The organism is Sneathiella aquimaris (genome assembly GCF_026409565.1).
Taxonomy (GTDB): domain Bacteria; phylum Pseudomonadota; class Alphaproteobacteria; order Sneathiellales; family Sneathiellaceae; genus Sneathiella; species Sneathiella aquimaris.
Map to the genome: position 1 here is coordinate 574,663 of NZ_CP112881.1, position 115,343 is coordinate 690,005.

Genomic DNA, 115,343 nt, shown 5'->3' on the forward strand with positions numbered 1-115,343 from the left:
CGCAAAAGCCGGGCCGGATGCTATTTTGTTGCCTAAGGTTGAAAGTGCGGCTCACGTGCAGGCTTTAGAAAAACTGATGGTTGAAAGCGGAGCACCCGACAGCACAAAAATCTGGTGCATGATGGAAACACCGCTAGGAATTCTGAAAGCCGAAGAAATTGCCTCTTCCAGCGATCGGGTTGATTGTTTCGTCATGGGAACGTCTGACCTTGTGAAGGATTTACAGGCACAGCATACCCCCGTGCGGCTGCCTGTTATTACATCATTGGGTTTATGTTTGCTGGCTGGACGGGCCTATGGCTTGACGGTTCTGGATGGTGTTTATCTGGATTTGGCTGATGAAGAAGGTTTCAAAGGATCCTGTGTTCAGGGCTTGGAGCTTGGCTTTGATGGTAAAACATTGATCCATCCCAAACAGCTAGGCCCAACCAATGAGGTATTTGCCCCCTCTGAAGAAGAAGTCGCCCACGCGCGTAAAGTGATCGCTGCTTTTGAAGAGGCAGAAAAAGAGGGTAAAGGCGTTGTTCTCGTGGACGGCAAGCTGATTGAAAACCTGCATGTAGAAATTGCCAAAGCCAAAGTGGCCCTGTCCGATGCAATTGCGGCAATGGCGGAATAAGGATACGAAAAATGGCCTCCAACAAAACAAATCCTGGCAATTATTTTGAAGATTTCAAGCTGGGTCAGATTCTGACACATGCGACCCCCAGAACAATCACGGAAGGGGATGTCTCTCTGTATACGGCACTGTACGGCAGCCGTTTTGCGCTTCAGTCAGCGGATAGCTTTGCCATCGATTGCGGACTTCAGGCGGCGCCGGTCGATGATCTTCTTGTCTTTCATATTGTGTTCGGCAAGACGGTTCCGGATGTTTCGCTGAATGCAGTGGCTAATCTTGGATATGCTGATGTGCGCTTTTTGGCCCCGGTCTATCCGGGGGACAGTGTCCAGACAGTTTCCGAAGTCATCGGCCTGAAGGAAAATTCTAACGGTAAAACGGGTGTCGTTTACGTGCGCTCCACAGGAACCAACCAGGTAGGAGAAGTGGTTCTGGATTATGTTCGTTGGGTAATGGTCCGTAAAAATAATGTAGAGGCCCCGGCCCCCGATCCAGTGGTGCCGGACCTGCCTGATGTGGTGGATCCGTCGCAGTTATTACTGCCTGCCGAATTGGATATGCGGGATTTCAATCCTGTTCTTTCCGGTTCAGCGCATTTTTATGAAGATTATGAGATCGGCGAGAAAATTGATCATGTGGACGGTATGACCATTGAAGAAGCCGAACATATGATGGCCACCCGCTTGTATCAGAATACGGCGAAAGTTCATTTTAACCAGCATGTTCAGCAGCATGATCGTTTTGGCCAGCGGCTTATATACGGGGGCCATATTATCAGTCTGGCTCGTGCCCTGACTTTTAATGGTTTGGGAAATGCCGTCCTGATCAGTGCTATTAACGGGGGGTCCCATACGGCGCCTACATTTGCCGGGGATACGATATACGCCTGGAGTGAAATTCTCGACAAGGCTGATATTCCGGGACATATGGATGCAGGTGCGTTACGGGTTCGAACACGCGCGGTCAAAGATCTGGCGTGTGCAGAATTTCCCGATGTGGATGCGGATGGGAAAAGAAATGCAGCCATTGTTCTTGATTTGGACTATTGGGTGATATTGCCAAAAGCCACACTTGCGGTATAAAACAAAGAAGCATACATAAGGTTCGGTTGACTTCAAGGTTTCCAAGTCTACAATCCGAGCGAAAAAGAAAGCCTTAGTTCCTGCAATGTATACCCTGCTAGAGAGATATCCATGGCGAATGTAGAAAGACCGATATCGCCGCATCTGGGGATTTATAAACCTCAGATCACGATGGTGACATCCATTACCCACCGCATCACAGGCGTCGCCTTAGGCGTGGGTACCCTCCTGTTGACCTGGTGGCTGATCGCGGCCGCTGCTGGCCCCGACGCTTTTGAAACCGTAAACGGATTTATTTCCTCGTGGTTCGGGCGTCTCGTTTTGTTCGGCTTTAGCTGGGCTCTGTTCTACCACCTCTGCAATGGCATTCGCCATTTGTTCTGGGATGCCGGTAAGGGCTTTGAGCTTCCGACGATGCGGAAAACGGGTATGGCCGCAATTGTGATGTCTGTTGTTTTGACTGTCCTGACCTGGGTCATTGCATACGGAATAGGAGGGTAACCATGAGTATGAGAACACCTCTTAAAAATGTCCGTCATCTTGGCTCCGCCAAGGAAGGAACCGTTCATTGGTGGCATCAGAAGGTCACGGCAGTTGCGCTGATCCCACTCTTTGTTATCGCACTGGCTTACGTGATTTCTTTGGTTGGTGCTGATTACGAACGGGTTCGTTATATTCTCAGTCTGCCATTTACCTCTATTATTCTTCTCCTTCTTATTGGCGCAACCTTCTATCATTTGAAGCTTGGCCTGCAGGTTGTCATTGAAGATTATATTCATGGTGAGCTTAGAAAAGTTGTCTGCCTGATGCTGAACAATTTCTTCTGTGCTGTTGTTGGTCTTGCCGCTGCGCTGGCCGTTTTAAAGCTGGCGTTTGGGGGATAAAGTATATGTCTGAAGCCTATCCGATTATTGAACATAAATATGACGTGGTCGTCGTCGGCGCTGGTGGCGCCGGTCTTCGTGCGACTATGGGCATGGCCCAGGCTGGCCTGAAAACAGCCGCGATTACCAAAGTTTTCCCGACCCGGTCTCACACTGTTGCAGCGCAGGGTGGTATCTCAGCTTCCTTGGGAAATATGGGTGAAGATAACTGGCAGTGGCACATGTATGACACTGTAAAGGGATCTGACTGGCTGGGTGATCAGGACGCTATTGAATATATGTGCCGTGAAGCCCCGGCGGCTGTTCTGGAACTGGAACAGTTCGGAATGCCGTTCAGCCGGACGGAAGAAGGTAAAATCTATCAGCGTGCCTTTGGTGGTATGACAACCCAGTTTGGTGAAGGCCCTGCCGCACAGCGGACATGTGCAGCCGCTGACCGGACGGGTCATGCGATGTTGCATACGCTTTATAGCCAGTCTTTGAAATACGATACCGATTTTTACATCGAATATTTCGCGCTGGACCTCATCATGGACAAAGATGGCGCCTGTAAAGGGGTTCTTTGTCTTTGCCTTGAGGACGGAACCCTGCATCTTTTCCGGTCCCATATGGTTGTCTTGGCAACGGGTGGCTTTGGGCGTGCCTATTTCTCCTGTACGTCAGCACACACCTGCACAGGTGACGGTGGCGGTATGGTTCTGCGGGCAGGTCTGCCGTTGCAGGATATGGAATTCACACAATTCCACCCGACCGGTATCTATGGCGCGGGTTGCCTGATTACAGAGGGTGTGCGCGGTGAAGGCGGATATCTTGTCAATGGTGAGGGCGAACGTTTCATGGAACGATATGCCCCAAGTGCCAAGGATCTGGCCAGCCGGGATGTTGTTTCGCGGTCAATGACCATGGAAATCCGGGAAGGCCGCGGTGTTGGCGGACGTAAAGATCATATTTATCTGCATCTGGATCATTTGGACAAAGCGATGATCGAAGAACGCCTGCCGGGTATTTCTGAAAGTGCCCGCATTTTTGCTGGTGTTGATGTGAATAAAGAGCCAATCCCTGTTATCCCTACGGTTCACTATAATATGGGCGGTATTCCAACCAATTATCATGGTGAAGTTGTTGATTTGAAAGATGGCAACCCGGATGCCGTTGTCCCAGGCCTGATGGCTGTGGGCGAGGCCGCGTGCGTGTCTGTTCACGGTGCAAACCGCCTGGGTTCAAATTCCCTGATTGACCTTGTGGTCTTTGGCCGGGCGGCGGCGCTTCGTGCAAAAGATGTTGTGACGTCCGGTGAAGCCCATTCACCGTTGGCGGCCGATGCCTGTGATGAGGCTTTGGGTCGATTGGATAAATTCCGCAACGCAAAAGGCGGACAGTCTACGGCACAGATCCGTGATAAAATGCAGCGGGTAATGCAGGATGACTGCGCTGTCTTCCGGACAGGAGAGACCTTGAAGGCCGGCGTAACAAAAATCAATGATGTTGAAAAACAGATGGCCGATATTGCGACAACAGATCGCTCGCTCGTCTGGAATTCTGACCTCGTTGAAACGCTGGAACTGGATAACTTGATCCGTCAGGCTGTGGTTTCCATGACAGCGGCTGAAAACAGAAAAGAAAGCCGCGGCGCTCATGCTCGTGAAGATTTCCCGGATCGGGATGATAAAAACTGGATGAAGCATACGCTCACCTATCATACCGATGCAGAGGGCGTGAAACTGGATTACCGTCCGGTTCATGATTACACGCTCACTGAAGAAATCGACTATATCAAACCCAAAGCCCGGGTCTACTAAGAGGATTAGGGACGTAAAATGGTTGAATTGACATTACCTAAAAATTCACGCGTAGGCACCGGTAAGACCCATCCGAAACCGGATGGGGCTAAGAATACCAAAGCTTTTAACGTGTATCGCTGGTCACCAGATGACACAGAAAATCCACGCATCGATACCTATCATGTGGATCTGGATGACTGTGGTCCGATGATTTTGGACGGTCTGATCAAGATCAAAAACGAAATTGATCCGACGCTAACATTCCGGCGCTCGTGCCGTGAGGGTATTTGTGGCTCCTGTGCCATGAATATCAATGGTACGAATACGCTGGCCTGTACAAAAGGCATGGATGAGGTGGATGGCGATATTAATATCTATCCGCTACCGCATCAGCCTGTTGTTAAAGACCTTGTGCCGGATCTGACCAATTTCTATGCGCAATATGCGTCTATTAAACCGTGGATGCAGACCCAGACACCACCACCTCCTGATCAGGAGCGTTTGCAGTCGAAGGAAGACCGGGAAAAGCTGGATGGTCTATACGAGTGTATTCTGTGCGCGTGTTGTTCGACATCCTGCCCAAGTTACTGGTGGAATTCAGATCGGTTCCTCGGCCCTGCCATTCTTTTGCAGGCTTACCGCTGGTTAGCGGACAGCCGGGATGAGTTTACCGGCGAGCGTCTGGATAATCTGGAAGATCCGTTCCGTCTGTATCGCTGTCATACGATTATGAATTGTGCGAATACTTGTCCTAAAGGATTGAACCCTGCAAAAGCCATTGCAGAGATCAAAAAAATGATGGTTGAGCGCCGCGGTTAGTGGTTTCTATCAATCTATACAGGAAGGTCGCCTCTGGCGGCCTTTTTTGTTGCCTGTTCCTGCGCAGTCTTCCACTATGAGGAAAAGAGGGGGGGCGGCAGTATGATGGATTACGTTTTGACATTCCTGGTGGATGGCTTGTCTTTACCGGGGCTTGTTCTGATCGCGCTGCCATTTGCGTTTTTTGACTGGCTCAGTTTGGGGCGCAGAAAGTTTTTATTCTATACGTTGGGCTGCTTTATTTTGATGAGTTTGCCGGTAACGGGAAAAGCATTATTGTGGCCGCTCGAAATCGGCGTTTTATATTCTGAAATACCAGATGGCGAAGCACCAGCGGGAATACAGGCCATTGCTGTCATATCCAACGGAACCGAGACTGATCGTCAAATCGGGGCTGAGGCGATTGCCCCAACATCGTATTTCCGTTTTTTGAAAGCAGCGTCTTTGGCCCGTCAATCTGGCGTTCCTTTGTTAGTGTCGGGGACGGCGCGAAATGGGGACGGGAAAACAACAGATATTGAATATATCCAAACAGTCGCACAGCAGCAGTTTCAGGATGTTGAGATAAAATATCAGGGGGGCGCACGGTCAACCACCGACCATGTGACGCATCTGGTGAAGATGAGCGGCGAGGTTGGTGCGTCTAAAATTCTTCTTCTTACAACGGGCCATCATGCTTTACGTAGTCGAGCCTTGCTTCGTGCGCACAAGATTGCACCGGATCCGGTCGTTGTTGGTGTGCGCCACGCTTCTTTCTTGCCCACTGACTTGCTCCCTTCCTTTGAAGGCTTCTATTTCTGGAAATTGGCGCTTAAAGAATATGTGGGACTTATGAAATACTGGCTCGACGGCGTCCTCTCGATTTCTGACCTTAAATAACAAGTGCCCGGAACAGGCATTGACAAAACCCAATCTATAAAATAAATAGACCGTTCTGTATATTTTATGGAAGGCGCCATGTCTAAAGGATTGCAAACTAAAGCCCGTATTGTTGATGTCGCTGCGGATCTTATTCAGACCAGCGGATATCACGCGATGGGGATCAATCAAATTACCGCTCATGGGAAAATTCCTAAGGGGTCGCTGTATTTCCATTTTCCGGGTGGAAAAGAGGCGATCGCGTTGGCGGCTATTGAGCAGGGTGGTCAGACGGTGCAGTCGATCTTATGTGAGGCACGGCAAGGCGCGGATACGACGGAAGCTTTTATCTCCGCTGTCGTTGAAGCCTTTTGCGCATTATTGACGAATACCGGTTTTCAAAAAGGGTGCCCGGTCAGTTCAATCACACTGGAAATGGCACCAGGTTCTGATCCGATTACGGCGGCCTGCAAAGATGTTTTTGACAGGTGGCACCATGAAATTGAAGAAGCCTTGGTTCAGCTGAAATGTTCCCATCCTAATAAACCCGCCCTCGCAACACTTCTACTGAGTGCGATCGAAGGGTCCCTCATTATCTGCCGGGCACAAAAAAACACCCGGTCCCTAGAGGAAACGAAAGACCTGCTTCTTCCCCTTTGTGCAACGAATTAAGGACTAACAATGGTAAAAAAGATTTTGCTCGCACTGGCAGTGGTGCTGATTGCCTTCATCTGTCTTTTGACCTGGCATTTCTGGCCACGGCAAATTGACGTTTCAGCCTATCCGGCGCCAACATTTGCAAAAACGACCGTCAATATTGACCCGCAGCAGATGGGAGAGGTGCGCCTTGGGTATTTTAGTACGGGGCACAATTTGTCTCCCGAAGCATTTGTCTTTAGCGGGGGGGATCTGACAAAAACCCACAAATCCTTGTATTCCGGAATGGTGGTCAAGCATCCGAAAGGGACTTTTTTGTTTGAAGGGGGCATTGGTTCGGACGTTGCAGAACAGTCCGAAAAGCATTTTTCAGGCTTTCAAAGGCTGCTTTTTTCATTCGTTCCAGAGCCAACAGCACGGCAGCATATCGAAAAATCACCGGTTAAGATGGACGAGATCGATTTCGTCTTGCTCACCCATCTGCACTGGGATCATACAGGGGTTATTTCAGAAATCCCGGACGCGCAGTTGCAGGTCACACAGGATGAGCTGAGCTGGGCGAAAGAACATGGCACTGGGGCCGCAGGGTTTTTTCCTGATCAGTATAATCGAAGTGACCTTAACTGGAAGTTTGTTACGTTTGAAGCTGTCCCTTACGAAAATTTTGAACGCTCTCACGATCTGTATGGTGATGGTTCGATTGTTCTGGTTCCGCTGAACGGCCACACCGCTGGAAGCCTTGGTATGTTCGTAACGTTGCGGGATGGGACGCGTTATTTCTTTATCGGAGACATTTCCTGGTCGGCAAAGGCAGTCGAGATACCTGCGATGCGTCCCCCTTTAGGGCAGCATCTTGCAGATCAGTATACGGATGCCTTAACAGAAAGCGTTGTCGGTCTTTATCATCTTAAAAAACGATATCCCGATTTAAAGATTGTTCCAACACATGATGCAACAGCGTTCCAGTCGGTGGAAAAACTCTCTGACTGGTAAGGAAAGTGGCTCTATCCATTTTCGATTTTTGGAACTGTTAATGACCGCAGCTTCTGTTAAATCTGATCGTCATTGTTCATGATTTGGAAGCTCGTAAGATGTATGTTCCCCAACATTTCAGTAGTCCGGCAATTGAGACCCTTGTTTCTTTGTTGCCGGACGCCAGTTTTGCCACCCTTGTAACCGTTGACGATCAGGGAGATCCATTTGCCAGCCATATTCCGGTGAGCTTTGATGCCAAGGCTGGCGAATATGGAACCATTACCGGACATCTGGCAAAAGCAAACCCTCATTCAGGGTTCATCGCCACTCGTCCATCACTCGTCATTTTTTCTGGACCGCATCAGTATATCTCCCCCCGGGATTACGACACAAAGATGAATGTTCCAACCTGGAACTATGTGGCGGTCCATGCACGCGGACAGGCTGTTATCGAGACGGAACGTGAAAGGGTAAGAGCTGTTCTCGAAGGACTGACCCGGGAAAATGAGCGGGATCGCCGCGACCCGTGGGACGTCGGGATGTTCGACGAAAAACGCCTTAACGCGATGATGAACGCAATTGTTGCTTTCAATATTCCGGTGGCGCAGTTGCAGGCGAAAGCCAAGCTGGGGCAGAATAAATCTGAGGCCGACAGAAAAGCGCTGGCGGATGCGACGATCGGGACAGAACTGGAAGCATGGCAGCGATCTTCTGCGTCATGACCGTATCTGTAACATGATACGAGATGGTTCCCTGATCGTCGGGCGTATCAGGTGATTGCGCCCTTAAGATAGTCTTCTGAACGCATTTCCATAAGACGGGACACGGTTCTGGCAAACTCGAAATGCCCATCCCCCTGTTCATAGAGATTGTCAGCCTCCACTTCAGCTGAGAGGACAAGGTTTGCGCCGGCTTCATACAGAACGTCGACTAACGTAACGAACCGCTTTGCCTCATTGCGATTATGGGGCCCGAGTTTGGGAACATTATCGAGGATCAGGGAATGAAAATTTTCTGCAAGAAGCAGGAAATCAGAGGCGCCCAAAGGCCGGGCACAAAGCTCCTCAAAGGAAAAGCGTGCGACACCGCGGGCGGTCGTATGGGCATGGAGTTCCCGGCCTTGTGTTTTTAATGTGAGAGGCGCTGGTTTGGTGCCCTCTGTCAACATGTCGAACACCCGGTTAAGATTTTCGTCAGCCTCTGGCCCAAGAGGCGAGAAATAAACCGGGCTTTTCGAGAGCCGGTCCAGACGATAATCGGTCCCGCCTGATAAGTGCAGGATATCCAGTTCTTCCTTGATCAGGTCAATAAAAGGTAAAAACAGATCGCGGTTCAGACCATCTTTGTAAAGATCTTCGGGCACCCTGTTTGATGTCGCAATGACAACGACACCATGCGAGAAAAGGAGTTCGAACAAACGTCCAAGGAGCATGGCGTCGGCAACGTCACTGACTTGAAATTCATCAAAGCAAAGGAGCCAGGCGTCATCTGCTATTTTTTGGGCCAGCGGCTCTATCGGATCGTCCCCTTTGCGGTTTGGATCTTTCCGCCACTGATGAATAAAGGCATGTACTTCCAGCATAAAGGCGTGAAAATGTACGCGTCTTTTTTGGGTGACCGGAGCCGTGTCAAAGAATAAATCCATCAACATCGACTTACCCCGTCCCACATCGCCATACATATAAATGCCCTGCGGGGGTTCCACTCGCGGTTTGCGGGCGCCAAGGCGAAACACGTCAGTCCAATGCGGGCTGGTGATCGGATTGTAGGATTGCAGGCGACGATGCAGGGTCTGGAGTTTTTCAACTGCCAATTCCTGGATGGGGTCGTGCTGGATCGCATTCTCGGCGCGTAAAGCCCGATATGCTTCAAGGGGGCCGTGTGAAGTCATGATGGCGTTAAAGCAAGCTTCTGCGAGGATGTAAAGAGGAATGCCGCAAAGGGCGGTTAAAAAACACCGCCATTTGTCAGTCGCTTGCGCAAATCATTGGATCCGACATCCGCAACGCTGGTCTGTTTGAGCTGCTTGAAATCAAAAGACGCCGTTGCTGCTGTCAATGCGGGCATCGGTTTTGGTTTATAGGCGACTGTTTGGTTGGTGAGCGTAACAGATTTTCTGGTCAGGGCAGCAAGAACCCTGTCGGCGCTTTTAACGGCTGTGGGGTTAATGGCCGGAAACTGATTTTCCTTGTATGGAATTTCGGCCAGCTGGATATCCTGCCCTGCAGGCGTGTCGAGTAACGCGACCAGTCCTTTAAAGTCCCCTTGGGTTGCAACGGAGTCTTTCGGCTCGCAAATCGCTCGATCCTCGCGGAATACTGCTTCTAGAATACGGCAATCCTGACCGGTCACAAGATCAAGGGCATGTTCCCCCAGTCCTTTGCCCGTGATCAGGGCAGAGCCAATAGAACCGGCGGTTAGTAATTCGCTTAAGGTAAGTCCGGCAATAATCGTTTCCGCACACCCGGTCAGGGAAATGCAGACCACACTGCAAAGAGCAGCTTTTTTGACGATTCGAGTAGACTTGGCGTTCATGTGTATCCGGTTAGTCGTTTTCTGTTACAGGTCCAACTATACCCGGCATGTATTACTAACAGCTTACCAGCAACCCTAAAATTTTATCTTCTTGTTGGTCTTTTCTTACAAAATTTCGAACCTACATCTGTTTGAACGCCCATCTGAGTGTGATTTTATCCTCTTATGACGAAAAAAATGTGAGAATTTTCCTTCGTGACCTTGCTCTTGGTTAAGAAACGGGGTAGACCGACCCAAGAATTAATTAAAGAGGACTTTGTGTCTTCGCACAGAGCCCTCTCAACATATCCGGAGAATAGAATGGCTCGCAAAAAAATAGCGCTGATTGGCGGCGGAAACATTGGTGGAACCTTGGCACACTTGGCTGGTCTCAAGGAGCTGGGCGATGTTGTCCTTTTTGACATCGTTGATGGTCTGCCTCAAGGCAAAAGCCTGGACATCGCGTCTTCTTCTCCTGTTGATCGTTTCAATGCAACAATGACCGGTGCAAATGACTATAGCGCTATCGAAGGTGCTGACGTCTGTATCGTGACAGCCGGTATTGCCCGTAAGCCTGGCATGAGCCGTGATGATCTTCTGGGAACAAATATCAAGGTTATGCAATCGGTTGGTGAAGGTATCAAAAAATACGCGCCAAACGCTTTTGTTATCTGTATCACCAACCCTCTTGACGCCATGGTTTGGGTGTTGCGCGAAAAATGTGGATTGCCACACAACAAAGTTGTCGGCATGGCCGGCGTTTTGGACAGCGCGCGCTTCCGTCTTTTCCTTGCTGAAGAATTTAATGTTTCAGTCGAAGACGTAACAGCCTTCGTTCTGGGTGGCCACGGCGATACGATGGTTCCACTGACACGCTATTCAACAGTCGCCGGTATTCCTGTTCCTGACCTGATTAAAATGGGTTGGACAACGCAGGAAAAAATCGACGCGATTGTTGACCGGACACGGAATGGCGGCGCAGAAGTTGTTGCCCTGTTGAAAACCGGTTCTGCTTTTTATGCGCCAGCTTCCAGTGCAATCACAATGGCGGAAGCCTATTTGAAAGACAAAAAACGCGTTCTGCCTTGTGCAGCCTATGTTGATGGTCAATATGGACTGGACGGAATGTATGTCGGTGTTCCAACCGTCATTGGCGCCGAAGGAATTGAACGTGTCGTAGAGATTGAAATGAACGCGGATGAAAAGGCCATGTTTGATAATTCAGTCGATGCGGTGAAAGGACTTGTCGAAGCCTGCATTGGCATTGACCCAAGCCTCGGCTAACGGAAAATAAAAAGGGGCGCAGCCAAATTGGTTGTGCCCCTTTTTTTCAGTGTTATAGTCGAATTTCGATCATATATCCGACCAGCATAGTGCTGATCCAAACAGGCGAATAGCGGTAGAATATGAATATTCATGAATATCAGGCCAAAGGCCTTCTAGCAAAATACGGTGTGACCGTGCCAAAAGGTGGGGTTGCTTACACAGCTGAAGAAGCAAAAACAGTAGCGCAGGGACTCGGCGGTCCTGTCTGGGTTGTTAAATCCCAGATCCACGCTGGCGGCCGCGGCCTTGGCGGCGGTGTCAAGGTTGTTAAATCTCTTGAGGAAGTTGTTGAAACAGCAAAATCCATGATCGGTATGCAGCTGGTGACCCATCAGACTGGCCCTGAAGGAAAAGAAGTTAAACGTGTCTATGTTGAAGATGGCTGCGATATTGCGCGCGAACTTTACCTGGGTGCGATTATTGATCGGGCAAAAGATTGCGTGACTTTCATGGCGTCCACTGAAGGCGGCATGGAAATTGAGGAAGTTGCAGCAGCAACACCTGAAAAAATTAAAATGGTCAGCATCGATCCTGCAACTGGCATTCAGGCGTTCCACGCTCGTCAGGTTGCTTTCTCCCTCGGGTTGGAAGGCAAGCAGGTTGGCGCAGCCGTTAAATTCATTATGGCCCTGTATAATGCGATTATGGACACGGACGCCAGCCTTGTGGAAATCAATCCACTGGTTGTCACTGGTGCCGGCGAGGTCATCGCCCTTGATGCAAAAATGAATTTTGATGACAACGCTCTGTTCCGTCAGAAAGAAATTGCTGAATTGCGCGATCCTGACGAAGAAGATCCGTCAGAACTTGAAGCTGCCCAGTATGACCTGAACTACATCAAGCTTGACGGCAACATCGGTTGCATGGTGAACGGTGCGGGTCTTGCGATGGCGACCATGGATATCATCAAGCTCAATGGTGGCGATCCAGCCAACTTCCTTGACGTTGGTGGCGGCGCAACAAAAGAAAAAGTCACCGAAGCGTTCAAGATTATTCTGAAAGACGAAAATGTTGAAGGCATTCTGGTCAATATCTTCGGCGGTATCATGCGCTGTGACGTGATTGCAGAAGGTGTTGTTGCTGCGGCGAAAGAAGTTGCGCTGAGCGTTCCACTGGTTGTTCGCCTTGAAGGCACGAATGTCGACCTTGGTAAGAAAATCCTGGCCGAATCTGGTCTGCCGATTACCTCTGCAGATGATCTGGGTGACGCTGCTGAGAAAATTGTTAAAGAAGTGAAGGAGGCAGCATAATGGCCGTACTCGTCAATAAAGAGACAAAGGTCATTTGTCAGGGCTTCACCGGCTCTCAAGGGACTTTCCATTCCGAGCAGGCGATTGCTTACGGAACTAAAATGGTCGGTGGTGTTACGCCGGGCAAGGGCGGCGAAAGCCATCTTGATCTGCCAATTTTCAACACCGTGGAAGAGGCTGTTCACACAACGGGCGCCAATGCCAGTGTGATTTACGTGCCGCCTCCGTTTGCGGCAGATGCTATTCTGGAAGCCGTCGATGCAAAAGTCGAACTGGTTGTCTGTATTACGGAAGGTATCCCGGTTCTGGATATGGTTCGGGTAAAACGCGCTTTGAAAAATAGCGGCACTCGTTTGATCGGACCAAACTGCCCGGGCGTCATTACGCCGGATGAATGTAAAATCGGTATTATGCCGGGTCATATTCACCGTCGTGGTAATGTGGGTATCGTTTCGCGGTCAGGTACACTGACCTACGAAGCCGTTGCACAGACAACTGCCGCAGGTCTCGGTCAGTCAACCTGTATCGGTATCGGTGGCGATCCGGTTAATGGAACTAACTTCATCGATTGTCTGGAGATGTTCCTGCAGGACGATGAAACTGAATCCATTATCATGATCGGTGAAATCGGTGGTTCAGCAGAAGAAGAGGCTGCTGACTTCCTGAAACAGTCTAAAATCAAGAAGCCTGTTGTTGGCTTTATCGCGGGTGTTACTGCGCCTCCTGGCCGTCGCATGGGCCATGCGGGTGCTATCATTTCCGGCGGTAAAGGCGGTGCAGACGATAAAATGGATGCCATGCGCAGCGCAGGAATTACTGTCTCTGACAGCCCTTCTGCACTTGGTTCTACTTTGGTAAGAGTTTTGAAAGGGTAGTATAGTAATACTACTCGTTCATTTTAACTCGACTTTTACTTTGGGGGTGGGCAATTGCCCACCCATATGACCGGAAATGGCACAACAAGTGGACAATTCTTCCTTCCTCTCTGGCACAAATGCCGGATTTATTGAAGATCTTTATCTTCGCTACCAGAATGACCCAACTTCAGTTGACAGCAGCTGGCAGCAGTATTTTCAGACCCTGGGCGATGACGCAGAAACTGTCGTAGCAGAAAATCGCGGCGCCCCCTGGACCCCAAGTAACGGAATTTCCCCTGAAGACGAATACGGCATCCTTGGAGATGCGGCCTATCGCGCCATTGAAAAGGCGGAGAAAAAAGGTCTTCCTCAACAGGACATCAGAGCGGCAGCGATTGATACCATTCGCGCCCTCATGTTGATCAGAAGCTATCGCGTTCGCGGGCATCTGAAAGCCAACCTGGATCCCTTGGGTCTGGAAGCGCCAAAAGAACACCCGGAACTGGATCCTCGAACCTATGGATTTGATGAAAGTGACTGGGATCGCGAAATCTTTCTGGATAATGTTCTCGGATTGGAAACGTCAACAATCCGCGAGATACTTGAGATCGTGACCCGCACCTATTGCGGATCGATCGGTGTCGAGTTTATGCATATTCAGGAGCCAGATCAGAAAGCCTGGATCCAGGAACGTATTGAAGGACGTCATAAAGACGTTACTTTCACGTCAGAAGGCAAGGTTGCGATTTTGCGCAAACTGATCGAAACAGAAGGTTTCGAACATTTTCTGAACGTAAAATATACCGGTACAAAACGGTTCGGTCTGGATGGCGGTGAATCGCTGGTGCCGGCCATGGAAGGCGTTATTAAACGCGGTGGCCAGCTTGGCGTTAAAGAAATTGTTTTGGGTATGCCTCATCGGGGACGCCTGAATATTCTGACAAATGTTATGGCGAAACCGTTCCGGGCCGTGTTTTCTGAATTTCAGGGGAACCCAGCCAATCCAGAAGATGTGGAAGGTTCTGGTGATGTGAAGTATCACTTGGGGACGTCTTCTGATCGTGAATTCGATGGCAATAATGTGCATCTATCCTTGACCGCGAACCCGTCTCATCTGGAAGCAGTTAATCCTGTTGTTCTTGGTAAGGCACGGGCGAAGCAATCTCAGATTGGCCATAATGTAGGCGAGCAGGTGATGCCGCTTCTGCTTCATGGTGACGCGGCTTTTGCCGGGCAGGGTGTTGTTGCTGAATGTTTTGGGCTCTCTGAACTTAAAGGGTACCGGACGTCCGGCACCATTCACTTTGTGGTCAATAATCAGATCGGCTTTACCACAAGTCCTAAATACTCACGGTCCAGCCCGTATCCATCTGATGTGGGGAAAATGGTTCAGGCGCCAATTTTCCATGTCAATGGCGATGATCCTGAGGCCGTTTGCCATGTGGCAAAAATTGCGACTGAATTCCGTCAGCAGTTCCAGATTGATGTTGTCATCGACATGTTCTGTTATCGCCGCCATGGTCATAACGAAGGGGACGAGCCAGCCTTTACTCAACCATTAATGTATCGGACAATTTCCCAGCATCCTACTACCATGCAGATCTACGCTAAAAAACTGATTGAAGAAGGCGTAGTTCAGGAAAGTCAGGTTGAAGGCTGGATCGCTGAATTTAAAGATTATCTGGAAAAACAGTTTGAGACAGCCAACAGCTTCAAGCCAAATAAAGCGGACTGGTTCGAAGGTCGCTGGCAGGGGTTTGAGCGAGCCGATCAAGGTGCTCGCCGTGGTACAACCGCTGTTGAGTTGGATATATTGCGGGAGATCGGTAATAAACTGACTGAAATTCCGGAAAATCATAATGTGCACAGAACCCTGCAACGGGTCCTGAAAGCCAAGAAGAAAATGATCGATACCGGTGAAAATATCGACTGGGCGACCGCAGAAGCGCTGGCTTTTGGCTCATTGCTCAAAGAAAATTATCCGGTTCGCCTATCCGGACAGGATTGTGGCCGCGGAACATTTTCACAGCGCCATTCCGTTATCGTTGACCAGATGACAGAAGAACGGTATGTCCCGCTTAATAATCTGGACGGTGAACAGGCACAGTATGAAGTCATTGACAGTATGTTGTCTGAAATGGCGGTACTGGGTTACGAATATGGCTATAGTCTTGCAGAGCCTAAGACACTGGTTCTTTGGGAAGCCCAGTTTGGTGATTTTGCCAATGGTGCTCAGGTGATCATTGATCAGTTTATCTCTAGCGGTGAAGCAAAATGGCTGCGGATGAGTGGTCTGGTTATGCTTCTGCCGCATGGTTATGAAGGTCAAGGACCTGAACATTCCTCGGCCCGTCTTGAACGGTATTTGCAATCATCTGCGGAAGATAACTGGCAAATCGTGAACTGTACGACACCAGCCAACTATTTCCATGTGCTGCGCCGTCAGATCCATCGCAAGTTCCGTAAACCACTGGTCATAATGACGCCTAAATCCTTGTTGCGCCATAAAATGGCGGTTTCCACACTTGACGAAATGGGACCGGGTTCAACCTTCCACAGGGTTCTGTATGATAATGAAAAATTATGTGCAGATAAGGATGTCAAACGCATCGTTCTATGTTCGGGTAAGGTTTATTATGACCTGAAAGCCCGCCGGGATGAAGTGGGTCTGAAAGATACTTATTTCCTTCGTCTGGAGCAGCTGTATCCGTTCCCGGAACAGGCACTGGCAGATGAACTGAAAGCGTTCACGCATATCGAGGATATCGTGTGGTGTCAGGAAGAACCGAAAAATATGGGCGCCTGGTCATTTGTAGAACCTCGTATTGAAGAAGTTCTGGCGTCTGTCGGCATGAAAAATGTGTCCCGGGCCCGTTATGCAGGTCGGAATGAATCAGCGGCAACCGCCACTGGTTTGCTGAAGCAGCATAATAAACAACAAGCAGCACTAGTAGATGATGCACTTGGCATCAAATCCGAATAGGAAAGTAAGAACATGACTGTTGAAATTCGTGTGCCCGTTCTTGGGGAATCCGTAACGGAAGCCACTGTGGGTCAGTGGTTCAAGCAAGTCGGTGATTCAATTGCCAAGGATGAGCCTATCGTTGAGCTTGAAACAGACAAAGTGACGCTGGAAGTCAATGCGACGGAAAGCGGGCGTCTGGAAGAAATCATCGCTGCAGAAGGTGAAGATGTCGAAGTTGGCGCTCTTTTGGGTCAGATCGTTGCTGGGGCTTCAGGGAATGCCTCTGCCAAGCCCAAGGCAGAAGCGCCCAAGGAAGATGCGCCTAAACAAGCTGAAAAGCCTGCGAAGCCCGCTGAAGTCAAATCAGAACCCGCTGCGGCTCCAGCGTCTTCTGGCTCGGTTGAAACATTGCCTGCCGCGCAAAAGCTTATCGACGAAAATAATCTGAACGCGTCCGACATCCGTGGGACCGGTAAAGATGGCCGGATTACCAAGGGTGATGTACTTGAAGCGCTTGAAAATGGCGGCAAGTCTCCTGCGGCAGCGCCGTCTGCTCCGTCCGCGGCTCCTGCCGCTGCACCTGCACCTGCGGCCCCTTCTGGACCGCGGAGTGAAGAGGCGCGTGAAGAGCGCGTGAAGATGACTCGCCTGCGCAAGAGTATCGCGTCGAAACTTAAAGAAGCGCAGAATACTGCCGCGATGCTAACCACTTATAACGAAGTGGATCTGACTAATCTGATGGCGTTGCGCGCGGAATACAAAGATCTGTTTTTGAAAAAGCATGAAGTCAAGCTTGGTTTCATGTCTTTCTTTACCAAAGCCTGTATCGCCGGCCTGCAGGAACTGCCTGCGGTAAATGCTGAAATTGATGGCGATCAGATCATTTATAAAAACTACTATCACATGGGTGTTGCTGTCGGGACGCCAAATGGTCTTGTGGTTCCTGTTTTGCGGGATGCCGATCAGATGAGCTTCGCTGAAGTTGAAAAAGGTATTGCAGAACTGGGCCGGAAGGCTCGGGACGGCAAGCTGAGCATGGCGGACATGCAAGGTGGCACTTTCACGATTTCAAACGGTGGTGTTTACGGCTCTCTGATGTCGTCTCCAATTTTGAACGCGCCTCAATCAGGTGTATTGGGGATGCATAAAATTCAGGAGCGGCCGATGGTTGTCGACGGTGAAATTAAAATTCGCCCGATGATGTATCTGGCCCTGTCTTATGATCATCGGATCATTGACGGTAAAGAGGCGGTGACGTTCCTTGTCCGCGTGAAAGAAGCGCTGGAAGACCCACAACGCCTGTTGCTGGACCTGTAATTCTAACATTTCCCTAAAGGGGATTATCATGAGTGACGATAGCTTTGACTTGATTGTGGTCGGTGGCGGCCCGGGCGGATATACTGCGGCCATTCGCGCGGCACAACTGGGCATGAAAACGGCCTGTGTTGAAAAACGCGGCGCGTTGGGCGGAACATGCCTGAATGTTGGGTGTATCCCATCGAAAGCCCTGCTGAAATCTTCCGAACTATTTGAAGAAGCTCAGCATGATTTTGCTGATCGCGGTATTAACGTGGGTTCCGTTAAACTGGACCTGTCCAAGATGCTGGGCCAAAAAGAAACAACGGTTGAAGGCTTGACGCAAGGCATCGAGTTTTTGTTCAAGAAGAACAAGGTGACTTACATCAAGGGCGCCGGAGAGCTTCAGGGTGGCGGTCGCGTTGAAGTGACCGGCGAGGAAAACAAAGTCATCAAGGGGAAAAATATTCTGATTTGTACGGGATCAGAAGTGACACCCTTGCCAAATGTGGACATCGACGAAAAACAAATCGTCTCGTCCACAGGGGCCCTTGAACTTAAAAAAGTGCCGAAAAGCATGATTGTTATCGGCGGTGGTGTGATCGGTCTTGAGCTGGGAACCGTTTGGCGGCGTTTGGGCGCCGAAGTGACGGTTGTCGAGTTCCTTGACCGAATTCTGCCCGGCACGGATAACGAGGTCGCGAAAACAACGCAACGGGTGCTGAAAAAGCAGGGCATGAAGTTCATGCTCGGCAAGAAAGTCACCGGGGCCAAAAAAGCCAAATCTGGCGTGACATTGACCGTGGAACCTGCAAAAGGTGGTGACGCGGAAGAATTGAAGGCTGAGGTTGTTCTGGTTGCAATCGGTCGTCGTCCGTATACCGAAGGTTTGGGTCTGGATGATCTGGGTGTAGAGCGGGATAAAGCCGGCCGGATTATCGTCGATAAAACTTTTAAATCCAGTGTTGATGGTGTCTATGCCATTGGTGATGTAATCGATGGCCCTATGCTTGCTCATAAAGCAGAAGACGAAGGCGTTGTCTGCGTTGAAATGCTGGCAGGACAAAAACCTCATATCAATTACGATACCATTCCCGGTGTCATCTATACCTGGCCAGAAGTTGCGACGGTTGGAAAGACCGAAGAACAGCTTAAGGACGCGGGTATTGAATATAATGTTGGCAAGGTGCCCTTTATGGCGAATAGCCGGGCGCGGGCCAATGGGTTCACCGAAGGATTTGCAAAAATTCTGGCCGACAAGAAAACCGATAAAGTTTTGGGTGTTCATATTATTGGACCAGATGCAGGTACCGTTATTCATGAATGTGTCCTGGCGATGGAGTTTGGCGCTTCTGCGGAAGATATTGCGAGAACCTGCCATGCCCATCCGACATTGAACGAAGCTGTGAAAGAAGCCGCGCTTGCGGTTGCCGGTCGTACTTTGAACAGTTGACCTTTCGGTTTAAATTCTTGAAAATGCAGGGCCGGATTTCAGGATCCGGCCCTTTCTTTTTGCTCGTCCCCAACTTGCTCAGGAGCCGCTATGAAGCTTTGTTACAGCCCCACATCGCCGTTTGTTCGTAAAGTCGTTGTGACCGCCATGGAGGCGGGTCTTTTCGACACAATAGAAACCTACCGTGGAGATGTCTCTGACATCTTCAAGGGGATCAATCCTGCCAACCCTTTAGGCAAGGTTCCAAGCCTGACTTTGGACAGTGGTGACACCCTTTTTGATTCTGTGGTTATCTGTGAATATCTGAACGAACTTTCAGATAAAGTGGATTTATTTCCAGCAAAGGGTATTGATCGCGCGCGCGTTATGACCCTGCATGCGTTGGCGGACGGTATGACGGATGCGGCGTATCAACGTCGGATGGATAGTGCAGCCATGCCAGAAGGAGAAGGCTCTCCAACCTGGAATGCCCGGTTGAGGGTTGCGATGGAAAACGGTTTGGATCACCTGGAAAAAACGGTTGGCTCGTTCAAGGATGACTTGAATATCGGAACCATTGCGGTGGCCTGTGCCCTTGGATATTTTGATTTCCGGTTTTCCCATGAAAACTGGAGAGAAGGGCGCCCTCAGCTTGCAGCTTGGTATGAGTCTTTTTCAAGCCGTCCTTCCCTTCAAGAAACAGTGCCACCAGAAGCGTAAGGTCCATCACTTATGTCTGCTGCCAGACTGACTTTTTTACTCTGTTTGGCAGAAGTCCTGTCGATGACCTCTTTCGCGGCCTTTCCCGCATTGACCCCTTTTTTCTTTAAAAGCTGGGGTCTTTCGGGGACGCAGGCCGGATGGATTAACGGGGCCTATTTTTGCGGATTTACCATTGTCGGTTTTATCGCGGCGACTTTGACTGACAGGATTGATGCAAGAAAAGTCGTGGTGGCCGGTAATCTGGTTGCAATCGCCGGTGCATACGGCTTTGCCGTTTTTGCTGATGGTTTTCTTTCATCCCTGCCTTGGCGGTTTTTATCCGGGGCCGCTTTGGCCGCTTCTTACATGCCGGGCCTTAAACTTTTGACGGATCGGTTGCCGGAGGGAAACCATTCACGGTCAATCGCCTTCTATACGGCCTGCTTTTCAAGCGGCTCAGCGCTTTCTTTCTTGCTGGTCGGGCAGATGCATAAATGGATGGGGGCGGAAACTGCATTATATGCGGTCATTGCCGGACCACCCTTTGCCTTGTTGATAATCCTGTTTTCGACGAGCTCAAAGCCAAATCATCATCCGCGTCCGTGGCGGCAACTTTTCAACTTTACCCCGGTTCTTACGAACCGGAAGACCATGGGCTATGTTCTGGCATATTTCTGCCATTCCTGGGAATTAATGGCGATGCGGTCATTTGTCGTTGCGTTTTTGACCTTTGCGCAAACACGCACGGACGCTCCTGCCTGGATGGACATCAGCATCATCGCGTCAATTATTATCTTTCTGGGCCTTCCCGCCAGTGTCTCTGGAAACGAGCTTGCCTTGAAGCTTGGCCGGCAAAAAGCGATTGCCCTGATCATGTTCATATCCTTCTGTTTGTCGCTTGTTCTGGGCTTCTCTGCAGATTTACCATTTGCCGTCGTTGTGTTGCTGGCGGCTGCGTTTGGTTTTTTTGTCACCGCCGATTCATCCTCCATCACCTCAGGAGCGGTTGAGACTTCCCCTCCGGAGCTGAAAGGTTCAACAATGGCAGTGCACAGTTTCCTCGGTTTCACCGGGGCCATGGCCGGGCCCGTTGTTGCGGGTTTTGTCCTTGATCTGGGAGGTGGGCCTGACGAGCTTATCGCGTGGGGATTTGCGTATCTTTCTATGGGAGCAATTGCTGTTTTTGCCCCGATCGCATTGAAGCTGTCGCGCTAGGTTCCAGAGGATTTGGGATGGGCGTTTTCATAGACTTTCAAAAGCGTGTCGATTTCCAAATCCGTATAAACCTGCGTGCTGGAGAGGGAGGCGTGACCAAGAAGCTCCTGAATGGTGCGAAGATCACCACCATTTTTCAGAAGATGGGTTGCGAAACTGTGGCGCAACGCATGGGGCGTCGCTGTTTCTGGTAAACCCAGACGGCGTCGTAATTCCTGAACCCGATGCTGAATAGTTCGGGCATTGAGCCGCTTTCCCTGCTTGCCAAAGAACAACGGGCCATCCTCCCGAAACCTGAACGGGCATTCGTTAATATAGGCCTCAATTGCCTCACGGACAGCAGGCAATACCGGGACAAGTCGTTCTTTGTTGCCTTTTCCCAAAATCCGCAAGACTTCCCCGTGAGGGCGGTCCTGATAATTGAGGGAAAGCGCCTCATTGATACGAAGGCCACAGCCGTATAAAAGGCTAAGCACAGCTGTATCCCGGTCTTGCAGCCAGCGTTGGCCCGTACCCGGACTGTGACGGCTACTGTTGAGAAGTAATTTTGCCGCTTTGGGGCTGACAGGTCTGGGCAGGGTTTTTGGTTTCTTGGGGGAGCGCACAATTTTAATATAGGGGTTATGCAAAACGCCGTCTTTTTCCTGCTTGCGAAAAAAACTGCGGACCGACGAAAGAACCCGATTTAAAGATGTCGCTGATAACCCGTCTCGCTGGCGGGAAGCAAGGAACGCGCGAAAATCAGCGGCCCGCAATGTCTCCAAGTCCTGAAAGGTTGGCGCTTTCCCCAAATGAGGCCCTAGAAAGTCCAGAAAATCCGAAACATCCCGGTCATAGGCATTCAAAGTGTGCGGACTGACCTTCTTCTCATGCGTCAGCCAGTTTTTCCAGATTTTCAACCGATCCGATAGAATGTCCGTCATGGGCGTTACGGTGTCGTGTTTTCCAACCACATCTGCAAACAGGATTGTGTACAGGTTGCCAGAAAAGCTAGGAGTTCCGTGCCTTGATCTGGATGAAAATGTCCTTCTTCCCGACTGCCGATCGCCAACATGGCTTGGGCATGCAGTGACGGCACTTCAAGTTTGATCAAAGAATCAGAATAAACGAGATCCATTGCCGGTCCGAAGATGGCCCGGGATTTGGTTGCAACAGGACGCATCAGGATATGCCCCATATGCCAGTTGGCACGATCAATACTTCCCGATTTCAGTCTCTGCAACCCGGTCATTTCCGGAAGTGGGATAGGACCGTCTTCAATGCACAGTGTAATGACATCTACTTCCAGAATTTCTGGCAGGTCTTGTGTCAGGATATGGACAAAATGCGCAAAGCCTGTTGCGGACAAAATAAGTTGAACGGAGGCATGGATCATTTTCTGGGTATGTTGATTGATCCTTGCCGCGGCGACAAATGTGTTTTGGGTGTCTGTCAGACGCCGTACTTCTGATTGCAGTCTTTCAACAAGGAAAGACTGCATATCGACAACTCCTTCTCCAGACGGACGGGTAGGCGGCGCGGCTTCCATCAGAAGATCTGCGTTCTCTTTCAGAAATTCCGGGTGGCGATTAAGCCAGTTCCGCACATCTGCTGCATCGAGATCCGGAAGGCTCCCTTTATCAGATGGTTTGCTTTCTTTGCTTTTTGCCACGCCGTTACCCTTTGCCTGTTTCAGCTTTCGTTTAGCCGATGATTTTCTGCCCGGTTTTTTCCCAATCTGACAAAAAGGCTGCGAGGCCCTTATCAGTCAATGGATGAGACACCAGTTGTTTCAGAACCTGCGGCGGAATTGTGCAGACATCTGCACCCATCAGCGCAGAATTGACAATATGGGCCGGGTTGCGAATAGAGGCGACCAGAACTTCTGTGTGAAGATTCGGATAGTTGCCATAAATCTGGACGATGTCGCCGATCAGGTTCATGCCGTCCTGACCAATATCGTCAAGACGACCAACAAATGGGGAAATGTAGGTTGCCCCCGCTTTTGCCGCGAGGATCGCTTGTGCTGCAGAAAAACACAGCGTTACATTTACCTGTGTGCCTGCTTTTGAAAGCTGTGAGCAGGTTTTAAGGCCAGCCATCGTCAAGGGCACTTTTACGGCGACATTTTCAGCAATGCCCGCCAGTTTCTTGCCTTCTTCGATCATTGTTTCATAATCTGTTGCGGCGACCTCTGCGCTAACAGGGCCATCAACAATGGCGCAGATTTCTTTAATGACATCAAAAAAATCGCGGCCGCTTTTGGCAATCAAAGAAGGGTTTGTTGTCACTCCGTCCAATAGACCGGTGTCTGCAAGTTCCCGAATTTCTTCAGTGTCGGCTGTATCTACAAAAAATTTCATGACGTTGTCTGCATCCTCAATCAATGCCAAATAAGAATTCCTGTGCCTTCTATAGCCGGTTTGGCCGCGCTGGACAATTCTTCTGACGTCAGGCACGACCTTTTGGGTGTCTGTTCCTGTTTCTATCTGATATCACTTTAGATCAATGAACCGATATTGACCAGAGCAGGCCCAAATCAAATCCTATGACAGACCTTTTGGATGAAAGATGTGTACAAGTCCTTCTGCCGATGAGCGCGGGAGCGCTTTATGATTATCGGGTCCCACCGCAAATGGATTTGCATCTGGGGCAATTTGTCGAAGTACCGCTCGGCCCCAGACAGGTTGTTGGTGTTGTCTGGAAAGAAAATGTGACGCCATCGGTCGCGCAGGACCGGCTGAAGAGCGTTCTTGATATCCTGCCGTGCCCAGCCCTTCCGTCTGCCAGCCTTCGTTTTGTTGACTGGGTCGCAAATTACACGGTTCAACGTCCCGGCCGGGTTTTGCGGATGTGCATGAGCATTCCGGACGCCCTGTATCCGAAAGCGCCGAAAAAAGGATTTCGTCATACAGGAAAAATGCCAGAAAAACTGACAGCTGCGAGGCGTCGGGTTCTGGCGGTTCTGGATGGGGGGTTGGCAAGAACAGCAACAGAGATTTCAGAGCTTGCCGGGACAAGCAGTTCCGTCTTGAAAGGCCTGGAGAGTCAACAGGTTCTTGAGAGCGTTGCATTGCCTGCGGATGCGTCTATTCCAGAGCCTGACCCCAACGCCGGGGGATTTGATTTGTCTGAATTGCAACAGGAAGCTGCTGCAACGCTCTGCACCCCCGTTTCACAACAGATATTTTCTGTATCTTTGCTTGATGGTGTGACCGGTTCCGGTAAAACGGAAGTGTATTTTGAAGCGATTGCGGAATGCCTGTCGCAAGGCAGGCAAGCCTTGGTGCTGCTCCCGGAAATTGCGCTCTCCTCTCAGTGGCTATCTCGTTTTGAACAAAGATTTGGTGTTAAACCCGTGGAATGGCACTCGGATCTTGGGCAGGGAACCCGCCGCAAAAACTGGCGGGCGGTTATCGAGGGGAAGGCAAAGGTTGTCGTTGGCGCGCGTTCAGCCCTTTTTCTGCCGTTTAACAATCTGGGGCTGGTGGTTGTCGACGAGGAACATGAAGCCTCTTTTAAGCAGGATGAAGGCGTACCTTATAACGCCCGGGACATGGCTGTTGTCAGAGGATCGCTTGGAAAATTTCCGGTTATTCTGGCCTCGGCTACCCCGTCGCTTGAGACGTTGGTCAATGCGCATTCCGGTAAATACACCCATGTGAAATTACCCTCTCGTTTTGGCGGGGCGGTTCTGCCTGATGTTGAAATTGTTGATCTGAAGCTGCACCGGCCGGGAAGTCAGCGTTGGATATCGGAGCCGCTTCAAAAGGCGGTGGAAGACGTGCTTGCTCTGAAGCAGCAGGCCATGTTGTTTCTGAACCGCCGTGGCTATGCCCCACTGACATTATGCGACGCCTGTGGCCACCGCTTACAATGTCCGCATTGCAGTGCCTGGCTGGTCGAGCATCGTCTGCTTCGAAAACTACAGTGTCATCATTGCGGATTTTCGACAGGGACTCCGAAGGCTTGTCCCGATTGTGAAGAAACGGACAGCTTTAAGGCCTGTGGACCGGGAATAGAACGACTAACAGAAGAAGCAGGGCTTCTTTTTCCGGATGCAAAAATTGCAATGATTGCCAGTGACACTCTGACAAGCCCAAGTGCTGCCGCAGAGTTTGTCCGTGCGATGACCAGTGGGGAAATCGATATTTTGATCGGAACACAGATTGTTGCGAAAGGATATCACTTTCCCAACCTAACATTGGTTGGGGTCGTCGATGCTGATCTGGGTTTGGCGGGCGGCGACCTGCGCGCGTCGGAGCGCACATTTCAGTTGTTATCGCAGGTTGCCGGGCGTGCAGGCCGTGCCGAGCAGCGTGGCAAGGTCTTGTTGCAGTCCCATATGCCGGAACATCCGGTCATTGAAGCGTTGGCCAAACAGGATACCGCGGCCTTCATGGAAAGCGAACGATTGGCCCGCGAAGAAGCTTTAATGCCCCCTTATGGACGGCTTGCCTCTTTGATTCTGTCCAGTACAGATGCCGAATCGGTGCTTTCCTGTTGCAAGGAGCTTTCTCGAGGGGCGCCATATGGAGATAATTTCATGATAATGGGCCCGGCCCCGGCACCGCTGTCCATGATACGAGGGCGCCATCGGTACCGATTTTTGTTAAAGACCGCAAAAGATGTAAATTTACAATCTGTCATCCGAGCATGGCTGAAGGGCAAGAAAATTCCTTCGAACACAAGGCTGCAAGTCGATGTTGATCCCTATAATTTTCTCTAATATTCGGTTTTGCGCTGCGGAAATGTGAAAATTTGGTGAATTTTGGTGAATAAACTACCTTTGGGGATATTGCTTCATAGAAATCACTGTGCTAATAACCCGTTGCCTAGCTGAAAAGGGCCGCTATTGTGGCTTGTCGGTGGGGGCATTCAAATTTTCGTTCGACGCATTTCGCGTCGTTTTTTTCAGGCTTGGGGATCTTTCCTTGTCAGCTGAGAACACAATAGTTTCGGGTATCGCTGGTCGCTATGCGACAGCATTGTTTGATCTTGCTTTGGATGCAAAGCAGATTGACGTTGTTGCTGCGGATATGGCCACGATCAAAACGTCATTGGAAGAGAGTGCGGATCTCGCACGGCTCGTCCTTAGTCCACTTGTTAGCCGAGATGATCAGGCGCGTGCCATGGCGGCCGTTCTTGAAAAACTGGGCGTAAGTGATCTGGTTCGTCGTTTCGTGGGGACGGTGGCGCTAAACCGCCGCTTGTTTGCCCTGTCGGACATGATCGATGTCTTTGGCAAGTTACTCGCCGCAGAGCGCGGTGAAGTGGTTGCTAAAGTTACGTCAGCCAAAAAGCTGACTGTCAAGCAGATGGAGGCTCTTACGAAAGAGCTAAAATCCTCTACTGGCAGTGATGTTATTATCGACGCACATGTTGATGATGATATTATCGGCGGTCTGGTTGTAAAAGTCGGTTCGCGTATGGTCGATAGTTCGATCCGAACCAAGCTTCAAAATCTTAAGTTTGCGATGAAAGGGGTTGGGTGATGGACATCCGCGCCGCAGAAATTTCCGAAATTCTAAAACAACAGATTGCTGGTTTTGATACGCAAGCTGAGGTTTCAGAAGTTGGTCAGGTGCTGTCTGTTGGAGACGGTGTTGCTCGTATTTACGGTCTGGATAATATCCAGGCGGGTGAAATGGTGGAGTTCCCGGGTGGTATTAAGGGTCTGGCCCTGAACCTGGAATCAGACAATGTCGGTGCCGTGATTTTCGGTTCTGACCGTGACATTAAAGAGGGCGACACCGTTAAACGGACTGGCGCTATCGTAGAGACACAAGTCGGTAAGGGCTTGCTTGGTCGCGTTGTCGATGGTCTGGGTAACCCGATTGACGGCAAAGGTCCTATCGAAGGCGGCGAAGCTCGCCGTGTGGACGTGAAGGCACCTGGCATTATGCCTCGTAAGTCTGTTCACGAGCCAATGATGACCGGTCTGAAATCTGTTGATAGTCTTGTGCCTATTGGGCGTGGTCAGCGTGAGTTGATTATTGGTGACCGTCAGACAGGTAAAACGGCGGTTGCTGTTGATGCGATCCTGAACCAGAAATCTGTCAATGCAACGGACGACGAAAGTAAAAAACTTTACTGCGTTTATGTTGTTGTCGGCCAGAAGCGTTCAACTGTTGCTCAGGTTGTTAAGACACTTGAAGAAAACGGTGCGCTGGAATATTCAATCGTTGTTGCTGCAACAGCGTCCGACCCGGCTCCGCTTCAATATCTCGCACCATTTACTGGCTGTGCGATGGCTGAATATTTCCGTGATAACGGAATGCATTCTTTGATCATTTATGATGATCTGTCTAAACAGGCTGTTGCCTATCGTCAGATGTCCCTGCTTCTTCGTCGTCCTCCAGGACGTGAAGCTTATCCAGGTGACGTTTTCTACCTTCACTCTCGTCTTTTGGAACGTTCTGCGAAATTGAACGAAGACAATGGGTTGGGTTCAATGACTGCGCTTCCTGTGATTGAAACACAGGCCGGTGACGTGTCTGCCTATATTCCGACAAACGTTATCTCTATTACGGACGGTCAGATCTTCCTGGAAACTGAATTGTTCTACCAGGGTATTCGTCCAGCGATTAACGTTGGTTTGTCCGTGTCTCGTGTGGGTTCAGCGGCTCAGACAAAAGCGATGAAACAGGTTGCTGGTACCATTAAACTGGAACTGGCTCAGTATCGTGAAATGGCCGCATTTGCCCAGTTCGGTTCTGATCTGGATGCGTCGACACAGCGTTTGCTGGCTCGTGGTGCCCGTTTGACGGAACTGCTGAAACAGCCTCAGTATTCTCCATTGACCATGGAAGAACAGGTTGTGGCTATTTTCTCCGGTGTGCGTGGTTTCCTCGATCGCATCGAAGTAAGCCAGATCGGCGATTTCGAAAAACAACTGCTGACAGAAATGCATGCGAAGCATCAGGATCTGATGGACACTATTCGTGATGAAGGTGCTCTCTCTAAAGAAACTGAAGCCAAGCTGACAGAAATTTTGGAAAGCTTTACTACTACTTTTGCGTAACCTTTGAGCTGAAAAAGGGGGTAGCCGCAAATGGCGAACCTTAAGGAACTCAAAAATCGGATCACCAGCGTCACCTCGACGCAGAAAATCACCAAGGCCATGAAAATGGTGGCCGCGGCGAAGCTGCGTCATGCTGAAGAAGCTGCTAATGCGTCCCGCCCTTACGCGGAACGTTTGGAAGCAATGATGGTTTCCCTCGCTTCCGGTCTGGAAGGCCGGGAGGGGCCCCGTCTTCTTCAGGGGAACGGATCCGATCAAAAGCACTTGCTTATTGTTGCTACGGGTGAGCGGGGATTGTGCGGTGGCTTTAACAGCTCGATCGCCAAAGCCGCGGCCCGGAAAGTCGATAGCCTGATAGCCGAAGGCAAGGATGTTCAAATCCTTTGCGTTGGGAAAAAAGGCAATGACGTGTTGAAGCGTAAATATGGTAAGCTGATCATTGATCTTGTTGATCTGTCAGGTTCCAAGAAAATCGGTTTTGGGGATGCCCAGCCGATCGCTCAACGGGCTTTGTCAATGTTCGACGAAGATGCTTTTGATGTTTGTACAATTTTCTATTCGACCTTCGTTTCTGTTCTGACACAGGAAGTGACAGAACAGCAGTTAATCCCGGCGTCCATTCCTGAGCGCAGCGGTGATGCTGAGAACGAAATCGATTATGATTATGAGCCTGAAGAAGAAGAAATTCTGGCGGACCTTCTGCCACGAAATATCTCCGTTCAGGTTTATCGCGCGCTTCTTGAGAATGCTGCTTCGGAGCAGGGTGCAAGAATGTCCGCAATGGACAGTGCGACGAGAAATGCAGGCGAAATGATTGATAAGTTGACCCTGCAATATAACCGTGAACGTCAGGCCGCAATTACGAGCGAACTGATTGAAATTATTTCTGGTGCGGAAGCCCTCTAACGGTTTCCCTGCTGGAATTTGGAAGAATTAAGTGACCCTTTAGGGAGCATTAAAATGGCGAAGAAGTCTGTCGGCAAAATTACCCAGGTGATGGGTGCCGTCGTGGACGTTCAGTTTGATGGCGATCTGCCAAACATCCTGAATGCCCTACATTGTGAAAACAACGGCCAGCGTTTGGTTCTGGAAGTTGCGCAGCATCTTGGTGAAAATACGGTTCGTACAATCGCCATGGACGCAACTGAAGGTCTGGTCCGGGGTCAGGAAGTTTCTGATACTGGCGACGCCATTCAGATGCCTGTTGGTCCAGAAACTTTGGGTCGTATCCTGAACGTTGTGGGTGAACCTGTTGATGAACGGGGACCAGTGAATGCGAAATCCACTGCTCCAATTCACGCAGACGCTCCTGACTTTGCGGATCAGTCAACTGAATCAGAAATTCTGGTAACCGGTATTAAGGTTGTTGATCTGCTGGCACCATACGCGAAGGGTGGTAAAATTGGCCTCTTCGGCGGTGCGGGTGTTGGTAAGACAGTTCTGATTATGGAATTGATCAACAACGTTGCAATGGGTCACGGTGGTTACTCCGTGTTCGCCGGTGTTGGTGAACGTACTCGTGAGGGTAACGACCTTTACTACGAAATGATCGAAGGCGGCATTATCGACCTTGAAGGCGATAAATCCAAAGTGGCCCTCGTATACGGTCAGATGAACGAACCTCCAGGAGCGCGTGCGCGTGTTGCTTTGTCTGGTTTGACAATTGCGGAATATTTCCGTGATCAGGAAGGTCAGGACGTGTTGTTCTTCGTGGATAACATCTTCCGCTTCACACAGGCCGGTTCCGAAGTGTCCGCCCTTTTGGGTCGTATTCCTTCTGCTGTGGGCTACCAGCCTACACTGGCAACGGATATGGGTGCTTTGCAGGAACGTATTACATCAACGAACAAAGGTTCTATTACTTCTGTTCAGGCGATTTATGTTCCAGCCGATGACTTGACTGACCCGGCTCCTGCAACATCCTTTGCTCACCTTGATGCGACAACCGTTCTGTCTCGTCAGATCGCAGAATTGGGTATTTACCCTGCTGTGGATCCACTTGACTCAACGTCTCGTATGCTTGACCCAGCCGTTGTTGGCGATCGCCATTACAATGTAGCGCGTCGTGTGCAGGAAACGCTTCAGACGTATAAATCCTTGCAGGACATCATTGCCATTCTTGGTATGGACGAACTGTCTGAAGAAGACAAACTGGTTGTGGCTCGTGCCCGTAAGATCCAGCGTTTCCTTTCACAACCATTCCATGTGGCGGAAATCTTCACAGGCTCTCCTGGTAAATTCGTTAAACTCGAAGACACCATTGATGCTTTCGAAGCGATTGTTGCTGGTGAATATGATGATCTTCCTGAAGCTGCCTTCTACATGTGTGGTGGAATTGAAGAAGTGAAAGAAAAAGCTGCCGCTCTTGCTGCGGAAGCTGCGTAACGAGCCTGTATAGGGAGAGCGTATAATGGCTGATATGGTAACCATGGACCTAGTCTCGCCTGAGAAGCTATTGCTCTCGGATGAGTATGAAATGGTTGTTGTGCCGGGTTCTGAAGGCGATTTCGCCGTTATGGCCGGACATACAGCTGTGACCTCTTCCCTGCGCCCCGGTGTGATCTCCATCTTTGAAGGGGATACGGAAAAGGATCGGATTTTTGTTAATGGTGGTTTTGCTCAGATATCTGATGACAAACTGACTGTATTGGCAGAAGAAGCCATTCATGTGGCTGACCTGGATCGCGCAAATCTAGAGCAGCGTATTCAGGATGCTTCAGAAGATATTGCAGATGCCAAAGACGACGAAATTCGGCGTAAAGCGCAGGAAAGTAAAGAACAGCTTGAACAGCTTTTGGAAGCCCTCGTCTAACAGGGTGACCAGATCAAACAAGAAAAAGGGGCCTTTCAGAGCCCCTTTTTTATTGCCTTTTTTCTGGCTGTGATCGGGCATCTGTGCGAGAATCACTCTTTATTGAACGACCAACAAAAAAGGGATTATCTCAATGGGAGATAGAGCTGTTGTTCTGGGCAGCGGCATCGCGGGATTACTGGCCGCGCGGGTGCTTTCTGACTTTTTCACTGATGTAACCCTGATTGAGCGGGATCCCAAACCGATTGCGCCTGTGCCGCGAAAAGGCGTACCGCAAGGGCACCATATTCATGTTCTGCTGAATAAGGGAGAGGAGATCATTGAAACTCTCCTGCCCGGTTTTAAAGAGGCGCTGTTCAAGGGAGGTTCGGTTCAGGCGACACTTGGAAAAGAAGTGAAGTGGTATCTGGCCGGCAAATGGATGCCGACATTCGAAGGGGGCATGGTCACTTTTTTCCAATCACGTCCTCTGCTGGAGCAGGTTCTGCGCGAGTTGGTCCTGAAAATTCGAAACGTTAATATACACTACGACACTGTTTTTAAAGACTATGTTTATGATGCCCAGGGGGACCGGGTTACGGCTGTTACGGTTCACGAAAAAGGGGCCGAAAAAAGTGTTTCCCTGCCCGCGGATTTTATTTTGGATGCGCAAGGTCGGGGATCCGGTCTGGTCAACCAACTGGAAAAGATGGAAAAAGGGGCGCCGCGTGAAAGTCGGGTGGGAGTTGATTTTGCTTATTCCAGTGGCCTTTTCGAATTAAGTGCACCGCTCCCTGATGCTTGTAAAGCGATCCTGGTGTATCCAAAGGCCCCCAAAGAAACCCGCGCGGCGGCAATTGTTCCTGTTGAGGGGAAGAAATGGTTGGTTACTGCCGCAGGTTACAATGGGGATCATCCGCCGCTGGATAAAAACGGCTTTCTTGAATTCACCAAAAGCCTGTCACAGCCAGAGATCCATGATGCGCTTCAATCGGCAACCCTTCTTGATGAATTGAAACCTTTCAAATTCAAGGCAGGCATCCGCCGATATTTCCATAAATCGGACCCCCTTCCAAAAAATCTGTTAGCAATCGGTGATGTGATTTGTAGCGCCAATCCCTTTTTCGGTCAGGGAATTGCTGTTGCCGCCCAAGAAGTGAAAGTATTGCAGGACTGTCTGAAAGAGAATGGTGTAGCGGGGCTTTGCCGTGATTCATTTTCGCGGCAGGAGTATTTTGAAAAGATTTCAAAGATCCTGGACATATCTTGGGGTCTGGCCATTGGGGAGGATCTTAAATATCCGACCACAACTGGAGAGAGGCCTTTCGGGTTTACCCTTAGCCGTTGGTTCAAGGACAGTATTATGTCATCGGATAATCCGGCTGTTGCCCGACAGTTTTACAAAGTAATGCATTTTGCCGAGCCGCCGCGGTCGCTGGTAAACTATCAGGTTTTAAAATCAGTTTTCACATCGCGTAGTTAATATTACTAATTAAACAATAAAGTGAAATAAACAGACAGTAATCAACACAAAAAAGGCAAAGAAATTAAGTCTATATTTACCTTTCGCTACTAGCGTGCATGTGGGGTATTGCATTTATGGTCGTTCGCGACTTAATAAGCGATTGAATTAATATGTTTACAGGTAAGCTTGCTGACTATTACGGTAGCGGCAAAACTAGGATGAATTTCTTCACGTTACGTTTTTCTGACGTAACTGAAGAAAAAAACCACCACGAAGTGGAGCTCGTCAAAGCTCTGCCAATAATGCGCCTCGCATTATTCGGGGCGGTTTTTATCTATGCTGCCTTCAGTTTCCTTGACGCTTATGCCATTCCTGAAATCTTCTTTGAAGCTTTGGTTATCCGCTTTGGTATTGTGGTGCCGATCTTTCTGGCCGCCGCGTTTGCCACCTTTATCCCGCGCTTGTGGCCATTTTCACAGGTTATTGCGGCCGCGTGTATGCTCGCCTCAGGCTCTGGGGTGATTGCTATGATTGCCCTTGCAGACCCAATGGGTGGTGCGATCTACTTCGCGGGTCTGGTTCCAGTGATGATTTACTGTTGTTGCGTGCCACCAGTAAGGTTTCTGTATGCTTTATCTGTCACGCTGTTTTTGTTGGCTTTGTATAACCTGACCGTTTTGGTTCTCAATCCGGCCCCGATTGATGTGGTGTTGGAAAACAACTTCTTTTTGGTGGTTGCTGCGCTGATGAATATTTTTGCCAGTTATATCCAGGAACTGGCCCGTCGGCGGGACTACATCAATATGATTTTGCTGGACCACGAACGGGCAAAATCGATGACTTTGGCCGATAAGGCACAGTCAGCCAACCATGCGAAATCTGAATTCCTGGCCATTATGAGCCATGAACTTCGGACCCCTCTCAATGCGATTATCGGGTTTTCAGAAATCCTTGAGAAAGAAATGTTCGGACCCATTGGTACCAGCCAATATAAAGAATATTCTCACGATATTAAAGTGAGCGGCCAACATCTTCTGGCAATTATCAACGATATTCTGGACCTGTCTAAAGCCGAGGCGGGTAAGCTCACATTGCAGGAGCAGGATTTGTCGCTGGTTGATCTTGTGAGTTCCAGCCTACGGATTGTAAGGGATAAAGCGGCAGAGAATGGCGTGCGGATTGCGTTTGATATTCCCTCAATTAACCAAATTGTTTTTGCTGACAGCCGCCTTTTATCTCAGGTCTTTTTGAATGTTCTGTCGAACGCTGTAAAATTCACGCCTAAAGGCGGATCGGTTACTATCAGTTTCAAGCAGTTTGAAGATGGCGGACTGGATGTTCGGATTGAAGATACAGGCATTGGCATCGAAGAGGAGAATATCGATAAGGTATTTGCTCCGTTCGTTCAAATCGAAAGCAGTCTTGCCAGAAACTATGAAGGAACCGGTTTGGGACTGCCTTTATCCAAAAACGTGATGGAGCTCCATGGGGGAAGTATCCGGCTGGAAAGTAAAATCGGGCAGGGAACTGTCGCCCATATTTGCTTCCCTGCACATCGAAATCGTTTTGAAATGGAGGAGAATAATCTCCTCCATGCGCAGGCCTAAAGTCTACTACTCGGGTTTGGTCACATACAGAATGTGGCAATGATTGGTTTTGTCTGCCTGAACTTCCAGTTTCGCGTCAGCAGGAATGTTTTTGGCCATCGCCAGCATTTCTTCCTCCGTCCGATATTCCAACTGCCAATCCGTGACGAACTCGACTTGCCATTCCAGGCTTTTGTCTGAATCCTTCATACTCCCAATCATCAAGGTTCCGCCGGGCTTTAGGTTCTGGTACAGGTCGCGGACCATGCGTTCAGCCCGTTTGTCTGTCAAATAATCAACCAAGCCCACCGCGTAGATAACATCCTGTGCTTCAATTTTTTTGAACAGATTGCCTGCCGCGAGGAATTCAATAAATGTTGCGTGTAGACATTTCACTGAAGCCCGACCGTCAAGACGGGATACCTGCGGATAACAATTCTTGTAAGCATAGTTCAGGGCGTCATGGTCCTGATCGATTAATGTGAACTGAACCGACGGTGATAACGTATATCCGTGTAGGAAGTTTGCGGCTTCCTGAGCAGGGCCACAGCCCAGACTTGCGACCTTGAATTCAGCGTGGCCTTTTTCCTGAGCCTTCGATGCGAGCTCAGCAAGCTTCTGCTTCACCATGGTCATCCGTGTTGCAATAAACTCGCCTGTTGAGGTTCCCAGTTTATGGCATAGCTTGTCATGGGCCGTATCCCCCAGCAGAGCCAGGTTATAGGCATAGTTCATCACCTGAAAATCTCCTGGATAGCCAAGAGGCTTCATATAGGCCCGCCACCAGCTGGCGCCGCTCATCAGTTTTGGCGTGAGGGTATTTTCAGTGTATCGTTTGGCGGCTTTGATTGCGTTCGGATCGGATCGCATTTTATTCAGTTCGACCATTCCACGTTCTGAAATTTTCTTCCAGCGGGCATGAACCTCTTCTTCACAGCTGAGGATAATATCCTGGATACGTTCATCGCGTCTCGGCGCATTCGCGGGGATGTCTCGTTCTACCTTTTCCAGGGTGTTCCGTGTTGAACGGAGCAGGTAAACAGCATCAGCGATAATGGTTTTGTAGGCGTCAGAAACCTGAATAGATAGATCCTGCATGCCAGACTGGATCCGCCGCTTCAGGGCAATGTCGTCATGATGGTCCAGGATATTCTGGATATCGAGATACCCTTTGGTTAGTTCAACCGCGACTTTCTGCTTTCCTTCATGGGCTTCGACTCTTGAGATTTTCCCTTTCCCCTGGAAAATTTCACTACTGCCGAGTTTCAGTTTGACGGGCAGGTCGCTTTCGTTCTCTGCGTCCCAAGGAGCTTTTTCCGGGCATACAAAACTAAGCCCGCTCATGCTCATGTCAAATATCTCGAAGGATTTATCATCAACATCGACAACGACGGACATGTCCTGCATAACAACCGATGCGCGAAAACGTTCGGCTCGATAGAAAACGCGCTTGCCCTGGCCGCCTGTAAGTTCTTCATAATGCTTCATTTTACCGTTACTCTCACTCTTCATTCGGTTGAAATATTCCGAATAAGTTACATGGGACGTTTTGAGTTCTCTCAAATGACGACTTTTACAGTTCGGTTACGAAACATTATTAGTTGATCGGCTTTTAGCCGTTTGTCCCAACAACAATATCGACGCCAAAATTAATAGCGTTAACAAATCATTAAAAAATTATAAGGGTAATTTCCAGTTTAAAACAACAGAGAATATTCAATTAAGAGTATACTAATATACGGATACTAGATATGGTGTTGAAAATATTAACCATAACTGTACATAGAAAATGGGGGCTTTGGTACACTTTGAAGTGTTGCGTTAGTCGAAGTGAGAAGAGAATCTCTCGACAATTTTTTTGTAGATTTCTTTCTTGAACGGAACGATCTCGGAAACCAGGTTTTCAGGTGCTGACCACTTCCATTCAGAAAATTCAGGATGTTCGGTGGCTATGTTTATCTCAGAATCCTTGCCTTTGAAGCGAAACAGGAACCATTTTTGCTTCTGTCCCCGGTATTTTCCCTTCCAGATATTACCAATTAGATGATTCGGTAAATCATAAGTCAGCCAGTCCTCGGTTTCAGCGATCAGATCGGCATTGTCCGTGCCGATCTCTTCCAGCATTTCGCGAATGGCAGCGTCTCGTGGAGATTCACCATGGTCAATCCCGCCTTGTGGCATTTGCCAATAGTCGGAAGGCATATCAATGCGTTTACCAACAAAAACTTCGTTCTTCGCATTCAGCACCATAATACCGGCACAGGGGCGATACGGCAGATCTCTCGCTTCAGTCATTGGATTTCCTGTCGATTAACGGCTGCGGAAACGGGCACTAAGACATATCCTTTCCGCGTGAGCGTTTGGGCCCAGCGGTTTATCCGATCCAAAGTGACCGGATAGGGATAGCCAATGCCGACAGCGGTGCCGGTAAAGCGGGCAATTCTTTCAAGGTCGGCCAGCCGCGCGTCAATCGTTGCCCGATCGGCTTTATGATCCAGAAAGCGATTATTGATCGCAACGGGTATGTTCAATTTCGCGGCCGTTGGGCCGGCGATGCTTTTGGCAGAGGTGCGCCCATCCAGGAATAAAAGGCCCCGTTCCTTAATAACGTTTAAAATAGGAGCGATATCATCCGGTGATGCAGTAAACCGGGAGCCCATCTGATTGGTAACACCTGAATAGCCGGTAAAGCGTCCCAGCATCCATTCTAGCCGTTTCAGATTTTCCCGATCTGTCAGGCTGGTCAGCAGGCTGTGTTCGCCGGGGTCATTCTTCGGATAGCCAAATGGCTCCATGGGAAGTTGCAGCAGGACTTCGTGCCCGGCAGCGCGCGCCTGCTCAACCCAGCTTTGAAGATCTCGTCCATGAGGATTGAACGAGAGGGTAACAGAGCCCGGCAGGTTTTGAATGGCCGACCGGGTTGCCTGATTGCTCATACCCATTTCACTCATAACAATCGCAATTCTGGGGCGATTGAGAGGATCTTCAAATGGTTTTCGATAGATCCGCCAAGGCTGGCGGCCATCAGTGCTGATTGTCGGTAAAAGACCGTAATCTGATTTCGACGTCAAGGCAGGGTCCGGGACAGGGGGAAGGGGTGTATCCTCCCCCGGAATTGCTTTCAGCTTTGAAAAACTGGGAACCTGTTTTTCGGCCTTCGGGCTGGTTGGCTTCGTCGTATCCTTTGCCTCTAGCGGGGTTTCAATGGCTGACGGTTTATCAGGTACACCGCCTTCCGCCTTATCCGTTGGCGGTGGGGCGGATGGCTTTGCCTCGGAAGTCACTTGGGATGATGGTTCAGCAACCTCTGCTGGTGTTTGGTCGGTTGCCGCCAGCTTTGGCTTTTCAGGAACTGCCTTTGACGGCTCAGCGGGAGAAGGCGGGGCTTGCGCCGCATTGTCGGTCTCATCCGATTTTTCTGGATGGGACAGGTCTGGTGTTTTCTCTGCTGTCTTGTTTTGTTCCGAATCCGGAATGGATGTGTCTTTATCTGTCTCTGAAGAGATGTCCGCCTGAGTTGGTGCTTTTTCAGTAATAGGTTTCTCGTCCGGCGGCAGTGAGGCCACCGGTTCTTTTTCCGCCTGCAACGCTGGTTCCGCCGCCGTTTCAGTGGACGGTGGCGTGTCCTGAGGGAGCGGCTTCGCTTTGTCTGCTGGTGTCTCAACCGGAACAGCCACCCCTATTTCGGTGGTCGCTCCAGTGGATTGCAAAGGATCCGTGCCATAGCTTTGCCAGGCAAGCCATCCCCCCAACCCGGCAACTGTTAGAAAAAGGAGGCCATACAGAACAGATAAAACCGACAGTCCCTTTCCGGACGCCGGTTTTACCTGCTTATTATTTCCTGTCGTTTTCAAAAGGCACTCGCTGCAATAAGAAAGCTTCGGTTAGTTAAATGCTTTTTTCGCAAAGAGTGAAACACCTTTCAACAGATCTTTTGCCCGTAACAGCTGATAATCCTGAATTTCTTCATTTTCAGCGGCCTCATCTTCTGCCGTTGCACTGTCTTCTTCAGCGCCATTGGCCAAATGATTTCTGAGATCAGCTTCAGATCGGCGGGCGCCGTTCTCAAGAACTTCAAGGCGGGATTGTTTGACTTCAATATCCGGAACAATGCCTTTTGCCTGAATGGAAATGCCGGAGGGTGTATAATACCGGGCTGTGGTCATGCGCATGGCACCGTTGCCTTGCAGCGGAACGATGGTTTGAACAGAGCCTTTACCAAAGCTTTTTGTGCCCAGAATAACAGCGCGGCGATGATCTCTTAATGCGCCTGCGACAATTTCCGATGCGCTTGCTGAACCACCATTGATAATAACAATAATGGGCTTGCCGTTTATGACATCATCATCCGTCGCGTTATACCGCTGAGAATCGCGGGCTTCGCGTCCGCGGGTGGAGACAATTTCACCTTTTTCAAGGAAAGCATCAGAGACGGCAATCGCCTGATCCAGAAGCCCGCCCGGATTATTTCTAAGATCCAGAATGAGGCCTCTGTAATCTCCGCCGGCTTCTTCCGCCAGATCGCGAATGGTTTTTCTCAGTCCGGTATTCGTTTGTTGTGTAAAACTGGAAATCCGGACATACAGGATATCATCGTCTTCCAGTCGACCACGAACTGACTGAACAGTGATAATCGCGCGGGTAATTGTGAGTTCAATAGGTGCTTTGGCACCTTTGCGTCGGATGGTCAGGCCAATATCCGTATCAACCAGACCCCGCATTTTTTCAACAGCATCAGAAAGAGACAGGCCCAGAACGGGTTCTCCGTCCAGATGGGTAATATAATCGCCAGCCTGAACACCGGCCGCCGCCGCCGGAGTGTCATCAATTGGTGTTACAACCTTTACAAGGCCATTTTCCATGGTGACTTCAATGCCGAGCCCTCCAAATTTACCACGGGTCTGAACCTTCATGCCCTGATAATTTTTTGGATTGAGGTAGCTGGAATGCGGGTCCAAAGAAGCCAACATACCATTAATCGCCGCTTCGATCAGTTTGGCGTCATCCACTTCTTCAACATAATCCTCGCGGATCTTTGCAAAGACATCTCCGAACAGATTGAGCTGCCGGTATGTTTCAGAGCTGGCTTCTACTTTTCTCTCTGGCGTGGTGATAATCGCCAGAGACAGCGCGATAACTGCTATCGCCATTATGCCCGTAAAAACATGTCTCATTATCCACTGACCTTTCTATTTTCCGACGTCAACCAGGGTACTGGATTGACCGGAGATCCCTTAACTCTCAACTCCATATATAGCGTTGGTTTTCCATTTTTGTCATTCTTCATTTGACCGACAGGTTCACCAGCCAGCAAAAGCTGACCAACAGACCCATCAATGGACCCCATACCGGCGAGAAGAGTATGATATCCTTCTCCATGATCAATAATCAACAAAAGCCCGTAATTTCTAAAAGGACCAGCAAACGCTATCTGGCCATCATAGGGTGAAATCACGGCGGCTTCATCTCTTGTTTCGATCACAATTCCGTTTCTTGTACTGGACGACCCGGATTTTCTATATCCTGAAATTATTCTGCCACCGACTGGTAAAGGAAGTGTGCCTTTTACAGCGGAAAATGGGCGTCCACCGCCAATGGCGGCCAATTCCAGTTTCTTTTCTTCGGCGCGGATCGGTTTTTCAGGGGCTGGCGGCGGCCCTGATTTATGAGATGGCACCGGTAGGGGGACAGACGCGACAGTCGGTGCTTGTTTATTGGTCTCCGGTTTTGGTTTTTCTTCTTGTTGTTCAGCAAAGAGTTTTGAGGCAGCTTCCTTGGCGGCACGCCGTTTTTCCTCTGCCGCCGCGATATCGGACTCAATTTTTTGCCGTTCCTGTTCAAGACGCGCTTTTTTTTCTGTTTCAAGTCTGTTCATCAAGGCGACAAGATCACGGGCTTCAAGGCTGAGCTTTTGTTGTTGTCGCTCTTCTCGCGCGTTCAAACCGGACAACGCCGCGCGGGCCGCACTTTTTGAATCCAGTAAAGCGGTCAGTGTTTCCTGCTCTGATCGTCGGTTTTTACGAAGTTCAGCAAACTTCTGTTGCTCACTCAGGAACTGGTCGCGGAGGTTGGCAAGGGTTTCCAATTGAACCGACAACAGGTCAGCGTCTTTTTTTAGGGCTGGAATTGCCGACCGAAGCAAGGTCGCGGCCCGTAGGTTGTTGATTAAATTTTCAGGGCTACCGATCAAGCTTCCCTCAGGCTGTCGGGAGAGCTGTAACAAAGCAGAGAGTGTTTTTGCCAACCCCTTATTCTGTTTTGAAAGTGTCTGAAGGGTTTGCTGCTCAACGTCTGAGATGTCCGCCAGGCGTGTTTCAGTTTCCAGAAGTTTTTTATCAATCCTGGTCAGCCGATTGGCCGCCGCCACGGATTTTCGCTTAAGCGCGGTTATCTCGCTGGAAAGAAGTTGCAACCGCCCTGCAATTTCATTTTGTCGCTCAGACGAGACGGCAAGCGCTTTTCGCAATTTTGCGAGTTCTTCATCGGGGCTGGCAGACCAGACCGGCGATGCCAAACAAGTCGTGAAAAGGCCCACAATAATGGCAGCGGCAAGTGTCGCTTTGGATGGGGGGAAGGTCCTGAGATCAGGACGCTGCACGATTTTCCTGCTTTTCATCATTTGTTTCGGCCAGATTGCGACCTGTCATTTCTTCAGGGACCGAAAGTCCCATAAAGGAAAGAACCGTAGGTGCCACATCCGCCAATGTTCCGTTTTCCAATTTGCTTTCTGCTTCGCCAACGGCCAGGACAAAAGGAACAAGGTTGGTTGTGTGTGCTGTGTGCGGCTCATGACTTGTCTGATCTCTCATCAGCTCAATATTCCCATGATCGGCCGTGATAAGCATGACACCACCTACTTTTTCAACTGCGTCGGCTAATCGCCCGATACATCCATCCATCGTTTCGACAGCCTTGATCGCGGCCGACAGAACACCGGAATGACCCACCATGTCAGGGTTCGCAAAATTCACGACGATCAGATCAAATGTTTCATCGGTTATCGCGCTGATCAGTTTTGCCTCAACTTCTGGTGCGGACATTTCCGGCTGCAAATCGTAAGTTGCGACTTTCGGGCTGGGGATCAGGATCCGTTCTTCGCCTTGATAGACCTGTTCTTCTCCGCCGTTCAGGAAAAAGGTCACATGGGCATATTTCTCGGTTTCTGCAATTCGCAGCTGGGTCCGCCCGCTCTTTGAGACAACTTCACCTAAAGTTTGCTTCACTTCGACCGGAGGGAACAGCGCTGGGATACGAGACGCCAGTTGGGCAGAATATTCGACCATTCCAACAATGGCCGCCAGTTCAGGCATAGCCCCTTTGTCAAAACCGGTGAAGGTCTCGTCTGTCAGGGCGTCAAGAAACTGACGGGCCCGGTCCGCCCGAAAATTTGTCATCAGGAAAGCATCGCCGTCCTGTATGCCTTTGTATCCTTCAAGTATGTGAGGTGTCATGAATTCGTCGGTTTCGCCTTTGGCATAGGCTGCCTCCATAGCATCAACAGAAGATGTCATGACGGTTCCAGTTCCGTGGAACAGGGCATTCCATGATTTTTCCACCCGATCCCAGTTCTTGTCCCGGTCCATGGCAAAGTAGCGGCCGCAGAGTGTCGCAATTTCCACCAGGTCCAGAGAGTCGAGCTCTGTTTCGACGTCTTTGATAAATTCGAGGCCGCTGGAAGGGGGCGTATCCCGACCGTCCAGAATGGCATGAATTTTAGTGGGGATACCCGCTTCTTGAAAAATGCGGGCAAGGGCGATCGTGTGGTTCTGGTGTGAATGGACACCACCTGGAGAGAGCAGTCCTGAAAGGTGGCAGGTTCCACCGGATGCTTTTAACTTTTCAATCATTTCCAGCAGGCGTTCATTTTTGGCCAGCGTGCCAGTATGAATTTCGCTATTGATCCGGGGCAGGTCCTGCAAAATTACACGGCCACTTCCAATTGTCATGTGACCGACTTCTGAATTTCCCATCTGGCCTTCGGGTAATCCGACATCTTCACCTGATGTGCCCAGCAGGCTCATCGGGCGAGAGGCAACCATTGTATCCCAGTTGGGCGTGTTCCCGAGGGCAATGGCATTGTCGGTCGCGTCTTCGCGGTAACCCCAGCCATCAAGAATGCATAAAAGGACAGGACGGTTTTTTTGATCTTTGGAAATATCGTTCATCATAATGTTATACCGGTTCGCAGGTTAAATTTCCAATTTTTTCAACAAGATGGTGGTTTGTTCATGCCCGATGATAGGGGTGGTTGGTCAGGATTGAATGGGCTCTGTATAGCTGTTCGGCGAGAAGTCCCCGAACCATAAGATGAGGCCAAGTCATTTTACCAAGAGACAGTTTGTGATCCGCTTGCTGTAAAAGGGAAGGGCAATGGCCATCAGCACCGCCAATGAGAAAGGCGATATCCTGAACACCATCATCAATTAATCGGCCCAGAAGCTGGGAAAACTCGACGCTGCCATGTTCTTTTCCATATTCGTGCAGCGCGATGAGCGTGGCACCCTTGGGAATTGCTTTTAGCAGTAGTTCAGCTTCTTTTGATTTCAGCTGGTCCCCTTTCAGGGGCTTTTTCTCTTCGACTTCTTTTAAGGTTATTTGCCAGGGCAGGCGGCCAGAATATTCGGCATACAGGTCCTGCAGTGGCCCGCCGCGAAATTTGCCAACGCTGGCAATGGTCAGGCGCATCCTGATCTCCTGAATACTGGCGGCGACTGATCGCCGCCGTTCTTAGTTTGTCATTTCGGCCGACAGCGTGGGCGACCAGATTTTTTCTAGATTGTAAAATTCTCTGACTTCCGGGCGGAACAGGTGAACAATGACGTCTCCTGCATCAACAAGCACCCAGTCTCCATTGGATTTACCATCAATCTGGACATGACCAAAACCGGCATCCTTGATGCGTTCTTTCAAATGGTCTGCCATCGCCCCTACCTGACGGGAGGAACGACCATTGGCGATTACCATATAGTCAGCAAATGAGGTTTTTCCGGAGAGGTCAATGGAAACAACGTCCTCCGCCTTATCGTCCAGCAGGCTCGCTTGGACCAGATCGCGGAGTTGGGCAACAACGGCTTCTTTAGCGTTCATAATCGGGTTAAATCTACTCCAGTAGAAAAATAAAAAAGGATACAAAACAAACAGTATCATTGACTAATGTGGGAATTTTTGCGCTTAAGAGCAAGCTTTTCCTTCGGTCTGGCGAAGATTTCTTATTTGTGTGCTGCTCAATTTATGTTTCGTATGCGAAATAAAAGTCCAGCGTGGGGTCGGACCCGTCGCAAAATTGATAATAGGACGATTAAATCCGGTCGGGAAAACACGCTTTTTGGCATAGAGCGTTGCTGCTTTTCCTGACAGGGCTTTTTGTGTATATCCGGGGCGATCAAACACAGCAATCGGCACCAGATCAAAAATTTCCTGCCAATGATACCATTTCGGTATTTGAATTAAGTTATCCGCGCCCATCAACCAAACGAAATGGTGAAAAGGGTGGCGTTCCTGCAAAGCCTGAATAGTGTTGGCTGTATAGGTTTCCCGCAAGTCGAATTCGATGGTCGAAATCTTTATCCGTCGGCCCCGCGCTATCTTTTGCGCCGATTGAATGCGATCATCGGCCCGCCCCATGTCATCGGCAGATTTCAAGGGGTTTTGCGGTGATACCAGCCACCATACCTCGTCCAGACCCAGCGTTCGAAGGGCCGTTTCACTGATATATAAATGGCCTTCGTGGGCAGGGTTAAAGGATCCACCCAGAAGACCAATTTTACGTGCTCGCATGATTATGGCCGGGTTTGGCCAACACCTTTGACCTGATATTTGAAACTGGTGAGTTGCTCCACACCAACAGGGCCGCGGGCGTGCATCTTACCCGTGCTGATCCCGATTTCGGCGCCCATCCCGAACTCACCGCCATCAGCAAATTGCGTGGACGCATTGTGAAGAACAATCGCACTATCCACAACGGATAGAAATTCCGTCGCAGCCGCCTCATCTTCGGTGATAATACAATCCGTGTGATGGGAACCATAGGTTTCAATATGCTGTATGGCCGCTTTTTGGTTCTCCACAATTTTAACGGCGACAATAGCGTCCAGATATTCTGTCTGCCAGTCCAATTCTGTTGCCTGATTCGCACGGGGTTCCAACTCGCAGACTTTTTTGTCACCGCGAATTTCGCAGCCTGCGTCAATTAACGTCTCAAGAATTGGTTTCAGGTGACTATCGACCACCGCCTGATCTACGAGCAAGGTTTCCAATGACCCACAAATGCCAGTCCGCCGCATTTTGGAATTCAGAACAATATCGCAGGATTTTTGCAAGTCAGCATTTTTTGCAACATAAATATGCACAAGACCGTCGAGATGTGAAAAGACAGGCACACGGCTTTCTCGCTGGACCCGCTCGATCAGATTTCTGCCGCCGCGCGGCACAATGACATCCACTGTCTCGGACATTGTCAGCAGTTTACCAACTGCTGCCCGGTCCGTTGTTGGAATGATCTGAATAGCTTCGGCAGGAAGGTTCGCTGTTTTCAATCCTTCTTGCAGGCAATCCCAGATTGCCCGGCTTGAATGAAAACTTTCAGATCCACCTCTCAAGATACAGGCATTGCCAGCCTTCAGGCAAAGTGCACCCGCATCAGCTGTTACATTGGGACGGGATTCATAAATAATCCCGATGACCCCAAGAGGCACCCGAACGCGCGAAATTTCCAGACCATTTGGGCGGTCCCATTCGGCAATGACATCGCCGACGGGATCGGCGAGGGCCGCAATGTCTTCCAGGCCTTTTGCCATCGCTTCAATACGTGCGGCGTCCAGTTTCAGGCGATCCAGAAAGGAAGGAGCGGTCCCCTTGTCGAGTGCGGCCTGCATATCTTTTTCATTGGCCGCCAGGATTGTCTCTGTGTTTGCTCGCAAAGATCTGGCCGCAGCGGCGAGCGCTGTATTTTTGGCGTCCGTCGGGACTTGTGACAGTAACTGTGAGGCGCGTTTTGCACCCGCGCCCAGAGTTTCCATGACACTGTCGATCGAATTGTCTTCTGCAATGTTGGAATGTACTGTCATAACCGTTGCCCGTTTTCTTGTGTTTTAATCCAGGACTAACTCATCCCGATGAACAATTTCATCTCGGCCAGAATAGCCCAGAATTTTTGCAATCTCACTACTTTTGTGACCAATGATCCGAAGGGCGTCTTCAGACGAGTAGGCGGTCAGCCCGCGCCCCAGCTCTTCGCCGTGTGGCCCTTCAATGGCAACCAGGTCGCCCCGCTCAAACGTACCGATGACTTTAGTCACGCCTGCTGGCAACAGGCTGGTTCCCCGTGACAAGGCCTGAAGGGCACCTGCGTCAACGCAGTAGGTTCCTTGTGTCGACAATCCGCCAGCGATCCACTTTTTGCGGGCACTCCTGGGCGTGTCTGCAGCAACAAAGCAGGTTGTCCGCGCCCCGCGTTCAATTGCTGTTAAGGGGTGCTGGATCGTGCCACTGGCGATGTACATGTGACATCCTGCAGCCATCGCGATTTGGGCCGCTTTTAGTTTCGTGACCATGCCGCCGCTTCCAACGTCCGTTTGAACACCCCCTGCCATTGATAGAATATCTTCAGTCAGGTTCGAAACTTCCGAAATGAATTCGGCGTCCGGATTTTGTGACGGGTCCTCTTTATAAAGGCCATCCACGTCACTCAGCAGGATAAGGCAATCAGCACCAATCATCTGTGCGACGCGGGCGGCCAATCGATCATTGTCGCCATAGCGGATTTCGCTGGTGGCGATGGTATCGTTTTCATTGATAACTGGAACAGCGCCGAGGGACAGCAACGTCGATAAAGTGCTTCTGGCATTCAGATAGCGCCTGCGTTCTTCCGTATCCCCCAGGGTGAGAAGGATTTGCGCCACATTCAGGTCATATATGCCCAAAAATTCCTGGTAGGCATGGGCGAGTTGGATCTGTCCGGCGGCCGCAGCAGCCTGACTTTCTTCCAGCTTTAACACGCCGGTCTTAAGTTTAAGAATTTGACGCCCAAGCGCTATAGAGCCCGATGAGACGATCAGAACTTCCTGTCCGCGTTCGCGCATGACAGAGATATCCTCTGCCAATGCACTTAGCCAGGATTTCCGTAATTTTCCTGTCTCCCCGTCGACCAGAAGGGCCGAGCCAATTTTTATGACAACCCGCTTGGCCGTTGTGAATCTATCGCTTAAGGCTGCCATTTCTCTTCTTCTTCGCCTGCTTCCAACCGTTCAGCTGCTTGTTGTTCGGCTTTCTCATCCTCTTTGTCCGCATGGATGATATCCATCAGTTCAAACAGGACTTCGTCAACCTTGTCTCCCGTAACAGCGGAGATCGTCATGACTTTGCTACCAGACAATTTCTCAAGGATCGCAACTTTTTCCGCAATTTCCTCATCCAGCAGAGAGTCGATCTTGTTTAGGACAAGAATTTCTTCTTTTTTGGCAAGATCTTCGGCATATGCGTCCAGCTCACCCCGAATGGTCTTGTAAGAGGCCGCAACATCTTCTTCGGTACCGTCGATCATATGGAGCAAAACACGGCAACGTTCCACATGTCCAAGGAAACGGTGGCCAAGACCAACGCCTTCTGACGCGCCTTCAATCAGACCAGGAATATCGGCGAGCACAAATTCACGGTTGCCCGCCCGGACAACACCCAATTGAGGAACAAGTGTTGTAAACGGGTAGTCGGCAATTTTTGGTCGGGCGCGACTGGTTGCACTGAGGAACGTTGATTTTCCGGCATTCGGCAAGCCGACCAAACCCGCATCGGCGATCAGTTTCAGGCGCAGCCAGATCCAGCGTTCCTCGCCGGGCCAGCCCTCTTCAAATTTCCGGGGGGCGCGGTTGGTTGATGTTTTAAAAGCCGCATTGCCGCGGCCGCCGTCACCGCCCTTACACAAGGCAATTTCCTGACCAACCTCGGTCATATCGGCAATGAGTGTGTCATTGTCATCTTCAAGGACCTGCGTTCCGACAGGAACCTTCAGAATAACATCCGGGGCGGATGCTCCGGTACGGTCACGGCCCATTCCATGTCCGCCATTCTTGGCTTTGAAATGCTGCTGATATCGGTAATCAATCAGGGTGTTAAGGCCGTCAACACACCGGATAAGGACAGAACCGCCTCGACCGCCATCGCCGCCGTTCGGACCGCCAAATTCAATGTATTTCTCGCGCCGGAAACTGACAGAGCCGGGCCCGCCGTTACCAGACTTTAGATAGATTTTCGCCTGATCTAGAAATTTCATGATAATTGTCGCCGTTTTGCGGCAGAATTTGCTGCCTTGTTAGATAAACGCAAAAAAGGGGAATGGCCAGACCATTCCCCTTCTTCAAATCTTTAAACCGTCGTTGGTGGCTTTACGCCTGACCCGCCACGGATACGTAGATCTTTCCGCCACTTTTCTTGGTAAAGGTTACTTTACCTTCAGTAACGGCGAAGATGGTGTGATCCTTGCCCATTCCAACATTTTCACCCGGGTACCACTTAGTGCCACGCTGGCGCAGAATGATGTTGCCAGGAATAACGGCTTCGCCGCCATATTTTTTGATGCCAAGGCGGCGACCTGCGGAGTCGCGACCGTTACGGGATGAACCACCAGCTTTCTTATGTGCCATCTAGCTTACTCCTCGCTTGCTTTTTCAGCGGCCTTTTTAGGGGCTGCTTTTTTGGCTGCTGCTTTCTTAGGGGCTGCTTTTTTAGCGCCTGAAGCTGCAATATCTGTAATTCTCAGAACAGTAATGTCCTGACGATGACCGGCTTTACGACGGTAATTTTGACGACGTTTCTTTTTGAAAACGACAATCTTGTCAGCCCGGCCCTGCTCTAGAAGAGTGGCTGAAACAGTCGCACCTTCTACAGTAGGGGCACCCACTGTCAGAGCACCATCTTCCGCGGTGACGGCTAGAACTTGGTCCAGCTGTACAGTATCACCAGCTTCACCTGAAAGGCGTTCTACTTTGATAACATCGTTTTTGGCGACTTTATATTGCTTGCCGCCGGTTTTGATCACTGCAAACATGGCTGATCCGTTTCGAACATAATGGATGGTCGCCGGGACGTGTTTCCCCGCGCACCTCAATTGAAGGCCGCAATATATCTATGGTCATTGTTAAGTCAACATGATTCACAGTCTTTATTGCAGTTTTTCGACAAAGGGCTCGAATATGGACGTTATTGTAGGGACTGGAGGGACAAATCAAGGTTTGTATTCTGATCCGTGTTTCCTGCAGGGCAGCGGACTGATCGTTTTTTTTGGAAATTTTGTCGCAAAAAATGAATCACAGGCGCAAATTTACGAATCCTTATTACTCAGGCTTGCACAACGGGATCAAAAAGTGTGAACTGTTGGTCCATTCCTCATAGAAAAAGAATAAGAGAGGGCAATATAATGAACGCAGACAACAACGCGGAACGTTTTGATCCGTTCAGCCATACATTGGTTGAAACAAAGGGATTTGAAGAATTACAGGTAGGAGACCGGTTTCCTATTCCCTCCCGTACCATTGGGGACGCAAATTTTGCGGCGTTTCAATTAGCATCGGGGGATAATCATCCTATTCACTATGACGAAGAATACTGCAAAGCGTTGGGCTATGACGGATTGCTTGCCCACGGCTTTCAGCTACTCATTCAGACTTGCCCGGGCGCCGGATTATTCCCCCATGTCCTTGGAGATTGCATGATCGGTTTTATTGAGCAGTCCAGTAAATTCCTGAAACCGCTTATTGCAGGGGATACGGTTTATCCGTTACTTGTTATTTCAGATCTAAAAAAACAGACCAAAACGGGTGTCGTGACCGTCAAATCAACGGTCCACAATCAGCGCAATGAGCTTCTGATGGAAGGCGAAATGAAATTCCTTGTGAAGCTTAAACTGGAATAGGGATCGAGATATGGCTGGATATATGTCTTTCCGGGATCAGTCGCGGCACTATTTTGATCGACCTCATGAAGGCCCTGCAACAGAACCGGTGAAGGGAGAGGCGGCTTGGACAGGGGACACGCTTCGCTCGTCAGAAAGCTGGATTGAAACCTTTTCGCAGGAAGAGATTTCAGAAATTAATGCTGCACTGGATTTTTCGGCACAACAGGGAAAGGCAACCAACGCACTTGGTCCGTCTGACTTTCCACTGCCGCTCTTGTCGGAAAAAATACAGAAGTGGCAGAAGGTGCTGCGTTGCGGACGCGGATTTCAGGTTCTGCGAGGGTTGCCGGTTGATGACTGGGGAGCGGAAAAGGCAGAGCGTTTTTTCTGGTGCTTCGGTCTTCATCTTGGGCGACCGGGGGCGCAGAATGCAGCGGGTGACTTGCTGGGGCATGTCATCGATACAGGGGCCGCTGAGAATGACCCGCTTTCCAGATTATACAAGACGGCATCCAAGATAAAATATCATTGTGACGGGGCCGATATCGTCGGCCTTTTATGCCTGAATAAGGCGAAGTCAGGGGGGCAAAGCCGGATTGTGAGTTCTGTCACTGTGTTTAACCGGCTTCTGGAAAGTCGGCCGGATCTGGCAGCATTGCTCTTTGAAAGCCGCCCGTTGGATATTCGAAATGAAAGTAAATCGGGCGCCCGGTCGCATATCCGAGTAACTCCCTGTGCTTATGCAAAGGGCCGGTTATCCACTTTTTACCATGCGGATTATTTCAGATCTGTTGTTCGTCACGCGGATGTGCCTGCTTTTTCTGAAATTGACCAACAGCTTCTTGATTATTATGAACGGATTGCCGCTGATCCAGCCCTGTATCTGGATATGGATCTTGAGCCCGGCGACATCCAACTTTTATCCAACCATACAAACCTGCATGCCAGAACGGATTATATTGATCAGGACGATCCTGCCGAAAGACGGCACCTTCTCAGGCTTTGGTTGTCTTTAGAATAATAATAGCCAGAAAGGCGCGTTGTATCTGGAACCTTTCTGGCGGATCCTGTTTTAATCAGAACGTCCAGAACCGTGTTTTGGGGCACTGATACAGGCGTGTTATGGCCTGACGCCAAAGCTGGGGCGCCCGGTTTTTCGAAGCGGTGCTGCGAGATCCGCAAATTCACACAGTAATTTTCGCGTATCGCGAGGATCAATGATTTCTTCCACCATAAAGCGCTCTGCCGTTCTGAAGGGTGATTTATACTGGTTCAGGCGGGCTTCGATCTCCGCGAGCGTGGCTTCGGGATCATCAGAGGCTTCTATTTCCGACTTGTAAGCGGCTTCCAGCCCCCCTGCGACGGGTAAGGATCCCCAGTCACCGGACGGCCAGGCATATCTGATATTGAAGCGTGATGCGTTCATATGGGCAGCCCCAGCAACCCCGTAGGCTTTGCGCAAAATAATACTGCACCACGGAGTTTTCGCCTGAAATATAGCAGTCATCGCCCGAACGCCGTGGCGAATGGTGGCTTGTTCTTCAGCTTCGCGCCCAACAAGAAAGCCCGGGACATCAACCAGATGAACCACCGGCAGGTGAAACGTTTCAGCAAGGTCGACAAAACGTAAGACTTTATCTGCGGCATCGGCTGTCCAGGCGCCAGCATAATGGTAAGGATCGCTTGCCATGACGGCGACGGGCCAGCCATCCAACCGGGCAAATCCGGTAATAACGGAGCGGCCCCATTTCTTGCCCATTTCGAAAAAGCTGTCTGCATCGAAAACCGATTTCAGAATTTTCCGCATTTTATAAACCTGTCTTGGGTTTCGCGGAATTGCCTCAATCAACCAGTCATCTTTTCGGTCCGCCGGATCCACACAGGCTGAACGAGCTGGTAGTTGGTGCACAGATGGCGGAAGGTAGGATAAAAACTGACGGGTTCGCTCGAAGGCTTCCTCTTCAGAGGCGACTTCGTCGTCAACAGCCCCGTTTCTAGTATGAATGTCTGAGCCGCCAAGCTCATTCTTGCCGAGATGTTCTCCAACCCGTGCAACAACGGGCGGACCGGCAACAAACATCTGTGAGGTGCCTTTGACCATCATGGAATAATGTGAAGCGGCAACCCGCGCGGCGCCCAGTCCGGCGGTTGAACCAAGCGCCAGCCCAACAACAGGCACTGTCGACAGGTTGTCGACAACCACTTCCCAGCCCCGAACAGCCGGAATATAAGTACGCCCTTCTGTTTCGATCGTTTTTACGGATCCGCCGCCGCCCGTACCGTCAACCAGCCGGACCAGGGGCAGTTCCAATTCATTAGCCATTTGTTCGACGTGGGTGAGCTTCTCGCGAATGCCGGCATCATTGGCGCCTCCGCGGACCGTGAAATCGTCGCCGGCAACAATCACCGTTCGGCCATCCAGTTTGCCTCGTCCCGTAATGAGGTTGGCGGGTTGCATCTGGGTAATATTCCCCTCCTCATCATAGTCTACTTTGCCCGTTACCGAGCCGACTTCATGAAAGCTGTCTGGATCAAGCAGTTTCTGGATGCGATCTCTAACCGGCAGTTTTCCGTTCTTTATGTGGCGGGCCAGTTTTTCTTCGCCGCCCATTTTTCTGGCAAGTTCTTGACGGCGGCGAAGTTCGCTAATTTCTGGTTTCCAGGACATTTGAGTCTCCCCTTATTATTTTTTTAGAATACTAGGCGAGAGCCAATCAAATAGCGAGGGCTTAAGATTTAGGCCGTTCAGATTTTGGATCATACAAGGGGCCAAGGCTTGCCGAGGCGGGATATTTAACGCCGGCAATTTCGATTTCGTACATACTGGCGAGCAACGCTGATTTATCAAAATGCCCGTCGTATTTTACATATCCCAAACCGACTGCGCTGCCGACGGTATGCCCATAGGCTGCGGAAGAAATATTCCCGGCCCGTTTGCCATCACGCCAGATCGGTTCGTCGTGCAACAGCGTGGCGTCTTTATCTTGCAATGTGAAAATAAGGAGACGTTTACCATACCCTTCCTGTTTTTGTTTGAGCAACGCGTCTTTTCCGATGAAACCTTCTGGTTTGTCCCAGTCAATTGTGAAGGCAAGGCCCGCTTCAAGGGGGGTGTCTTCGTCCGTAATATCGTGGCCCCAATGGCGATAGCCTTTTTCAATGCGAAGCGAGTCCATCGCGTGATACCCCGTATGTTTGAGGCCATGCTTTTGCCCGGCAGCGACAATAGTATCGTAAACATTTTGTGCAAATTCAGTTGGAATATAAAGTTCCCAGCCCAATTCTCCAACATAGGTGATCCGCGTAGCCTGTACCTTTGCGTAAGCAAGATCAATTTCCTGACTGGTACCAAATGGAAAGGCCTTGTTGCTTAAATCGCTGCTGGTGAGAGATGAAAGCAGGGCGCGGGAATTGGGGCCCATAATCCCTAAAACCGCATAGGCCGACGTCACATCTGTTGCTGTTACGCGATCCTTTTCTGTGATCTGTTTGTTGATCCAGTGAAGATCCCGCACTTGCGATCCCGAGGCGGTGACTACCATAAAACAGGATTGCGAGAGGCGGGTGATGGTAAGGTCCGCTTCGATCCCTCCGCGGGCATTGAGCCATTGAGTATAGACAACCTTACCATTTTCTACAGCGAGGTTGGCAGTGGAAAGCCGGTTCAGGAAAGCTTCCGCATCAGCACCCTGCACTAGATATTTGGCAAATGAGCTTTGGTCAAACAGGCCAACTGTTTCCCGCACAGCGGTATGTTCGGCGGCGGCATTGTCAAACCAGTTCTGGCGGCCGAAACTATACTTATATTCCGCTTTCATTCCGTCGGTTGCGTACCAGTTGGGGCGCTCCCATCCTGCTTGTTCACCAAAGCACGCGCCGGCTTGTTCCAATCGATCGTGGAGTGTTGATTTGCGAACGTTTCGGGCGGTTTCAGGCTGACGAAAAGGCCAGTGCATTTGATATAAGAGACCCAGACTTTCTTTGGTTCTGTCATACAGATATTGCCGATTGGACTGAAACGGCATGGTCCGGCGAATATCCACATCCCAAAGATCCATGGTCGGTTCGCCTTGGTCGATCCAGTCAGCAAGGACCTTTCCCGCTCCGCCAGCTGATTGAATGCCGATGGAATTAAAGCCGGTGGCTATGAATAGATTTTCCATATTGGGCGCTTCACCGAGCAAATATCGATCATCAGGCGTGAAGCTTTCCGGACCATTGAAGAATGTGCGAATACCTGTCTTCTCCAGAATAGGCATCCGCCGCATGGCGTTCATCAGAAACGGTTCGAAATGGTCCAGGTTGGGGGGAAGTTCATCAAAGCAGAAATCTTCTGAAATTCCGTTGTGCCCCCACGGTTTTGCAACCGGCTCAAACGCACCGATCAAGAGTTTTCCGGCATCTTCTTTGATGTAGATACTATGATCGGGGTCGCGCAGGACGGGCAGATCATTGGGCAGGCCATCGATCCCTTCCGTTACAACGTAGAAATGCTCAGCGGCATGTAAGGGGACGGAGACGCCAATAGCGGCGGCGATGTCCCGGGACCACATTCCGCCGCATAAAACCACCTTTTTTGCGGATATGGGGCCGTGATCAGTCTCAACGCCGGTTATCTTTCCGTCACGATGCTGGATATTTTCAACTTTGACCCCTTCATGGATATGGGCCCCGTTGTCGCGGGCAACAGAGGCCATGGCGCGGGTGGTATCGATGGGGTTGGTTTGGCCATCGCTTGGCAGAAAAATGGCGCCAAGCAAATCATCTGTTGTAATCAAAGGCCAACGATTTTTGATTTCTTCCGGGGTAAAAATCTCGCATTCCAGTCCCAGGTTGCGGGCCATGGAAGCGCCGCGGCGTAACTCTTCCCATCGGCCTTCTGTCATTGCACAGCCTAAAGAGCCGTTCTGTTTAAAGCCGGTGGAATAGTCAGTGGTGGTTTCCAGATCACGATAGAGATCACTGGTATATTGAGCCATGCGCGTAAGGTTACTGGTCGCCCGTAATTGCCCAACCAGTCCAGCCGCATGCCACGTGGTTCCGCATGTCAGTTCTTTGCGTTCCAGCAGATGGACATCTTTATACCCAAGTAACGCAAGGTGATACGCGACAGAGCAGCCGATGACACCGCCCCCGATGATGATGATATCTGCGCTTTGAGGAAGTGAGACTGTTCGTGACATGGCGTTTTCCTAATAGTTCGGTGGTGTGATGACCCACGCAATGACAAGATTTTCATCGCCGGGATTGACGCAGGCATGTTCTCCTTTGTCAGGCAGGGAAAAACTGTCCCCTTCCCTCAAAGAAAACGTTTTTCCGTTAATCGTGATATCGAGAAGACCCTGTAGAATAAGGCCAGCCTCTTCTCCTTTGCGCTGCCTCGGCCGATCTCCGGTTCCGGCGCCGGGTTGATAGGTGGTCAGAAGAAATTCCAGCGACCCGCTGAGATTGGGAGAGAGCAATTCTTCGGTCAATCCAGTGCTGGAAAGATCAAGTGTTTTTCGGTTTTCCTTGCGAACTATGAAATCCCGTTCTTCTTTTGGGGCATTTGCCTGCCCGCTAAAGAACCAGCTGGCCTGAACGCCCAACGCGGCAGAAATATCCTGCAGGACCGGGATGGTCACCGAGCTTTTCCCCCGCTCTATCTGGCTGATATACCCGACTGACTTGCCGATCGTTTCTGATAATTCTGTCAGTGTCAGTCTTTTGGCCCGGCGTAAATCCCGGATCTGGTGACCAATGGCAAGTTCATCCATCGAGGGATGAACTTTATTTTCCTGCATGTCACTCATAATTTGGGTCCAAAATTATTCATACGTGAAATTATTAAGCATTTTTTCACAACAGAAAAATTTTGCAACATATTTTTATTATAGAGAAAAGAAGTTTGATTTTTTCAATGAAATTGAACCAGGGCGCAGGTAAGGCCAGAGATGGCGACGTTGTCTGTCGTTTGAAGAAGTTTTTTTGGGGGGAAGTTTGGTGTGCGAGCTGAGACCGGGTGTGTACGGCACCCGGCCTATTCAAAACGCTACTGATTACGCAACTGGTACTCAACTCTTTACGCTACGAGATACGCTACTCTTTAAGCTACTGGCGTGGATAATAGGGGCCGGATCTTAAAAAGCAGTTAGGGAACACGGTTAAAAACCGTTTACTTTTGATTTTTTTTGAAATTTCTGGTTATCCTGTATTTTGCAAGGAGGGCGTGAATGACAGAAGAAAAACTGGCTGAGATTTTTAATCAGTTTTGGGGATATGTTGTTCAATCCCTTTCAGAGCCTCAAATCCTTGTACAGATCGGCGCAATCATCATTGGATATGGCCTCGCTCATATCGTTACCCCGAAAATCCAGCATTCCCTTGACGAACTACAGAAGAAGATATCAGGAGCGTTTTTTCTCAAGATTGCGGACGCTGTTTTTTCAGTAACCCGTCCTGCCATCTGGCTGATCATCCAGTTTCTTGTCTTGGCGGGGATACAGGGGACAGGGCATCCTTCTTCCATTCTAAGTGTCACCTGTTCGCTCTTGAGTGCGTGGGTTGTCATTCATATTTTTACCCGCCTGATGCAGAACACTACCTGGGCTCGTCTGGTTGCTTTGTGTGTCTGGGTGATTGCGGCGCTGAATATTGTCGGCCTGCTGACGCCGACACTCGAATTCCTTGATAGTCTTGCTTTCAGTTTCGGGGATACGCAGATTTCAATGCTGAAAATCGCCAAGGGCGTTGTGGCAAGCATTATTGTTTTCTGGATCTTTCTGGGTGTCTCCCGTTTTACCGAAGCCCGCATCTACAAATCCAAAGCCCTGACACCTTCGGTTCAGGTGTTGCTGGCAAAACTTATTCGGGTCGGCCTTATCGCCGCGGCGATTTTGATCGTTTTATCCAACTCGGGCATTAACATAACAGCCTTCGCGGTTTTCAGTGGTGCGCTGGGTGTTGGTATCGGCTTTGGCCTACAAAAGGTTGTGTCCAATCTGATCAGCGGCGTTATTTTGCTTTTGGATAAAAGTATAAAGCCCGGCGATGTGATTGAGGTTGGTCAAACATACGGCAGGGTTCATTCTATGGGCGCCCGATATGCGTCTGTTATTACCCGCGATTCAATGGAGTTTTTAATCCCGAACGAGGATCTGATTACACAGCAGGTTGTGAATTGGTCTTACAGTTCAAAGAATGTTCGTTTAAGGACGCCGATCGGTGTGGGGTATGGGTGCAATATTCCCGATGTTATCAAGTTGGCGGAAGAGGCAGCAGCCAGCCAAAAACGAGTATTGAAAACACCCGCGCCACGGTGCCTGATGCGCGGGTTCGGGGATAGTTCCATTAATCTGGAGCTGCGTTTTTGGATTGCCGACCCAGAGGCGGGCTGCGCCAATATTACGAGCGATGTTCTGATCGCCGTTTGGCAAATTTTCCGGGATAATGATGTGGATATTCCTTTCCCGCAACGGGACGTGCGTGTCCAGATGGTCGAAAAACCCGAAACATCCTGACTCTTCGTTTTCAAATCAGGATCCACCCACAGTTCATCCTTGTTCTGACGGCAGTTTTCTTTTGGAAAAAGGCATTTTGATACGCTTTACCTCCGCCGTATTATGTTATAATGTAACGCTCTTATTCCTGATGAGGTGGGTTATGCACGAATGCCACGAACATGCACTCTGTGTTGAAGATGCTGTTCAAGCGGCGAACCGTATCTGTGATGAACGCGGTTTGCGCTTCACAGACTTACGGCGACGGGTTCTTGAACTGGTCTGGGAAAATCATGGATCAGCCAAAGCATATGATCTGTTGGAAAAACTGGGTTCCGACTATAGTGCAAAGCCCCCAACCGTTTATCGCGCACTTGATTTTCTACAAGAAAATGGATTGGTTCATAAAATTAACAGCCTGAATGCCTATGTTGGCTGTAGCCATCCGTTGAAGCATCAGGATTGCTTTTTCCTAATCTGTTCTGTCTGTAATGAGGTGCAGGAATGTTGTACGGGCCAAATCGTGGATGTCGTTCGTGATATGGCTAAAAAAAGCCATTTCTCGCCCCATCACACCACATTGGAAATAGAAGGTGAATGCGAAAAGTGCGAGGCACGAAGCTAGTTAAATGGATAGTTTGATCTCTGCGAAACATGTCTGTGTTTCCCGCGACTCTCAGGACATCCTGAAAGACATTTCCCTTGATATTGCAGAACAGGATTTTGTGACGATTATCGGGCCGAACGGGGCCGGAAAATCGATGCTGCTTAAATGCCTGATGGGTTTCTATCCCCCAGACAGTGGCCATGTCACCATGCGAAAGGGTCTGGTAATGGGCTATGTGCCGCAGCGTCTGGTGGCTGACCCGACTATTCCGATAACGGCGCGTAGATTTCTGACGTTACGCCGAAAAACCGACAAGGCTGGATTAAAGCATGTTATTGAGGAAACGGAAGTCGGCGACTTTCTTGATAAACCGCTGGCCGTTTTGTCGGGAGGACAATTGCAACGTATCCTTCTGGCCCGTGCCCTATTGAATAGTCCTGACCTGCTTGTGCTGGACGAGCCTGCCCAAAACCTTGATATCACTGGACAGCTTTCTTTCTACAAATTGCTGGATCGTGTTTATCGAGAACGGAAAATGAGCGTTTTAATGGTTTCTCATGACCTGCATCTGGTTATGTCGTCGACCCGCAATGTCATCTGTCTGGCACAGGAAATCTGTTGTCACGGAGAACCTCGTGATGTGACAAAAGACCCCGAATTCATTTCATTGTTTGGAACGGATATGGCGGAGTTGATGGCAAGCTATCAACATCACCATTTTCATGATGACGATCCCCATCATCATCTTCACGCTCACAATTTTACGCACCCCCACACTCATCTTCATACCGGGGCCGACATTTGTGAGGAGGACCATCTTCAGGAACTAAGCGGCGCTGACGAAAAAACTGCCGGATCAGGGACGCATAAACATGGTTGACCCTTTTATTCTTCGAGCGTTGGCCGCTGGTGCGGGTATTGCCCTGATCGCGGGCCCTTTGGGTTGTTTTGTCGTGTGGCGACGGATGGCTTATTTTGGGGATTCTCTGGCCCATAGTGCCTTATTGGGCATCGCACTGGGGTTGCTGACCGGAATCAGCAGTAATCTGGGCACTGTTCTGGTTTGCAGCGGTTTTGCTCTCATTCTGTTATGGCTTCAGCATACCCGTATTCTGGCCACCGATACATTGCTGGGTATATTGGCGCATGCGGCTTTATCTATTGGTATGGTCGCCCTTAGTTTTGCCGGGAATCAACGATTTGACCTGCAATCTTATCTGTTTGGCGACATCCTGACGGTTCGCACTGAAGAGTTATACTGGATATTCGGGGGCGGCGCGCTGGTCCTTGTATTGTTGCTGAAAAACTGGCTGGCCCTTACCCTGATGACCATTCATGAAGATCTGGCAAAGGCAGAAGGGGTCAAGACATTCTGGGTCAACCTGATGTTGATGTTGCTGATGACCATAGTTGTTGCAGTTTCCATTCGCATTGTTGGAATTTTATTGATTACTTCTTTACTCGCTATTCCGGCGGCAACAGCCCGTCAATGGGTGCAGAGCCCGGAAGCAATGGCCATTCTTGCCGCATTTTTTGGTCTATGTGCCGTTGTCGGAGGGATCTTTGGCTCTGCGTATCTGGATACGCCTACAGGGCCTTCCATCGTAACAGCGGCAACTATCATGTTTGCTTTTTTGTTTCCACTCTCTCAGCTATTGCAAAAGTATCGGGGCATCCGTTAGGGGGCGTTTACATCTTCTGCCTGCACGACTACCATGCGTAAATCGCCTGAAAATAAAAGAGAATGTAATGATACAAAAAACGATTGAGAACTGGCACGAACTGTTAAAAACAAAAGACGTGGCGGGGCTGGATGCAATTTTGCACGATGATGTTGTTTTTCATTCTCCTGTCGTTCACACCCCACAAAAAGGGAAGCAGATTACGACCTTGTATCTTGCCGCCGCGTTTAACGTTTTGAACGGCGATGATTTCAAATATTTACGAGAGGTGATCGGTGGGCAAGAGGCGGTTCTGGAATTTCAAACTGTCATTGATGGGATCACGTTAAACGGTGTCGATATGATATCCTGTGATGAAAATGGGTTGATTACAGACTTTAAAGTAATGGTAAGGCCCTTAAAAGCAGTCAATCTGATCCACCAGAAAATGGGCGAAATGCTGGCGGCCCTGGGTAAGGCTTCCTAAGTCAGGCTTAGCAACTCAAGCAATCCGCATAAGGAAAGACAGGAATGTCAGTCGACCAGATCATTCTATTTACGTTATTTGCCACTGTTTTTATCTTCCTTCTCTGGGGACGCTGGCGGTATGACCTTGTTGCGTTTATCGCCTTGATTATTGGGCTGGTTCTGGGGGTGGTTCCGACCAGTGAAGCCTTTTCCGGATTTGGTCATCCGGCGACAATTATTGTAGCGCTGGTTCTGGTTGTCTCTCGTGGTCTCGTCAAATCCGGGGCGATCGACATGATCACCAGGAAACTGACGGCAATGGAACTCGGATTGTCGCGGCATATTATCGCGATGAGTGGATTGGGCGCTGTATTCTCCGCCTTCATGAATAATGTCGCTGCGTTAGCGATATTAATGCCTGTTGATCTTCAGGCTGCGAAAAAAGCGGAACGGTCGCCCCGAATTACGCTGATGCCGCTGGCTTTTGCGACTATTTTGGGCGGGATGATCACGCTTATCGGTACGCCGCCCAATATCATAATTGCGGCTTACCGGGAACAGGCGCTGGGCGAAGCTTTTGGAATGTTTGATTTCGCGCCTGTCGGTTTATCCTGTGCGGTTGTTGGAATAGCGTTTGTCGCTTTTTTCGGCTGGCGCTTAATCCCGGTAAGCGAAAAAGACAAAAACCCCACAGGTGATCTTCTTGATCTGGAAGGATATGTGGCTGAACTGATTGTCGTAGAAGGCACGGATGTGATCGGCAATATGGTGCGGGATCTGGATGCGGTTGCTGAAGAAAATGACGTGTCGATTGTTGGCCTGGTCCGAAATAACCGGCGCCTTGCAGGATACGCGCGCAACGTGGAAATCAAGGCGAAAGACATTCTGGTTGTCGAGGCAGGACCCCAATCCATTGATCAGTTCAGAGGCGCGCTGAAACTTGAATTCGATGGCGAAAAACGTCATGAGAAAGTTGCCTCAGGCGGTATGACGCTGACAGAAGTTGTGGTGCCGGAAAATTCCGTCATCGTCGGGCGCTCAGCGTTGTCCCTGCGCTTGCTGGCACGGCACGGCGTTACCTTGCTGGGGGTCTCTCGGCAGGGGAAGCGGTTTCGCGAACGGGTACGCCGTCTTGACATTGAAGCCGGTGATATTCTGTTGCTGCTTGGCCCATCGGAACGGGTAAATGACGGTATCAATTGGCTCGGTGTTTTACCCTTGGCAGAGCGTGGCCTGTCCGTCACCCAATATAAGAAAGCATGGCTGGCAACGGGCATATTTGCGGCGGCCATTGGTGTTGCCAGTTTTGGAGGTCTGTATCTTGCCGTTGCGCTGGCCATTGTTGTGGCAGCTTATATCCTGCTCGAAATCGTGCCTATTCACGAAGTCTATCAGCAGATTGAATGGCCCGTGATCGTGCTTTTGGGATCAATGATCCCGTTGGGGGCTGCACTGGAAGCATCGGGCGGCACGGGCCTGCTGGCACAATCCATTGTTAGTTTGACCGATGGGTTGCCGACTATCGCCGTTCTGGCCGCGCTGATGATTGTTATCATGACCTTGTCAGACGTTTTGAATAACACAGCAACTGCTGTTGTCGGGGCGCCGATTGCGGTGGATGTTGCGAACCGCCTGGGGGTTAGTCCCGATCCGTTTCTGATGGCCGTGGCTGTTGCCGCGTCCTGCGCCTTTTTAACCCCAATCGGACACAAGAACAATACGTTGATCATGGGGCCGGGTGGCTACAAATTCGGTGATTACTGGCGTATGGGGTTGCCGCTGGAAGTTCTTATCGTTGGCATCGCCACACCATCCATTTTGTTTTTCTGGCCGTTATAATCCATTAGTCCGGTATGTTGAACGTCACTGTGTCGACAACGGATTCCAGAACGATATAGGTGCTTGTCTGCTGTACTTTGGGGAGCTGGGCAATCGTCGTTCCCAGAAAATGGCGATAGTCTGTTACGTCTTTTGTTCTGATTTTGAGCAGATAATCAAAATTCGCGGCGACCATGTGGCAGGCTTGTATTTGCGGGACCTTTTGAACAGCAAGATTAAACTCCTGCAAAGCCGCGGTTGTGGTATCGTTGAGGGTAACCTGTACGAAAGCAATGTGACCGGCATCCAACTGGGCAGGATTTAGGTGTGCCCCGTATCCTTGTATGGCCCCCGTTGCTTCCAGTCTCTTTAATCGTTCAATACACGGTGTCTTGGTCAATCCAACCCGCGCTGCCAGTTCAGTCATTGTGATTCGAGCATTTTTTTGCATTTCTGCCAGTATTTTCTTATCGATTTTATCCATTTGACTGCTTTTATTAAGAATTTCAGGAAATTAGGAGAGCATAAGTAACATAAGTAGTTCAATTGTTCAAAAAATGTAAGAATTTTGGTCTCGATGACTAGTTGATTTGCCCTAAACTCTCCGCCGAGACCTTGCTGTATTTTGTCTGCTGGCTCTGATTTGAAGGGGTTCCCGATGGAAATGAAATTTGAAAACCATGAAACTGTTTTGCGCAATGTCATTCGGGGCGCGCATCTGGCCGATGAAGAAAAGGCGATACAAACCCTGACTGATTATCTGTCCATGTCAGAAAACACGCGCGAAGCGCTGGTCTCGGATGCAGCAGATCTTGTTCGTCAGCTTCGCCGGGCAAAAAATCCCGGATTAATGGAAACTTTTCTCGGTGAATATGGTCTCAGCACGGAAGAGGGAGTGGCTCTCATGTGCCTGGCCGAAGCACTCCTGAGGGTTCCAGATGACTCGACAATCGATATGCTAATCAGTGACAAGATCGCCCCGGCGGACTGGGGTCAGCATTTGGGTCACTCCACGTCGCCATTGGTGAATGCTTCAACCTGGGCGCTGATGCTGACAGGCAAGGTGATTTCACCCAAGGAAACAGAAAACTGGGACGTTGTCAGCAACATCAAGCATCTGATTAAGCGCGCTGGAGAGCCTGTTATTCGGAAGGCTGTTGCCCAATCGATGAAGATTTTGGGGCACCAGTTTGTTCTGGGCCGTGATATTTCTGAGGCCATGCAGCGAGCAAAAGGGATGGAGGATAAGGGATATCAGTATTCATACGATATGCTGGGGGAGGCCGCCCGGACGGCGAAGGACGCACGGAAGTATTTCTTAAGTTATTCCCGCGCAATCGCCCGGCTTTCGGAGGCCGCGTATCATTCTGATATCCGCGACAACCCCGGTATTTCAATCAAGCTTTCCGCCTTGCACCCAAGATACGAGTTTTTGCAGAAAGAGCGGGTGCTGGAAGAACTGGTGCCCCGGGTTCTCAGCCTTGCCGAGCAGGCTAAAAATGCGCAGATGGGTTTTAATATCGATGCAGAAGAGGCAGATCGGCTGGATTTGTCGCTTGATGTTATTGAGGCTGTCTTTTCTCAGAAGGATTTAAGAGGGTGGGACGGTTTTGGCGTTGTTGTACAGGCTTATAGTCCGCGCGCCTTTTATGTTCTTGATTGGTGTTATAATCTGGCAAAGCGCCTGAACAGGCGGATCATGGTTCGTTTGGTGAAAGGGGCATATTGGGATACAGAAATCAAGCTGGCCCAGGTAGAAGGGTTGCCCGGATATCCCGTCTTTACCAAAAAGGCAGCGACGGATGTGAGCTATATGGCCTGTGCGAAAAAGTTGCTGTCGATGACCGATCATGTTTACCCGCAATTTGCCACCCATAATGCTTATTCAATGACGGCTATAATGGCGCTGGCAGGTGACGAGAGAAACTTTGAATTTCAGCGGTTGCACGGTATGGGTGAAGGACTGCACGACATCGTCAAGAAAGAAAATTCGACACGTTGCCGGATTTACGCCCCGGTTGGTGTGCATGAGGATCTTCTGGCGTATCTGGTGCGCAGGTTACTGGAAAACGGTGCCAATAGTTCATTTGTCAATCAGGTGCTGGATGAAAAGGTGCCCGCGCGGGATGTGGTGCGCGATCCAATTTCGCTTTTGGACGGGGTTACTGAACACTCTACGTTCAAACTCCCGGCACCAAAGAACATCTTCCCGGATGGGCGGATTAATTCAGACGGGATGAACCTTTCGGACCCTGCGGTGCTCGATGAATTTCTGTCGAAGCGTGCTCAGTTCGAAGGGAAGCAATGGACAGCGGGTCCGATCCTCAACGGAACAGAAGAGGTTGGCGAGGCGCAAGCGGTCATCAATCCTGCGGATCTTCAGGATAGTGTTGGGCATGTTTCATCTGCGACGCTTGAACAAGTGGAAAACGCGGTGCAAATCGCGATCGCAGGACAGGTTGCCTGGGCGAGACGCCATGCCACAGAACGCAGTCAGATTCTTCGGCAGATTGCTGATCTTTATGAAGAAAATCGCGTTGAACTGATGACAATTTTAGGCCGGGAGGCTGGAAAGTCTCTGCTGGATGGATTGAGCGAAGTCCGCGAGGCCGTCGACTTTTGCCGATTCTATGCGAATGAAGCGGAGAAAGAAGCGTTGTCCGCTTCGGGCGATGCATTAGGAGTTTTCGTTTGTATATCACCCTGGAATTTTCCGCTTGCCATCTTTACCGGTCAAATAGTTGCGGCGTTGGTAACCGGGAATGCTGTATTGGCAAAACCGGCTGAGCAGACGCCGCTTATCGCGTCTTTTGCGGCCCGGTTGATGCTCAAGGCAGGGGTTCCTGATGACGTGCTCCAGCTGGTGCCAGGTGCCGGGCAGCTTATCGGGAACGCTCTTGTATCGCGGCCCGATATCGCTGGTGTCTGCTTTACGGGGTCAACCGATACCGCGAAGGTAATTTGCCGCGCAATGGCGGATCAGGGGGCAGCCTACGCACCCTTTATTGCTGAAACCGGCGGGATCAACGCGATGGTTGTTGATTCTACAGCCCTTCCCGAGCAGGCCGTGCGCGATATCGTAGCATCTGCCTTTCAAAGCGCTGGCCAACGCTGTTCCGCATTGCGGGTCCTGTATGTTCAGGAAGATGTGGCGGAGAGAACGATTTCAATGCTGAAAGGGGCGATGGATGAATTGATCATTGGAAACCCTTTGAACATCGATATCGATGCGGGTCCGGTTATTGATACGAAAGCGAAACAAAATATTGAAACCTATTGTGCTGCTATGGAAGAAAAAGGGGCGTTGCTGAAAAAGGTCCTTCCCAACGACGCGGTCGCTTCATCAGGACATTATGTTGCGGCTTCGCTGTTCCGGATTAATGGCATCCATGAATTGGAACGGGAAGTTTTTGGCCCCGTGCTGCATGTGGCAACCTATAAAGCAGATCAGGTTGAGCAGGTCATAGATGCCATAAACAATACTGGGTTTGGACTGACAATGGGATTGCATACCCGAGTGGATGGTCGTGTCCAAAGCTTTGCGGAAAAAGCAAAGGTTGGCAATCTGTATGTGAACCGAAATCAGATTGGGGCTGTTGTCGGGGTTCAGCCTTTTGGCGGCGAAGGGTTGTCGGGCACTGGACCAAAGGCGGGCGGTCCTTTATATCTGCATCGTTTTGTTGGCAAAAAAATAAAAATCGGATCGACGCAGGAAACAAGCTTACGGATGGGGAAGGCGCCATCGTCTCCTCTGGCCTTACCGTCGTTGCCCGGCACGGCTCTGGCTAAGTGGCAGCTCCATCCCGACCGCCGGACTGCAATTTTGTCGGTGGCGCAATCATTGGCGAAATCAACCGCGTTTGATAGTTCCGGTTTTGAGAAGAAGGCGAAGGATTTCGATCAGGACATTATGCTTCTGCCGGGACCAACCGGGGAAAGCAACCAGCTTCAGTTTCATGCCCGCGGAACAATTTTTGTTATGGGTGACGACTGGATGCGGGACTGCCTTTTGGCACTGATGGTCGGTAATCGCGTGATAGTGCAGGCCCCGCAAGCGGATTTTGATATCATGCTCAGGGCTTTGAGTTTGTATTCTGTGCCGGATGCCCTGATTACACGGGTTCCTTCCGAACAGGTTGAAAATGTTGTTCGTGAGTTAAAAGGTCTTTCCTCCTGTGCCCTAAGTGGCGGAGCACTGAATGCAAAACAGATGCGGATCTGGTTGTCAGAACGGACAGGTCCGATCGTCTCTCTATTGGACGGTGCCAAGGGGTGGAGGGAATTCGCGGCGGAACGAACCTTGAGCATTGATACGACAGCATCGGGCGGGAATGCCGCCTTGCTGGCCGCGGTTGATGGCTAGAGATTGAAGCAAGCGAAGGAGCGATAGAATTGTTTGGGGTTTGAAGGTGATTGTTCACAGTTTGTAAAGGTTCATAATCTAGGCTTTTTTTAGTAAGGTGAGTGACTGTTGCCAATATAATGTCAAGTTACTCTGTTTTTTCTTAGAGCCCAGGTTGTTCGATTGATCCGAAATCCTAAATTTCTGTCTTTTGCTGTCTTGTTGACGCTTGCCGTCGCGACCTTTGTTGCTGGATATGAAATCGAAAAAGTAAACGAGCAAACCCGCCGCGATATCCAGACAAACGATAGTCAGCGCGCCGCCAATGAAATCAGTATTCGTCTTTCTGCTCAGGTAAGAGAAAGCATTTTCATTCTCAGCGGTCTGAAAGCCCTGATAGAAGGCAATCCCAACTTGAAGCAAAGTGAGTTTGAGCATTATGCTGGGTCGGTTCGCCGCTTGGGGCCTGGTATTAGAAGCATTGCAGCGGCCCCTGATATGGTCGTCACCTATGTACATCCAATAAAAGGGAACGAAGCCTCGATTGGCTTGGATTATCGGAAGGCTCCAGTAGAACAGCGGGCTGCCGCCTTCAGAACCCTTCGCGTTGGACAGCCAATTGTTGCCGGACCTGTTCGTCTGGTTCAAGGAGGGGTCGCCTTTATTGTCAGGTTGCCTGTTTATGTCAAGGACGCCGGAGGGGGGAGCAAAGACTGGGGAATTCTGGCGGCTCCGATTGACGTCAATGTGTTCTTTCAACAATCGGGATTGTTCGAATTTGCGGACGAATTTGAATTGGCTATTCGGGGGCATGATGGCCTTGGGGAGCAAGGCAGAGTTTTCTATGGAGATGCTTCTTTATTTACAGAACGGGCTCAGCCTGTGCGTGAAACGATTGAGCTGGGCAGTGGAAATTGGGTGTTAGCCGTCACCCCAAAGGGGGGCTGGGTAACTCAGGCGCCTGATCAGATGATTATCCGCATAGCGATGGTTTTGACTTTTCTGGTGTTAAGTATCACCTGGCTGACCATTTTTGGTTATTTGAAGGAACGCAATGCAGCACGCGTCAGAAGTCAGCAAATTCTCAAAGAAAAATCGGAATTCCTCGAAATTTTATCGCATGAGATTCGTTCGCCGCTTCAGGGCGTCTTAGGAGCTCAGCGGTATATACTGGATAATGGGTTTAAAGAATCCATGCGTCCTATTGTCGAGACAGCTCATGAATCAGGAAATTATATTCTTAGTCTGATAAATGATTATTTGGATTTGCAACGTGCCGAAAGCGGTAATCTGTCGGTGAATTTAACACCTGTTAATATTCGGCAAGTGATCGACGATGCTTTTCGGATCGTTACAACGGGTAAAAAAGACAGTAGTTTGTCCGTAAAATTCTCGATTGCGCAAGAAGTGCCGGCAAGATTGATGCTCGACCAGCGTAAGGTCAATCAAGTACTCGTCAATATTATTGATAATGCCCTTAAATATACGGCTCGGGGATATGCAAATATTTCTGCAACGTATCATACGATGGATGATACGCCTGTTCTGATAATCCACGTGGAAGACACTGGTGTGGGAATAAACGAGGAAGACCTTGAAACCCTTTTTGACCGATTTACCAGAAGCAGTACTGGTGAAAATAGGTCCGGGTCGGGTTTGGGGCTGGCAATCAGTAAATCCCTCGTCGAAGCTATGGGGGGTACAATAACGGTCCGGAGTGAAGTCGCCAAGGGAACAGATTTCTCAATTTCGCTTCCAGCTTTTGTCCCAACTGAAACAGAGCTCGCCAAATTCGATCCCTTGGACAAGGAAGAGGTAAAGGTCTCTGCGCCGGACAGTAGTGATCAACTTTCCGGTTTGCGAGTATTGATTGCTGATGATGTGGTTGTGAACAGACTGTTGTTGAACGCCATGCTTTCCACGTTGGTAAAAGATGTAATCCTTGCAGAGGATGGTCAGCAAGTCCTCAATATTCTCGAAGAAGAACATGTCGATGTGATTATCATGGATGCCATGATGCCCAATGTCAGCGGGATTGCCGCGACGATGAAAATAAGGCAGCAGGCTCAGTTTGATCAGATCCCAATCATCGGATTAACGGGTGAAGAATCCATGAAAAGTCAGGCAGAACTGCTGCGGGCGGGCATGGATGTAGTCCTGTTAAAGCCAATTGATCTTGCGCCGATTTTATCTGCCATCAAAGAGCAAACGGTGCAGCGGGAAAAAATCGCGTCGCACCCAAACCGGTAATTCAACTCAAGCCCTTACAGCTGGCGTAGAAGCTGCTGGTCGCGGGCCAGTCAGAAAAAATACCTTTCACACCAACCTCTTTCGCTAATACATCCAAAACCTTCAGAATGTCCCCGTCCGTTTTAATGGCATTTTTGACAGTCTGATAATACCAGCCCCCGCCGGTTTGCATGGGGCCGGATCGTTCGAGGCTCCATCCGATCAGGGAAAGGCCCGCTTTTCGGGCTTCGAGTGCATAGGCAGACGGGACGATTTTATTGTCGCTGTCCAAATCCAGAAGCATCCAGATTGGCGGCGCGAGGATCTTGACACCCTGCTCCGCAAGTTCTTGCATCGTGGGGGAAAAGCTATCCGGATTTGACGGGTTGATTTGCCGGTAGCGACCATCCAGATAGGTCGCCTGTTTTCCAAAATCAGGTTCGTTTTTTATCCAGTATAAAACGTCATCAAGATTAAAGGATTGAAGAAAGACCCGTGATGGATCAATGCCTTTTTCTTTGTAGGCATCGACCAGTTTCTGGGCGTATTTTTCCTGACTGAAATCTCCCTGGTAAGGCATGGATACGGCAGGTTTTTTGAGTTCTGGAATGAATTTCGCGCCCAGCTGGTCGATCAGGTCAATGGAATCTGCATGAGAAAGAAGGGTCCCCTTCGTGGCGTAAAGGTCCGTCCGCCAAGGCGATGTGCCTTTTACATATTCCTGTACCGTCTTAGCTTTCGTGTTCACACCGTCCATTTTCCCGTTGAGGGAGTAAAATTCTGACAGGGTGATATCAGATGTACAGCATTTGGCCGTTGCTTTCGAACCATCACCTGCGGGAGAAAATGGCTGTGTGCACTTACCGGCCAGATCGGGTCTCAACAGGATATCCGTCGTTTGATGAAGATCGCACTGTGAATGACGGCAGACCAGTTCTTGGTCTTTTGTAAAGGTGGCATCGCATTCTATGATGCCTGCACCCATCCGGGCAGCCGCTTCATACGATTGTTTCGTATGCTCTGGAAATTGCAGAGGCGCCCCGCGATGCGCGATTGAAAAATCTGTTCGGTAAAATGGTCCGGTTTTACAAGAAGACAAAGCCTCTTTCAAAGGCCCTTCTTCCAGATCTTCCAGCAGATAAAAGGGACGCGGTCCAATTTCTGCTTTTATGGAGGTGTCTGCCGCTTTGGCAAGATCAGAAAAACTCATCAGAAGGGTGCCGGTAAAGGCTATCGCCATCAAAGCTCGCAACGTTGGAGAGTGCTGTGTCATGCGTCTGCCGATCTGTTAATAGAAGGATCATTGTCAAATGCCATACGGATATTGCTGTAAGCAGGCAAAGAAGTCACGTCCTCTCCTGCCCAGTCCGGTTTTAAAAAATTCTCATCCACATGTGAAAGCTCGATTTCTGCGAGAGTCAGAAAGGGGTTGGGGGACTTGAATTCGTCAACTTCCCAGATAAAACCATCGGGGCCTTTAACTGTATGGCGCACTTTGTGGATAATGTGGCCCTTAGCCTGTTCCTGTTGCGACCGCACATCCTCAACCGGAACTTCATATTCGAACTCCTGCCGGTCAATAATGTCAGCAGAACGTGACGGGTATTTTATTGTGAGAAATCCTGTGTTTCCTTTTTGACGCAGCCGCACAGTCGGAACTTGATCAAGCCCCGTGAGATAATACTGGATAATTTCTTCGGATTTCACGATATCGGATTTCCAGCCTTCCGAAGCCACCAGAAATTTGCGTTCAATCTCAACGGTTTTGTCTTTTTTGGGGCGTGTCATTACGGGGCATCGCTTTTGTTGGAATGAAAGGGGATAAGGGCCTCAGTGATTAAGAAGGTTATTATATTTTGACATCGAACCGGCGACAACCTATCTTTCGCGCCGTCGTCGCCATCGGGAGTTTCCCATAAAGCCAAGGCGTTTCTTCATGTTGAAAGAAAGTATTGTGTTATGACGCTCCCCCATATTGGTTTGGCGCTACTCATCAACGTTATCTGGGGATTTGCCTTCGTTGCCGCGAAAGAGGGTATTGCCCATTACTCGCCTCTTCTGTTTACGGCTCTGCGTTTCTTGTTGGTCGCGGTGTTTCTGGCGTTTTATCTGAAACCGGTAAAAGGCAGCATGAAGACTGTGGCCGCCATTGCCGTTCTGGTTGGCATCATTCACTTTTCATTTTTGTATTTTGGCCTTTTTGTCGCGGGCGGGGTGTCGGCTGTTGCCATTACGATTCAGCTTGTTGCGCCTTTTTCACTGATAATGGCCGTAATTTTTCTGAAGGAAACAGTAGGTTGGCGCCGGATCGTCGGTCTGCTGATGGCGTTTGGCGGGGTAATGGTTCTTGGTTTTGATCCGGCCGTTCTGGATCAGATCAATGGTGTTGTTCTTGTCGCCATGGCTGCCTTTTGTATGGCGGGCGGGATAATCCTGATGCGATTGGTTCAAGGGGTCGGAACTATGGCCATGCAGGCGTGGATCGGCCTCATTTCCTTTCCCGTAATGCTCGCATTGTCTTTCATTTTTGAACAAGGTCAATATGAGGCCATTACGACCTTTGAATTGCGATCCTTTGCGGCGCTAATCTTTACCGCGGTGGTTACTACGATTGTCGCCCATGGCGGTTGGTATTATTTGCTGCAGAAATATCCGGTCGCTGTTCTAACCCCCTATGGCCTTCTCGCACCTGTTTTCGGTGTGGGGTTTGGTGTTTTCCTGTATGACGAACCGATTAGCTGGAAATTTATCATGGGCGGCGCGCTGACCCTTGCCGGTGTTTTTGTGATTAATATCAGAACGGCGAAGAAGTCGGTGACGGCATAATCGTCCTGTTTTATCCGTTCTAACGTTCAAAGCGGCGAGGCGTTTTTTATCTGGGCCGCCTGCGGTCTCTTCTGCAATCGGGCGCGGGGTCTAAACCCGTTCGTTAGCGATTATCGTCAAAGTAAATCTTTAATCGGTCGAGATAAGTAAATAGCTGCTTTTTGTCGGTTTCTTCCCAGTCGTCAAAAACACCGCTCATACCGCGGATTAATCTACTTTGGGCGATGGCATGGGATTGTTTTCCCTGCTCTGTCAGGAAGAGGATTTTGGATCTGCCATCCTCCGGGTTCGGTTCTTCTTTTAAAAATCCATTTGAGACCATTTTGGCCAGGGTTTTGGTAATGCCCGGCTGTGGCTGCTGCATCGCCCAGGCGACATTAGACACGGTCTTTCCTTCGTCCGGGCGATGGCTGAAATGATTGAGCAGAATGAACTGGGGCATTGGCACGTCCGTCCCGTCCAAGAGCCGTTTGGCCTGAGTACTGCTCAACTGTTCGATGATCCCGATCCAGTTGATGATTTGGAAATCGAGGGCACTTGCAGAGCCTGTTTTCTTTTTGTTTGTTGTCATGCTCTCATTATATCAGTCAGTTTCCGTCTTGGGGAAGGGGCGGGTTTCTCTTGATACCCAATTCGGAAGAACATTTGTATCCTTTCCTGACCACCAATGTTTAAATGTTGGTTGAAGGCAGTTTGTAAGGCCGTCATTTCCGGGTATTCCTGCAGGATCTGACTGACCGGATGCATAGCGATGCCAAGGCTCGTGGCCATCAAATTCAATCGGACATAAGACCGACCTGCATTAACCTGTGCTTCCCGTGAATTATCCTGTGTGCTGAGCCAGCCGAAGCCATGGGTGCCGTCGGCCCAGCCGAGCGCATAGTCAAGGCCACCCTGATGAGCGATGGTACCGGGCGTCATTGCTTTTTCCTCTGAAAACTGACCAAAGGCCTTCAACCACCAGAAAAGCGGCCCGTTTAAATCAATGCCATCCCGATGTTTCGCGATTTCATCAGCGCCGATACGGGTTCTAACAACACTTTCTTTAAGTGTACGAGGCGTTGTCATCTCGGTAATCATGGCTTTCTTGGCGAAATCGCGTAAGGGGCGAACCGTGTCTTCGGTAATCGCAAAACCCGTCTTTTGTCCGGGTAAAAGATTAAATGCTTTCATTTGACCGTGATGATCTGCCGAAAGCGAGACCTGCCGGTATGGCTGTTTGTTGGAGCGCCGTTTCAGCAATTGTTCAAACAATGGATCCCGCTTGATGGTTGGGTCTTTCTGCAATGTGATCCGGGCAATGGCGCGTGCACCAATTTCCAATGCATCTTCTGCAGGGCTACCATCCGGGTAAAGGATCACCAATGGCCGATATCCTCTTTGACGGGCGGCGATGGTCAAGATTTCAAGAAATGTTCCCTGACCAATTGTGATCTGCCGGGAGTAGGGGTCAGTGTCGGGAAGCAGGCGACTGTCATCAGCAAAAATTGTAATGATGTTGTTCTGCCGCAGATCTGCGATCCAGGATTGCATATTGTGCGGGTTGGGTGCGAGGAGGGCATAGGACAACATCCATTCGCGATCCTCCAGTGTTTCGTTCGGCCCCTGCCAGCTTTCTATGGCTTCAGAAGGCATTTGATCGCACTGACTGAGCCCAACGGCGCTGGCTGCCAGAACAACACCTGTGCCGCCGAGTGTTTTTAGAAAACGTCTTCTATTCATCATATTCTCCTATTTGTATTCCTGGGAATATAGATATATTCCAAGGAATGTAAATAAAAAACTATCTTCTGGTCTCACTTGCCGGAATTCAGTACTCTTTCACTCCTTTCTAATTCGGATTTTTCATGACGTCAGTCCCTTATTCCCCCAAGTCTGCCGAGCTTCGCCTGACGGGTTACTACTCAGCGTTTTTTGCTGTTTACGGGATCGCGATTCCGCTTTGGCCGCGCTGGCTTGAAGGTCAGGTTTCGCTGGAAAATGTCGGGTTAGTTCTGGGCCTTTCCTACTGGCTGAAATTGATTGTCGTACCCGTTACGTCGTGGGTTGCGGATACGACAGGGGATCGCCGTCGGGTCATGATTGCTCTTGCCCTGATTGTTTTTATCGGATTGTTGATCCTGCCTCACATGAACGGCTGGGTTTCCTACCTTGTGATCTGGGGAATCGCTGGCGCGGCACTGTCTACGGGGATCCCTCTCTCTGATGGGTTGACCATGCGCCTTGTTCAGTTGCTTGACCTGGAATTTGGCACCGTTCGACGTTGGGGATCTGTCAGTTTTATGGCGGTGTCTTTAGGCGTTGGTGCGCTTGCTGACTGGGGCGGCTTGGATGCCATCTACTATTCTATTTTGGCGGCGTCCGTTCTTCTGCTGATTGCCGCCTATTTTACGCCGAGGATCTATACGAAGCCGGATCAGGGTAAGGCGCCCTTTTTTAAGCCCTTATCCTTGCCGAATTTTCCTTTATTCGTGGTAACCGTTGCTCTCCTTCTCTCTACGCACGCTGCGTTATATGGTTTCAGTGCGATCTACTGGAAGTCACTTGGATACTCCAATACCGTTATCACTATTCTATGGATCGTCGGCGTGATCGCTGAAATTTTCATGTTTAGTGTGTCCGGAAGGTTGATAAAGCGGTTCGGGGCCATGCTTATGATAATTGTTGCGGGGCTTGGGGGTGTTGTGCGGTGGACGCTTTTGGCTTACGCCACGGATCTTCCGGTTCTGGTTTTTGCGCAGCTCTTGCATGCTTTGACATTTGCCCTGCTCTATATGTCATTGATTGCCTATATGACGAAAAGGATCCCTCCCGCCATATCCGCTTCAGCGCAGGGTTTGTATGACAGTTTGTCCATGGGTGTTTTCTTCGGCATATTGACCATGCTCGCCGGTTACCTGTTTGAAATGGACCCCCAATACAGCTTTTTGCTGATGACAGGCTGCGCCCTGCTGGGGGTTGGTTTGGCCGTTATATTGCTTATCCGTGTTCGGTCGTATGAAAAGGGATTGGAACTGGATGAACACCGTTAGTCAAAAGGGCTGCTTTTGAAGTTTGTCGTTGTGCCACTTTCCAGAAATCTGACTTTATTATTTTCGAAAATAGCCGCCGTTATTTTCCCTTTTTTGCGATAACTCCCTGTATCGATACTGATTCTGTGAGGGGTTATTTCGGGTTTGAAACCGGACATGATGGTGTGCCCATGGACAACCATGAATTTTCGTTTCGGGCCGCTGTAATCAAGGAAGGGGGCTCTGATCCACATCAAATCCTCCTCATTCTGATCTTTAATGGATTTATCCATCCGTATTCCCGCATGCACAAAGAGCAGCGGTCCTTTCCGGTAAAGCAGGTCGAGTTTATTGTAAAATTTGGCGTGGGCTTTTGGAAAATGATCTCGCATCAAGGTCAGGCTTTGGTGAATGTCTTTTCCTTCAAGGGAAAACCCACAAAACCGCGCGTAGCTATACGCAGTTTCTTTCCCGCCATTTTTCCACCAAAGCTCGGCTCTTGTAAGATCGCCAGACAATGTTTCGATCATTAACTGTTCGTGATTGCCTTTCAGAAAAACCTCTCGGTGGTTCTGTTTCTTGGATTGTTTGCGCCGATCCGATAAATAGTTGATAACCTCAGCTGAAAGTGGCCCGCGATCCGCGAAATCCCCAAGAAAAACCATGGCTTCATCTTCAACAGGATTGTCTTCACGGTAACTGTCGACCTGTTCCATCAGGGTTGTCAGCCGGTCGATTTGCCCATGTATATCGCCGATTGCGATCACGCGCTGTGACGGTTCCAGTGCAACTCTGATCTTTTTTTTATCTGAAAATCCGAACATGTATCCTGTTATCCCACTGAAGTAGGCAATGTTGCATAACCGGGGGCGTTGGGCAAAATAAAAAGGGTGGCATTCCTGCCACCCTTGGGTCTGCTTGTCCTATGAACCCGCCAGGGAAAATAGAAGCCACAGCTGGTTTGTTCGTCTGAACCTTTAAAATTCGATGGCATAGGAAACCAGAAGCCCAAGGCCCTGGTTGTCGATGCTTCCTTCTTCAGCAAACCGCCAGCCACCGGCAATTCCGATTCCGTTTTCGAAAGTATAGCCAACGGAAAGATCAGCAACATAATCGTCTGCGTCTGTACCGCCTGTTTCTGTGTCCCGCCGTTGATACATGGCAGAGGCATTCCATGCACCATACTCAAAGCCCACCCCGGCAGACAGGTAATGGGCCGTATCCCCATCAATTCCGCCATTGTTATCCAGATACACATATTCAATAAGCGGTGTTGCAGAAATCGTGTCTGTTACGTTGAATTGATAGTCTGCGCCAGCGGCAAACCCATTTTGCCGATCCGTACCGTCGTCTCCTTCAGCCAAAGAGGAGAAACCCAGATGATACCGCAAGCCGTCTACAGCCGTAAAATTGCCATCCAGTGCAATCGCGAAAGAGTTCAGTTTTTCAGTATTGCCCGCCCCGCCGTCTTTTTTGTCGAGGGGGCCCCGGCTGTCACCAACAGAATCACTGAAGAAACTGGTATCTTTAAAGAAACTGCTGACAGAAGCGGTATGGTTGCCAGCCGCAGAAAAATTAAGCGCGCCGCCAAGACCGATCATTTCGGCAAGTTCGTAATCCTCACTTAGATCTGCGCCGTAAAGACCGGGTGCCGCGTCCCATGCAATCCCGAAATTCGGGGTAAATTTACCGGCATATAGTGAAAATAAGTCCGTATCGTAATTCACAGTCAGAATGTTGACATAGCCACCAATATCTTCAAATGCTCGGTCATCCGTTGCATCTTGAACGGGCTCTACAGTTGCTTCCAGATTAATGGAGAGAGTTTGGGTGAACCCAACCTTTGTTGACAAAACAACTGTTGGGTAAAGATCATTGATTTCTGAAGCCTTGTCATCAGAATCGTAGGTCCAGTCATTTTGCAGCTCAAGAGACAACTCGCCGGATATCGTCGGATAAGAAGGCGCCTCTTCGGCGGAAACGTTCAGGGAAAAACAAAGTGCCGGAAGCAGCGGAAGGGCCAGTTTTTTCATTGCCATATAGCTTTCTTTTTTTTGGGAGAGAGCGGGAGTTGTTAGCTCCAAGACGCGTCTTCATGGAAGTTGTGAAAGGTGATATCGCTTTTAAAAATCATTTGCAATAAGAATTGCGAATAATTCTTATTGTTATGAGGCGCGGTAATCAGTGGCGTTCCGGGTACACCGTTGTAAAAGTCAAAGGGTGTATTACGTAAAACATCTGTTCAGGGTGGCTGGTGAATGGTAAGCCTAGGCTCAAATATGTTGGAAGTTCCCTCCCCGTCGGAGTTAAAAATTGATTGATCAAGCGAAGTCGAAACAGGAAATGGCAGCTCAACCTGATCGACAGTCGGCAAGAATGTTGTATGGCCGTTTGCTGCGGGATTATGTGTCCCGCTACAAATTTAAGGTTATCGCCGCCATTTTCTTTATGATTTTGGGCGCAGCAACGACGGCGGCGACCGCCTTCCTGATGAAACCAATTGTCGACCGTGTCTTTCTGGAAAAAGATGAAAATACGGTTTTATATACGACCCTGTCGATTGTTGCCGTTTTTGCGGCGCGCGGTTTTGCGGCTTTCTGGCAAACCGTATTGATGAATTGGGTGGGCAGTAAGGTTGTTGCGGATATTCAATCAGATCTTTTCAGCAAGGTCGTGAACGCTGATCTGGCGTGGTTTCATGCCAATCCAACAGGGCAACTGATTTCCCGCTTTGTGTTCGACACAACGCTGCTTCGAACCGGGACGACACAAACCTTGATTGTTCTGACAAAAGACAGTCTGACCGCCATTTTTCTGGTGGGATCGCTTTTCTATTATGACTGGAAAATGGCGTTTTTCATTGTTGTTGTTCTACCGCCCTCAGCCCTTGCGATTAAACAACTGGGCCGGCGATCCCGAAAGGCGATTAAGAATAATCTTGAACAGACCGGGCATTTCAGTTCCTTTCTGGAGGAAGTCTTCCAGGGTATTCGCGTTGTTAAGGCCTATAGCCAGGAAGCCCAGACCCAAAAACATGGAGACGAGGTTATTGAGCGGCGTTTCAAGTATGATTTGAAGGCCATGCAGGTTCAGGCAACTGCGAACCCCATTGTGGAAAGTGTTTCCGGCGGTATTATTGCTGCCGTCATTTATTATGGCGCGAGTAGTGTAACCGCCGGCGAAACAACTCCTGGTACCTTCTTTGCCTTTATTACCGCAGTGATGCTCGCGTATCAGCCTATTAAGAGCGTGGCGAAAATTACGCCCCAGATGCAAAATGGTGTTGCCGCAGCAGAGCGCGTGTTTCACATGATGGACGTGGTGCATGAAGTCACTGAAAAAGAAGACGCCAAACCACTTGTCCTTGAAAAAGGCGAGGTGCAGTTTGATCACGTGACTTTTTCATATGGCGGAGAAGAAGCAATTTTGCGGGATCTTTCCTTGACACTTGAGGCAGGTAAACGGATCGCGTTGGTTGGGCCGTCTGGCGGTGGAAAGTCGACGATTATGAACCTCATTCCGCGCTTTTATGATGTTGCCGAAGGGCGCATTCTGATTGACGGTCAGGATACACGGGATGTTACTTTCCGGTCACTACGCGATAAAATTGCGTTGGTCAGTCAGGATATTTTCCTGTTCGATGATACGGTCCGGGCAAATATCGCCTATGGCGGTGTTGATGCCTCAGAAGAAGATATTGTTGCTGCAGCAAAGGATGCGGCTGCGCATGACTTTATTATGGCGTTGCCAGAAGGATATGACACGAAGGTTGGCGCCGATGGTGTCCGGCTATCAGGCGGGCAGAAGCAAAGAATTGCCATTGCCAGGGCCATGCTGAAAGATGCGCCTATCCTGCTTCTGGACGAAGCAACTTCGGCACTGGATACAGAGTCAGAGCGAAAGATACAGTCTGCCTTGACCCGATTGATGGAAGGGCGCACGTCCCTTGTTATTGCGCACCGGTTGTCGACTATTCTGGATGCTGATCGTATTTATGTGATTGTCGAGGGACGGGTCGCCGAATCCGGTACGCATGCTGAACTTCTGGAAATCAGTGGTGTCTATGCAGATCTTTACAACAAGCAATTCGAATCCGATAGTTCGATTGCCTCTGTCTCCTGACGAGGGTTGTTACTGACCAAGGCTGTTAAAAAACGCTTCGATTTCACGGCTGACCCGAGAGAGAGGAAGAACGTCGTTATCTCCACAAGGGGGGAGGTGAATAGGCTGTCCTTCCGGAATCCCTTTAATAAGAAGCGTGTGTTTTCCAGAGGGGCCATACACAACGGGTTTGCCGATTCCAAAAAGCCCGACTGTTGGAACGCCGACTGCAACAGCGCTGTGCATCAAACCGGAATCGTTTCCAACAAACAGACTGGCGTGAGACAGATAGCAGGCAGCCTCCAGCGGCGTTGTCTTTCCAACGAGGTTTATTATCTGGTCGGATGGCAGGCCTTCAACAACAGGCATCGCCTGTTTTTCTTCCCCAGGTGCCCCCAGAATGGCAATGCGAGCCCCGTTTAAAATACCTTTTTCGCCGGTTAGTGTTTTCGCCAGATTCAGGAAATTCTCGTGATGCCATTGCTTTTGATCGAAATTTGCTGTTGGCGCCAGCGCTAGAACTGGTCGTTTGTCTGTCTCTAATTTCAGCAGGAGGGCCGTTTTGGCAAGGTCTGCCGCCGATGGAATAATCAACGGAGGGATAGCATGGTCGACGCCAATAAGACGGGCATTCGCAACCGTTTTATGCACCGTGTCGTCTCCGCCAGTCCAGATATGCCGATGGCGAGCGGGCATGATGCTGAAGATGCTGCCTCTATAGTCGACGATGCGGTTCCAAAAATGTGGGCCTGCCTTAATGGCGGCCTTGATCCAGTGACGGTTATATTTTTCTTTTCGCAACGTTATAACGCGTTCAACCTGTGGGATGGCTGCGAAAATATCGGCTGGAATTGTTCCGCAAATCACCGTTACCGGTATGTCAGGTTCCTGCTTGATCAGGTGATGCAATATTCCTGTCGTCAGAACAGCGTCGCCCAAACGGTTGGACGTGACAAACAGATTACGTTTCATGATTACCCTTAATATATCAAGCAGACGATTTATTCTGTTCTTACCGGAAAAATGACAGAGAACCCACTTATTTTTAGGAACAGCCTGCCTGCACATGTCCGTGAAGCGTACCGGATTATCTTGAAATCTTCGTTTGCAACGATCATTATATTGGAACGATCATTCAAATTAAACAATCCGTATCGTTACAGGAGAAAAAATGTCCTCACATAAACTTGCCGCAGGAAGCCCCTTTCCTGTCATTACAGTGCCATCGGTAAATGGTGAACAGATGTCAGTTGGTGCCCCAAATGATAAAGATCGCTGGACCCTGGTTGTCGTCTATCGGGGACGTCATTGTCCTCTCTGTGTAAAATATTTGGACAGTCTGGAGTCACTATTGTCGGATTTTGATGCCGTAAATACAGATGTTGTCGCCGTTTCGGGGGATGGTCTTGAAAAAGCCAAAGAGCAGGTTAAACTGGGTAATCTTACACTTCCACTGGCCTATGATCTTAGTATTGAGCAAATGAAGTCCCTGGGCCTGTATATTTCCAACCCGCGCTCTCCGGAAGAAACTGATCAGCCATTTCCCGAGCCAGGATTGTTTGTAATCAGACCGGACGGCACTATTCAAATTCTCGACATTTCAAATGCCCCTTTTTCCCGCCCGGACCTGAGTTCGATCTTAAGGGGCATCACTTTCATTCAGGAAAAAGGGTATCCTGTGCGCGGTACATACTCGTAAACCGAGCAAACTGTGACTTAATTGTTACTTTTCTTTCTATCGATCCTGTCAGTTTCGCAAAAAAAGAATTGGTTCAGTTCTTTTATGGTAGACGATTTTTAGCCTACTTACGCGTGTTTTTGAATCATTTTTCGAGAGGCAGCTGACATTCTGAGCAAGGCCGCAAAGTCTTTTGCAGCCTTGTTTTTTGCCCGTTGTCATAAAAATGTTGGGGTGTCTGTTTATTCGTATATGAAGAACATTGAAATGTTTGGTGTTTTTTCAATACTGTGTTTAGGTTAGAAAAGTGGGGGTTTTTCTGATGGTTTCACAAAAATGTGACAACAAAATAATGAAGCGTTCTTTCATTTTCTGCTGGCATATTTTGAAAACAGATGAAAAATGAGTGCGTGTAGGATGGTAAAGTGTTGATCGGTAGTCGGGGACTGGGTGCGATGCAAGAGAATAGTACAGTACAATCGAGTGTAGAAATACGTGATAGTATCGAATGCAAGGTAAAGTGGTTCAATACGGCGAAGGGCTTTGGCTTTGTAGAGCCGCTGGATGGCTCGGGCGACGCATTTGTTCATATATCCGTTTTACAGCATAACGGATTGCAGGGGTTACCGGAAGGGGCGCCAATCATTTGCGATCTTGCTGCGGGGGTACGGGGGCAACAGGTTCAAAAAATTGTGGACCTTGGACCAGCACCAGTTCTGGACCGGACGGATAGTGACTCCGAACTGATAGAGGGTATTGTCAAATTCTTTAACACAGAGAAAGGATTTGGTTTTGTGACCCCAATGGATGCCAGCCGAGATATTTTTGTGCATATGAAGGCACTTGAAAAATCGGGGCTCGGTATGTTGGAGGCTGGCCAGCAGGTTCGATTAAACGTCAAGGACGGTGAAAAAGGTCCACTTGCCGAGGGTGTTGAGCTCCTTTAAGCAGGAGACTTCTTACGCCATACGGTTTTACGGAAGAGTCCCGCACAGGTAGGCGGGGCTTTTTTGTGTTTTAAGTCCCGTTGGTTTAGAAGCTTGCCAAGTGCTGCTTGAATAGGGCACTCTTATCCAACACGGGAAAACCCTGAAAAAATAAGAAATAACAATCAGGAGAAAAGTAATGTCAGGCGTATTATCAGGCATTCGAGTATTAGACTTTGGTCGCTATATTGCTGGCCCTTACTGTGCAACAATCATGGGCCAGTTAGGGGCAGAGGTCATTCGTATCGAAAAGCTGGCGGGAAGTGAAGATCGATATATGACACCCCTTACCGAATCCGGGGAAGGCGGTCTCTTATTTCAAATAGCCCATGACAAAATGGGAATGACGCTTAACCCAATGAAACCCGAAGGGCGCGAAATTGTGGAGAGGCTGGTTAAAACCGCGGATGTGGTGGTTGCCAATCTCCCGGTTGATACTCTGGAAACCATGGGGCTGGATTATGAAAGCCTGAAAGCGATTAAAGAAGACATCATTCTGACCCATCCCTCTGCTTTTGGAGATGTTGGGCCATACGCAAATAAAGTAGGTTTTGATGGGATCGGGCAGGCGATGTCGGGCGCGATGTATATGTCCGGTGACGGTCATGAGCCACGCAAACTGTATGGTCCGTGGGTCGATTTTTCTACCGCGATGATCAGTTGTATTGGCACGCTCGCAGCATTGATGCATCGGAATGCGACCGGTGAGGGACAGGTTGTTGGGACTTCCTTGTTTGGATCGTCCATTTTGATTTCCGGGGTGACCCTGATGGAACAGGCCATGCTGGATCTCAATCGCGTTGGAACCTCAAATAGGGCTCAGGGTGCGGGGCCGGCTGATACATTTCAAACAAAAGATGGCTGGGTTTTGGTACAGTCCATTGGCCGGCCACTTTTCGAGCGCTGGGTGAAGTTGATGGGCGAAGATCACTGGTTGGAAGATCCACGTTTTGAGACGGATCAGGGCCGGGGCGATAATAATGAAATCCTGTCGGAACGAATGGCAAAATGGTGTATTGAGCGCACGACCGAAGAAGCGTTGGAGCAGATGGCTGCCGTGCGACTTCCTTGTGGTCCGGTTCTGTCCCCGCAACAGGTGTTGGAAGATCCGCATTTGAAAGCGATGGGATTGTTGAAAGAGATTAACTATCCCAACGCAGATAAGCCGATCCCGGTTGCAGATTTCCCGGTTAAAATGTCCAAGTCAGATACGTCCATCAAGAAACGTCCACCTACACTGGGTGAACACACGGACGAATTGATGGAGAGTCTGGGTTATTCAAAAGACGAAATTACCGCCTTGAAAGAAAAGCGGGTTATTTGATGCTGGACGGGCCTGTCTCTTAGGAAGCAGGTCCGATCCACTGGTTTAGAAAATTATCCAGCCATACTCTTAATGTGTCATCATGTTCGGCGCGGTCTGCCAGTTGCTCTTCTGCGGATTGTGCCCCGGGTTCCACCAGCATGTGACTTGCCTTGTCCAGCCAGCGACGGTTCATGGCTTCCGTTACTTCCGGGTGGAACTGAATACCAAACGCGTTTGTTCCATATTGAAAAGCCTGATTGGCAAATTCCGGGCTGGTCGCTAACAGTTCGCACGCCTTCGGCAGGTCGAACCCCTCTTTATGCCATTGGAACGCTTTCATGGGGCTGGGAAAGAGCGGGTGGCCTTCCTGCGTGGGGTGCACTGGATGGTAGCCAATTTCCATATAACCGTCCGGGTGCCGGTCCACGGCCGCGCCAAGACTGCGGGCCATTATCTGAGCCCCCAGGCATATCCCGAAGTAGGGTTTCTCGGCATTCAGCACTCGGTCAACATACCGTGTTTCCTGAAGAATATAGTCCTCATGGTCATCATTTGCACTCATCGGACCGCCAAAGACAACAGTGGCCTTATGTTCTGAAACATCGTCAGGTAACGTATGGCCAATGGCCGGGATACGCATATCCAGTTCATATCCGAGGGTTCGAAGTGCTTCGCCCACCCGACCGGGGTCAGAGCGGGCTTGGTGAAGAATTAATAGGATTTTATTGGAGGACATCCGTGACTCAATACAAAACAATAAACTGAAAATTACATCGCACTGATGCCGCCATCAAGGACCAGTTCCGCTCCGGTCATAAAACGGGATTCATCTGATGCTAGATATAAGACACCGTAAGCAATATCATCCGGTTCGCCTATATGTCCAATTGGAACCTGACGGGACAGCTTGGCGATACCATCTTCTGCACCATGGCGGGCAAACATGGAATCCAGAATTGGCGTTCTGACAAATGTCGGATGAACAGAATTACAGCGAATGCCGTTTTTCTTTTTGGCGCAGTGCAATGCGACAGATTTACTTAGATGCCGGACACCCGACTTGGCGGAATTATAGGCGGCCATATTATGGCCTGCAATAATACCAGCAATACTGGAGATATTTACAATCGATCCGAGGCCGTCTGTCTTTTCCATATGGGCAATGGCGTATTTACATCCTAAAAACACGGAATCAAGGTCGATTTCGTGAACCCGTTTCCAAGTGGCGAAATCTGTGCTTTCCACATCAGAACCATCCCCAATGCCCGCATTGTTGACAAGAATGTTCAGCCCGCCAAAATGGTCGACAGTCTGTTGCAAAACATCCTGCCATCTTTGTTCATCAGTTACATCATGTTGAAGAGCAAGAGCTGCCTCACCGATCAAGGAGGCGGTTTCTCGGGCGCTTTCTTCATTAATATCGGTAACGGCTACTTTTGCGCCTTCCTTCGCCAGCATAATAGAAATCGCGCGGCCCAACCCGCTTCCGGCACCTGTTACCAAAGCAATTTTATTGTTCACTCTTCCCATTGAAAATTTCCTGTTGTTTTGTTCCAGTGTGTCTGGAATGCTTTTTATTTAGGGTAAATCTGTGATGAAAGGCAGTTTAACGCTGTCGAAACTGGACACAAGTGAATTACTGTATAAAACATGTTTTGTTTTCTAATGACTTTGTTTGGATAATATGAGTACGCACACTGTAAATCATGAGTTGCCTCAGTGGCTTTGGTTATGGCTTGTCGTTTTCCTTCTTGCCATTCAATTTGCCGCCCGGTTTGTTTCCCCTGAATTTTCCGCCATGTATATGGAAGGTGAATATGGGTTGATGGAAAACCTGACGGTTGTCATTCTCGCCATTGCGCTGTTTATAGGGATCAGTATTTTAAAAAATCACAAGGTCCTGCGGTCGTCCTATCTGACAGCCTGGTATGGCCTTTTGGTCCTTGGGTGCCTTTACTTTGCAGGGGAAGAGGCAAGCTGGGGTCAGCATTGGCTCGGCTGGGAGACACCGGACGATTTCAGGAAACTAAACGATCAGGAAGAAACCAACCTGCATAACATGTCTTCTTGGTTGGATCAAAAACCCCGGACCCTTATTGAAATAGCGGCCATCATTGGCGGGATCATAATGCCCGTATACTGGCGAATAAAAGATGGTTTTCCGAAAGCCGGGACTTGGCAAGCTTACTTCTGGCCGACTTGGGTTTGTGTGCCAGTGTCGATCATTATTGGAACAATCAAGCTTCCGGATCGCCTGATCGGTTCTGAAAATATTCCAAATCCATTTGATCTGAATGTGAGTGAAGCCCAAGAGGTTTTTGTGGCAATGGCATTTTTGATATATTTTTCTTCGGTAGCGGTTAGAATGAAGCGTCAAAAGCGCGATTTGATGTAATTGAGCCCGAGAAACCTGATATCGGTAGACTCTTTGAATTTACAGCGATATATCAGGAGCGGGCGGCAGACATGCCGCTTAAAATTTATTAAAGATGAGTCGCAGGGCGTTGACGCTGAAAGAGACTGGATATGAGCTGGACTGAAGAACGCATTGAAAAACTGAGAAAACTTTGGGGATCAGGCAAAACGGCTGCTGAGATTGCTGAAGAATTAGGTGATGTTACCCGCAATGCTGTGATTGGTAAGGCAAACCGTCTTGGTCTTTCTGCAAAAGCCACTCCGGCTGCGGCACCAAAGCCAAAGAAAAAAGTTGTTCCGGCACATCGTGCCTGCCAATGGCCGATCGGACATCCAGGAGAGGCGGACTTTCATTTTTGCGGAGATGAGTCTGTGCCAAGCAAGCCCTATTGCCTGAAGCATTGCAACATGGCCTACCAGTCTAAAGACAATAACTAAACATTGTTTGTGATCACTGAATGATAATGCCCAGCTTGTCTTTATCATTCAGATACTGATATTTGATTTTGGCGTTCAGTTGTTTCTCTTTAGAAATCATCCGGCCTCTATTGTCTCTTTCATACAGATAGCCGACAGCCCAGGCTGATATAGGTCGGCCGAGATTATCCTTTTCTGCAATCAATGCCCCATGACGTGAGAATTCTGACGTGCCGCTTTTGCGTCTCCGTGTCCATCCCGTCAGTCGCCCCTGATCATCATAATGATAGTCGTCCCGCCAGTCCCTTTTTGGGAAAATCCGGGGGTCTAAATAGGTTTTTTGATCGTTTCTGTGATCGATCGCCAATAATTTTCCGTTCGGATCATAGTGTCGTTTCTGGATGACCGGGTAAAAAAGATTGATGAAAGATGGGGCCGACATGTGGGTGCCGTTGTTGGCAAATACACCAATTTCCACACGACTGCTTCTGAGGTCACTCTGGATGGGGGATCGAAATGGCTCGTGCCATTTTACGGTTATTTCAGCCTGGCTCGCGGATGAGTTTGTAGGTGTGATTTTGATTTTATCAGGGTCGCCCTGCAAAATGACCCATTTGTAACTTACCGATTGTCCCTCTGGAACCCGGGTGCTGGCAGCATCAACAGTTATTTTTTTCTCGAATGCCGTTGTTCTGACGATCCGTGAAATGCTGGCTGGCGTATCAAACAGTTTTTCAGGAAGTTGTCGCATAAACTCATCCCAGCCTTTTCTGGGTTCTGTTTCCTCTTTTACAGAAAGCACGACAAGGGGCGGGATGTCGTCATAAGTCAGGTCATTCGCTAACTGAACCATTTTCAGGGGATCCAGTAGATCCCCATCAAATACAACGGGATGGGCTCGGTGGCTTAGGTAGTCCGCTTCTGATTGCACTGTTTTCAACCCTTGCCGAAAAACCATCTGGACCGTTGGCATAAGCCGCCTGTCTTTGATAAGAGCGTCTTTTACATCTGGTTTTAACGCCGCCAGAATGGCCGCGATCGCACGCAGGTGGGGCTGGTCAGAGCCAGACTTTCCTTTGGAAATTATCAGGTAAGGGCTGTTCGCCGGATACAGGTCGCCGTTCTTCTTTTTGAAGTCACCGACGGCCGGATAGACGTAAAGGTGGTTGTTTATATATTGCAAGAATAAGCGCGCAGGGTCACCACCCGTGGTGTAGGCTAATCGCGCAAGGCTTCTCCAGTAGGGTCCACTATTCAAGGCGGTAGACGAATTCCCAAAGGTCGGTGCATTGAACAGGATCGATGCGTTTAATCCAAAATCAATGTTGTTCTGTTGAGCTGCTTGATCGTAGGCGGTCAAAGCAAGCTGTGGAAATTCTTTAGCGTTCAGGTATGAATGTCTGCGGTCACGGTTGTCGTAAATATCGCCAGCGTTGCCTGCGCCGCGTCCGGATCTGAATAGCTGATTTAGCTGGGCCGCGACGTCTGATTTATTGTTCTGGACAGTGGCCGGAGCTACTTTTCGGCTATTGAACTGAAAGGACGATCGCAACATCCCGATCCGTCTTTCCCATCTTGTATTCTCAGATGTAACCTTCGCCAGGCCGTTTTCGATTTTTGATGCTTTTACCGCGGGCCGTTGCACAGAAGTCTGTGCAAGCAGCTTTTCAACAATTTTCTGAAACCGGTCATCTTTTCGAAGATTGGTAAGGTTCGGGTCTTTATAGAGCGCTTGTTTGTTGTCGAACCCCATTAAAACCGCGGTATCCAGGGCCGTGAAGGCTTCATCCAACCGTCCCTGAATAGCCAATAGGGAAGCTTTCAGATAATGGCTTTCCATATGCCACGGGTATTTTTCTGTCAGATTGTTTAGTCCGGCTTCCGCATTTTCAAACCGTTTGTTGGTCAGGGCGGCAATGACAGCCTGTAACTGTTTGGCAATAACGGGGATTGCAAATTCATCCCGTTTTGGCGGCGCCGACTGGTTGGTCGATTGCTGCGCAATTGCAAAATCTGACAGTAAAGAGCCAGTTAGCAGAAGGCCGACGGCAAGCATGCGATAAGGGGATCTTCGGTTTTTAAACATCTTTGGATTATAGCGCGATCAACTTGGTGCTGAGTAGTAAAATCTATAATTTGCGATAATCCAGATTTTTTGGTTTCCCTAGCCAGATTGCAAGGGTGGTATGGTCTTCCAGATCATTACCGGTCTCGGGATGGACAAGGATATCGAGCGGGCCGCGATTTAGGTTTAACCAAGGAACGACCTGTCCAAATTCTTCCGTACTTATAATTACTTGAAACATCGCGCTGGGATGTGGACCGACGGGATGATCATGCCAGCGCCCAAGGATGACTGAAAATTGTCGTTTCATGTCTTCGCGTATTTGCTCAGCATGCGGACGGGAGTCCGCGGTATAGTAAATATGGGCGTGATATCCAGTGATATCGGAAAGCGGCCTGGTCAAGTGCAATTCTCCGTTAAAAGGTTCGTCAGCGTGTCGCGCAGGTTTGCAGCTACGATATACCTGTTCAAGGTAAATTTAAAGAAATGTGATCGACATTACTGTTCAGTGTCGTGTCTCTTGCGGCGGCGCTGATTCTTCAGGGACACATGGAGAAATTGATCTAGGTTGAGGAAACTACGCTTATGGTTAATTAATTTACATTAATTTTGAAATTTATACCCAATCTGGGGGGCAGTGTGGGGAATACCACTAAAATCTTATTTACAGTTTGACAGCAATCGGGCTCTCAATAGTATTGTATTAATGTTTTGTTAATAAATGCGCATTCTCCGGTGTTGAGGATGTTGCATGGGGTTTGTTTAATACAGGCTTACCAGAGGGTACTGGGTGCTTACAGCGAAAGAGGGCCAAATGAAAAAATTAAATAAGATACTCACTGCAGCGGCGTCAGGACTCGTTCTGGCCTTGGTGTCTGTTGCTCCAGCGCATGCGTTGCTGGTTGGGGTTTCAAATTCTCAATCAACTTTAGACAATATCGCCACCGGTGCGTTTGCCGAAATTCTGGATCCTAATAATCCCGTTCAGGTCGCGAACTCAACTGTTTCTAATCTAGCACAACAGGGATTTACCGAACAACGCGGTGTTCTGTTGACCTCTGCGTTGGATGTTGATGGTGGCAGCGTTGCTGCGGGCAATCGCGTTGATAGTCATATGATCTTTCTTAATAAATCTGATCAAACATCAGGAACGTTGAGAAGTCTCGGTGTGACTTGGGAATTTGACGGTCAGATCTTGGGCGTGATGTCGGATGCTGGCGGCTTAAAAGAAGCAGCCTCGAATGCACTGCTGGGCGCGACGAGTACAACCTATCCTGGAGCTTTTGGGAATCGGGGTATGGAAGGTGCTGACAATTATTTTATGCTCGGGAATTTGCTAACAGTTGATATGCTGGTAACTCAGCCAGGTGACTGGATCCGCGTTGTGACTGTGTCCGCAGTTCCGCTTCCTGCAGCGCTTCCTTTATACGGCGCTGGTGTGGCTCTTATGGGCTTCCTGGGGTGGCGTAAACGTCGGAAGGCTGCTGCCTGACGGATTAAGAAATTCAGAAAAACGGCGGCTTTTCAGTCGCCGTTTTTTTTGTTCGCGATCTTGCGGGATAGCATGAGTTCCGGCAAAGTGAGACTGCTATAAAAAACATCCAAATACTTTTGGACATAATAATAAGGAAGAATGCATGTCTTACGAACAGATTACTTATGAAACGGAAGGTCCTCTTCTGATCATTACTTTGAACCGCCCGGACAAAATGAACGCCTTCACACATGTTATGCGCGATGAACTGATCGATGCTTTTGATCGGGCCGACGCAGATGATGAGGTGCGGGCTGTTATCGTCACCGGTGCAGGACGGGCCTTTTGTGCAGGGGCTGATTTGTCCGCGGGTAAAGAAACGTTCGATTACAAGGCAAGAGGGCTTTCCGATGGGACTGAAATTCGCCGAGATGGTGGGGGGCAAGTGACTTTGCGGATGTTCCAGTGCAAAAAGCCGATTATCGGGGCGATCAATGGGGCCGCTGTTGGTATCGGGGCCACTATGACCCTGCCGATGGATATTCGTATCGCTTCTGAAGAAGCCCGCTTCGGCTTTGTTTTTTCTCGCCGCGGGATTGTTCCGGAAGCGTGCAGTAGCTGGTTCCTTCCAAGGCTGGTCGGGATATCACAAGCGCTGGACTGGGTCTATTCAGGACGGGTTTTTCCTGCTCAGGAAGCCTTGGAGGCCAAATTGGTCAAGTCGCTTCATCCGACGGAAAGTTTGCTGGCCACAGCAAAAGAGATTGCCATGGGATTTGTTGAGCAAACGTCAGCCGTATCGATTGCCTTAAGCCGTCAGATGATGTGGCGCATGCTGGGGGCTGATCATCCAATGGAGGCGCATAAGGTGGATAGCCGAGGTATCTTTTTTATGGGACAAAGTCCGGACGTCGCAGAAGGGGTAACTTCTTTTCTGGAAAAAAGACCGGCGAAGTTTTCTATGAAACCTTCACAAGATATGCCGTCCTATTATCCGTGGTGGGAAGAGCCAGAGTTTAAATAAACTCGAAATAAAAGGGAGCTCAATGGCTCCCTTTTGTCATTCTATCAAACTTGGTTCTTCCGCCGTCCGAGCCAGCCCAGGCCGAGCAGGGCTCCACCAAAGAGCAGTACGGCAGGGGGGAGAGGGACAACCGAAATGCGAATTGCCATGTCATCAAAGTCATGATCGCCTGCACCGTCACCAAATAAGGCAATGATCGACCGTCCATCATTTGAAAGGGCTGAAAAGGCAATCGCAAGTGGGTTGTCAATGTTGCCGTTTTCAGCTTCCTGTCCGCCGCCTCCGGAGGTGGTGAATTTGAAAGGTAACAAACCGTTTGCATTCGGGGTCAGGGAAACCGTGACACTGTTTGTGCCGGGCAGGTCAGAATCTGTGCTGAACAGAATGCCAAATCCAGCCAGTTCGATCGCCTTGTTGATATATCCGGCTTCTTTTCCCAAGTAATCAAACCGGACAGTTGCAGGGCCCGACAAAGCCAGTCCTTCATTTGTGTTTGTGCTGTCAAACACAGTGACCTGATCTACATTGGCTTGCAAACCTGTCAGTTGCAAATGTGATGCGCCGCTGAAATTCGACGGCAAAGTAACGCCTGACTGTCCGCCAACTAACGAAAGCGTAGCGGCGTGAGCTGCCATTGGCGTCAAAAGCGCAAATGTGATTGCAATAATTTTAATCAACTGTTTCATCAACCAGTACTCCGATATTAGAACTGTCGGGCGTACCCCCGAAAATCATTACTCGTTTATTCTCATCCTGTTTTAGGGGAGCGACTGGTTCTGTGTCATCCCTCATTCGAAGGAAAATTTGCATAAAAGTTTCAATATTATAGTTAATTTTCTTAAGGGTTTCATGATTTTGCCAAATTTGCGCCTTGATTGGCGGCGAAAAGCAGTTTTTCGGGAAAGTGCGGATTATTCTTTTGTGATTTTTTTGCGGCAATTTTGCGGGCACCCGACATGCTTTTTGTGAGGGTGTTTTTGTTTATTCGGTTTTTCTTCAATTTCGCAAAGTGATGGATAGTAGAGAAGTTGGATTGCCGAAAAACATAAAAATAAATATCGACAATAGAAAATCCAGTTTTATAAAATTACGGCGTATTGATATGTTTATATTAGTCTAATTATTTGTATTTTGGATTATTTGTATCGTATTGTGAAGTAATAGTTGTACTTTTTATTACGGTTTTACTATCAAGTGAATTTTGAAACAATTTTATGTAATTTTTTTACTGATTATTTGACAAATATTGTTCAATTTTTTTAGCCAATATTTAAAACCGGTAACTAATTGTTTATCAATTGAGACTACCTTCCCCTGATATTGAGTTGATGTACATGCGCCTCCGATCTCGTCGGATAACGCTACAGGAGAATAAAAAAGATGAGTTCCACAATCACTGACACTGAAAACGGATTGCTAGAAAACGCGGCTTCTGATTTTGGCAGTTCGAAAAATTTTGGTCAGGATCCTTCTCTTAACGGGATGGATAGCTTTACAATAAGTGCCACTTTTGAGCTGGATACATTGTCAGGTGGAACGCAGGCCCTTGTATGGAACACACAGCAATATGGTCTCATTATCCATAATGACACGCTTTATGTTTATCTGCGTGGTACCGATGGGCGCATGGACGTTTTCCCCGTTGCAGACGCATTCGATAGCACTGGATGGCATGATGTTCAGGTTGTTGTTGATGATCAGTCCGGCACACTGGACATCTGGGTCGATGGCGAGAACTCCTACTCAGGCTCAAGCGAGAACATTCAGTTGGGCGGTACCCAGTATTCTGGCGTGACAGCAGGCGTAACTCCTTGGGGGCATCAGCTTCAGGGTCAGATCGCCGATGTTTCCATTACAGATGAAGCGTTGGAGATCGATGGAAGTCAGTCGATTTATGAGCGCATGTATGCAATGGACGAAGGTGATAACGCCTCTACGTTAGAAGCGGCGCCGACTGACCCGGACGGACCAGCAGAAAATACAGCTGCTGAAATTTCTGGTACAGATACAGGATCGGTCACGGAAGATGCCAGCCTGACCACAAGCGGCAAACTGAATGTATCCGATGCGGATGCGGGGGAAAGCAGCTTTCAGGCAGGCAGTCAGAACGGAGCCCATGGCACATTGTCCATCGATGCAGCTGGCAATTGGACTTATGTCGGCACTGATAGTGCGGCCATTCAGGCACTGGATGCGGGTGATGTTTTAACTGAAACCTTCACGGTCATGACAGCCGATGGCACAACTCAGGACATTACGGTTACCATCAACGGAACCGAAGATGCTGCTGAAATTTCTGGTACAGATACAGGATCGGTCACGGAAGATGCCAGCCTGACCACAAGCGGCAAACTGAATGTATCCGATGCGGATGCGGGGGAAAGCAGCTTTCAGGCAGGCAGTCAGAACGGAGCCCATGGCACATTGTCCATCGATGCAGCTGGCAATTGGACTTATGTCGGCACTGATAGTGCGGCCATTCAGGCACTGGATGCGGGTGATGTTTTAACTGAAACCTTCACGGTCATGACAGCCGATGGCACAACTCAGGACATTACGGTTACCATCAACGGAACCGAAGATGCTGCTGAAATTTCTGGTACAGATACAGGATCGGTCACAGAAGATGCCAGCCTGACCACAAGCGGCAAACTGAATGTATCCGATGCGGATGCGGGGGAAAGCAGCTTTCAGGCAGGCAGTCAGAACGGAGCCCATGGCACATTGTCCATCGATGCAGCTGGCAATTGGACTTATGTCGGCACTGATAGTGCGGCCATTCAGGCGCTGGATGCGGGTGATGTTTTAACTGAAACCTTCACGGTCATGACAGCCGATGGCACAACTCAGGACATTACGGTTACCATCAACGGAACCGAAGATGCTGCTGAAATTTCTGGTACAGATACAGGATCGGTCACAGAAGATGCCAGCCTGACCACAAGCGGCAAACTGAATGTATCCGATGCGGATGCGGGGGAAAGCAGCTTTCAGGCAGGCAGTCAGAACGGAGCCCATGGCACATTGTCCATCGATGCAGCTGGCAATTGGACTTATGTCGGCACTGATAGTGCGGCCATTCAGGCGCTGGATGCGGGTGATGTTTTAACTGAAACCTTCACGGTCATGACAGCCGATGGCACAACTCAGGACATTACGGTTACCATCAACGGAACCGAAGATGCTGCTGAAATTTCTGGTACAGATACAGGATCGGTCACAGAAGATGCCAGCCTGACCACAAGCGGCAAACTGAATGTATCCGATGCGGATGCAGGGGAAAGCAGCTTTCAGGCAGGCAGTCAGAACGGAGCCCATGGCACATTGTCCATCGATGCAGCTGGCAATTGGACTTATGTCGGCACTGATAGTGCGGCCATTCAGGCACTGGATGCGGGTGATGTTTTAACTGAAACCTTCACGGTCATGACAGCCGATGGCACAACTCAGGACATTACGGTTACCATCAACGGAACCGAAGATGCTGCTGAAATTTCTGGTACAGATACGGGATCGGTCACGGAAGATGCCAGCCTGACCACAAGCGGCAAACTGAATGTATCCGATGCGGATGCAGGGGAAAGCAGCTTTCAGGCAGGCAGTCAGAACGGAGCCCATGGCACATTGTCCATCGATGCAGCTGGCAATTGGACTTATGTCGGCACTGATAGTGCGGCCATTCAGGCACTGGATGCGGGTGATGTTTTAACTGAAACCTTCACGGTCATGACAGCCGATGGCACAACTCAGGACATTACGGTTACCATCAACGGAACCGAAGATGCTGCTGAAATTTCTGGTACAGATACGGGATCGGTCACGGAAGATGCCAGCCTGACCACAAGCGGCAAACTGAATGTATCCGATGCGGATGCAGGGGAAAGCAGCTTTCAGGCAGGCAGTCAGAACGGAGCCCATGGCACATTGTCCATCGATGCAGCTGGCAATTGGACTTATGTCGGCACTGATAGTGCGGCCATTCAGGCACTGGATGCGGGTGATGTTTTAACTGAAACCTTCACGGTCATGACAGCCGATGGCACAGAGCATACCGTTCAGGTGAACATCAACGGTGCTGATGAGGCGCCTGTTGTTGAGGTGCCGCAACAAACAGAGGAAGAACTTTTATCCGATGCAGCGGTTGAGTTCGGAGGCCCGCAGAATTTTGGTCGAGGTGCTGAACTCAATGGTATGGACAGCTTTACGATTAGTGCCACATTTGAGCTGGATACTCTCTCTGGCGGCACTCAGTCACTGGTCTGGAATACGCAGCAATATGGTCTGATCCTGAGTGGGGACAATTTATATGTTTACCTGCGCGATACGGGCGGCCGTATGGATGTTGCGGTAGTTGCGGATGCGTTTGATCAAACGGGATGGCATGACGTCCAGGTTGTTCTGGATAAAGCGGCGGGTTCTCTTAATGTTTATGTTGACGGGGCAGTCGCCTATACTGGATCGAGCGATGCGATCGCATTGACCAATGCGCCAAGCTCAGATGTTTTTGCCGGCCAAACCGAATGGGGACATCCTTTGCAGGGTCAACTTGCTGATGTCTCTATCGTCGGGGAAGCAATGGATGTCGACGGAAGCCAGACAACATATGAACGCATGTATGCGATGGATGAAGGGGATTTGGCCTCTCAACTGGCAGCGGTTGCACCAACTCCGGACCCAGAGCCAGAACCAACACCAGAAAATACAGCAGCCGAAATTTCGGGCGATACAGCCGCGCGCGTCGCGGAAGACGGAACGCTTGCCACTTCTGGAAAACTGAATGTAACAGATATAGATGCTGGCGAGAGCAATTTTCAGGCAGGGACACTGGCGGGCGCATATGGTGCGCTTGTCATTAGCGCCGATGGTAGTTGGAGCTATGCGGCGAATGACAGCGCGCAGATACAGGCCTTGGATGTCGGAGACACACTGACCGATACGTTTACGGTTCAATCTGCGGACGGGACCGAACAGACAGTAACAATCACGATCGATGGTGCTGAAGATGCCGCGGTTATTTCAGGCACAGATACTGGATCTGTGACCGAAGATGCCTCAATGAGCACCAGTGGCAAGTTGAATGTCAGCGATGCCGACCAGGGCGAAAGTTTTTTCCAGGCAGATGAATTGACCGGTGATTACGGTTCTTTCTCAATCGATACCAATGGAAACTGGAACTACACCGCGACAGACAGTGCGCAACTCCAAGCCCTTAATACCGGAGACAATGTTACTGAAAACTTCACCGTTTTGAGTGCCGATGGCACACAGCATACTGTGGATGTGACGGTAAATGGCGCAGATGAAGTGGTCGTTACCCCGCCAACAGGTGGCGGGGGTGGTCTTGAAATTGAGGTTGGCAGCATCGCTGAGCTCGTTGCGGCGATGGAAAATGCGGTAGGCGGAGAGACAATCAAGTTACGTCCAGGCGATTATGAGCCCTTCACATTAGACGGTTTTGTTTTCCCTGAAAACGTTACTCTTACGTCGGCCGATCCAAATAACCCGGCGCATTTAGAGAACCTCATTTTAAAGAATTCTACAAACATTACATTTGAGAATCTTACTTTCCATTCAGAAGATGCGCCTTACGGATCGTGGGGAGAGTTTCTATTTACAGTTACGCATAGCTCGAACATTGACATTAAGAACAATCACTTCGGCAATGACAGCCCTACGGCCCATGCAGACAATTTCATTGGTTTAACAGTAAAAAATTCTGATGGGATTGATGTAACAGATAATGAATTTACTAATCTTGGAAATGGCGCAGGTTTTAGTTATACGCAAAACCTGAATGTTTCGGATAACTATGTTCACAATGTTCGGTCTGATGGATTTGATTTCACAAGTGTTCAGCACGTTGAAGTTATAGGTAATACGATTAAGGATCTTTATCCTACAGGCGGAGATCATTCAGATAATATCCAGTTTACGGGTAATCGGAACATGCCTCCAAATACGGATATTGTTATTCGGGACAACGTAATTGTTCAGGGTGATGGTAATCCTGGGCAGGGTATTTTTATGAAAACTGATCCTGAATCGCCGTTCCAAAATGTAGTGATTGAAAACAACATTGTTTATCAGTCGGCTTACCATGGGATAACGGTTTATAATGCAGATGGATTGACCATTAACCAAAATACAGTCGTTTCACCGCCCGACACACAACTACCAGTCTGGATTAAGGTTTTTGACGTCCAGAACACTGTTGTTGAAAACAATATAACAAACACGATGGCTGTCGTTGGTGATGATTCGTCGGTTGAATTTATCAATAATATTTTGACTGAAACCAGCAATGCTACCGGTCTACTGCCCTATAGTGAAGTGTTTGCCAATGAACTTGTTCGTTTGACGTCAGACGTAGATGGGTTTTTGGTCAACTCTGAGTTTTCTGCAGGGGCTGAAGTCGCCGTATTTTTGGCGAATGACGAACCCCTGGCGGGCAACACTACGAATAATGACATAAGAGGAACCGAAGAAGCAGATATAATATACGGTTTCTCCGGAGAAGACACCTTGAATGGAGAGGGCGGTGACGACACTCTCTACGGCGGAAACGGTGATGATCAACTGATCGGTGGAAGCGGTGATGATGTTCTCGTTGGTGGAAACGGAGCTGACATTCTTGTGGGCGGAGAGGGGCAAGATCTCTTCTTATTCTCTGACAGAAAACAATCTGCTCCAGGAGAGCAAAACCGCGACAGCATTCAAGATTTCAATGCTACAGGAGAGGACAAAATCTCTCTCGAAGGACTAATTTCTGGAGAGTTTGATTTTATCGGAAGTGCAGAATTTAGCGCGCCTGCCTCTACCGAAAGCGTCGATGCTCAATTGACAAATATAGCGGGTGACTTCGGAGCTGGAGTTGTGAACCTTGGTTATGGGGATCAGTTTTTTGGCATGACAGATTTGACCGTGAGCGCCACCTTTGAATTGAACAGTTTATCAGGTGGAAAGCAGGCAGTTGTTTTCAATCATAAACAGTACGCTATCAAGGTTGTTAATGACGATATGCAGATCATGATGCGCAAAGTGGATGGTACTCAGGATACCATTAATATCGGCAATGTTTTAGGCGAAACTGGATGGCATGATACGCAGCTGGTTTTGGATAGCGGCGCTGGCACTTTAGAGTTATGGCTAGATGGCGCCGTTGTGTATTCAGGGTCAAGTGCAGGATACCAAATTGGCGAGGATGCCAGTCTTGATTTGACTGCTGGGGGATTGCTTTGGGGTGAAGAGCTCGACGGACAAGTTGCAGATGTCACTATTTTGGACAAGGTAATTGATTTCTCTGCGGAAAATACAGTGCTGGATCGCATGTATATGATTGACGAGTATGATGAGTTTATTGCAATCGACCGGACGACTGGAAACGGTCAGGCGCGTTTCGATGAAGAGACGCAAATGCTTTCCATTGACCTTGATGGTGACCTGGAAGCGGACATGGAAATGGAGCTGGTTGGTGTATCTCTTCAGGATCTCGATAATTCGGACTTTTTAATCTAGTATATTTTTATATATCCAGAATAAAGGGCAGTGTTCGCTGAAAGGCAACAGTGCCCTTTATTTTGTGCGCCACTGATTTTTTTTCAGGTGCTTTCTTGCCTGTTATTATGTTTGATAGCTTAACGTTTCAGAAACGTCACTGAATTAAACATACATAATAGAAAACAGGAAGAAAAACTGGGTAATGGAAAGCTTAGCACGGTCACAGAGATCATTCTTTTCGAGGGTACTGACGAAAATTGATCGGCTTTTCTCATCTCTTTTTCGAGGAAGGCGGTTCGCTCAGTTTGGTGCCGGCAGTTATGTCGGCAAGCCGTTTCTTTTATCTGGCCTTGATGCGGTAAAGGTCGGACGTAAAGTCACCATTTGGAAAATGGCTCGAATTGAAGCCTTAAAAACATCTCCATCCTCTATTGTCCTGAACATAGGTGACGAGACGGTTATCCATCCATTTGTACATATTGCTGCGGCACACTCTGTCGAGATTGGAACAGAGTGTTTGTTCGCTTCTGGTGTTTATATCAGTGACCATGATCATAACTGGCAGGACGTAAACACTCCGACCTTAAAAAAACCAGGATTAACAGTAGGCGCCGTGAAAATTGGAAATGGGGTGTGGTTGGGTGAGAGAGCGATGATTCTAAAAGGGGTCACGATAGGGGAGGGATCTGTAATCGCCGCAGGTTCCGTTGTGTCAAAGGACATTCCAGCCAGATGTGTCGCCGGGGGCGTACCTGCTAAAGTTCTGAAAATTTGGGATGAAAAATTAGAGGAATGGGTGAAGGCGTGAAGAAGAAGCTTCTAATAATAGCCTACTTTTTTCCTCCCATCGGTGGCGCAGGTGCGCAGAGACCGACGAAGTTTGCTAAATATCTTGCAAAAGATGGATGGGATGTCACTGTCCTCACCAAAGAACAAATAGATGAGGGGAACCGCTGGGAACCTAAAGACTTATCTTTGTTTGATGATGTGGATGATAAGACAGGCCAAATATCTGTAATCCGGATCCCTGAAAAAGGGAAAACCACTGGTCAGTTTGCAATTGATCCTTTTGAAAATTGGGCTCTTTCCGCTGGGAAATATACCCTGGACCTGCTCGATAAAGATCATTTTGATGCTGTTTTTATTACGATGTCGCCTTTCTCCTTAACCATTGCCGCAGACGAAATTAGAAAAAGATCATCAGTTCCAGTGATACTGGATTTAAGGGATCCCTGGATACTGGATGGATGGACACCTCAGAAAACGTATCTGCATTGGCAGCTCAATTACCGTAAAATGAGCCACGCGTTAGTGCACGCGAGCGGTGTGGTTGCAAACACTGAAGAGGCGGGTAAGCTTTTTTTAGAAAACTTTGAACAATTGGATGAGAAACAGTTGTGTGTCATCGAAAACGGTTTTGACGAAGAGGATTTTACCAGACCACTAGAGACCCCCGAAGACCGCGCGCCAAAAAAGACTTTTACTTTAATGTTTTCGGGTTCTTTATGCACCCAGCCCAAAATGAATTGGTCCAGTCCGAAAGACATATTGAAACATTTGCTGCGATATTCGCCTGAGAAAATTGACCCGTCCGGTCGTACCCTTATTCATTTGCTCAAGGCAGTCGAGATATTGGAAAGCAGAAATGAACCGCTTGCCAAAATTCTAAAAATTGAATGTTTAGGATTGGCAACAGAGATGGACCGGGAATCGGTTGAGGCTTCTCGGGTTGGCAATATCGTGACATTTTGTGGTTATATTCCGCATGATCAAGCGGTTAAGAAAATTAGATCTGCGGACGGATTATTTTTACCGCTGCATGGTGCTGCAAGTCTATCCAGAAGTAGAATTGTACCGGGGAAAACATACGAATATATGGCCACAGGTTTACCCATATTAGGGTGCTTGCCAGAGGGCAATGCTCGAGAGCTTATCGGGAAGTATGAAGGGGGATTTGTGGCCAACCCCTTAAATCCTGAGGAAATTGCGGATCAGTTGCTAAAAATGTGGCAGTTTTCTGGAAGCGAAAAACCTGCTCCAGAAGCAAATAGCTGGATATACACTTATGAGAGGAAAAACCTTACAAAAAAACTTGCAGTTTTTCTTGAGAAGATTATTCAGGCAAACTCGAAATGAGTAGTTTGGCGATTATTATGGCACGGGTTTCGTTCTGGTTTTTTAAGGGCGGTGTTTAGATGGCGACACTTGATTGGGCAAATCAAACGACGGCACACCCTGTCGGTCTTGGTCTAATGGCGGTGTGTGCCGGAGCTACGCTCGTTGTCCGGCGAGAGTATGCTATTTTTCCTCTGCTGATTATGATTATGGCAATCCCCAGTGCGCAACGGATTGTAGTCGCAACAATTGATTTCAGTTTTATTCGAATTCTCGTTATGGCAGCCCTCTTTAGGGCGTTTATGAGAAAGGAACAACTGGGTCTAACGCGCCAAACACCTGATATTGCAATAATATTTTGGATGGTTTGGGGGATTTTTTCTTATGGACTCCTCTTCGGGACAGTTTCTGCCTTTATTACCCGGACAGGTTTTATGTTGGACGCTGTCGGGTCATATTATCTCGGGCGAATATATGTGAGAAATGTCTTGGATTTAAAGCGCGTAATGGTGTTTTTGGGCATCGCGTCTATTCCTATGTTTATGTTTTTCTCAATTGAGCGAGCAACGGGACAAAACCTGTTTTCCATTTTTGGCGGTGTACCAAAATATACTTTGATCAGGGACGGTCGTTTGCGTTGTCAGGGGCCTTTCTCTCATCCGATTATGGCAGGCGTTTTTTGGGCGGTATTGTTGCCGTGGCTGGGGTCTTTCTGGATAACAAAACAAATACCAAAAATTCTATTGATTACGTTCGCGGTATGCTTTCTGGGCATTGTATTAAACTCAGCGTCTTCAACACCTGTCATGTCGGTGGTTTTTGTTGTAATTGGAATGGGTTTCTATTTGTTTCGGGGATATTTAACGCAGATTAGATGGCTGGCCTTTTTCACATTAATCGCCTTGCATATGGTGATGCAAAAACCCGTTTGGCATCTCATTTCTAGGATTGATATCACTGGAGGTTCGACAGGTTGGCATCGCTATTATTTGATCGACCGGTCGATCGCTCATTTCCATGAATGGTGGCTGTTCGGTGTCCAGTCAACAGCACATTGGGGGCGCGGCCTGCAGGATGTCACAAACCAGTTTATCTTGGAAGGGGTAAGGAGCGGTGCTTTTGGCCTAATTCTTTTTTGCGTGTTCGTATACACGCTCTTCAAGCTTTATGGACGTAGTATCAAAGCTGCAAGACAAAAAAGCGACAGGTGGATCATGTGGGGGGCAGGGGTCATCCTTTTTGTTCATTGTATGAATTTTCTCGCGGTCTCTTATTTTGGTCAAATGCAAAACGCTTTTTATCTGCTTTTAGGGGCATCAGTTAGTATTGGCGCGACGATTATTCAGCGGACAAAAAAAATGAAAAGGCAGGAAGCAATCGTTGCGCAGGAGCGACTTGCTTGAGGCTTTAGAGGCAGGTCAATAGAAAGAACACTTATAATTGTTTAGTGAATTGAAAGATAAATGACGGATCTCAGGATTGACTATCTCACCGAAAAAGAATGGAATTTATTCACTAAACTTTTTCTAGATCATAACTATCGTCAATTTTGGGCGTTCGGAAATGAAAGCGCAAAAAGATTAGGTGCCATAAGTGAATATGTCGGTATTTACTTAAAGGATGAACTTATCGGAATGGCCAATGTCAGGATTAAAAAGATACCGTTGTATCCAACTGGCATCGCTTATATCAATGGGGGGCCGATACATCTCAAACAACAAAATGCCGAAGAAAACCTTGAGAATTTTAGGTTTTGCCTGAAAGCGCTTACAGCAGAATATGTTGCGCAACGTAATCTGGTTTTAAGGGTGAAATGTTCGATTTATGATGAAGAAGGGAATACGGCGCGGGACAGGGTTTTTCAGAACGATAACTTCAGACGAATTCAACCAGAAGAATGTTACAGAACCTTTTTGGTCGACGTGTCGAAAACCGAAGACGAAATAAGAGCATCTTTGCACGGAAAATGGCGCAACCAACTTAATCGTGCAGATAAAAATGATTTAACAGTTTTATCTGGAACTGGAAGCGATTTGTTCGAGACATTTGAAAAACTATTCGAACAGTTGAAAGAAAAAAAGGGATTTAGTGTTGCGCTTGATGTGGATTTTTATGAAAAAACTCAAACCAAGCTTCCAGAACATGAAAAGTTTTTGGTTCAAGTCGCACTGAAAAACAATGAAGTCCTATCAGCCCATGTGGGAAGCTATGTCGGGAATACTGCGGTTTATTTATTAGGTGCGTCTAACCCGAAAGGCAATGAGCTAAAAGCGTCTTACCTTCTTCAATGGTACGCTATTCGAAATGCCAAAAAGTTGGGTTGCGATTGGTATGACCTAGGCGGAGTAGATCCAGCAGGCAATAAAGGTGTTTATCATTTTAAGAAGGGGTTTAAGGGCACGGATGTGACAGCTGCTGGCCCATATCAAGCGGGAAGTGTAATGAATGTATGCATAGTCAGTATGGCAGAAAGAGCGTATCGCTTTCTCTTAAAATTAAGATCTTAAGTTTGGTGATATTATAAATGATAAATTTTCTTAATAGGGCTTCTCGGAAGATCAACCGATATCTGGCGCGTATTTCACCTGTGAAAACATCGACGCAGATTTTCAACGCTCCAATAGTGAGTTTTACGTTTGATGATTGCGCTAAAAGCGCCATCACCCGGGGCGCTAAAATTCTTGAAAGTAAAGGGATTTGCGGTACTTATTATGTTTGTGGAGGCCTGACCGACAAACTTGAAAACAACACAATCTGTCACAGTTTAGAAGATCTAATGGGCCTGAAGGCGAAAGGCCACGAGATCGCGTCTCATCTGTTTAATCATGTGCGCTGCGAAGAGCTAACCGCAGATGAAATCAGGGAAGAGTTCTCTAAAAGCAAAGAGTTTTTATCACAGTTCGGTTTGGAGCTTAATCGGACTAATTTTTCTTATCCCTTTGGATCGATAAATATGCGGGCCAAAAAAGAAGCCGCTCGTGAGTTTGCTACCGCGCGGGGTATCGCCAACGGTATAAATGTCTCCAAAATTGACCTAGCCTGTTTGAAAGCCAACGCGTTGTATGCGGATGACGTTTCAAGGGGCGTCATTACAGAGTTGATTGATCAGACAATTCGTGATTCGGGCTGGCTCATATTCTATACTCACGATGTTGATGAAAACCCGACAAAATATGGCATTACGCCTGAACTCCTTAAATTTGCTGCAGAATACGCAAAAAATAAAGGGTGCAGTATTCGGCCAATTTCCGATGTTGTAGAGCAATACTTCTAGTTATTGGGACGGGGAGTATTGGAAAGCGCCAACGTCACTCCTTTCTGATTTGGGCCTGGGACGGCCTTTAATATCAGTTTGTGTTTTGAACAGCATATTTGCCTTTTTTCGGGCTGGACTGTTTTCTTTTAGGTTGAAGTTAAAATTCTCAGGATCTTGAAAAATTTCGTTTTTATTTGAAATTTGTAGGTTGCTATGTCTGAAGACCCCGGGGATCTTTTTTCCAAATGAAGCCGCAATGTTATTAGCGATAACAGATCCGGAAGACGCCATCCCTTTTTTATGATTAAATATTTTGATACTTGCGGGCCCCGGTTTTCGGTCGTTAGGGTCAATAACAGTATTATGAATAATTCGGACGTTTTTTGCGCCCATCACTGTTATGCCGTGCCAGTGGTCAACAACGACCAAATTGTTTTCGATGATCCAGTTTTCATACATTCCATCAAAAAGGCCGATCCCTTGCATTGCGCAAGTAAATTTGGCGTTTGGATTGTCAGATCCGATAAACGTGTTTCCTCTTAATACCACGTTAGAGATTGTTCCTCGTCCCGTTCGTCCATTGGGTCCACTGGACCAGGATTGAAAGCCATCATCATGATTTTGATCTACTTTGATGCAGTTCTTGACGGTATTGCCTTCGAACAACAAATCGTTCGCTAAACCTCTCATTCCATCTGCTGAAAACTGATCGATAACGTTGTTCTTCACAACTGAGTTCTCTCCCATCACGGTAATACCGTTTCCAACATTGGTAAGTAGGTTGTTTGAGATGCTCACGTTTCTTCCGCTGGAACGAATTCCGTCGGAGGCTTTTTCATGCCAGTCTTTTTGCGACCATCGTGACGCGTCAGGAATAGACTGAATATTGAGATTCGTCAGCGAAATAGAGCTGCTCTTTTTGTCAATAAGGACAAGTTTGGTTTTCTTGTAGTCTTTCGCAAGAGATCCGTTGATTTTTAGGTTATGGAGAACCCAGTTTTGGCTCGAATTAATTAGGATGCTGCTGAATTCAGCCTTCTCCCCTTTGGCCGATGTTACTGTTACCGGCTTCTTATTTTTACGGTTCTTGATCGTTAGTGCTCCGTAATTTCCTCCCGACAATATGAGTGTGTCTCCCGACTCCAGAATGTTTTTAGACATTGCTTTTTTAAGCGTGGACCAGGGATTTTGCTGGCTTCCGTTCTCACCAGCGTAAGGAGCGCGATTTATATCAACATAAATATTTTTAGCGGTAACATTTGTCGCCAACAAAATGATTGGCATTGCAATCAAAATAAAGATCCTCAGTGACAAAATATTTTTCTGCACTAGTTTAATATTAGGCATTTGACCTCTTTCGGGATTTACCTGACGATCACAGCTTATCTGCGTAGAATGCGTTTGATGATTTCTTTCGCTCTAGTTTTTAGATGTCCCGGGAAATGTAGTGCGCGGTTTGTCACGGTATAATGTTCGGAGACGCGCTTAACTTCTGCCGGTGAGAATTCTCCCTTATATTTGTAAATATAATAGTGGGAGTTGTCAGAGGTTACTGTTGAATCATATCCTTCCAAGTCAAACCTGTGGCATCCGGATTTTTTTGCCCATTTCATACCTTCGAGCCATAGTAATGGAGAGATTCTAAGGTTTTTAAGCTCTTTAAGCTTTTCTGTATCACCTGCAAAATGACGTCCATGGGCTGTGACGTTACTTCTATATATTTGCAATCCTGCGATCACAGTTTTTTCATGCAAGGCACATAAAACGATCCCATTTTCGCCTTTTTTGTAAAAGTTTTCAAACGAGAAAGCCATGCTCTGTGAGTCTAACTCGGAAAGGTGACGATTTTTTCTAAGATTGTTTAATAGTGCAAGAAATTCGAGATATGTCGACTTGTCAGTAATTGGTTGTACGGTGATTTCCTGCCTTTCAGCCCTTCGGGTTTCTCTACGTGCACTTTTTGAAAAGGCAGAGAAAATTTCATCTTCACTTCTAGTTAAATCAACAATGCCGGTTTTGCGGAATGGTTGGGGTTCGGCGGAAGAAAAGCCCGCATCCTTTAAAACTCGATGAGCGATTAGTGCGTCTTCTTCTAACCAATAAGGGGAGACATTCAATCGGCCAACGTTTTTAAAAATAGTCTGTTTTTTAAGGTTATTGATAAACGAATAAAAATCATCCTCATTATTAATGATCGGCCCACTTAGTATATTGGCTTGTGAGAATTTATTTTTAAAGATTCGGCTGGGAACAAGGCTGGCTAACGCAACCGCGCTAATCGTGTTTTCTTTTCTACCGATTAAGAAGTAGCAGGCGTTTCCTTCCGCTTTCTCAATATTTGCAAAAACAGGGAGTTGTCTAGGATGCTGATTTTTAGAATTCTCCAAAAAACCTTCCCATTCAATTTGTAACGGCCCGTCGAGAGACTTGAAGCATTCAATTTGCATGTTTTTTACCTGTTGGAATAAAGGCGGGTGCTGCTTTAAGGTCTCTTAGAATGAATTCAAGCGTTTTAACCATGTAGTCAATTTGTACACTATCAAGGTATTGATGAATAGGAAGAGAGACCAAGTGGTTCTTTAAAAAGCACGCTGATTTTTGGTCCTGCCAATCTAACTGTGAATGGAAACCTGACCACCAGGGTGTCGCTGCGATACCCGCGACGTTTAATGCGTCACAAACAGAACCTTGCTTCTCTACAAGTATAGGGAACGAAAGAGGACAGGTTTCTGATGTGATTTCAGAAAACAAAGGAGACATTCCGCTTAAGTTTTTCGTCTTTTTTGCTAAATATTCGAAGTTCTGCTTTCGCTTTTCCCTTGTTATATCAGGGTCATAGCGTTCCAATAGTGCTTTAGTGATGCTACTAATTTTTGAGTTGTTAAAAGCCGTTTTGTAGTAATAGTGCTGAGGCATGTCTGGAAAATCAGTTTGATCTTTTGCTGATGAAATATTCGGCTCGTTAGCGTCAGGTTTTAATTTAGCTATGAGTTTAGAGTAGAGGTTCTTGCCTAAGAGAGTTTGCAAACCAGCTCTGACTAAAGCTTTTTCTACAAATAATTTGGGAAGAGAATTGCTGAAATGAGTTGAGATCGTGTTTGTATTATCGATAAGTGCGCCTCCCCCGATTGAAGGAAAGAACTTGTAGAAACAAAATATCGCATAAGCGCCAAAACTTCCGGCAGGGTGACCATTGAGTTCAGAAAAGAGAGATAATGCGCAATCTTCTATTACAACAGCGCCTATCTGGTCAGCGTATTCACAGATTTCCGCTATGTTTGGTTGGACGACACCAAAATAGTGAATGATGTAAATCGCTTTTGTCTTTTCACTTGCCTTAGCCTTTATGTCTTCTAGAGAGATAGTTGTGTCTATATTGATACTGTATAACACGATCTTTGCACCAGCCTTTATGGCAGGATCAACCTCCGATCCGCAATTAAACGAAGGCATCAAAATCTCATCGCCTTCTTGAAAATCTAGTTGTTTCATGACTTCGAAAATACCGGTCCGGGCATTTGCACAGTAATAGACATTTGACCTATTGAATCTGCTTTCTAGGGTTTCCACCACATTCCCTATCGATTTTTTTCTAAGTAAATTAGAAAAGCTAATCGTTGGATCTTCACAGTTGAGCACTCTCTCAGTTTTCATTTTATAGGATTTCCTGAGCTGGCACTGGAGCTTTCAATAAATTCGTTTGCCGTTTACCAGAGCGCTTATACTCTGCCACATATCCAAGATAGCTCCACCCCATTCGTGCAAGCGAGGATTGTGTGGTTGTGTTGTAATCTCTACAGTTTACGAAAAAGAGCGTAGTTCCAAATTGAGCCCGGTGGATCATCAATTGCCATAAAAACTTGTCGAAAAGCTTTTTACCGCGATATTCAGGAAAAACTGTTGTTTGCCACACAAGTTCAGCATTGTCAGGAAGCGGTACAAAGAAATCACGCGCTTGTTGATTGTTTCTGAGCCAGCCCAATCCTGCTGTTTTTCCGTCAATTTCTCCAACAATTAGTTGATACTCGAGATCCGTGAGCCAGCCAAAGTCACCCCAACCAAGAGACTCTTGCTCATCTCTCAATCTCGCTAAAACCTCAGCGTCCAAGTCTTCCCAATTTAGGATTACGCGAAATTTGAGGCCTGGAAACGCAGATTTGTCTTTGTAATCCATGTTGGAAATGTCGAGGGAATAGATGTAATGATGCTTGCTGAACAAGGTGTCGCGAACTGATCGGATGAACTGGCGCAAAAACGGAAGCCAACCTTTTTTCCAGGCAGACTTGAGTAAAATAACTTTTTGTTTTTGCGTGGCCAACTCTTTTGTTCTCCGTTGAAAGCGAATGATAACGAGTAAATTTTGGTACAGCTTATAATATACTGACATCCTATCACGTTTCATTTAATAGAATGAAAGCATCAACAATTTATTACGAATTGTTTCATTTATTTTCCGAACGTTAAGGTGAAATTAAAGTCATTAACGCATTTACTTTGATAAGGTTTTTATAGAAAACGAACAAAAGAGACGTTTAGAAAATCGTATTTGGCTTTGTTTTTTTAATGGCAAATTTTTGAAAGTAATAAAAATGAATCCGGAAGTGTCCGTCATTATTGTTAGCTGGAATGTAAAAGAAATGGTTTTGGATTGCGTCAGAAGTGTTTTGGCGCAGACAAAGGCGACGTGTGAGGTGATTGTCATTGACAACGCCAGCGGTGACGGAACTGTCGAAGCGATATCTGCTGAATTTTCGGACGTCTGTATTATAGCCAATGATGATAATATAGGTTTTGCGGCGGCAAATAATCAGGGGATCGAGATATCCAAGGGTGACTATATTCTATTGTTAAACCCGGACACGCTCATTGTCGGTGATGCCATAGATCAGATGCTTGAATGGATGAAGAAAGATAGAACGGTAGGATGTGGTGGATGCCAGGTTTATGAAGCCGAGGACGTAATTCAAAGAACCTGCTTTAGCGACCCTGGCCCTTGGAACATTTTTCTTGTTCAAACTGGACTTCACAGGCTGACGATCTTGAGAAAATTCCTGGGTAAGCCAGAATATTCATGGTGGGATCGGCGGTCAGAAATGGATGTCGACGTTGTCTCCGGGATGTTTATGATGGTGCCAAAAACAGTGATTGATGATATCGGGTCAATGGATGACGCTTTCTTTGTTTACTCTGAAGAGGCCGATTGGTGCCGCCGGATTCGAAAAGGCGGATATCGGTGCGTTTTTACTCCTATTGCAAAAATCATTCATCGGGACGGCGGGAATAAAAGCACCTATCAAATTCGCCCCAAAATGTATATCCAATTGCAAAAAAGCCAACTTATTTATGTGCGTAAGCACTACGGCTTGTCAGGGTATATATTAGTAAAATTTCTGTATCTGGCTGCAATGTCAACAAGGGTATTGAGTTTCGGCCTCTTATCATTGTTATCGGCGAACCACCGGTTTAGAGGGAACGCTTCTCTTGCGCTTAAAGCAATACAATTCCATTTGTTTTCCAAGGAACCGGTGTAAGTTGATGGATAAAGATATCAATTTGCTGGGAATAAAGTCGAACACTGGTTTGTCGGTGAAAGTACTGAGATCCTGTTCGGATTTGCAGGCATATAGTTCGCAATGGGATGGATTTGTCGAGAAAAACGGCAGTGATATATATTTTACCATCGACTGGCTTCAAACATGGCTGGAGTTCTACGGAGCAAACTCTAAAATTTACTGTTTTCTAGTATATTGTGATGACCAAGTGGTCGCGGCAGTGCCGTTGGGTGTTGATAAACTTGGTTTTGGTCCATTTTCAATTCGTCTCGCTCGATTACTTGGGGCATATGGAACGATTGCGGTCTTTAATCTTGCAATTTCACCTGGTTTTGAAAAACAGGTTTTAGAGAGTGTGACCGAGTATTTGACAGAAGAAAATTGTTGCGATTGCATATCTATGTCTCCGTTATCAGGGCAGTCAGGATTTAGTCAATTTTTAGCCTCAGAACCAGCTCAATCCGGTCACGCATGGAAGATGGAAATATCAAATATAGGTCTTCACACTCTGTTTGAGCTTCCAGAGAGTTATGATCAATATCTTGGATCTTTGGGAAAAAGTAAGGGGAAGAAAATTCGATATGAAGAGCGCCTACTTTCCAAAAACTTTGATGTTGTAAACCGGGCCATCGACGGACCAGAGGCCAACGAATATTTTGACACATTTGTCGAGTTGCATACCAAATTATGGAATGAGCAAGGAAAACTTGGTCATTTTGGAGACTGGCCGCAAAGTTTGGAATTTAATCGAGCGTTAATTCGAAAATTCAGTCAAAAAGGAAAGGTCAAATTTTATGAGCTATCAACTGAAGGGCGCCCGCTCTCGATAGGCTATAGCTATGAGTTTGGCAAAACGTCCCATAATCGGTTAACCGCGAGAGATACAGATCCAAAATTAAAAAAATTTGGTCTAGGTCGGTTAGGTTACGTCAAGATTCTACAATTGCTTATTGAAGAAGGAAAACGAATAGAGGAAACAGGGCCCGGGCATTACGACTACAAAGTTTCAATTGGCGGTAAAGAGTATCAAATGATGCGTTTGCTGATTGCTCGGAATTCGATCGTTGCAAAAGCAAAAACGAAAATTTACCAAAAATTGTATGATGGTCTCAATTTTCTATATTATCGGGTTTGGTTTTTAAAAATCTCTCCCAAAATTTTTAAAAAAAATGCCCCTCTATGGTCCTTTTGGATTCGGGCTAAACTGTAATGTCGATTGAGTCAGGAAAAGCTCTTAGTTGGTCCTTTGTGATGAATATTTCATCTCTGGGGATCAATGCAGGCTTAATGTTTGTGCTTGCCGCTATCCTTGGTCCTGAGAATTTCGGTATTGTTGCTATTGCCAGCATATTTTTGTTTTTCTTACAGATTTTGGGCGGGCAGTTTTTTATTACTGTTCTTATTCAAAGAGACGTTCTGGAAGAAGAGCATGTCGACACGGTATTCTGGTTGAGTTCTTGTTGGTGCGTGTTGATGGCTTGCCTGGCAGCTTTAATGGCTGATTTCTGGGCGGGTGTGAACCGCACTCCTGACGTTGCGCCTGTTATTATGGCTCTTGCCCCATTGGTCCTGATCAAAGGTTTGGCAATCGTTCCTCGAGGATTATTGTTAAGACACTTAGATTTTAAGCACACTACAATCGCTATGGTTTTGGGCTCTCTTTGTGGTGGCATTGGGGGTATTTATCTTGGATTATCAGGATACGGCGTTTGGGCACTTGTCGTTCAGCAATGGATATTAGAGATCGTTTTGCTATGCCTTGTTTGGTTTTTCTCTCGCTTCAGACCACATTTCCGATTTTCCAGAAAACATCTGATTGACGTTCTTCCCTTCGCACGGGGCGCTTTTCTCAATGAACTCGGTGGATTTGCCCAATCTCGTTCAGAAGCCATCCTGCTCGGCATTCTGTTCGGACCGGTTTTGATTGCGCTCTATCGAATTACAGACCGAATGGTTCAGATCATCACGTCTATTCTATCAAGGTCTATTGCGTCGTTTTTATTGCCGTTCGCATCCCGGCATCAGAATGATGAGGTGAAATTAAAGCAGATTATTGAGCAATGTATTCGATTGAGTACTGCACTTTCTTTTCCTGTTTTAGGAGTACTGGCGGGAAATGCGCCTCTTGTTTTGGAAGTATTGGGGCCGGAATGGGCTATTGCCTGGATCGGTTTGATGCTTTTATGCGTCGTTGGAGCTTTGCAGTCCTTTTCGCTTTTGACCCCTCATTTGTTGCAGGCAATTGGTCGTCCGGGGATCGGGGCCGCTGTTACTTGGGGCACTGCAGCGACAAGCGTCTGTTCGTTTGTTATTGTTGCTTATTATGTGCAATCTGAATCTGTTCAGTTCCAGCTGGCGGCAGTATCCGGTGCGCGAGCCCTTGTTTTTCTGCTAATTAACGTTCCAGTAAACTTATTTGTAATAATTTGGGCTGTGGGCTTTAAGGCGAGTTTTCTAGGTAAATTGTTGTTGGGGCCTCTGACGTCGTTTGTTGCGGGTACAGGTTTGGGGTATGCACTAGCGCATAACTTTGTTCCTTCAGAATGGGACTGGATTATACGTTTCATTCTATCGGTTGGCGGGTCAGGTGCTTTGGCGATCGCTACACTGCTCATTATCGATATCAAAGTGCGCGACGTAGCAATTAGGAATTTGAAACATGTTACACATCGTTTCTTTACAAGAATCAGCTAATGATATCTGAAAGAAAAGTTGATTGTATCGGGAGGGGTGTATTTTGAATAAAAAGCACGTTTTGGCTATTGCGTCAGCCGGGGGGCATTGGGTGCAGTTGCAGCGTATGCGGCCGGCTTGGGATGGGTGCCAGGTGAGCTATGTGACAACCAAATCCGGGTATTTGGCTCAGGTGCAGGCCGATGCGAAAAAACGCCAGCAGAGTGAGCCGGGCTATTACACCGTTACCGATGCAAACCGGTGGCAGAAGTTGAGATTAATCCGTCAGATCCTGGAGATTTTCTTTTTGCTCGTTCGGTTGCGTCCGGACGTAATAATATCAACGGGCGCTGCTCCGGGTTTTTTCGCGTTGAAATTCGGTAAGATTTTTGGTGCAAAAACTATCTGGGTGGACAGCATTGCCAATGCGGAAGAACTGTCTTTGTCTGGACAAAAAGTAAGGTCCGCCGCGGACCTTTGGCTCACCCAATGGGAGCAGTTGTCCGGCGAAGAATCTGAAAAACCAAACTATGCCGGGAGTGTCATATGATTTTCCTGACGGTTGGAACCCAGTTGCCCTTTGACCGACTTGTTCGGGCGATGGATGATTGGGCGAAACGTAATCCCCAGCAGGACGTGTTCGGGCAGATTGCAGACCCCGGGGCCGATGGATATTATCCGCAATTCTTCGAGTGGCAAAAATTTGTTGAGCCTGATGAATTTGCAATCCGATTTGGACAATCCAAGATTGCTGTCGCCCATGCGGGTATGGGCTCTATAATTTCGGCACTGACCAACGCAAAACCGATCGTCATAATGCCGCGGTTTGCAAAATTGGGTGAGCATCGTAACGATCACCAATTAGCGACAGCAGAACAATTTCAAAACCGGGCTGGCGTTCGTGTGGCAAAGGAAGAAAGTGCGCTTGCCAGTGCTGTTGACGCTTTGCTAAGTCTGTCATCCGACGACACAGGGGGAGAAGAGGTAAGCGAGTTTGCTGATCCGAAGCTCATTGATACCGTGCGCCACTTTATTCAGAGCTGAGTAATCCATGAACAGAATAGAACAGCCGTCACCTGAGAAGAGCCCTCAAAGCACCGCCCAATTTGATGGCGTCATCTGCTTTGGTGGCGTTGACTGGTGGTATCATAATCGTGGTCACTATGATTTGCAGATGATGCGCGAGTTCAGCCGCCGCGTCCCGGTATTGTATGTGAATTCAATTGGTATGAAGGCGCCGAAAGTTGGTGAAGGGGCTATGTTCTTAACGCGGGTTAAGCGTAAACTTAAGAGTCTCTTTCGAGGACTGGTGCCTGTCCGGGAAAATTTCTCAGTTTTTAGTCCGGCCACACTTCCCGGCGGAGGAAGCGGTTGGTTCAGTGCGCTGATCGCCAAGTGGACTTTAGCGTTGCAGGTTAAATATGCTGCGTGGCGCTCCGGTATTAAACGTCCACTTGTCTGGGTGGCTTGTCCCCCGGCTCAGATCGTTGTCGATAGTCTTAATCCTATAAAGGTCGTCTACCAAAGAACAGACCGCTTTGAGGATTTTGCAGGTGTAAATCCTCGCCGAATTAAGGAGTTTGACGTCCTTTTGAAACAAAGGGCCGATACCGTTCTATTTTGTGCGAGGGAACTTTTTGAGGCAGAGAAGACTCAGAATCCGGGATCATTATTTGTAGATCACGGTGTAGATTTTGACCATTTCGAAAAAGCCGGCGTCGCGTATGATACCTTTAAAACTGAACCTGAGGACTTAGCGGGGATCTCCCATCCGCGCGTTGGTTTTATTGGTGGGATCGATGCTCATACTTTTGATCCTCAGTTGTTTATTGATGTCGCTGTTGCGTTGCCGGACGTTTCTTTTATCATGATCGGCGCCTGCTCGTTGCCGGAAAACTGGTGTCCACTTGAAAATGTTTATTTTCTGGGCCAGAGACCTTATGAAAAGGTTGCTGAATACATGGCTGCAAGCGACATTTTGATTATGCCTTGGAATCAGAGTGATTGGATAAAGGCTTGCAACCCTGTTAAGATGAAAGAGTATCTGGCCGTCGGTCGACCCGTCGTTAGTACTTATTTTCCCGAGGTTGAATTTTTCAAAGATCATATTGCCGTGGCCCGGACAGAAGCGGACTTTGTCGAAGAAGTACGTAAGTATCTGAAAGCACCTGGAGATGCAGAGAGCCGGCGAAACAGAGTGAAAGACCATACTTGGGCGTCAAAAGCGGAACAGGTATTCCGTTCTGTAATGTGAAGAAGCCCACCAACAAATAGAATATTATCTGCTAGGAAGGGAGGATCCTGTCTCTTCTTGTGTGTAACCCGTTTTTCTTAATATCTTTTAAAGCGCATTCTCCTGTGGATTTGTGTAATGTTTACGATGTCTTTATATTATAGTGGTTACTTAGCAGTTGATTACATGGGGAAGTTTTAGCGCAAAAGGGGTTTGCGGTAGAGCTTATTGATACTCGATACTCGATACTCGATACACGGCTAAAAGGCGACTAGGGCACATGACCAGAATTCAAAATAAGAAACCGTTCCGTTCACTCTTGACCTCTTTACTGGTTGGCGTGGCAATGTTTGCACTTGCTGCTTGCGACTCTCCGGAGGAAAAAGCGCAATCTCACTATGAAAACGGGAAGCAGCTTTTCAAAGAAGAGAATTATGTCAAAGCGGGACTGGAGTTCCGCAATGCATTGCAATTAAACGGTAATCTCGCTGATGCCTGGTACTATCTCGGGCTTGTTGAGGAAAAAGAAGGTAAATTCCGGGAATATGCCGGTGACCTTTACAAGACGATCGAGCTGGATTCCCAGCATGTCAACGCCCATGTCCGCCTGGCAAAGATATTACTTTTCTCTGGTCGTATGGAGGAAGCAGAAACCAAAAGTGAACTGGTGTTACGCCTTGCCCCGGAAAAAGCGGATGTCTGGTCATTAAAGGCAGCAGTTCTGTTCCGTCAGAAAAAAACCGATGAGGCTGTTACTGCCGCTCGTAAGGCTTTGGAAATTGAGCCCGGGCATGTTGAAGCGACGCTGATTATTGCGGTGAACGCGATTACGGAAAATCGTCTGGATGACGCACTAGCAATTATCGACAAAAGCCTTGAGCTGAACAATGACAATATCCCTCTGCAATTGGCCAAGATGCAGGCGTTTGAGAAAAAAGGAGATGCCGCTGGTATCGAGACCGTTTTTCGGGATCTAATTCGGGCAAATCCGGATGAAGTTAACTTTCGAAATAACCTTACCCGTTTTTATCTGAAGCAGGGAGACACGAAAAAAGCGGAAGCAGAAATCCGGGCGATTGCGGAAGAAAATCCAGAAGACGAAACGGCGAAGCTGAACATTGTTCGGTATATGCGCTCCGTTGGGGGGAGTGAGCTGGCCCGTAAAGAACTGGAGAAAATGATTGCTGAAGAGCCAGACAATTATATTTTGCAATTTGCATTGGCAGAATTATTGCTTCAGGAACGTGATGTTGACGGGGCAAAAGCGCTGTTGCGAAACGTCATTGATAAAGCGGGTTTAGAGGATGACGGACTAAGTGGCCGTACGAAAATGGCCGAAATCCTGATGCGTGAAGGGGATCAGGCTGGCTCTATGGTGTTGGTTGAAGAGGTTCTGGCTAAAGACAATCGCAATGTGGTGGCGTTGATGTTGCGGGCGGCGATGCGGATCGATAATGGGGACGTGGAAAATGCCATCACTGATTTGCGATCTGCCCTTCGGGAACAGCCTGACTCCGTCAAAGCAACATTGTTACTCGCGCGCGGGCATGAGTTGACAGGCGCAATTGAACTTGCCGAAGACAGGTTTGATGCTGCCTATAAAATGGCGAACGCGGCGCCTCAGGCGTCTTTACAATATGCGCAGTTCTTGAACAGGCGGACAGAATATGACCGCGCGGAAGAAATTCTTGAACGGGCGCTGAAAAGGACACCGAATAACCAGCCATTGCTGACCAATCTTGCTCAGGTGAAATTGATCAGAAAGGATTGGAAGGGGGCTGAAGAAATCGCAGAACGTCTTCGGTCAATTAATAAGGAGAATATTCTTTCCGATCAGATTTTGGCTCGCTCTTTTGCGGGACAGAATGATATGGAAAAAAGTCTGGAAGCATTTGAAAAAGCCCATAAGAATGCGCCTAATGGAGTGAATACTCTTGTTGCTTTGGTGCGGCTGCATATTAATCAGGGCAATATAGAAAAAGCGTTGTCGACGTTGAAAGAAGTGATTGCGGCGTCTCCTGAAAATGTTCCTGCTCGGCTTTTATACGCCCAGACTTTGAACGTCTCGGGGGATGAGGCGGCGGCCATTGCAGAATACAAAAAAGTTATTGCCGAAAATCCAAAAGCACAATCAGCCCACTACATTCTTTTTACGCATTATATGCGCAAAAAGGACGTGGAGACTGCGAAATCTGTGCTTGAAGAGGGTTTAAAAGAACTGCCAGAAAGTTTCCCTCTGCAGATGGCGCAGGCCGGTATGTTTGAGCAGGCCCAACAATATGAAGACGCGATCGCGGTTTATGAGGATGTTTTGAAACGGCTTCCTAATTCTGATGTTGTGGTGAACAATCTTGCGAGTTTGATCTCTACTGTTTATTCAGATGAAGCCAATTTACGACGGGCCTATTCCTATGCGAAGCGCTTTAGAAGCTCTCCTGTTCCGCACTTTAAGGACACGTTGGGCTGGATTCACTACCAACTGGGCGAATATGAGCTTGCCACTCCATTACTCGAAGATGCTGTAAAAGGGCTGCCGAATTTTGCGTTGATGCGCTACCATTTAGGCATGTCCTACAAGGCCGCCGGTAACAAAGGGCGCGCAATCGAAGAATTGAGCAAAGCGTTGGAGTTGACACAAGGAAACTCGATTCCGGGAATGGAAGATGTCGACGCGCAATTGAAATCATTGAAAGCGTCCTGATATTGGAAACACCAGTCGTTATTTATTAACGTATGGCCTATATAACAGGGGAGGAAAGACGCCTCCCCTCCGACAGGTATGTCTCGATATCAAATTGGCAAGTGGTTTAACACATGTATGAAGAGTTTTATGGGCTGGCACAGAAGCCGTTTTCTATTCAGCCCGATCCCGATTATATCTATTGGGGCCGGACCCATTCGCTTGCCTATGCGATGCTCGAATATGGCGTGATGAACCATGCCGGTTTTACGGTTATCTCCGGAGAGATCGGATGCGGCAAGACAACTCTCATTCGACATTTACTTAATCGCTTGGATCAGGAATACAAAGTTGGGTTGGTATCCAACATTCAAGATGGAAACCTGTTGGAATGGGTTCTTTCGGCATTTGACCAACCGTATGAGAATAAATCTCATGTGGCCCTTCACGATCAACTGCAAAAATTC

The 115,343-nt window shown here is 48.5% G+C and carries 100 protein-coding genes (2 of these 100 only partly in view); 61 read left to right on the top strand and 39 right to left on the bottom strand.

The window, feature by feature from the left end:
• The 10 genes from OIR97_RS02600 to OIR97_RS02645 all read left to right on the top strand — a co-directional run.
• Window positions 1-619: the 3' portion of an HpcH/HpaI aldolase/citrate lyase family protein gene (locus tag OIR97_RS02600; RefSeq protein ID WP_169544153.1), read on the top strand. The gene continues 257 nt to the left of window position 1, outside the view; the window shows 619 of its 876 coding nt (coding positions 258-876); its start codon lies off the left edge, out of view; the stop codon is at window positions 617-619.
• Window positions 620-630: 11 nt separating this feature from the next.
• Complete coding sequence (locus tag OIR97_RS02605) at window positions 631-1,701, top strand: MaoC family dehydratase (RefSeq protein ID WP_169544154.1); 1,071 nt, start codon at window positions 631-633, stop codon at window positions 1,699-1,701.
• 111 nt (window positions 1,702-1,812) lie between these two features.
• A complete protein-coding gene (gene sdhC / locus OIR97_RS02610; RefSeq protein WP_169544155.1) occupies window positions 1,813-2,202 on the top strand; it encodes a succinate dehydrogenase, cytochrome b556 subunit in 390 nt (129 codons plus the stop codon).
• A 2-nt stretch (window positions 2,203-2,204) separates the two neighbouring features.
• Complete coding sequence (gene sdhD / locus OIR97_RS02615) at window positions 2,205-2,585, top strand: succinate dehydrogenase, hydrophobic membrane anchor protein (RefSeq protein ID WP_169544156.1); 381 nt, start codon at window positions 2,205-2,207, stop codon at window positions 2,583-2,585.
• A 5-nt stretch (window positions 2,586-2,590) separates the two neighbouring features.
• Window positions 2,591-4,384: a succinate dehydrogenase flavoprotein subunit gene (sdhA, locus tag OIR97_RS02620; RefSeq protein ID WP_169544157.1), complete on the top strand. Its 1,794-nt coding sequence runs from the start codon at window positions 2,591-2,593 to the stop codon at window positions 4,382-4,384.
• 18 nt (window positions 4,385-4,402) lie between these two features.
• Complete coding sequence (locus OIR97_RS02625; protein WP_169544158.1) at window positions 4,403-5,185, top strand: succinate dehydrogenase iron-sulfur subunit; 783 nt, start codon at window positions 4,403-4,405, stop codon at window positions 5,183-5,185.
• A gap of 102 nt (window positions 5,186-5,287) precedes the next feature.
• Window positions 5,288-6,064 carry a YdcF family protein gene (locus OIR97_RS02630; protein WP_169544159.1) on the top strand — a complete coding sequence of 259 codons (777 nt, stop codon included), beginning with the start codon at window positions 5,288-5,290 and terminating at the stop codon, window positions 6,062-6,064.
• A 78-nt stretch (window positions 6,065-6,142) separates the two neighbouring features.
• The gene (locus tag OIR97_RS02635; RefSeq protein ID WP_169544160.1) at window positions 6,143-6,715 is read left to right on the top strand and encodes a TetR/AcrR family transcriptional regulator; all 573 of its coding nucleotides are present in this window, start codon (window positions 6,143-6,145) and stop codon (window positions 6,713-6,715) included.
• A gap of 9 nt (window positions 6,716-6,724) precedes the next feature.
• Entirely contained in the window at window positions 6,725-7,693 is a 969-nt protein-coding gene (locus OIR97_RS02640) for an MBL fold metallo-hydrolase (RefSeq protein ID WP_169544161.1), read from the top strand.
• A gap of 98 nt (window positions 7,694-7,791) precedes the next feature.
• Window positions 7,792-8,397 (top strand): FMN-binding negative transcriptional regulator, encoded by a 606-nt coding sequence (locus tag OIR97_RS02645; protein ID WP_169544162.1) that lies wholly within the window; start codon window positions 7,792-7,794, stop codon window positions 8,395-8,397.
• A 47-nt stretch (window positions 8,398-8,444) separates the two neighbouring features.
• Here OIR97_RS02645 and zapE read toward each other — a convergent pair whose 3' ends face one another.
• Both zapE and OIR97_RS02655 read right to left on the bottom strand, forming a co-directional pair.
• The gene (gene zapE, locus OIR97_RS02650) at window positions 8,445-9,566 is read right to left on the bottom strand and encodes a cell division protein ZapE (RefSeq protein WP_169544163.1); all 1,122 of its coding nucleotides are present in this window, start codon (window positions 9,564-9,566) and stop codon (window positions 8,445-8,447) included.
• Between the two features lie 56 nt (window positions 9,567-9,622).
• Window positions 9,623-10,210, bottom strand: coding sequence for a hypothetical protein (locus OIR97_RS02655; protein ID WP_169544164.1), 588 nt, complete (start codon window positions 10,208-10,210; stop codon window positions 9,623-9,625).
• A 300-nt stretch (window positions 10,211-10,510) separates the two neighbouring features.
• On the opposite strand from OIR97_RS02655, the gene mdh reads away from it, so the two are divergent.
• The 8 genes from mdh (at window position 10,511) to OIR97_RS02695 (ending at window position 21,232) form a co-directional block, all read left to right on the top strand.
• Window positions 10,511-11,473: a malate dehydrogenase gene (mdh, locus tag OIR97_RS02660; protein WP_169544165.1), complete on the top strand. Its 963-nt coding sequence runs from the start codon at window positions 10,511-10,513 to the stop codon at window positions 11,471-11,473.
• Window positions 11,474-11,595: 122 nt separating this feature from the next.
• On the top strand, window positions 11,596-12,765 hold the full coding sequence (sucC, locus tag OIR97_RS02665; protein ID WP_169544166.1) for an ADP-forming succinate--CoA ligase subunit beta: 1,170 nt from the start codon (window positions 11,596-11,598) through the stop codon (window positions 12,763-12,765).
• Complete coding sequence (sucD, locus tag OIR97_RS02670; RefSeq protein WP_169544167.1) at window positions 12,765-13,640, top strand: succinate--CoA ligase subunit alpha; 876 nt, start codon at window positions 12,765-12,767, stop codon at window positions 13,638-13,640. Before sucC ends, sucD begins: the two co-directional genes overlap by 1 nt.
• Window positions 13,641-13,716: 76 nt before the next feature.
• Window positions 13,717-16,605 (top strand): 2-oxoglutarate dehydrogenase E1 component, encoded by a 2,889-nt coding sequence (locus tag OIR97_RS02675; protein WP_169544168.1) that lies wholly within the window; start codon window positions 13,717-13,719, stop codon window positions 16,603-16,605.
• A gap of 12 nt (window positions 16,606-16,617) precedes the next feature.
• Complete coding sequence (odhB, locus tag OIR97_RS02680; protein WP_169544169.1) at window positions 16,618-17,904, top strand: 2-oxoglutarate dehydrogenase complex dihydrolipoyllysine-residue succinyltransferase; 1,287 nt, start codon at window positions 16,618-16,620, stop codon at window positions 17,902-17,904.
• Window positions 17,905-17,932: 28 nt separating this feature from the next.
• A complete protein-coding gene (lpdA, locus tag OIR97_RS02685; protein WP_169544170.1) occupies window positions 17,933-19,336 on the top strand; it encodes a dihydrolipoyl dehydrogenase in 1,404 nt (467 codons plus the stop codon).
• 90 nt (window positions 19,337-19,426) lie between these two features.
• Window positions 19,427-20,035 carry a glutathione S-transferase N-terminal domain-containing protein gene (locus OIR97_RS02690; protein WP_169544171.1) on the top strand — a complete coding sequence of 203 codons (609 nt, stop codon included), beginning with the start codon at window positions 19,427-19,429 and terminating at the stop codon, window positions 20,033-20,035.
• Between the two features lie 12 nt (window positions 20,036-20,047).
• Entirely contained in the window at window positions 20,048-21,232 is a 1,185-nt protein-coding gene (locus tag OIR97_RS02695; RefSeq protein WP_169544172.1) for an MFS transporter, read from the top strand.
• Here the strand turns inward: OIR97_RS02695 and OIR97_RS02700 are convergent.
• From OIR97_RS02700 to fsa, 3 genes are read right to left on the bottom strand one after another with little or no spacing between them, the layout of a single operon-like run.
• Window positions 21,229-22,155, bottom strand: a complete 927-nt coding sequence (locus OIR97_RS02700; protein WP_169544173.1) for a tyrosine recombinase XerC — start codon at window positions 22,153-22,155, stop codon at window positions 21,229-21,231. The two genes, OIR97_RS02695 and OIR97_RS02700, sit on opposite strands and share 4 nt — an antisense overlap.
• 5 nt (window positions 22,156-22,160) lie before the next feature.
• Window positions 22,161-22,883, bottom strand: a complete 723-nt coding sequence (locus OIR97_RS02705) for a DUF484 family protein (protein WP_169544174.1) — start codon at window positions 22,881-22,883, stop codon at window positions 22,161-22,163.
• A gap of 31 nt (window positions 22,884-22,914) precedes the next feature.
• Window positions 22,915-23,574, bottom strand: coding sequence for a fructose-6-phosphate aldolase (fsa, locus tag OIR97_RS02710; protein ID WP_169544175.1), 660 nt, complete (start codon window positions 23,572-23,574; stop codon window positions 22,915-22,917).
• Between the two features lie 185 nt (window positions 23,575-23,759).
• Between fsa and OIR97_RS02715 the strand changes: the two genes are divergently transcribed.
• The 8 genes from OIR97_RS02715 (at window position 23,760) to OIR97_RS02750 (ending at window position 34,098) form a co-directional block, all read left to right on the top strand.
• The gene (locus OIR97_RS02715; RefSeq protein WP_169544176.1) at window positions 23,760-25,940 is read left to right on the top strand and encodes a primosomal protein N'; all 2,181 of its coding nucleotides are present in this window, start codon (window positions 23,760-23,762) and stop codon (window positions 25,938-25,940) included.
• Between the two features lie 205 nt (window positions 25,941-26,145).
• On the top strand, window positions 26,146-26,706 hold the full coding sequence (locus OIR97_RS02720) for a F0F1 ATP synthase subunit delta (RefSeq protein ID WP_169544177.1): 561 nt from the start codon (window positions 26,146-26,148) through the stop codon (window positions 26,704-26,706).
• Window positions 26,706-28,235: a F0F1 ATP synthase subunit alpha gene (gene atpA, locus OIR97_RS02725; protein WP_169544178.1), complete on the top strand. Its 1,530-nt coding sequence runs from the start codon at window positions 26,706-26,708 to the stop codon at window positions 28,233-28,235. The genes OIR97_RS02720 and atpA overlap by 1 nt, the downstream gene beginning before the upstream one ends.
• A gap of 30 nt (window positions 28,236-28,265) precedes the next feature.
• Complete coding sequence (locus OIR97_RS02730; protein WP_169544179.1) at window positions 28,266-29,141, top strand: F0F1 ATP synthase subunit gamma; 876 nt, start codon at window positions 28,266-28,268, stop codon at window positions 29,139-29,141.
• Window positions 29,142-29,195: 54 nt separating this feature from the next.
• Complete coding sequence (gene atpD / locus OIR97_RS02735) at window positions 29,196-30,620, top strand: F0F1 ATP synthase subunit beta (RefSeq protein WP_169544180.1); 1,425 nt, start codon at window positions 29,196-29,198, stop codon at window positions 30,618-30,620.
• A gap of 25 nt (window positions 30,621-30,645) precedes the next feature.
• On the top strand, window positions 30,646-31,047 hold the full coding sequence (locus tag OIR97_RS02740; RefSeq protein ID WP_169544181.1) for a F0F1 ATP synthase subunit epsilon: 402 nt from the start codon (window positions 30,646-30,648) through the stop codon (window positions 31,045-31,047).
• A 133-nt stretch (window positions 31,048-31,180) separates the two neighbouring features.
• Window positions 31,181-32,509: an FAD-dependent oxidoreductase gene (locus OIR97_RS02745; RefSeq protein WP_169544182.1), complete on the top strand. Its 1,329-nt coding sequence runs from the start codon at window positions 31,181-31,183 to the stop codon at window positions 32,507-32,509.
• Window positions 32,510-32,661: 152 nt separating this feature from the next.
• Window positions 32,662-34,098 (top strand): sensor histidine kinase, encoded by a 1,437-nt coding sequence (locus tag OIR97_RS02750; protein WP_169544183.1) that lies wholly within the window; start codon window positions 32,662-32,664, stop codon window positions 34,096-34,098.
• Window positions 34,099-34,104: 6 nt separating this feature from the next.
• Here the strand turns inward: OIR97_RS02750 and OIR97_RS02755 are convergent, their stop codons facing one another.
• From OIR97_RS02755 to rplU, 14 genes are all read right to left on the bottom strand, one after another.
• Window positions 34,105-35,589, bottom strand: a complete 1,485-nt coding sequence (locus OIR97_RS02755) for a class I SAM-dependent methyltransferase (RefSeq protein WP_169544184.1) — start codon at window positions 35,587-35,589, stop codon at window positions 34,105-34,107.
• A 309-nt stretch (window positions 35,590-35,898) separates the two neighbouring features.
• A complete protein-coding gene (locus OIR97_RS02760; protein ID WP_169544185.1) occupies window positions 35,899-36,372 on the bottom strand; it encodes an RNA pyrophosphohydrolase in 474 nt (157 codons plus the stop codon).
• Window positions 36,369-37,931 (bottom strand): divergent polysaccharide deacetylase family protein, encoded by a 1,563-nt coding sequence (locus OIR97_RS02765; RefSeq protein ID WP_169544186.1) that lies wholly within the window; start codon window positions 37,929-37,931, stop codon window positions 36,369-36,371. The genes OIR97_RS02760 and OIR97_RS02765 overlap by 4 nt, the downstream gene beginning before the upstream one ends.
• A gap of 30 nt (window positions 37,932-37,961) precedes the next feature.
• Window positions 37,962-39,251, bottom strand: coding sequence for a S41 family peptidase (locus OIR97_RS02770; RefSeq protein WP_169544187.1), 1,290 nt, complete (start codon window positions 39,249-39,251; stop codon window positions 37,962-37,964).
• Window positions 39,251-40,675 carry a murein hydrolase activator EnvC family protein gene (locus OIR97_RS02775; protein ID WP_169544188.1) on the bottom strand — a complete coding sequence of 475 codons (1,425 nt, stop codon included), beginning with the start codon at window positions 40,673-40,675 and terminating at the stop codon, window positions 39,251-39,253. The genes OIR97_RS02770 and OIR97_RS02775 overlap by 1 nt, the downstream gene beginning before the upstream one ends.
• Window positions 40,662-42,245: a 2,3-bisphosphoglycerate-independent phosphoglycerate mutase gene (gpmI, locus tag OIR97_RS02780; RefSeq protein ID WP_181017852.1), complete on the bottom strand. Its 1,584-nt coding sequence runs from the start codon at window positions 42,243-42,245 to the stop codon at window positions 40,662-40,664. Before gpmI ends, OIR97_RS02775 begins: the two co-directional genes overlap by 14 nt.
• Window positions 42,246-42,303: 58 nt before the next feature.
• On the bottom strand, window positions 42,304-42,762 hold the full coding sequence (rlmH, locus tag OIR97_RS02785; protein WP_169544189.1) for a 23S rRNA (pseudouridine(1915)-N(3))-methyltransferase RlmH: 459 nt from the start codon (window positions 42,760-42,762) through the stop codon (window positions 42,304-42,306).
• A 42-nt stretch (window positions 42,763-42,804) separates the two neighbouring features.
• On the bottom strand, window positions 42,805-43,164 hold the full coding sequence (gene rsfS / locus OIR97_RS02790; RefSeq protein ID WP_219821642.1) for a ribosome silencing factor: 360 nt from the start codon (window positions 43,162-43,164) through the stop codon (window positions 42,805-42,807).
• Between the two features lie 84 nt (window positions 43,165-43,248).
• Window positions 43,249-43,854: a nicotinate (nicotinamide) nucleotide adenylyltransferase gene (gene nadD, locus OIR97_RS02795; protein ID WP_169544191.1), complete on the bottom strand. Its 606-nt coding sequence runs from the start codon at window positions 43,852-43,854 to the stop codon at window positions 43,249-43,251.
• Window positions 43,855-43,856: 2 nt separating this feature from the next.
• Complete coding sequence (locus OIR97_RS02800) at window positions 43,857-45,143, bottom strand: glutamate-5-semialdehyde dehydrogenase (protein ID WP_219821643.1); 1,287 nt, start codon at window positions 45,141-45,143, stop codon at window positions 43,857-43,859.
• 24 nt (window positions 45,144-45,167) lie between these two features.
• Window positions 45,168-46,292, bottom strand: coding sequence for a glutamate 5-kinase (proB, locus tag OIR97_RS02805; RefSeq protein ID WP_169544192.1), 1,125 nt, complete (start codon window positions 46,290-46,292; stop codon window positions 45,168-45,170).
• On the bottom strand, window positions 46,280-47,344 hold the full coding sequence (gene obgE / locus OIR97_RS02810) for a GTPase ObgE (protein ID WP_169544193.1): 1,065 nt from the start codon (window positions 47,342-47,344) through the stop codon (window positions 46,280-46,282). Before obgE ends, proB begins: the two co-directional genes overlap by 13 nt.
• Before the next feature lie 112 nt (window positions 47,345-47,456).
• Window positions 47,457-47,714 (bottom strand): 50S ribosomal protein L27, encoded by a 258-nt coding sequence (rpmA, locus tag OIR97_RS02815; protein WP_169544194.1) that lies wholly within the window; start codon window positions 47,712-47,714, stop codon window positions 47,457-47,459.
• Between the two features lie 5 nt (window positions 47,715-47,719).
• Entirely contained in the window at window positions 47,720-48,118 is a 399-nt protein-coding gene (rplU, locus tag OIR97_RS02820; protein ID WP_169544195.1) for a 50S ribosomal protein L21, read from the bottom strand.
• Window positions 48,119-48,263: 145 nt separating this feature from the next.
• Here rplU and OIR97_RS02825 point away from each other — a divergent pair, with 145 nt between their 5' ends.
• From OIR97_RS02825 to OIR97_RS02835, 3 genes are read left to right on the top strand one after another with little or no spacing between them, the layout of a single operon-like run.
• Window positions 48,264-48,440, top strand: a complete 177-nt coding sequence (locus OIR97_RS02825; protein ID WP_169544196.1) for a hypothetical protein — start codon at window positions 48,264-48,266, stop codon at window positions 48,438-48,440.
• 47 nt (window positions 48,441-48,487) lie between these two features.
• A complete protein-coding gene (locus OIR97_RS02830; protein ID WP_169544197.1) occupies window positions 48,488-48,982 on the top strand; it encodes a MaoC family dehydratase in 495 nt (164 codons plus the stop codon).
• 10 nt (window positions 48,983-48,992) lie between these two features.
• Window positions 48,993-49,985, top strand: coding sequence for a TauD/TfdA family dioxygenase (locus tag OIR97_RS02835; RefSeq protein ID WP_169544198.1), 993 nt, complete (start codon window positions 48,993-48,995; stop codon window positions 49,983-49,985).
• A gap of 99 nt (window positions 49,986-50,084) precedes the next feature.
• Here the strand turns inward: OIR97_RS02835 and OIR97_RS02840 are convergent, their stop codons facing one another.
• The 3 genes from OIR97_RS02840 to OIR97_RS02850 form a co-directional block, all read right to left on the bottom strand.
• Entirely contained in the window at window positions 50,085-51,632 is a 1,548-nt protein-coding gene (locus OIR97_RS02840; RefSeq protein ID WP_267177782.1) for an acyl-CoA carboxylase subunit beta, read from the bottom strand.
• A gap of 61 nt (window positions 51,633-51,693) precedes the next feature.
• Window positions 51,694-54,147, bottom strand: a complete 2,454-nt coding sequence (locus OIR97_RS02845; protein ID WP_169544199.1) for a GcvT family protein — start codon at window positions 54,145-54,147, stop codon at window positions 51,694-51,696.
• 9 nt (window positions 54,148-54,156) lie between these two features.
• Complete coding sequence (locus OIR97_RS02850) at window positions 54,157-54,756, bottom strand: helix-turn-helix domain-containing protein (protein WP_169544200.1); 600 nt, start codon at window positions 54,754-54,756, stop codon at window positions 54,157-54,159.
• 420 nt (window positions 54,757-55,176) lie between these two features.
• Between OIR97_RS02850 and OIR97_RS02855 the strand changes: the two genes are divergently transcribed.
• The 6 genes from OIR97_RS02855 to OIR97_RS02880 all read left to right on the top strand — a co-directional run bounded on the left by OIR97_RS02855 (window position 55,177) and on the right by OIR97_RS02880 (window position 61,017).
• Entirely contained in the window at window positions 55,177-56,463 is a 1,287-nt protein-coding gene (locus OIR97_RS02855) for a mechanosensitive ion channel family protein (protein WP_169544201.1), read from the top strand.
• A gap of 142 nt (window positions 56,464-56,605) precedes the next feature.
• Window positions 56,606-57,067 carry a Fur family transcriptional regulator gene (locus tag OIR97_RS02860; RefSeq protein WP_219821644.1) on the top strand — a complete coding sequence of 154 codons (462 nt, stop codon included), beginning with the start codon at window positions 56,606-56,608 and terminating at the stop codon, window positions 57,065-57,067.
• A 4-nt stretch (window positions 57,068-57,071) separates the two neighbouring features.
• A complete protein-coding gene (locus OIR97_RS02865) occupies window positions 57,072-57,929 on the top strand; it encodes a metal ABC transporter ATP-binding protein (RefSeq protein ID WP_169544202.1) in 858 nt (285 codons plus the stop codon).
• Window positions 57,922-58,731, top strand: coding sequence for an iron chelate uptake ABC transporter family permease subunit (locus OIR97_RS02870; protein ID WP_169544203.1), 810 nt, complete (start codon window positions 57,922-57,924; stop codon window positions 58,729-58,731). Before OIR97_RS02865 ends, OIR97_RS02870 begins: the two co-directional genes overlap by 8 nt.
• A gap of 67 nt (window positions 58,732-58,798) precedes the next feature.
• The gene (locus OIR97_RS02875; protein WP_169544204.1) at window positions 58,799-59,197 is read left to right on the top strand and encodes a nuclear transport factor 2 family protein; all 399 of its coding nucleotides are present in this window, start codon (window positions 58,799-58,801) and stop codon (window positions 59,195-59,197) included.
• Between the two features lie 44 nt (window positions 59,198-59,241).
• On the top strand, window positions 59,242-61,017 hold the full coding sequence (locus OIR97_RS02880; RefSeq protein WP_169544205.1) for an SLC13 family permease: 1,776 nt from the start codon (window positions 59,242-59,244) through the stop codon (window positions 61,015-61,017).
• 4 nt (window positions 61,018-61,021) lie between these two features.
• Here OIR97_RS02880 and OIR97_RS02885 read toward each other — a convergent pair whose 3' ends face one another.
• Entirely contained in the window at window positions 61,022-61,480 is a 459-nt protein-coding gene (locus OIR97_RS02885) for an Lrp/AsnC ligand binding domain-containing protein (RefSeq protein WP_169544206.1), read from the bottom strand.
• A gap of 174 nt (window positions 61,481-61,654) precedes the next feature.
• Between OIR97_RS02885 and putA the strand changes: the two genes are divergently transcribed.
• Both putA and OIR97_RS02895 read left to right on the top strand, forming a co-directional pair.
• Window positions 61,655-65,359 carry a bifunctional proline dehydrogenase/L-glutamate gamma-semialdehyde dehydrogenase PutA gene (gene putA / locus OIR97_RS02890; RefSeq protein WP_219821645.1) on the top strand — a complete coding sequence of 1,235 codons (3,705 nt, stop codon included), beginning with the start codon at window positions 61,655-61,657 and terminating at the stop codon, window positions 65,357-65,359.
• 162 nt (window positions 65,360-65,521) lie between these two features.
• Complete coding sequence (locus tag OIR97_RS02895; protein WP_169544207.1) at window positions 65,522-67,588, top strand: ATP-binding protein; 2,067 nt, start codon at window positions 65,522-65,524, stop codon at window positions 67,586-67,588.
• A gap of 1 nt (window position 67,589) precedes the next feature.
• On the opposite strand, the gene OIR97_RS02900 is transcribed toward OIR97_RS02895, so the two are convergent.
• Both OIR97_RS02900 and OIR97_RS02905 read right to left on the bottom strand, forming a co-directional pair.
• Window positions 67,590-68,777: a glycerophosphodiester phosphodiesterase family protein gene (locus tag OIR97_RS02900; RefSeq protein WP_343052803.1), complete on the bottom strand. Its 1,188-nt coding sequence runs from the start codon at window positions 68,775-68,777 to the stop codon at window positions 67,590-67,592.
• A gap of 59 nt (window positions 68,778-68,836) precedes the next feature.
• On the bottom strand, window positions 68,837-69,355 hold the full coding sequence (locus tag OIR97_RS02905; protein WP_169544208.1) for a CYTH domain-containing protein: 519 nt from the start codon (window positions 69,353-69,355) through the stop codon (window positions 68,837-68,839).
• Window positions 69,356-69,526: 171 nt separating this feature from the next.
• On the opposite strand from OIR97_RS02905, the gene OIR97_RS02910 reads away from it, so the two are divergent.
• The gene (locus OIR97_RS02910; RefSeq protein ID WP_169544209.1) at window positions 69,527-70,393 is read left to right on the top strand and encodes a DMT family transporter; all 867 of its coding nucleotides are present in this window, start codon (window positions 69,527-69,529) and stop codon (window positions 70,391-70,393) included.
• A 103-nt stretch (window positions 70,394-70,496) separates the two neighbouring features.
• Here OIR97_RS02910 and OIR97_RS02915 read toward each other — a convergent pair whose 3' ends face one another.
• Window positions 70,497-70,964 carry a MarR family winged helix-turn-helix transcriptional regulator gene (locus OIR97_RS02915; protein ID WP_169544210.1) on the bottom strand — a complete coding sequence of 156 codons (468 nt, stop codon included), beginning with the start codon at window positions 70,962-70,964 and terminating at the stop codon, window positions 70,497-70,499.
• Window positions 70,961-72,118 (bottom strand): Acg family FMN-binding oxidoreductase, encoded by a 1,158-nt coding sequence (locus OIR97_RS02920; protein ID WP_169544211.1) that lies wholly within the window; start codon window positions 72,116-72,118, stop codon window positions 70,961-70,963. The genes OIR97_RS02915 and OIR97_RS02920 overlap by 4 nt, the downstream gene beginning before the upstream one ends.
• A 122-nt stretch (window positions 72,119-72,240) precedes the next feature.
• Between OIR97_RS02920 and OIR97_RS02925 the strand changes: the two genes are divergently transcribed.
• A complete protein-coding gene (locus tag OIR97_RS02925) occupies window positions 72,241-73,425 on the top strand; it encodes an MFS transporter (RefSeq protein WP_169544212.1) in 1,185 nt (394 codons plus the stop codon).
• Here the strand turns inward: OIR97_RS02925 and OIR97_RS02930 are convergent.
• Together OIR97_RS02930 and OIR97_RS02935 are read right to left on the bottom strand one after the other, a co-directional pair.
• Window positions 73,422-74,228, bottom strand: coding sequence for a metallophosphoesterase family protein (locus OIR97_RS02930; protein ID WP_169544213.1), 807 nt, complete (start codon window positions 74,226-74,228; stop codon window positions 73,422-73,424). The two genes, OIR97_RS02925 and OIR97_RS02930, sit on opposite strands and share 4 nt — an antisense overlap.
• Window positions 74,229-74,381: 153 nt before the next feature.
• Complete coding sequence (locus OIR97_RS02935; RefSeq protein ID WP_169544214.1) at window positions 74,382-75,443, bottom strand: hypothetical protein; 1,062 nt, start codon at window positions 75,441-75,443, stop codon at window positions 74,382-74,384.
• 274 nt (window positions 75,444-75,717) lie between these two features.
• On the opposite strand from OIR97_RS02935, the gene OIR97_RS02940 reads away from it, so the two are divergent.
• The gene (locus OIR97_RS02940) at window positions 75,718-77,526 is read left to right on the top strand and encodes an ABC transporter ATP-binding protein (RefSeq protein WP_219821646.1); all 1,809 of its coding nucleotides are present in this window, start codon (window positions 75,718-75,720) and stop codon (window positions 77,524-77,526) included.
• Window positions 77,527-77,535: 9 nt separating this feature from the next.
• On the opposite strand, the gene OIR97_RS02945 is transcribed toward OIR97_RS02940, so the two are convergent.
• Window positions 77,536-78,477 (bottom strand): glycosyltransferase family 9 protein, encoded by a 942-nt coding sequence (locus OIR97_RS02945; protein ID WP_169544215.1) that lies wholly within the window; start codon window positions 78,475-78,477, stop codon window positions 77,536-77,538.
• A 199-nt stretch (window positions 78,478-78,676) separates the two neighbouring features.
• Between OIR97_RS02945 and OIR97_RS02950 the strand changes: the two genes are divergently transcribed.
• From OIR97_RS02950 to OIR97_RS02965, 3 genes are all read left to right on the top strand, one after another.
• A complete protein-coding gene (locus OIR97_RS02950) occupies window positions 78,677-79,204 on the top strand; it encodes a peroxiredoxin-like family protein (protein ID WP_169544216.1) in 528 nt (175 codons plus the stop codon).
• Between the two features lie 404 nt (window positions 79,205-79,608).
• Window positions 79,609-80,130, top strand: a complete 522-nt coding sequence (locus tag OIR97_RS18760) for a cold-shock protein (RefSeq protein ID WP_343052788.1) — start codon at window positions 79,609-79,611, stop codon at window positions 80,128-80,130.
• A gap of 178 nt (window positions 80,131-80,308) precedes the next feature.
• Entirely contained in the window at window positions 80,309-81,493 is a 1,185-nt protein-coding gene (locus OIR97_RS02965) for a CaiB/BaiF CoA transferase family protein (RefSeq protein WP_169544217.1), read from the top strand.
• A gap of 19 nt (window positions 81,494-81,512) precedes the next feature.
• Here OIR97_RS02965 and OIR97_RS02970 read toward each other — a convergent pair whose 3' ends face one another.
• Together OIR97_RS02970 and OIR97_RS02975 are read right to left on the bottom strand one after the other, a co-directional pair.
• Window positions 81,513-82,211, bottom strand: coding sequence for a glutamine amidotransferase-related protein (locus OIR97_RS02970; RefSeq protein WP_169544218.1), 699 nt, complete (start codon window positions 82,209-82,211; stop codon window positions 81,513-81,515).
• Window positions 82,212-82,243: 32 nt separating this feature from the next.
• On the bottom strand, window positions 82,244-83,005 hold the full coding sequence (locus OIR97_RS02975) for an SDR family oxidoreductase (protein WP_169544219.1): 762 nt from the start codon (window positions 83,003-83,005) through the stop codon (window positions 82,244-82,246).
• A gap of 154 nt (window positions 83,006-83,159) precedes the next feature.
• Here OIR97_RS02975 and OIR97_RS02980 point away from each other — a divergent pair, with 154 nt between their 5' ends.
• Window positions 83,160-83,870, top strand: a complete 711-nt coding sequence (locus OIR97_RS02980) for a hypothetical protein (RefSeq protein WP_169544220.1) — start codon at window positions 83,160-83,162, stop codon at window positions 83,868-83,870.
• 131 nt (window positions 83,871-84,001) lie between these two features.
• Window positions 84,002-84,328 carry a GcrA family cell cycle regulator gene (locus OIR97_RS02985; protein ID WP_169544221.1) on the top strand — a complete coding sequence of 109 codons (327 nt, stop codon included), beginning with the start codon at window positions 84,002-84,004 and terminating at the stop codon, window positions 84,326-84,328.
• Between the two features lie 13 nt (window positions 84,329-84,341).
• On the opposite strand, the gene OIR97_RS02990 is transcribed toward OIR97_RS02985, so the two are convergent.
• On the bottom strand, window positions 84,342-86,363 hold the full coding sequence (locus OIR97_RS02990) for a tetratricopeptide repeat protein (protein ID WP_169544222.1): 2,022 nt from the start codon (window positions 86,361-86,363) through the stop codon (window positions 84,342-84,344).
• 73 nt (window positions 86,364-86,436) lie between these two features.
• Window positions 86,437-86,775: a DOPA 4,5-dioxygenase family protein gene (locus tag OIR97_RS02995; protein ID WP_267177784.1), complete on the bottom strand. Its 339-nt coding sequence runs from the start codon at window positions 86,773-86,775 to the stop codon at window positions 86,437-86,439.
• A 411-nt stretch (window positions 86,776-87,186) separates the two neighbouring features.
• On the opposite strand from OIR97_RS02995, the gene OIR97_RS03000 reads away from it, so the two are divergent.
• Together OIR97_RS03000 and OIR97_RS03005 are read left to right on the top strand one after the other, a co-directional pair.
• Window positions 87,187-87,864, top strand: coding sequence for a hypothetical protein (locus OIR97_RS03000; protein WP_169544223.1), 678 nt, complete (start codon window positions 87,187-87,189; stop codon window positions 87,862-87,864).
• 145 nt (window positions 87,865-88,009) lie between these two features.
• The gene (locus tag OIR97_RS03005; protein WP_169544224.1) at window positions 88,010-88,870 is read left to right on the top strand and encodes a crotonase/enoyl-CoA hydratase family protein; all 861 of its coding nucleotides are present in this window, start codon (window positions 88,010-88,012) and stop codon (window positions 88,868-88,870) included.
• A gap of 44 nt (window positions 88,871-88,914) precedes the next feature.
• On the opposite strand, the gene OIR97_RS03010 is transcribed toward OIR97_RS03005, so the two are convergent.
• Window positions 88,915-89,556: a hypothetical protein gene (locus tag OIR97_RS03010; protein WP_169544225.1), complete on the bottom strand. Its 642-nt coding sequence runs from the start codon at window positions 89,554-89,556 to the stop codon at window positions 88,915-88,917.
• 694 nt (window positions 89,557-90,250) lie between these two features.
• On the opposite strand from OIR97_RS03010, the gene OIR97_RS03015 reads away from it, so the two are divergent.
• The 6 genes from OIR97_RS03015 (at window position 90,251) to OIR97_RS03050 (ending at window position 101,756) form a co-directional block, all read left to right on the top strand.
• Window positions 90,251-96,385, top strand: coding sequence for a VCBS domain-containing protein (locus OIR97_RS03015; RefSeq protein ID WP_323373291.1), 6,135 nt, complete (start codon window positions 90,251-90,253; stop codon window positions 96,383-96,385).
• 184 nt (window positions 96,386-96,569) lie between these two features.
• A complete protein-coding gene (locus tag OIR97_RS03030) occupies window positions 96,570-97,175 on the top strand; it encodes an acyltransferase (protein WP_169546200.1) in 606 nt (201 codons plus the stop codon).
• The gene (locus OIR97_RS03035) at window positions 97,160-98,503 is read left to right on the top strand and encodes a glycosyltransferase (RefSeq protein WP_169546201.1); all 1,344 of its coding nucleotides are present in this window, start codon (window positions 97,160-97,162) and stop codon (window positions 98,501-98,503) included. The genes OIR97_RS03030 and OIR97_RS03035 overlap by 16 nt, the downstream gene beginning before the upstream one ends.
• Window positions 98,504-98,562: 59 nt before the next feature.
• Window positions 98,563-99,885: a hypothetical protein gene (locus OIR97_RS03040; RefSeq protein ID WP_169546202.1), complete on the top strand. Its 1,323-nt coding sequence runs from the start codon at window positions 98,563-98,565 to the stop codon at window positions 99,883-99,885.
• A gap of 60 nt (window positions 99,886-99,945) precedes the next feature.
• On the top strand, window positions 99,946-100,989 hold the full coding sequence (locus OIR97_RS03045) for a lipid II:glycine glycyltransferase FemX (RefSeq protein ID WP_169546203.1): 1,044 nt from the start codon (window positions 99,946-99,948) through the stop codon (window positions 100,987-100,989).
• Between the two features lie 17 nt (window positions 100,990-101,006).
• The gene (locus OIR97_RS03050; protein WP_169546204.1) at window positions 101,007-101,756 is read left to right on the top strand and encodes a polysaccharide deacetylase family protein; all 750 of its coding nucleotides are present in this window, start codon (window positions 101,007-101,009) and stop codon (window positions 101,754-101,756) included.
• Here the strand turns inward: OIR97_RS03050 and OIR97_RS03055 are convergent, their stop codons facing one another.
• From OIR97_RS03055 to OIR97_RS03070, 4 genes are read right to left on the bottom strand one after another with little or no spacing between them, the layout of a single operon-like run.
• Window positions 101,757-103,085: a choice-of-anchor Q domain-containing protein gene (locus OIR97_RS03055; RefSeq protein ID WP_169546205.1), complete on the bottom strand. Its 1,329-nt coding sequence runs from the start codon at window positions 103,083-103,085 to the stop codon at window positions 101,757-101,759.
• A gap of 35 nt (window positions 103,086-103,120) precedes the next feature.
• The gene (locus tag OIR97_RS03060; RefSeq protein ID WP_169546206.1) at window positions 103,121-104,185 is read right to left on the bottom strand and encodes a GNAT family N-acetyltransferase; all 1,065 of its coding nucleotides are present in this window, start codon (window positions 104,183-104,185) and stop codon (window positions 103,121-103,123) included.
• A complete protein-coding gene (locus OIR97_RS03065; protein WP_169546207.1) occupies window positions 104,175-105,392 on the bottom strand; it encodes an aminotransferase class V-fold PLP-dependent enzyme in 1,218 nt (405 codons plus the stop codon). The genes OIR97_RS03060 and OIR97_RS03065 overlap by 11 nt, the downstream gene beginning before the upstream one ends.
• 1 nt (window position 105,393) lies before the next feature.
• Window positions 105,394-106,056 (bottom strand): hypothetical protein, encoded by a 663-nt coding sequence (locus OIR97_RS03070; protein ID WP_169546208.1) that lies wholly within the window; start codon window positions 106,054-106,056, stop codon window positions 105,394-105,396.
• Between the two features lie 271 nt (window positions 106,057-106,327).
• On the opposite strand from OIR97_RS03070, the gene OIR97_RS03075 reads away from it, so the two are divergent.
• The 8 genes from OIR97_RS03075 to OIR97_RS03110 form a co-directional block, all read left to right on the top strand.
• Complete coding sequence (locus tag OIR97_RS03075; RefSeq protein WP_169546209.1) at window positions 106,328-107,269, top strand: glycosyltransferase family 2 protein; 942 nt, start codon at window positions 106,328-106,330, stop codon at window positions 107,267-107,269.
• 4 nt (window positions 107,270-107,273) lie between these two features.
• On the top strand, window positions 107,274-108,500 hold the full coding sequence (locus OIR97_RS03080; RefSeq protein ID WP_169546210.1) for a GNAT family N-acetyltransferase: 1,227 nt from the start codon (window positions 107,274-107,276) through the stop codon (window positions 108,498-108,500).
• On the top strand, window positions 108,500-109,984 hold the full coding sequence (locus OIR97_RS03085) for an oligosaccharide flippase family protein (RefSeq protein ID WP_169546211.1): 1,485 nt from the start codon (window positions 108,500-108,502) through the stop codon (window positions 109,982-109,984). The genes OIR97_RS03080 and OIR97_RS03085 overlap by 1 nt, the downstream gene beginning before the upstream one ends.
• A gap of 43 nt (window positions 109,985-110,027) precedes the next feature.
• On the top strand, window positions 110,028-110,513 hold the full coding sequence (locus OIR97_RS03090; RefSeq protein WP_219821769.1) for a hypothetical protein: 486 nt from the start codon (window positions 110,028-110,030) through the stop codon (window positions 110,511-110,513).
• The gene (locus tag OIR97_RS03095) at window positions 110,510-111,007 is read left to right on the top strand and encodes a glycosyltransferase (RefSeq protein WP_169546212.1); all 498 of its coding nucleotides are present in this window, start codon (window positions 110,510-110,512) and stop codon (window positions 111,005-111,007) included. The genes OIR97_RS03090 and OIR97_RS03095 overlap by 4 nt, the downstream gene beginning before the upstream one ends.
• 7 nt (window positions 111,008-111,014) lie before the next feature.
• Complete coding sequence (locus OIR97_RS03100) at window positions 111,015-112,217, top strand: glycosyltransferase family protein (protein WP_169546213.1); 1,203 nt, start codon at window positions 111,015-111,017, stop codon at window positions 112,215-112,217.
• Between the two features lie 259 nt (window positions 112,218-112,476).
• A complete protein-coding gene (locus OIR97_RS03105) occupies window positions 112,477-114,897 on the top strand; it encodes a tetratricopeptide repeat protein (protein ID WP_169546214.1) in 2,421 nt (806 codons plus the stop codon).
• A gap of 113 nt (window positions 114,898-115,010) precedes the next feature.
• A protein-coding gene (locus OIR97_RS03110; protein ID WP_169546215.1) for an ExeA family protein crosses the window boundary here: on the top strand, window positions 115,011-115,343 show its beginning. Its footprint extends 621 nt past the window's final position; 333 of the gene's 954 nt are visible here — the first part of the coding sequence; the start codon lies at window positions 115,011-115,013; the stop codon falls past the right edge of the window.

What these genes read in the sequence shown, in the direction of transcription:
- OIR97_RS02925 (WP_169544212.1), top strand. Translation starts at nt 72,241, where the DNA reads ATGACGTCAGTCCCTTATTCCCCCAAGTCTGCCGAGCTTCGCCTGACG.
- OIR97_RS03010 (WP_169544225.1), bottom strand. Translation starts at nt 89,556, where the DNA reads ATGAAACAGTTGATTAAAATTATTGCAATCACATTTGCGCTTTTGACG.
- OIR97_RS02870 (WP_169544203.1), top strand. Translation starts at nt 57,922, where the DNA reads ATGGTTGACCCTTTTATTCTTCGAGCGTTGGCCGCTGGTGCGGGTATT.
- OIR97_RS03005 (WP_169544224.1), top strand. Translation starts at nt 88,010, where the DNA reads ATGTCTTACGAACAGATTACTTATGAAACGGAAGGTCCTCTTCTGATC.
- OIR97_RS03065 (WP_169546207.1), bottom strand. Translation starts at nt 105,392, where the DNA reads ATGAAAACTGAGAGAGTGCTCAACTGTGAAGATCCAACGATTAGCTTT.
- OIR97_RS02605 (WP_169544154.1), top strand. Translation starts at nt 631, where the DNA reads ATGGCCTCCAACAAAACAAATCCTGGCAATTATTTTGAAGATTTCAAG.
- OIR97_RS02860 (WP_219821644.1), top strand. Translation starts at nt 56,606, where the DNA reads ATGCACGAATGCCACGAACATGCACTCTGTGTTGAAGATGCTGTTCAA.
- rlmH (WP_169544189.1), bottom strand. Translation starts at nt 42,762, where the DNA reads ATGCGCCTGACCATTGCCAGCGTTGGCAAATTTCGCGGCGGGCCACTG.
- OIR97_RS03015 (WP_323373291.1), top strand. Translation starts at nt 90,251, where the DNA reads ATGAGTTCCACAATCACTGACACTGAAAACGGATTGCTAGAAAACGCG.
- OIR97_RS02985 (WP_169544221.1), top strand. Translation starts at nt 84,002, where the DNA reads ATGAGCTGGACTGAAGAACGCATTGAAAAACTGAGAAAACTTTGGGGA.
- OIR97_RS02695 (WP_169544172.1), top strand. Translation starts at nt 20,048, where the DNA reads ATGTCTGCTGCCAGACTGACTTTTTTACTCTGTTTGGCAGAAGTCCTG.
- OIR97_RS02690 (WP_169544171.1), top strand. Translation starts at nt 19,427, where the DNA reads ATGAAGCTTTGTTACAGCCCCACATCGCCGTTTGTTCGTAAAGTCGTT.
- rpmA (WP_169544194.1), bottom strand. Translation starts at nt 47,714, where the DNA reads ATGGCACATAAGAAAGCTGGTGGTTCATCCCGTAACGGTCGCGACTCC.
- OIR97_RS02935 (WP_169544214.1), bottom strand. Translation starts at nt 75,443, where the DNA reads ATGGCAATGAAAAAACTGGCCCTTCCGCTGCTTCCGGCACTTTGTTTT.
- OIR97_RS02910 (WP_169544209.1), top strand. Translation starts at nt 69,527, where the DNA reads ATGACGCTCCCCCATATTGGTTTGGCGCTACTCATCAACGTTATCTGG.
- OIR97_RS02905 (WP_169544208.1), bottom strand. Translation starts at nt 69,355, where the DNA reads ATGACACGCCCCAAAAAAGACAAAACCGTTGAGATTGAACGCAAATTT.
- OIR97_RS02990 (WP_169544222.1), bottom strand. Translation starts at nt 86,363, where the DNA reads ATGCTTGCCGTCGGCCTTCTGCTAACTGGCTCTTTACTGTCAGATTTT.
- OIR97_RS02980 (WP_169544220.1), top strand. Translation starts at nt 83,160, where the DNA reads ATGAGTACGCACACTGTAAATCATGAGTTGCCTCAGTGGCTTTGGTTA.
- OIR97_RS02655 (WP_169544164.1), bottom strand. Translation starts at nt 10,210, where the DNA reads ATGAACGCCAAGTCTACTCGAATCGTCAAAAAAGCTGCTCTTTGCAGT.
- OIR97_RS02630 (WP_169544159.1), top strand. Translation starts at nt 5,288, where the DNA reads ATGATGGATTACGTTTTGACATTCCTGGTGGATGGCTTGTCTTTACCG.
- nadD (WP_169544191.1), bottom strand. Translation starts at nt 43,854, where the DNA reads ATGCGAGCACGTAAAATTGGTCTTCTGGGTGGATCCTTTAACCCTGCC.
- OIR97_RS02750 (WP_169544183.1), top strand. Translation starts at nt 32,662, where the DNA reads ATGTTTACAGGTAAGCTTGCTGACTATTACGGTAGCGGCAAAACTAGG.
- mdh (WP_169544165.1), top strand. Translation starts at nt 10,511, where the DNA reads ATGGCTCGCAAAAAAATAGCGCTGATTGGCGGCGGAAACATTGGTGGA.
- OIR97_RS02900 (WP_343052803.1), bottom strand. Translation starts at nt 68,777, where the DNA reads ATGAGTTTTTCTGATCTTGCCAAAGCGGCAGACACCTCCATAAAAGCA.
- rplU (WP_169544195.1), bottom strand. Translation starts at nt 48,118, where the DNA reads ATGTTTGCAGTGATCAAAACCGGCGGCAAGCAATATAAAGTCGCCAAA.
- sucC (WP_169544166.1), top strand. Translation starts at nt 11,596, where the DNA reads ATGAATATTCATGAATATCAGGCCAAAGGCCTTCTAGCAAAATACGGT.
- OIR97_RS02950 (WP_169544216.1), top strand. Translation starts at nt 78,677, where the DNA reads ATGTCCTCACATAAACTTGCCGCAGGAAGCCCCTTTCCTGTCATTACA.
- OIR97_RS02830 (WP_169544197.1), top strand. Translation starts at nt 48,488, where the DNA reads ATGAACGCAGACAACAACGCGGAACGTTTTGATCCGTTCAGCCATACA.
- OIR97_RS02745 (WP_169544182.1), top strand. Translation starts at nt 31,181, where the DNA reads ATGGGAGATAGAGCTGTTGTTCTGGGCAGCGGCATCGCGGGATTACTG.
- OIR97_RS02700 (WP_169544173.1), bottom strand. Translation starts at nt 22,155, where the DNA reads ATGACGGACATTCTATCGGATCGGTTGAAAATCTGGAAAAACTGGCTG.
- OIR97_RS03055 (WP_169546205.1), bottom strand. Translation starts at nt 103,085, where the DNA reads ATGCCTAATATTAAACTAGTGCAGAAAAATATTTTGTCACTGAGGATC.
- OIR97_RS02930 (WP_169544213.1), bottom strand. Translation starts at nt 74,228, where the DNA reads ATGTTCGGATTTTCAGATAAAAAAAAGATCAGAGTTGCACTGGAACCG.
- OIR97_RS02855 (WP_169544201.1), top strand. Translation starts at nt 55,177, where the DNA reads ATGACAGAAGAAAAACTGGCTGAGATTTTTAATCAGTTTTGGGGATAT.
- OIR97_RS02625 (WP_169544158.1), top strand. Translation starts at nt 4,403, where the DNA reads ATGGTTGAATTGACATTACCTAAAAATTCACGCGTAGGCACCGGTAAG.
- OIR97_RS02915 (WP_169544210.1), bottom strand. Translation starts at nt 70,964, where the DNA reads ATGACAACAAACAAAAAGAAAACAGGCTCTGCAAGTGCCCTCGATTTC.
- OIR97_RS02645 (WP_169544162.1), top strand. Translation starts at nt 7,792, where the DNA reads ATGTATGTTCCCCAACATTTCAGTAGTCCGGCAATTGAGACCCTTGTT.
- OIR97_RS02970 (WP_169544218.1), bottom strand. Translation starts at nt 82,211, where the DNA reads ATGTCCTCCAATAAAATCCTATTAATTCTTCACCAAGCCCGCTCTGAC.
- OIR97_RS02845 (WP_169544199.1), bottom strand. Translation starts at nt 54,147, where the DNA reads ATGTCACGAACAGTCTCACTTCCTCAAAGCGCAGATATCATCATCATC.
- OIR97_RS02920 (WP_169544211.1), bottom strand. Translation starts at nt 72,118, where the DNA reads ATGATGAATAGAAGACGTTTTCTAAAAACACTCGGCGGCACAGGTGTT.
- OIR97_RS03095 (WP_169546212.1), top strand. Translation starts at nt 110,510, where the DNA reads ATGATTTTCCTGACGGTTGGAACCCAGTTGCCCTTTGACCGACTTGTT.
- OIR97_RS03030 (WP_169546200.1), top strand. Translation starts at nt 96,570, where the DNA reads ATGGAAAGCTTAGCACGGTCACAGAGATCATTCTTTTCGAGGGTACTG.
- sdhA (WP_169544157.1), top strand. Translation starts at nt 2,591, where the DNA reads ATGTCTGAAGCCTATCCGATTATTGAACATAAATATGACGTGGTCGTC.
- OIR97_RS02880 (WP_169544205.1), top strand. Translation starts at nt 59,242, where the DNA reads ATGTCAGTCGACCAGATCATTCTATTTACGTTATTTGCCACTGTTTTT.
- odhB (WP_169544169.1), top strand. Translation starts at nt 16,618, where the DNA reads ATGACTGTTGAAATTCGTGTGCCCGTTCTTGGGGAATCCGTAACGGAA.
- gpmI (WP_181017852.1), bottom strand. Translation starts at nt 42,245, where the DNA reads ATGATGAACGATATTTCCAAAGATCAAAAAAACCGTCCTGTCCTTTTA.
- OIR97_RS03075 (WP_169546209.1), top strand. Translation starts at nt 106,328, where the DNA reads ATGAATCCGGAAGTGTCCGTCATTATTGTTAGCTGGAATGTAAAAGAA.
- OIR97_RS03040 (WP_169546202.1), top strand. Translation starts at nt 98,563, where the DNA reads ATGGCGACACTTGATTGGGCAAATCAAACGACGGCACACCCTGTCGGT.
- OIR97_RS03035 (WP_169546201.1), top strand. Translation starts at nt 97,160, where the DNA reads ATGGGTGAAGGCGTGAAGAAGAAGCTTCTAATAATAGCCTACTTTTTT.
- OIR97_RS02975 (WP_169544219.1), bottom strand. Translation starts at nt 83,005, where the DNA reads ATGGGAAGAGTGAACAATAAAATTGCTTTGGTAACAGGTGCCGGAAGC.
- OIR97_RS03105 (WP_169546214.1), top strand. Translation starts at nt 112,477, where the DNA reads ATGACCAGAATTCAAAATAAGAAACCGTTCCGTTCACTCTTGACCTCT.
- OIR97_RS02840 (WP_267177782.1), bottom strand. Translation starts at nt 51,632, where the DNA reads ATGTCCTGGAAACCAGAAATTAGCGAACTTCGCCGCCGTCAAGAACTT.
- proB (WP_169544192.1), bottom strand. Translation starts at nt 46,292, where the DNA reads ATGGCAGCCTTAAGCGATAGATTCACAACGGCCAAGCGGGTTGTCATA.
- OIR97_RS02835 (WP_169544198.1), top strand. Translation starts at nt 48,993, where the DNA reads ATGGCTGGATATATGTCTTTCCGGGATCAGTCGCGGCACTATTTTGAT.
- OIR97_RS02730 (WP_169544179.1), top strand. Translation starts at nt 28,266, where the DNA reads ATGGCGAACCTTAAGGAACTCAAAAATCGGATCACCAGCGTCACCTCG.
- OIR97_RS03045 (WP_169546203.1), top strand. Translation starts at nt 99,946, where the DNA reads ATGACGGATCTCAGGATTGACTATCTCACCGAAAAAGAATGGAATTTA.
- sdhC (WP_169544155.1), top strand. Translation starts at nt 1,813, where the DNA reads ATGGCGAATGTAGAAAGACCGATATCGCCGCATCTGGGGATTTATAAA.
- OIR97_RS02875 (WP_169544204.1), top strand. Translation starts at nt 58,799, where the DNA reads ATGATACAAAAAACGATTGAGAACTGGCACGAACTGTTAAAAACAAAA.
- OIR97_RS03000 (WP_169544223.1), top strand. Translation starts at nt 87,187, where the DNA reads ATGAAAAAATTAAATAAGATACTCACTGCAGCGGCGTCAGGACTCGTT.
- atpD (WP_169544180.1), top strand. Translation starts at nt 29,196, where the DNA reads ATGGCGAAGAAGTCTGTCGGCAAAATTACCCAGGTGATGGGTGCCGTC.
- OIR97_RS02850 (WP_169544200.1), bottom strand. Translation starts at nt 54,756, where the DNA reads ATGAGTGACATGCAGGAAAATAAAGTTCATCCCTCGATGGATGAACTT.
- OIR97_RS02885 (WP_169544206.1), bottom strand. Translation starts at nt 61,480, where the DNA reads ATGGATAAAATCGATAAGAAAATACTGGCAGAAATGCAAAAAAATGCT.
- OIR97_RS02715 (WP_169544176.1), top strand. Translation starts at nt 23,760, where the DNA reads ATGACAGACCTTTTGGATGAAAGATGTGTACAAGTCCTTCTGCCGATG.
- OIR97_RS03085 (WP_169546211.1), top strand. Translation starts at nt 108,500, where the DNA reads ATGTCGATTGAGTCAGGAAAAGCTCTTAGTTGGTCCTTTGTGATGAAT.
- OIR97_RS02635 (WP_169544160.1), top strand. Translation starts at nt 6,143, where the DNA reads ATGTCTAAAGGATTGCAAACTAAAGCCCGTATTGTTGATGTCGCTGCG.
- OIR97_RS02640 (WP_169544161.1), top strand. Translation starts at nt 6,725, where the DNA reads ATGGTAAAAAAGATTTTGCTCGCACTGGCAGTGGTGCTGATTGCCTTC.
- OIR97_RS02740 (WP_169544181.1), top strand. Translation starts at nt 30,646, where the DNA reads ATGGCTGATATGGTAACCATGGACCTAGTCTCGCCTGAGAAGCTATTG.
- OIR97_RS02755 (WP_169544184.1), bottom strand. Translation starts at nt 35,589, where the DNA reads ATGAAGAGTGAGAGTAACGGTAAAATGAAGCATTATGAAGAACTTACA.
- putA (WP_219821645.1), top strand. Translation starts at nt 61,655, where the DNA reads ATGGAAATGAAATTTGAAAACCATGAAACTGTTTTGCGCAATGTCATT.
- OIR97_RS02760 (WP_169544185.1), bottom strand. Translation starts at nt 36,372, where the DNA reads ATGACTGAAGCGAGAGATCTGCCGTATCGCCCCTGTGCCGGTATTATG.
- OIR97_RS02675 (WP_169544168.1), top strand. Translation starts at nt 13,717, where the DNA reads ATGGCACAACAAGTGGACAATTCTTCCTTCCTCTCTGGCACAAATGCC.
- lpdA (WP_169544170.1), top strand. Translation starts at nt 17,933, where the DNA reads ATGAGTGACGATAGCTTTGACTTGATTGTGGTCGGTGGCGGCCCGGGC.
- obgE (WP_169544193.1), bottom strand. Translation starts at nt 47,344, where the DNA reads ATGAAATTTCTAGATCAGGCGAAAATCTATCTAAAGTCTGGTAACGGC.
- OIR97_RS02825 (WP_169544196.1), top strand. Translation starts at nt 48,264, where the DNA reads ATGGACGTTATTGTAGGGACTGGAGGGACAAATCAAGGTTTGTATTCT.
- OIR97_RS02965 (WP_169544217.1), top strand. Translation starts at nt 80,309, where the DNA reads ATGTCAGGCGTATTATCAGGCATTCGAGTATTAGACTTTGGTCGCTAT.
- fsa (WP_169544175.1), bottom strand. Translation starts at nt 23,574, where the DNA reads ATGAAATTTTTTGTAGATACAGCCGACACTGAAGAAATTCGGGAACTT.
- OIR97_RS02800 (WP_219821643.1), bottom strand. Translation starts at nt 45,143, where the DNA reads ATGACAGTACATTCCAACATTGCAGAAGACAATTCGATCGACAGTGTC.
- sdhD (WP_169544156.1), top strand. Translation starts at nt 2,205, where the DNA reads ATGAGTATGAGAACACCTCTTAAAAATGTCCGTCATCTTGGCTCCGCC.
- OIR97_RS02945 (WP_169544215.1), bottom strand. Translation starts at nt 78,477, where the DNA reads ATGAAACGTAATCTGTTTGTCACGTCCAACCGTTTGGGCGACGCTGTT.
- OIR97_RS03100 (WP_169546213.1), top strand. Translation starts at nt 111,015, where the DNA reads ATGAACAGAATAGAACAGCCGTCACCTGAGAAGAGCCCTCAAAGCACC.
- sucD (WP_169544167.1), top strand. Translation starts at nt 12,765, where the DNA reads ATGGCCGTACTCGTCAATAAAGAGACAAAGGTCATTTGTCAGGGCTTC.
- OIR97_RS03080 (WP_169546210.1), top strand. Translation starts at nt 107,274, where the DNA reads ATGGATAAAGATATCAATTTGCTGGGAATAAAGTCGAACACTGGTTTG.
- OIR97_RS03060 (WP_169546206.1), bottom strand. Translation starts at nt 104,185, where the DNA reads ATGCAAATTGAATGCTTCAAGTCTCTCGACGGGCCGTTACAAATTGAA.
- rsfS (WP_219821642.1), bottom strand. Translation starts at nt 43,164, where the DNA reads ATGAACGCTAAAGAAGCCGTTGTTGCCCAACTCCGCGATCTGGTCCAA.
- OIR97_RS03050 (WP_169546204.1), top strand. Translation starts at nt 101,007, where the DNA reads ATGATAAATTTTCTTAATAGGGCTTCTCGGAAGATCAACCGATATCTG.
- zapE (WP_169544163.1), bottom strand. Translation starts at nt 9,566, where the DNA reads ATGACTTCACACGGCCCCCTTGAAGCATATCGGGCTTTACGCGCCGAG.
- OIR97_RS02770 (WP_169544187.1), bottom strand. Translation starts at nt 39,251, where the DNA reads ATGAGACATGTTTTTACGGGCATAATGGCGATAGCAGTTATCGCGCTG.
- OIR97_RS02865 (WP_169544202.1), top strand. Translation starts at nt 57,072, where the DNA reads ATGGATAGTTTGATCTCTGCGAAACATGTCTGTGTTTCCCGCGACTCT.
- atpA (WP_169544178.1), top strand. Translation starts at nt 26,706, where the DNA reads ATGGACATCCGCGCCGCAGAAATTTCCGAAATTCTAAAACAACAGATT.